General features: G+C 68.5%; 101 protein-coding genes, 2 tRNA genes and 3 pseudogenes (2 of these 106 cut by a window edge). 58 read left to right on the top strand and 48 right to left on the bottom strand.

The features are described from left to right. The 4 genes in view from ACWGSK_RS24445 to ACWGSK_RS24460 are tightly spaced (at most 11 nt apart) and all read left to right on the top strand, a layout consistent with a single transcriptional unit that may run on beyond the window. Positions 1-1,009, top strand: the 3' portion of a protein-coding gene (locus ACWGSK_RS24445; RefSeq protein WP_358510709.1) for a branched-chain amino acid ABC transporter permease. It extends 560 nt beyond the left edge of the window; 1,009 of the gene's 1,569 nt are visible here — the last part of the coding sequence; the start codon falls outside the window, past its left edge; it ends in the stop codon at positions 1,007-1,009. Between the two features lie 11 nt (positions 1,010-1,020). Next, positions 1,021-2,010 (top strand): branched-chain amino acid ABC transporter permease, encoded by a 990-nt coding sequence (locus ACWGSK_RS24450; protein WP_358510706.1) that lies wholly within the window; start codon positions 1,021-1,023, stop codon positions 2,008-2,010. Beyond that, a complete protein-coding gene (locus ACWGSK_RS24455; protein WP_358510703.1) occupies positions 2,000-2,878 on the top strand; it encodes an ABC transporter ATP-binding protein in 879 nt (292 codons plus the stop codon). Before ACWGSK_RS24450 ends, ACWGSK_RS24455 begins: the two co-directional genes overlap by 11 nt. Continuing rightward, complete coding sequence (locus tag ACWGSK_RS24460; RefSeq protein ID WP_358510700.1) at positions 2,871-3,728, top strand: ABC transporter ATP-binding protein; 858 nt, start codon at positions 2,871-2,873, stop codon at positions 3,726-3,728. The genes ACWGSK_RS24455 and ACWGSK_RS24460 overlap by 8 nt, the downstream gene beginning before the upstream one ends. An 81-nt stretch (positions 3,729-3,809) precedes the next feature. On the opposite strand, the gene ACWGSK_RS24465 is transcribed toward ACWGSK_RS24460, so the two are convergent. From ACWGSK_RS24465 to ACWGSK_RS24475, 3 genes are all read right to left on the bottom strand, one after another. After that, entirely contained in the window at positions 3,810-5,042 is a 1,233-nt protein-coding gene (locus ACWGSK_RS24465) for an ABC transporter substrate-binding protein (protein WP_358510697.1), read from the bottom strand. A 327-nt stretch (positions 5,043-5,369) separates the two neighbouring features. Further along, entirely contained in the window at positions 5,370-6,617 is a 1,248-nt protein-coding gene (locus ACWGSK_RS24470; RefSeq protein ID WP_358510694.1) for an ABC transporter substrate-binding protein, read from the bottom strand. Positions 6,618-7,000: 383 nt separating this feature from the next. Further along, positions 7,001-7,429, bottom strand: coding sequence for a PaaI family thioesterase (locus ACWGSK_RS24475; protein ID WP_358510691.1), 429 nt, complete (start codon positions 7,427-7,429; stop codon positions 7,001-7,003). A 74-nt stretch (positions 7,430-7,503) separates the two neighbouring features. Between ACWGSK_RS24475 and polA the strand changes: the two genes are divergently transcribed. The 5 genes from polA to coaE all read left to right on the top strand — a co-directional run bounded on the left by polA (position 7,504) and on the right by coaE (position 13,891). Next, entirely contained in the window at positions 7,504-10,266 is a 2,763-nt protein-coding gene (gene polA / locus ACWGSK_RS24480; RefSeq protein ID WP_358510688.1) for a DNA polymerase I, read from the top strand. A gap of 26 nt (positions 10,267-10,292) precedes the next feature. After that, a complete protein-coding gene (arfB, locus tag ACWGSK_RS24485) occupies positions 10,293-10,736 on the top strand; it encodes an alternative ribosome rescue aminoacyl-tRNA hydrolase ArfB (RefSeq protein WP_358510685.1) in 444 nt (147 codons plus the stop codon). 415 nt (positions 10,737-11,151) lie between these two features. Beyond that, a complete protein-coding gene (gene rpsA / locus ACWGSK_RS24490) occupies positions 11,152-12,651 on the top strand; it encodes a 30S ribosomal protein S1 (protein WP_452456859.1) in 1,500 nt (499 codons plus the stop codon). A 106-nt stretch (positions 12,652-12,757) separates the two neighbouring features. Next, positions 12,758-13,255: a GNAT family N-acetyltransferase gene (locus tag ACWGSK_RS24495; RefSeq protein ID WP_358510681.1), complete on the top strand. Its 498-nt coding sequence runs from the start codon at positions 12,758-12,760 to the stop codon at positions 13,253-13,255. Between the two features lie 33 nt (positions 13,256-13,288). Continuing rightward, positions 13,289-13,891, top strand: coding sequence for a dephospho-CoA kinase (coaE, locus tag ACWGSK_RS24500; protein WP_358510678.1), 603 nt, complete (start codon positions 13,289-13,291; stop codon positions 13,889-13,891). A 92-nt stretch (positions 13,892-13,983) separates the two neighbouring features. Here the strand turns inward: coaE and ACWGSK_RS24505 are convergent, their stop codons facing one another. Next, positions 13,984-14,340 carry a hypothetical protein gene (locus tag ACWGSK_RS24505; protein ID WP_358510675.1) on the bottom strand — a complete coding sequence of 119 codons (357 nt, stop codon included), beginning with the start codon at positions 14,338-14,340 and terminating at the stop codon, positions 13,984-13,986. Positions 14,341-14,483: 143 nt separating this feature from the next. Here ACWGSK_RS24505 and ACWGSK_RS24510 point away from each other — a divergent pair, with 143 nt between their 5' ends. After that, positions 14,484-14,921, top strand: coding sequence for a MarR family winged helix-turn-helix transcriptional regulator (locus tag ACWGSK_RS24510; protein ID WP_358510672.1), 438 nt, complete (start codon positions 14,484-14,486; stop codon positions 14,919-14,921). 3 nt (positions 14,922-14,924) lie between these two features. Here the strand turns inward: ACWGSK_RS24510 and ACWGSK_RS24515 are convergent, their stop codons facing one another. Then, positions 14,925-16,016 (bottom strand): hypothetical protein, encoded by a 1,092-nt coding sequence (locus ACWGSK_RS24515; protein ID WP_358510669.1) that lies wholly within the window; start codon positions 16,014-16,016, stop codon positions 14,925-14,927. A gap of 133 nt (positions 16,017-16,149) precedes the next feature. Here ACWGSK_RS24515 and uvrB point away from each other — a divergent pair, with 133 nt between their 5' ends. From uvrB to der, 17 genes are all read left to right on the top strand, one after another. Continuing rightward, complete coding sequence (uvrB, locus tag ACWGSK_RS24520; RefSeq protein WP_452456860.1) at positions 16,150-18,243, top strand: excinuclease ABC subunit UvrB; 2,094 nt, start codon at positions 16,150-16,152, stop codon at positions 18,241-18,243. A gap of 152 nt (positions 18,244-18,395) precedes the next feature. Continuing rightward, positions 18,396-18,836: a DUF3060 domain-containing protein gene (locus ACWGSK_RS24525; RefSeq protein ID WP_452456926.1), complete on the top strand. Its 441-nt coding sequence runs from the start codon at positions 18,396-18,398 to the stop codon at positions 18,834-18,836. A gap of 300 nt (positions 18,837-19,136) precedes the next feature. After that, positions 19,137-20,132 carry a GNAT family N-acetyltransferase gene (locus ACWGSK_RS24530; RefSeq protein ID WP_452456861.1) on the top strand — a complete coding sequence of 332 codons (996 nt, stop codon included), beginning with the start codon at positions 19,137-19,139 and terminating at the stop codon, positions 20,130-20,132. Positions 20,133-20,234: 102 nt separating this feature from the next. After that, positions 20,235-21,158: a hydroxymethylglutaryl-CoA lyase gene (locus ACWGSK_RS24535; protein ID WP_452456862.1), complete on the top strand. Its 924-nt coding sequence runs from the start codon at positions 20,235-20,237 to the stop codon at positions 21,156-21,158. Positions 21,159-21,429: 271 nt separating this feature from the next. After that, complete coding sequence (locus ACWGSK_RS24540) at positions 21,430-23,070, top strand: CTP synthase (RefSeq protein WP_358513647.1); 1,641 nt, start codon at positions 21,430-21,432, stop codon at positions 23,068-23,070. Positions 23,071-23,105: 35 nt separating this feature from the next. Continuing rightward, entirely contained in the window at positions 23,106-23,765 is a 660-nt protein-coding gene (locus tag ACWGSK_RS24545; RefSeq protein ID WP_358513649.1) for an NUDIX hydrolase, read from the top strand. 3 nt (positions 23,766-23,768) lie between these two features. Continuing rightward, positions 23,769-24,749: a site-specific tyrosine recombinase XerD gene (locus tag ACWGSK_RS24550; RefSeq protein WP_452456863.1), complete on the top strand. Its 981-nt coding sequence runs from the start codon at positions 23,769-23,771 to the stop codon at positions 24,747-24,749. A 304-nt stretch (positions 24,750-25,053) separates the two neighbouring features. Further along, positions 25,054-26,013 (top strand): ParA family protein, encoded by a 960-nt coding sequence (locus ACWGSK_RS24555; protein ID WP_067603062.1) that lies wholly within the window; start codon positions 25,054-25,056, stop codon positions 26,011-26,013. Further along, positions 26,010-26,444 (top strand): hypothetical protein, encoded by a 435-nt coding sequence (locus ACWGSK_RS24560; protein ID WP_358513653.1) that lies wholly within the window; start codon positions 26,010-26,012, stop codon positions 26,442-26,444. The genes ACWGSK_RS24555 and ACWGSK_RS24560 overlap by 4 nt, the downstream gene beginning before the upstream one ends. Before the next feature lie 115 nt (positions 26,445-26,559). Next, entirely contained in the window at positions 26,560-27,366 is an 807-nt protein-coding gene (locus ACWGSK_RS24565) for a segregation and condensation protein A (protein ID WP_358513655.1), read from the top strand. Positions 27,367-27,368: 2 nt separating this feature from the next. Next, the gene (gene scpB, locus ACWGSK_RS24570) at positions 27,369-27,953 is read left to right on the top strand and encodes an SMC-Scp complex subunit ScpB (protein WP_452456864.1); all 585 of its coding nucleotides are present in this window, start codon (positions 27,369-27,371) and stop codon (positions 27,951-27,953) included. A gap of 17 nt (positions 27,954-27,970) precedes the next feature. After that, complete coding sequence (locus tag ACWGSK_RS24575) at positions 27,971-29,053, top strand: hypothetical protein (protein WP_452456865.1); 1,083 nt, start codon at positions 27,971-27,973, stop codon at positions 29,051-29,053. Then, positions 28,978-29,706 (top strand): pseudouridine synthase, encoded by a 729-nt coding sequence (locus ACWGSK_RS24580; RefSeq protein ID WP_452456866.1) that lies wholly within the window; start codon positions 28,978-28,980, stop codon positions 29,704-29,706. Before ACWGSK_RS24575 ends, ACWGSK_RS24580 begins: the two co-directional genes overlap by 76 nt. Before the next feature lie 100 nt (positions 29,707-29,806). Further along, positions 29,807-30,169 (top strand): chorismate mutase, encoded by a 363-nt coding sequence (gene aroH / locus ACWGSK_RS24585; RefSeq protein WP_067603118.1) that lies wholly within the window; start codon positions 29,807-29,809, stop codon positions 30,167-30,169. A 56-nt stretch (positions 30,170-30,225) separates the two neighbouring features. Continuing rightward, positions 30,226-31,335, top strand: coding sequence for a prephenate dehydrogenase (locus tag ACWGSK_RS24590; RefSeq protein ID WP_358513661.1), 1,110 nt, complete (start codon positions 30,226-30,228; stop codon positions 31,333-31,335). An 86-nt stretch (positions 31,336-31,421) separates the two neighbouring features. Next, the gene (gene cmk, locus ACWGSK_RS24595; RefSeq protein ID WP_358513663.1) at positions 31,422-32,111 is read left to right on the top strand and encodes a (d)CMP kinase; all 690 of its coding nucleotides are present in this window, start codon (positions 31,422-31,424) and stop codon (positions 32,109-32,111) included. Positions 32,112-32,220: 109 nt separating this feature from the next. Continuing rightward, positions 32,221-33,654, top strand: a complete 1,434-nt coding sequence (gene der / locus ACWGSK_RS24600; RefSeq protein WP_358513665.1) for a ribosome biogenesis GTPase Der — start codon at positions 32,221-32,223, stop codon at positions 33,652-33,654. A gap of 70 nt (positions 33,655-33,724) precedes the next feature. On the opposite strand, the gene ACWGSK_RS24605 is transcribed toward der, so the two are convergent. Beyond that, entirely contained in the window at positions 33,725-35,155 is a 1,431-nt protein-coding gene (locus tag ACWGSK_RS24605; protein WP_358513667.1) for an MFS transporter, read from the bottom strand. Between the two features lie 99 nt (positions 35,156-35,254). Between ACWGSK_RS24605 and ACWGSK_RS24610 the strand changes: the two genes are divergently transcribed. Continuing rightward, positions 35,255-35,743 carry a DUF523 domain-containing protein gene (locus ACWGSK_RS24610; RefSeq protein WP_358513669.1) on the top strand — a complete coding sequence of 163 codons (489 nt, stop codon included), beginning with the start codon at positions 35,255-35,257 and terminating at the stop codon, positions 35,741-35,743. 4 nt (positions 35,744-35,747) lie between these two features. On the opposite strand, the gene ACWGSK_RS24615 is transcribed toward ACWGSK_RS24610, so the two are convergent. Further along, positions 35,748-36,296, bottom strand: a complete 549-nt coding sequence (locus ACWGSK_RS24615; RefSeq protein WP_452456867.1) for a dihydrofolate reductase family protein — start codon at positions 36,294-36,296, stop codon at positions 35,748-35,750. Then, entirely contained in the window at positions 36,293-37,219 is a 927-nt protein-coding gene (locus tag ACWGSK_RS24620) for a helix-turn-helix domain-containing protein (protein WP_358513673.1), read from the bottom strand. Before ACWGSK_RS24620 ends, ACWGSK_RS24615 begins: the two co-directional genes overlap by 4 nt. A 144-nt stretch (positions 37,220-37,363) precedes the next feature. Between ACWGSK_RS24620 and ACWGSK_RS24625 the strand changes: the two genes are divergently transcribed. Next, positions 37,364-37,437 (top strand) — tRNA-Pro (locus ACWGSK_RS24625). A 100-nt stretch (positions 37,438-37,537) separates the two neighbouring features. Here the strand turns inward: ACWGSK_RS24625 and ACWGSK_RS24630 are convergent. From ACWGSK_RS24630 to ACWGSK_RS24640, 3 genes and pseudogenes are all read right to left on the bottom strand, one after another. Continuing rightward, positions 37,538-37,861, bottom strand: a complete 324-nt coding sequence (locus tag ACWGSK_RS24630; protein WP_452456927.1) for a tyrosine-type recombinase/integrase — start codon at positions 37,859-37,861, stop codon at positions 37,538-37,540. After that, complete coding sequence (locus tag ACWGSK_RS24635) at positions 37,858-38,469, bottom strand: peptidoglycan recognition protein family protein (protein ID WP_452456868.1); 612 nt, start codon at positions 38,467-38,469, stop codon at positions 37,858-37,860. Before ACWGSK_RS24635 ends, ACWGSK_RS24630 begins: the two co-directional genes overlap by 4 nt. A gap of 962 nt (positions 38,470-39,431) precedes the next feature. After that, positions 39,432-40,231: pseudogene (locus ACWGSK_RS24640) on the bottom strand (IS5 family transposase). Between the two features lie 325 nt (positions 40,232-40,556). On the opposite strand from ACWGSK_RS24640, the gene ACWGSK_RS24645 reads away from it, so the two are divergent. Continuing rightward, on the top strand, positions 40,557-41,876 hold the full coding sequence (locus tag ACWGSK_RS24645; protein WP_452456869.1) for a hypothetical protein: 1,320 nt from the start codon (positions 40,557-40,559) through the stop codon (positions 41,874-41,876). Positions 41,877-42,488: 612 nt separating this feature from the next. Here the strand turns inward: ACWGSK_RS24645 and ACWGSK_RS24650 are convergent. From ACWGSK_RS24650 to ACWGSK_RS24675, 6 genes are read right to left on the bottom strand one after another with little or no spacing between them, the layout of a single operon-like run. Next, a complete protein-coding gene (locus ACWGSK_RS24650) occupies positions 42,489-43,532 on the bottom strand; it encodes an LLM class flavin-dependent oxidoreductase (RefSeq protein ID WP_452456870.1) in 1,044 nt (347 codons plus the stop codon). Continuing rightward, on the bottom strand, positions 43,529-43,759 hold the full coding sequence (locus ACWGSK_RS24655) for a tautomerase family protein (protein ID WP_358513677.1): 231 nt from the start codon (positions 43,757-43,759) through the stop codon (positions 43,529-43,531). Before ACWGSK_RS24655 ends, ACWGSK_RS24650 begins: the two co-directional genes overlap by 4 nt. A gap of 1 nt (position 43,760) precedes the next feature. Further along, positions 43,761-45,248, bottom strand: a complete 1,488-nt coding sequence (locus ACWGSK_RS24660) for an aldehyde dehydrogenase (RefSeq protein ID WP_452456871.1) — start codon at positions 45,246-45,248, stop codon at positions 43,761-43,763. Beyond that, positions 45,241-45,972, bottom strand: a complete 732-nt coding sequence (locus ACWGSK_RS24665; protein WP_452456872.1) for an alpha/beta fold hydrolase — start codon at positions 45,970-45,972, stop codon at positions 45,241-45,243. Before ACWGSK_RS24665 ends, ACWGSK_RS24660 begins: the two co-directional genes overlap by 8 nt. A gap of 6 nt (positions 45,973-45,978) precedes the next feature. Continuing rightward, positions 45,979-46,530 carry an amino acid synthesis family protein gene (locus ACWGSK_RS24670; RefSeq protein WP_358513683.1) on the bottom strand — a complete coding sequence of 184 codons (552 nt, stop codon included), beginning with the start codon at positions 46,528-46,530 and terminating at the stop codon, positions 45,979-45,981. Then, complete coding sequence (locus ACWGSK_RS24675; RefSeq protein WP_358513685.1) at positions 46,527-47,150, bottom strand: amino acid synthesis family protein; 624 nt, start codon at positions 47,148-47,150, stop codon at positions 46,527-46,529. Before ACWGSK_RS24675 ends, ACWGSK_RS24670 begins: the two co-directional genes overlap by 4 nt. A gap of 299 nt (positions 47,151-47,449) precedes the next feature. Between ACWGSK_RS24675 and ACWGSK_RS24680 the strand changes: the two genes are divergently transcribed. Genes ACWGSK_RS24680 through ACWGSK_RS24700 form a run of 5 tightly spaced genes read left to right on the top strand, consistent with a single transcriptional unit; the run spans position 47,450 to position 51,898 of the window. Beyond that, positions 47,450-49,033, top strand: a complete 1,584-nt coding sequence (locus ACWGSK_RS24680) for a BCCT family transporter (RefSeq protein WP_358513687.1) — start codon at positions 47,450-47,452, stop codon at positions 49,031-49,033. Further along, positions 49,020-49,445 (top strand): ester cyclase, encoded by a 426-nt coding sequence (locus tag ACWGSK_RS24685; protein WP_358513689.1) that lies wholly within the window; start codon positions 49,020-49,022, stop codon positions 49,443-49,445. Before ACWGSK_RS24680 ends, ACWGSK_RS24685 begins: the two co-directional genes overlap by 14 nt. Positions 49,446-49,472: 27 nt before the next feature. After that, positions 49,473-49,976, top strand: coding sequence for a flavin reductase family protein (locus ACWGSK_RS24690; RefSeq protein WP_358513690.1), 504 nt, complete (start codon positions 49,473-49,475; stop codon positions 49,974-49,976). 39 nt (positions 49,977-50,015) lie between these two features. After that, the gene (locus ACWGSK_RS24695) at positions 50,016-50,747 is read left to right on the top strand and encodes a GntR family transcriptional regulator (RefSeq protein ID WP_358513692.1); all 732 of its coding nucleotides are present in this window, start codon (positions 50,016-50,018) and stop codon (positions 50,745-50,747) included. A 59-nt stretch (positions 50,748-50,806) separates the two neighbouring features. Then, positions 50,807-51,898: an NAD(P)-binding domain-containing protein gene (locus ACWGSK_RS24700; protein ID WP_358513694.1), complete on the top strand. Its 1,092-nt coding sequence runs from the start codon at positions 50,807-50,809 to the stop codon at positions 51,896-51,898. Here the strand turns inward: ACWGSK_RS24700 and ACWGSK_RS24705 are convergent. Next, positions 51,876-53,258: an NAD-dependent succinate-semialdehyde dehydrogenase gene (locus ACWGSK_RS24705; RefSeq protein WP_452456873.1), complete on the bottom strand. Its 1,383-nt coding sequence runs from the start codon at positions 53,256-53,258 to the stop codon at positions 51,876-51,878. The genes ACWGSK_RS24700 and ACWGSK_RS24705 overlap by 23 nt on opposite strands. Before the next feature lie 146 nt (positions 53,259-53,404). Here ACWGSK_RS24705 and ACWGSK_RS24710 point away from each other — a divergent pair, with 146 nt between their 5' ends. Beyond that, positions 53,405-53,812: a RidA family protein gene (locus tag ACWGSK_RS24710; RefSeq protein ID WP_358513698.1), complete on the top strand. Its 408-nt coding sequence runs from the start codon at positions 53,405-53,407 to the stop codon at positions 53,810-53,812. A gap of 98 nt (positions 53,813-53,910) precedes the next feature. Further along, positions 53,911-54,939 carry a glutathione S-transferase family protein gene (locus ACWGSK_RS24715; RefSeq protein ID WP_358513700.1) on the top strand — a complete coding sequence of 343 codons (1,029 nt, stop codon included), beginning with the start codon at positions 53,911-53,913 and terminating at the stop codon, positions 54,937-54,939. 233 nt (positions 54,940-55,172) lie between these two features. Here ACWGSK_RS24715 and ACWGSK_RS24720 read toward each other — a convergent pair. Further along, positions 55,173-55,442: pseudogene (locus ACWGSK_RS24720) on the bottom strand (TIGR03767 family metallophosphoesterase); the annotation flags it as partial. 93 nt (positions 55,443-55,535) lie between these two features. On the opposite strand from ACWGSK_RS24720, the pseudogene tnpA reads away from it, so the two are divergent. Together tnpA and ACWGSK_RS24730 are read left to right on the top strand one after the other, a co-directional pair. Next, a pseudogene (gene tnpA / locus ACWGSK_RS24725) lies at positions 55,536-55,895 on the top strand (IS200/IS605 family transposase). Positions 55,896-55,911: 16 nt separating this feature from the next. Next, entirely contained in the window at positions 55,912-57,168 is a 1,257-nt protein-coding gene (locus tag ACWGSK_RS24730; protein WP_452456874.1) for an RNA-guided endonuclease InsQ/TnpB family protein, read from the top strand. Between the two features lie 131 nt (positions 57,169-57,299). Here the strand turns inward: ACWGSK_RS24730 and ACWGSK_RS24735 are convergent, their stop codons facing one another. Continuing rightward, complete coding sequence (locus ACWGSK_RS24735; RefSeq protein WP_452456875.1) at positions 57,300-57,497, bottom strand: hypothetical protein; 198 nt, start codon at positions 57,495-57,497, stop codon at positions 57,300-57,302. Positions 57,498-57,993: 496 nt separating this feature from the next. Between ACWGSK_RS24735 and ACWGSK_RS24740 the strand changes: the two genes are divergently transcribed. Both ACWGSK_RS24740 and ACWGSK_RS24745 read left to right on the top strand, forming a co-directional pair. Beyond that, a complete protein-coding gene (locus ACWGSK_RS24740; RefSeq protein ID WP_358514261.1) occupies positions 57,994-59,631 on the top strand; it encodes an outer membrane protein assembly factor BamB family protein in 1,638 nt (545 codons plus the stop codon). Between the two features lie 97 nt (positions 59,632-59,728). Beyond that, positions 59,729-59,802, top strand: a tRNA-Pro gene (locus ACWGSK_RS24745). Positions 59,803-59,888: 86 nt separating this feature from the next. Here ACWGSK_RS24745 and ACWGSK_RS24750 read toward each other — a convergent pair. The 3 genes from ACWGSK_RS24750 to ACWGSK_RS24760 form a co-directional block, all read right to left on the bottom strand. Further along, positions 59,889-60,098 (bottom strand): ferredoxin, encoded by a 210-nt coding sequence (locus tag ACWGSK_RS24750; RefSeq protein ID WP_358514259.1) that lies wholly within the window; start codon positions 60,096-60,098, stop codon positions 59,889-59,891. Positions 60,099-60,134: 36 nt separating this feature from the next. Continuing rightward, positions 60,135-61,340 (bottom strand): cytochrome P450, encoded by a 1,206-nt coding sequence (locus ACWGSK_RS24755; protein WP_452456876.1) that lies wholly within the window; start codon positions 61,338-61,340, stop codon positions 60,135-60,137. 160 nt (positions 61,341-61,500) lie between these two features. Next, a complete protein-coding gene (locus tag ACWGSK_RS24760; protein ID WP_358514257.1) occupies positions 61,501-62,454 on the bottom strand; it encodes a ketopantoate reductase family protein in 954 nt (317 codons plus the stop codon). A 101-nt stretch (positions 62,455-62,555) separates the two neighbouring features. Here ACWGSK_RS24760 and ACWGSK_RS24765 point away from each other — a divergent pair, with 101 nt between their 5' ends. Next, positions 62,556-63,125 carry a TetR/AcrR family transcriptional regulator gene (locus ACWGSK_RS24765; RefSeq protein ID WP_358514256.1) on the top strand — a complete coding sequence of 190 codons (570 nt, stop codon included), beginning with the start codon at positions 62,556-62,558 and terminating at the stop codon, positions 63,123-63,125. Between the two features lie 386 nt (positions 63,126-63,511). Here the strand turns inward: ACWGSK_RS24765 and ACWGSK_RS24770 are convergent, their stop codons facing one another. The 4 genes from ACWGSK_RS24770 to ACWGSK_RS24785 all read right to left on the bottom strand — a co-directional run bounded on the left by ACWGSK_RS24770 (position 63,512) and on the right by ACWGSK_RS24785 (position 68,937). Next, positions 63,512-63,988 carry a (2Fe-2S)-binding protein gene (locus ACWGSK_RS24770; RefSeq protein ID WP_452456877.1) on the bottom strand — a complete coding sequence of 159 codons (477 nt, stop codon included), beginning with the start codon at positions 63,986-63,988 and terminating at the stop codon, positions 63,512-63,514. Positions 63,989-64,005: 17 nt separating this feature from the next. Beyond that, positions 64,006-66,315, bottom strand: coding sequence for a molybdopterin cofactor-binding domain-containing protein (locus ACWGSK_RS24775; protein ID WP_452456878.1), 2,310 nt, complete (start codon positions 66,313-66,315; stop codon positions 64,006-64,008). Between the two features lie 85 nt (positions 66,316-66,400). Continuing rightward, positions 66,401-67,633: an oxygenase MpaB family protein gene (locus ACWGSK_RS24780; RefSeq protein ID WP_358514253.1), complete on the bottom strand. Its 1,233-nt coding sequence runs from the start codon at positions 67,631-67,633 to the stop codon at positions 66,401-66,403. A gap of 83 nt (positions 67,634-67,716) precedes the next feature. Continuing rightward, positions 67,717-68,937 carry an oxygenase MpaB family protein gene (locus ACWGSK_RS24785; RefSeq protein ID WP_358514252.1) on the bottom strand — a complete coding sequence of 407 codons (1,221 nt, stop codon included), beginning with the start codon at positions 68,935-68,937 and terminating at the stop codon, positions 67,717-67,719. A gap of 267 nt (positions 68,938-69,204) precedes the next feature. Here ACWGSK_RS24785 and ACWGSK_RS24790 point away from each other — a divergent pair, with 267 nt between their 5' ends. Next, positions 69,205-69,903, top strand: a complete 699-nt coding sequence (locus ACWGSK_RS24790; protein WP_358514251.1) for a TetR/AcrR family transcriptional regulator — start codon at positions 69,205-69,207, stop codon at positions 69,901-69,903. Here ACWGSK_RS24790 and ACWGSK_RS24795 read toward each other — a convergent pair. Further along, on the bottom strand, positions 69,894-72,056 hold the full coding sequence (locus ACWGSK_RS24795; protein ID WP_452456879.1) for a 3-hydroxyacyl-CoA dehydrogenase NAD-binding domain-containing protein: 2,163 nt from the start codon (positions 72,054-72,056) through the stop codon (positions 69,894-69,896). The genes ACWGSK_RS24790 and ACWGSK_RS24795 overlap by 10 nt on opposite strands. A gap of 42 nt (positions 72,057-72,098) precedes the next feature. Further along, positions 72,099-73,310 (bottom strand): acetyl-CoA C-acetyltransferase, encoded by a 1,212-nt coding sequence (locus ACWGSK_RS24800; RefSeq protein ID WP_358514247.1) that lies wholly within the window; start codon positions 73,308-73,310, stop codon positions 72,099-72,101. 245 nt (positions 73,311-73,555) lie between these two features. Between ACWGSK_RS24800 and ACWGSK_RS24805 the strand changes: the two genes are divergently transcribed. Continuing rightward, positions 73,556-75,385 (top strand): AMP-dependent synthetase/ligase, encoded by a 1,830-nt coding sequence (locus ACWGSK_RS24805; RefSeq protein ID WP_452456880.1) that lies wholly within the window; start codon positions 73,556-73,558, stop codon positions 75,383-75,385. Positions 75,386-75,517: 132 nt separating this feature from the next. Here the strand turns inward: ACWGSK_RS24805 and ACWGSK_RS24810 are convergent, their stop codons facing one another. Beyond that, positions 75,518-76,504, bottom strand: coding sequence for an NAD(P)H-dependent flavin oxidoreductase (locus tag ACWGSK_RS24810; RefSeq protein WP_358514243.1), 987 nt, complete (start codon positions 76,502-76,504; stop codon positions 75,518-75,520). Positions 76,505-76,513: 9 nt separating this feature from the next. Beyond that, entirely contained in the window at positions 76,514-77,656 is a 1,143-nt protein-coding gene (locus ACWGSK_RS24815; RefSeq protein WP_452456881.1) for an acyl-CoA dehydrogenase family protein, read from the bottom strand. A 229-nt stretch (positions 77,657-77,885) separates the two neighbouring features. Here ACWGSK_RS24815 and ACWGSK_RS24820 point away from each other — a divergent pair, with 229 nt between their 5' ends. Continuing rightward, positions 77,886-78,509, top strand: a complete 624-nt coding sequence (locus ACWGSK_RS24820) for a TetR/AcrR family transcriptional regulator (RefSeq protein WP_358514239.1) — start codon at positions 77,886-77,888, stop codon at positions 78,507-78,509. A gap of 59 nt (positions 78,510-78,568) precedes the next feature. Here ACWGSK_RS24820 and ACWGSK_RS24825 read toward each other — a convergent pair whose 3' ends face one another. After that, on the bottom strand, positions 78,569-79,624 hold the full coding sequence (locus tag ACWGSK_RS24825; protein ID WP_358514237.1) for an ADP-ribosylglycohydrolase family protein: 1,056 nt from the start codon (positions 79,622-79,624) through the stop codon (positions 78,569-78,571). After that, positions 79,614-80,612 (bottom strand): ADP-ribosylglycohydrolase family protein, encoded by a 999-nt coding sequence (locus ACWGSK_RS24830; RefSeq protein WP_358514235.1) that lies wholly within the window; start codon positions 80,610-80,612, stop codon positions 79,614-79,616. The genes ACWGSK_RS24825 and ACWGSK_RS24830 overlap by 11 nt, the downstream gene beginning before the upstream one ends. A 163-nt stretch (positions 80,613-80,775) precedes the next feature. Here ACWGSK_RS24830 and ACWGSK_RS24835 point away from each other — a divergent pair, with 163 nt between their 5' ends. The 9 genes from ACWGSK_RS24835 (at position 80,776) to ACWGSK_RS24875 (ending at position 92,280) form a co-directional block, all read left to right on the top strand. Further along, positions 80,776-81,783: a LacI family DNA-binding transcriptional regulator gene (locus ACWGSK_RS24835; protein WP_358514233.1), complete on the top strand. Its 1,008-nt coding sequence runs from the start codon at positions 80,776-80,778 to the stop codon at positions 81,781-81,783. A gap of 19 nt (positions 81,784-81,802) precedes the next feature. Continuing rightward, positions 81,803-83,158, top strand: a complete 1,356-nt coding sequence (locus ACWGSK_RS24840; protein WP_452456882.1) for an ABC transporter substrate-binding protein — start codon at positions 81,803-81,805, stop codon at positions 83,156-83,158. A 25-nt stretch (positions 83,159-83,183) separates the two neighbouring features. Then, positions 83,184-84,122: a carbohydrate ABC transporter permease gene (locus ACWGSK_RS24845; protein ID WP_358514229.1), complete on the top strand. Its 939-nt coding sequence runs from the start codon at positions 83,184-83,186 to the stop codon at positions 84,120-84,122. After that, positions 84,122-84,991 carry a carbohydrate ABC transporter permease gene (locus tag ACWGSK_RS24850; protein WP_452456883.1) on the top strand — a complete coding sequence of 290 codons (870 nt, stop codon included), beginning with the start codon at positions 84,122-84,124 and terminating at the stop codon, positions 84,989-84,991. The genes ACWGSK_RS24845 and ACWGSK_RS24850 overlap by 1 nt, the downstream gene beginning before the upstream one ends. Before the next feature lie 183 nt (positions 84,992-85,174). After that, positions 85,175-86,431: a sensor histidine kinase gene (locus tag ACWGSK_RS24855; protein WP_452456884.1), complete on the top strand. Its 1,257-nt coding sequence runs from the start codon at positions 85,175-85,177 to the stop codon at positions 86,429-86,431. Between the two features lie 167 nt (positions 86,432-86,598). Continuing rightward, positions 86,599-86,964, top strand: a complete 366-nt coding sequence (locus tag ACWGSK_RS24860) for a cupin domain-containing protein (RefSeq protein WP_452456885.1) — start codon at positions 86,599-86,601, stop codon at positions 86,962-86,964. A 142-nt stretch (positions 86,965-87,106) separates the two neighbouring features. After that, positions 87,107-88,573: a nitronate monooxygenase gene (locus tag ACWGSK_RS24865; protein ID WP_452456886.1), complete on the top strand. Its 1,467-nt coding sequence runs from the start codon at positions 87,107-87,109 to the stop codon at positions 88,571-88,573. 685 nt (positions 88,574-89,258) lie between these two features. Beyond that, positions 89,259-90,623, top strand: coding sequence for a DUF222 domain-containing protein (locus ACWGSK_RS24870; protein WP_452456887.1), 1,365 nt, complete (start codon positions 89,259-89,261; stop codon positions 90,621-90,623). A gap of 856 nt (positions 90,624-91,479) precedes the next feature. Then, the gene (locus ACWGSK_RS24875) at positions 91,480-92,280 is read left to right on the top strand and encodes an SAM-dependent methyltransferase (RefSeq protein ID WP_452456888.1); all 801 of its coding nucleotides are present in this window, start codon (positions 91,480-91,482) and stop codon (positions 92,278-92,280) included. 64 nt (positions 92,281-92,344) lie between these two features. On the opposite strand, the gene ACWGSK_RS24880 is transcribed toward ACWGSK_RS24875, so the two are convergent. From ACWGSK_RS24880 to ACWGSK_RS24905, 6 genes are all read right to left on the bottom strand, one after another. After that, positions 92,345-93,175: an SDR family oxidoreductase gene (locus tag ACWGSK_RS24880; protein ID WP_358515029.1), complete on the bottom strand. Its 831-nt coding sequence runs from the start codon at positions 93,173-93,175 to the stop codon at positions 92,345-92,347. Between the two features lies 1 nt (position 93,176). Continuing rightward, positions 93,177-94,367 carry an NAD(P)/FAD-dependent oxidoreductase gene (locus tag ACWGSK_RS24885; protein WP_358515026.1) on the bottom strand — a complete coding sequence of 397 codons (1,191 nt, stop codon included), beginning with the start codon at positions 94,365-94,367 and terminating at the stop codon, positions 93,177-93,179. Further along, complete coding sequence (locus ACWGSK_RS24890) at positions 94,364-94,603, bottom strand: ferredoxin (protein ID WP_452456889.1); 240 nt, start codon at positions 94,601-94,603, stop codon at positions 94,364-94,366. Before ACWGSK_RS24890 ends, ACWGSK_RS24885 begins: the two co-directional genes overlap by 4 nt. After that, entirely contained in the window at positions 94,600-95,841 is a 1,242-nt protein-coding gene (locus ACWGSK_RS24895; protein ID WP_452456890.1) for a cytochrome P450, read from the bottom strand. The genes ACWGSK_RS24890 and ACWGSK_RS24895 overlap by 4 nt, the downstream gene beginning before the upstream one ends. A 122-nt stretch (positions 95,842-95,963) precedes the next feature. After that, a complete protein-coding gene (locus ACWGSK_RS24900; protein WP_358515017.1) occupies positions 95,964-96,644 on the bottom strand; it encodes a response regulator transcription factor in 681 nt (226 codons plus the stop codon). 107 nt (positions 96,645-96,751) lie between these two features. Continuing rightward, the gene (locus tag ACWGSK_RS24905; protein WP_358515014.1) at positions 96,752-97,228 is read right to left on the bottom strand and encodes a MarR family winged helix-turn-helix transcriptional regulator; all 477 of its coding nucleotides are present in this window, start codon (positions 97,226-97,228) and stop codon (positions 96,752-96,754) included. 189 nt (positions 97,229-97,417) lie between these two features. Here ACWGSK_RS24905 and ACWGSK_RS24910 point away from each other — a divergent pair, with 189 nt between their 5' ends. Then, complete coding sequence (locus tag ACWGSK_RS24910) at positions 97,418-99,250, top strand: flavin-containing monooxygenase (RefSeq protein ID WP_358515011.1); 1,833 nt, start codon at positions 97,418-97,420, stop codon at positions 99,248-99,250. Then, on the top strand, positions 99,247-100,266 hold the full coding sequence (locus ACWGSK_RS24915; RefSeq protein ID WP_358515009.1) for an SMP-30/gluconolactonase/LRE family protein: 1,020 nt from the start codon (positions 99,247-99,249) through the stop codon (positions 100,264-100,266). Before ACWGSK_RS24910 ends, ACWGSK_RS24915 begins: the two co-directional genes overlap by 4 nt. Before the next feature lie 63 nt (positions 100,267-100,329). Here ACWGSK_RS24915 and ACWGSK_RS24920 read toward each other — a convergent pair whose 3' ends face one another. The 7 genes from ACWGSK_RS24920 to ACWGSK_RS24950 form a co-directional block, all read right to left on the bottom strand. Further along, a complete protein-coding gene (locus ACWGSK_RS24920) occupies positions 100,330-101,277 on the bottom strand; it encodes an FkbM family methyltransferase (protein ID WP_452456891.1) in 948 nt (315 codons plus the stop codon). A 39-nt stretch (positions 101,278-101,316) separates the two neighbouring features. Continuing rightward, positions 101,317-101,871 carry a TOPRIM nucleotidyl transferase/hydrolase domain-containing protein gene (locus ACWGSK_RS24925; protein WP_452456892.1) on the bottom strand — a complete coding sequence of 185 codons (555 nt, stop codon included), beginning with the start codon at positions 101,869-101,871 and terminating at the stop codon, positions 101,317-101,319. Between the two features lie 101 nt (positions 101,872-101,972). Then, a complete protein-coding gene (locus ACWGSK_RS24930) occupies positions 101,973-103,055 on the bottom strand; it encodes a hypothetical protein (RefSeq protein WP_452456893.1) in 1,083 nt (360 codons plus the stop codon). After that, a complete protein-coding gene (locus tag ACWGSK_RS24935; protein WP_452456894.1) occupies positions 103,052-104,056 on the bottom strand; it encodes a TIR domain-containing protein in 1,005 nt (334 codons plus the stop codon). Before ACWGSK_RS24935 ends, ACWGSK_RS24930 begins: the two co-directional genes overlap by 4 nt. Before the next feature lie 14 nt (positions 104,057-104,070). Further along, positions 104,071-107,952, bottom strand: a complete 3,882-nt coding sequence (gene fxsT / locus ACWGSK_RS24940) for an FxSxx-COOH system tetratricopeptide repeat protein (protein WP_452456895.1) — start codon at positions 107,950-107,952, stop codon at positions 104,071-104,073. Positions 107,953-108,237: 285 nt separating this feature from the next. Beyond that, positions 108,238-109,395, bottom strand: coding sequence for a PrsW family intramembrane metalloprotease (locus tag ACWGSK_RS24945; RefSeq protein WP_452456896.1), 1,158 nt, complete (start codon positions 109,393-109,395; stop codon positions 108,238-108,240). Further along, on the bottom strand, positions 109,392-109,997 hold the full coding sequence (locus ACWGSK_RS24950; protein ID WP_452456897.1) for a hypothetical protein: 606 nt from the start codon (positions 109,995-109,997) through the stop codon (positions 109,392-109,394). Before ACWGSK_RS24950 ends, ACWGSK_RS24945 begins: the two co-directional genes overlap by 4 nt. A 275-nt stretch (positions 109,998-110,272) precedes the next feature. On the opposite strand from ACWGSK_RS24950, the gene ACWGSK_RS24955 reads away from it, so the two are divergent. Next, on the top strand, positions 110,273-111,064 hold the full coding sequence (locus ACWGSK_RS24955) for a class I SAM-dependent methyltransferase (protein WP_452456928.1): 792 nt from the start codon (positions 110,273-110,275) through the stop codon (positions 111,062-111,064). Positions 111,065-111,299: 235 nt separating this feature from the next. After that, positions 111,300-113,093 (top strand): stealth family protein, encoded by a 1,794-nt coding sequence (locus ACWGSK_RS24960; protein ID WP_358516279.1) that lies wholly within the window; start codon positions 111,300-111,302, stop codon positions 113,091-113,093. Positions 113,094-113,149: 56 nt separating this feature from the next. Here ACWGSK_RS24960 and ACWGSK_RS24965 read toward each other — a convergent pair whose 3' ends face one another. After that, on the bottom strand, positions 113,150-114,091 hold the full coding sequence (locus tag ACWGSK_RS24965) for an MBL fold metallo-hydrolase (RefSeq protein ID WP_452456898.1): 942 nt from the start codon (positions 114,089-114,091) through the stop codon (positions 113,150-113,152). 417 nt (positions 114,092-114,508) lie between these two features. Continuing rightward, on the bottom strand, positions 114,509-115,343 hold the 3' portion of the coding sequence (locus ACWGSK_RS24970) for an alpha/beta fold hydrolase (protein WP_452456899.1). The gene runs 14 nt beyond the window's last position; the window shows 835 of its 849 coding nt (coding positions 15-849); its start codon lies beyond the right edge, outside the window; its stop codon occupies positions 114,509-114,511.

Consider the following 115,343-nt stretch of genomic DNA (forward strand, 5'->3'; position numbering starts at 1 on the left):
CATCGCGGTTTCCGCGATCGGTCTGTCGTTGATCTTCGGGACGACGCAGATCATCAACTTCTCGCACGGTGACATGGTCACCTTCGGTGCGATGATGGCGCTCCTCTTCAGCACCGGCGCGGCCGGGATGGGCAACTCCCTGCTGGCGATCTTCGCCGGTCTGGGCGTGGCGATCCTGTTGGGCGCGTTCATGGAGAACAGGCTCGGCCGGACCCTGTTGATCGTTCTCCAGTGGACGGCGATCTTCGGTGGTATCGCCCTGGCGACCCTGTTGGGTGTGCTCGGTGACGCCTTCGAGTGGCAGGTGCCGCTATGGGCGGCGGCCGCGATCGCGGTGGTCATGGGCGCGGTGCTGGGCGGCACGATGGAGCGCTACCTGTGGCGTCCGTTGCGCAAGCGCAACGTGGCCCTGATCCAGATGTTCATCGTGTCGATCGGTGTGGCGCTGGTGCTGCGGCACGTGCTCCTGGTGCTGTTCGGCGCGAACCGGACGCGGTACGCGGGCTTCCAGGTGCAGGAGTTGGTGCACCTGGGTCCGGTGTCGATGCCGCCTCGCGACCTGGTGATCATCGCCGTGGCCATCGTGATCCTGGTGTTGGTGGCGTGCCTGCTGCAGTTCACCCGTATCGGCAAGGCGATGCGCGCGGTCTCGGACAACCGGGACCTGGCGGAGTCGTCGGGTATCGACGTGGACCGCGTGACGATGTACGTGTGGCTGCTCGGTGGTGGTCTGGCCTCGCTGGGCGGTGTGCTCTTCGGCCTGAACCAGGTCGTGGACTACGAGATGGGCTTCCGTCTGCTGCTGCTGATGTTCGCCGCGGTGATCCTCGGTGGTCTGGGCACGGCCTACGGCGCGATGGTCGGCGGTCTGGCCGTCGGTCTGGTGGCGATGTTGTCCACCCTGTGGTTCCCCGCACAGCTCATGAACGCGTGGGCTCTGGCCCTGATGATCCTCATGCTGCTGATCAGGCCCCAGGGTCTGCTCGGTTCGCGTGAGCGGGTCGGCTAGGAGAGGTAACGATGGATATTCTCATGATCCTCGCCGAGGCCGCTCGATCCGCGGTCGGCCCGGTCGCGGCGATCTACGCGTTGGCCGCCGTGGGGTTGAACCTGCACTTCGGTTACACGGGTCTGCTGAACTTCGGTCAGGTCGGCTTCATGCTGGTGGGCGCCTATGGCGTGGGAATCAGCGTGGCGGTGTTCGACCTGCCGGTGCTGGTCGGTTTCCTCGTCGGCCTGGGTTGTGCGCTGGTGTTGGCGTTGCTGCTCGGTATCCCGACTCTGCGGTTGCGGGCCGACTATCTGGCGATCACGACGATCGCGGCGGCGGAGGTGCTGCGCCTGGTGTATCGGGCGGGGTTCGCCGAGCCGGTGACCAATGGTGTCTACGGCCTGCAGAACCTGTCCTCGGGCTTTCGTGAGGTGAACCCGTTCGACGCGGGTGGGCGTTACGGGGTCGGGGCGATGACGTTCACCGGTAACCAGATGTGGTTGATGACGGTGACGTGGGGCCTGGTCGCGGTGTTCGCCGTGTTCACGTGGATGTTGATCCACAGCCCCTGGGGCCGGGTGATCAAGGGCGTTCGCGAGGACGAGGACGCGGTGCGCAGCCTCGGCAAGAACGTGTTCGCCTACAAGATGCAGGCGTTGGTGCTGGGCGGCCTGATCGGTGCGTTGGCGGGCGCGATGCTCGCGGTGCACCAGGGGGCGATCCAGCCGGACCAGTTCAAGCCGCAGGTGACCTTCTTCCTGTGGGTGATCCTGCTGTTGGGCGGTGCGGGCCGTGTGTTCGGTCCGATCATCGGTTCGATGGCGTTCTGGTTCCTGATGAACTTCACGGACGGGTTCTTGAAGGGCTTGGGCCGTGAGGGGTTGTTGCCCTTCCTGGAGGGGCCCGACTACGGCGCGATCCAGTTGGCCTTCGTGGGGCTGTTGCTGGTGCTGTTGATCGTCTTCCGGCCGCAGGGGCTCATCGGTGACCGCAAGGAGATGCTGATCAATGTCAAGTGATGAGGTGGACACCTCCGCGGCGGTCGAGGTCGACCGGATGGCGGACGCGGTGGCCGAGCCCGGGTCGCCGAAGTCGGACCCGATCCTGGTGGCCGACAGCGTGAAGCGTTCCTTCGGTGGTCTGACCGCGGTGGACGTGAACCACTTGGAGGTGCAGCGGGGGACGATCACTGCGCTGATCGGTCCGAACGGTGCGGGCAAGTCGACGTTCTTCAACCTGTTGACCGGGTTCGACCGGGTGGACAAGGGCCGGTGGACGTTCGAGGGTAAGCCGATCAACGGTCGTCGTGGCCACCAGGTGGCGCGGGCCGGCATGGTGCGGACGTTCCAGTTGACCAAGGCCCTGACCCGCATGACGGTGCTCGACAACATGTTGTTGGGTGCTCAGGGCCAGTTGGGCGAGCGGATGGTCGGCGCGTTCCTGCGGCCGATGTGGCGTTCGCAGGAGAAGGCCAACACCGAGCGCGCCATGGAGTTGTTGGAGCGGTTCAAGCTCGTCGACAAGCGTCAGGACATGGCGGGTTCGTTGTCGGGTGGTCAGCGCAAGCTGTTGGAGATGGCGCGCGCGTTGATGACCGATCCGAGCATGATCATGTTGGACGAGCCGATGGCGGGTGTGAACCCCGCTCTGGTGCAGTCGCTGTTGCAGCACATCACGTCGTTGCGGGACGAGGGCAAGACGGTCCTGTTCGTCGAGCACGACATGGACGTGATCATGGGCATCAGCGACTGGATCGTGGTGTTGGCGCAGGGCGGGGTGATCGCGGAGGGTCGTCCTTCGGACATCCGGTCCGACCAGCAGGTGATCGACGCCTACCTGGGAGCCCAGGAGGTCGAGGGCGAGTCCGGGGAGAGTGGCGATGAGTGAGGAGAACGGCGGGTCGCGCCCTGAGCCGGAGGAGGTTCCGGTGGAGGCCGAGGAGGCCGCCGCGGTCCAGGAACACCGTGAGGAGGTCTTGGAGCACGCCGGTGTGGCCTTGGAGGTGGGTGGTCCGGAGGACTATCTGCTGTTGGCCCAGGACATGGTGGCCGGTTACGTGCCGGGGGTGAACATCCTGAACGGGTGCACCCTGACCCTCTCCGAGGGTGAGGTCGTGGCGATCATCGGTCCGAACGGCGCGGGCAAGTCGACGTTGATCAAGACGATCTTCGGGCTGATCCCGGTACGCGAGGGTTCCTTGACGTTGCGGGGTTCGAGTATCGCGGGTCTGCCGGCGCACGGTCTGGTGGAGCGTGGTGTGGGGTACGTGCCGCAGACGCGGAACGTGTTCCCTTCCCTGACGATCGAGGAGAACCTCCAGATGGGGGCGTTCCTGCGGCCGAAGTCGTTCGCGGAGCGGTTCTCGGTGGTCTCGGACCTGTTCCCGTTGTTGGGGAAGCGGCGCCGGGCCAAGGCGGGTTCGCTGTCGGGCGGTGAGCGTCAGATGGTGGCGATGGGTCGGGCCTTGATGATGGACCCGTCGGTGCTGTTGTTGGACGAGCCGACCGCGGGGTTGTCGCCGATCTACCAGGAGGAGGTCTTCCAGCGGGTCAAGGAGGTCAACTCCACGGGTGTCTCGGTGATCATGGTGGAGCAGAACGCGCGACGTTGTCTGCAGATCTGTGACCGCGGGTACGTGTTGGACCAGGGCCGGAACGCGTACACGGGTACGGGTCGGGACCTGTTGAACGATCCGAACGTGATCGAGTTGTATTTGGGGACGCTCGCCAAGGCGTGAGCGGTGGGTCTTGGGACCCGGGCGAAGAGGGGGTGGGGCCGCGCGGCCCCACCCCCTCCGTCGTGTTCGTGGTGTGCGGGGTCAGCCCTGGAGCGAGTACTCGGTGTAGCCGAGGATCTCGTAGCCGTCGTCTCCGAAGTGGAAGAGTTCGAAGGTGGCGGAGGTGGGGTCGCCGTTGTCGTCGAAGTCGATGTCGCCGCTGGTGCCCTGGTAGTCGATGCTCTCGCCCTGGTCGAGGAGGTCGCGGCATTCCTCGAAGGAGTTGCACTCGGTGCCTTGGGGACGGCTGATCTCGGGCAGGTGTTCGACGTAGACGGTCGGGTCGGGTGACTCGGCGGATTCGGCGGCCAGGGCGATGGCGGTGACGCAGTCGAAGATCTGGGGCGCGAATTGGAAGGCTTCGAGTTCGGGGTCGAACTCGCGCAGTCCTTCGTTGAACTCGGGGTTGTCGGCGCTGGGGGCGACCCCGGTGGTGCCGAGGACGGCCTCGGGCCGATTGTCCGCGACGGTTTCGGCCAGGCCGGGGTCGTTGAGGCCGTCGGTGAGGTAGAAGGTGCTGCGGACCTCGCTTTCGATGAGGGCGGCCATGAGCTGTGTGCCCTCTTCGAAGGAGATGAGGGCGATGGCGTCGGCGTCGGCTCGGAAGACCCCGTCGATGACGGCGCCGAAGTTGGTGCTGTCGGGGTCGTAGGTCTCGCTGACGAGGACGTCGACGCCGAGGGAGTTCAGTTCGTCCTCGACGGCCGTGAGATAGCCGGTGCCGTAGTCGTCGGCGCGGGCGACGATGGCGGCGGAGGTGTGGCCGTCCTCGACGATCTGTTGGGCGAGGACGGGGCCCGCCATGAGGTCGCTGGGGGCGGTGCGGAAGAAGTAGCCGTCGTCGTTGATCTCGGAGAGTTCGGGGGCGGTGTTGGAGCCCGAGCACTGGACGATCTGGGAGCCGGTGATGGTGTCGTAGGTGGCCTGGGTCATGGCGGAGGCGGCGGCGCCGATGACGGCGTTGACGTTGTCGTTGACGAGGGTGTTGGCGGCTTCGTTGGCCTGGGCGTTGTCGCCGGCCTCGTCGGCCTGGACGGGTGGTGGTACCTGTTCGCCGAGGATGCCGCCGGCGTCGTTGATCTGGGATATGGCGTATTCGACGGCGGAGAGCTGGGGCGGGCCGAGGAAGGCCAGGGATCCGGTCTGTGGGTAGAGCAGGCCGTAGGTGAAGGCGCTGTCGTCGGCTTCGGAGGCGTCGGAGCAGGCGCTGAGGGTGAGTACGGCGGCGAGCGCGGTGGCGGTGAGCGCCAGGGCCGGGCGCGTGTCGGTGGTCATCGGGTCGGTCCGTTCGGGGGTCGGGGGGCGGTGTGGGCTCGGCGCGCGTGTGGGTGGGCGCCGGCCCGGCGTGCGTGGGGTCGGCCGTCGTGGGCGGCGGGTGCGAGGACCATCGCGGTGGTCGTGGCGGTCGGGCCGAGTGCTTTGGTTCGTGCCACGGACTCGGTCATTTTGTACGGATATGACGAGGCACGGCGCGCGGGTGGCGGCCGTGCCGGTCGGAGGAATGGCGCCGGGGGTGCGGGGCGCGGGCCCCGCACCCCCGGCGCGGTGTTGCGTGTGCGTCGATGAGTCCGCTACTTCGGGACGTGGCGTCCGGTGTGGGGACTACTCGTCGGTGGAGTACTCCTCGTAGCCCCGGACCTCATGGGTGTCGCCGTCGAAGCCGAAGACCTCGAAGGTGGCGGAGGTGGGGTCACCGTTGTCGTCGAAGTCGATGTTGCCGCTGGTGCCCTGGTAGTCGATGTCCTCGTCCTCGTTGAGCAGGTCGCGGCATTCCTCGAAGGAGTTGCACTCGGTGCCTTCGGGGCGGCTGATCTCGGGCAGGTGTTCGACGTAGACGCTCGGGTCGACGGAGCCGGCGGACTCGGCGGCCAGGGCGATGGCGGTGACGCAGTCGAAGACCTGCGGGGCGAACTGGAACACGTCCAGTTCCGTGTCGAACTCACGGATCCCGTCGTTGAACTCGGGGTTGTCGGCTCCGGGCGCGATGCCGGTGATGCCGTCGACGATGGACGGGTCGTCCTCGTTGACGGTGGTGCCCAGCTCGGGGCTGTTGAGGCCGTCGGTGATGTAGAGCTGGTCGCCCTCGACGCCGCTTTCGAGGAGTTCGGCGATGACCTGGGCGCCCTCTTCGAAGGAGATGAGGGCGACGGCGTCGGGTTCCTCGTTGGCGACGGAGTTGACGACACTGTCGAAGTTGGTGGCGTCGGGGTCGTAGGTCTCGGTGAGCGCGACCTCCGCGCCGAGGGCCTCGAGTTCGTTCTGGACGGCTTCGAGGTAGCCGTTGCCGTAGTCGTCGGCGCGGGCGACGATGGCGACACTGGTCTGGTTGTTGTTGACGATCTCGCGGGCCATGACGGGGCCGGACATCAGGTCGCTGGGCGCGGTACGGAAGAAGTAGCCGCCGTCGTTGATGTCGCTGAGGTCGGGCGCGGTGTTGGAGCCCGAGCACTGGACGATCTCGGCGCCGGTGACGGTGTCGTAGATCGCCTGGGTCATGCCGGACGCGGCGGCGCCGATGACGGCGTTGACGTCGCTGTTGACGAGGCTGTTGGCGGCCTCGTTGGCCTGGGCGCCGTCGGCGGCCTCGTCACCTTCGACGACCTCGGGGACCTCGGTGCCGAGGATGCCGCCGGCGGCGTTGATCTCGGAGACCGCGTACTGGGTCGCGGTGATCTGCGGTGGGCCGAGGAAGGCGAGGGCACCGGTCTGGGGGTAGATGATGCCGTAGGTGAATTCCTCGCCCGCGGAGTCTCCGCCGCTTCCGCCGTCGTCACCGTTGCCACACGCGGTCAGCCCCAGCACTAGGGCCGCGGTCGCGGCAGTGAGTCCTAGGACCTTCTTGCTTGCCATGATCGTGGTCACTCCGTTCAACCGGCGGTGCACGTACTGCGTGGCGCAGCCGTGCCGATGATGCATATGCGTCCTGAAGTCCGCGATGTGTGGCATGACTTAATCAGGAGCGTTAGTGGAGCTTAATCATGGAAGTTCCGTTACGTGAAGCCGGCGGGGACGGTTGCGTCCGACTCGCTTTCATGCCGTTATGAACCTGTGGTCAAGGTGAGGGCCATTGGGTCTGGTTCCTGGACGAATGTGACTGATAAAGGTCGGTCGGCTGCAATCTGTCATGACGGCGGGGCATGGCACGGGCCGACCGTCAACGTGTGACGGCCGGCCCGTGTAGTGCGCCTATGTTCGCCCGTGAAGGTGGGCTTGTCGTTCGGGTCCGGTCCCGCTCAGTTCTGGGGCGCCTCACGGAGCATGCAGGTCAGACGGGAGGTGCACACCTTGCGACCGGCGTCGTCGGTGATGGTGATGTCCCAGGTGGTGAGGGTGCGTCCCAGGTGGACCGGGGTCGCGACACCGGTGACGTGGCCCTCGGTGGCGGAGCGGTGGTGGGTCGCGTTGATCTCGATGCCCACGGCGATGCGTCCGAATCGGCGCGCGTGGATGGTGGAGCCGATGGAGCCGAGGGATTCGGCCAGGACGCAGGAGGCTCCGCCGTGCAGCAGTCCGAAGGGTTGGCGGTTGCCCTCGACGGGCATGCGACCCACGACGCGTTCGGGTGAAGCCTCGGTGACCTCGATGCCCATGGTGTCGCCCAGGCCGCCGGTGAGTGTTCCGGAGTCCAACATTTCCTTGAGTTCCCGGGCCTGCGTGCTCATGGTGGTGCCTTCCGATCCGCTGTTCCCGTGGTGATGGCCACGGAGTGTCCCCAGCGCATCCTAAGATTTCCCTTGTGGTGACCAAGCGAGAGACCCCCGAACAGACAGCCCCGGCCGATGGCGGGCGCCCCCGACTGCTTCTTCTGGACGGCCACTCGATGGCCTTCCGCGCGTTCTTCGCGTTGCCGGTGGAGAACTTCGGTACCAGTACCGGGCAGTCGACCAACGCCGTGTACGGGTTCGCCTCCATGTTGGTGAAGTTGTTGCGTGATGAGGAGCCCACGCATGTGGCGGTGGCGTGGGACCTGTCCGGCCCCACGTTCCGGGACGAGGAGTACGACGGTTACAAGGGCGGCCGTTCGGAGACCCCGCCGGAATTCCCGTCCCAGGTGCCGTTGACCCAGGACCTGATGCGGTTGATCGGCGTGACCAACCTGTCCGCGCCCGGTTTCGAGGCCGACGACGTGATCGCCACGCTCGCCCACCAGGGTGGCGAGGCGGGTATGGAGGTGCTGATCGCCTCCGGTGACCGGGACGCCTTCCAGCTGGTCACCGAGAACTGCACGGTGCTGTACCCGGGCAAGAGCCTGTCGGATCTGCGGCGGATGGATCCGGCGGCGGTGGAGGACAAGTACGGGGTCTCGCCCGAGCGTTATCGGGACTTGGCCGCGTTGGTGGGGGAGAAGGCCGACAACCTGCCCGGTGTGCCCGGGGTGGGGCCCAAGACCGCCGCGAAGTGGATCGCCAGGTTCGGGTCCCTGGAGGCCCTGGTGGAGCGCGCCGACGAGGTCACCGGTAAGGCCGGGCAGAACTTCCGCGACCATCTGGCCGACGTGCTGCGCAACCAGCGTCTCAACAAGCTGGTCACCGACGTGCCACTGGACGCCGAGGTGGGTGCGCTGGGTCTGGGCGAGACGGACCGGGCCGGGGTGGACGCGCTCTTCGACAACCTGGAGTTCGCCTCCAGCCTGCGTGAGCGCCTGTACACGGTGGTGCGCACCGCGGACCAGGGTGAGGGCGAGGGCGTCGACGGCTCCGGTGAGGGTTTCGAGGTGGACGTGACCGTCGCCGGCACCGGCGATGTGGCGGCCTGGCTCACCGAACACGCCTCCATCGACGGTGTGACCACCGAGGCTCCGGCCGGACTGGCCCTGGAAGGTGCCTGGGGGCGGGGGACCGGTCGGGTGGACGCGCTGGCGGTGACCGTCGCCGGCGGTGCCTCCCTTTACCTGGACCCCACTCTGCTGGACGTCGCCGACACCGATGCGCTCGCGGCCTTCCTCGCCGACGCCGATCGTCCCAAGGTGGTGCACGAGTACAAGGGCGCCCTGCTGGCCCTGGGCGCGCACGGGTGGTCCCTGGGCGGCGTGGTGAGCGACACCGCGCTGGCCGCCTACCTGGCCCAGCCCGGGCAGCGCCGGTTCGATCTGGTCGACCTGACCCGCAAGTACCTGGGTCGGGAACTGGAGGAGGACACCGACGGCGATCAGTTGGCCCTGGACCTGGGCTCGGAGGGCGAAGGGGGCGGGCGCGGCCGTGTGCTGTCGGTGCGCGCCGCGGCCACCCGGGACCTGGCGGTCGTGCTCGCCGCGGAGTTGGGCAAGCGTGGTGGGTCGCACCTGCTGCGCGAGGTGGAGCTGCCGCTGGTGGACGTGTTGGCGCGGATGGAGCGGGCCGGGATCGCCGCGGACCGCCCCTATCTGGAGGAGTTGCAGGCGGAGTTCGCCTCGGCGGGACGCGCCGCGGTGGAGCGGGCGCACGAGATCGTGGGCCGTGAGTTCAACCTGGGTTCGCCCAAGCAGTTGCAGCAGGTGCTGTTCGAGGACCTGGAGCTGCCGAAGACGAAGAAGATCAAGACCGGGTACACCACCGACGCCGACGCGCTGGCGTGGCTGGCGGGGCAGACCGTCAACGAGCTGCCGGGGGTGCTGTTGCACCACCGGGACCAGACCAAGCTGCGCACCACGGTCGAGGGTCTGATCAAGACCGTCGCCGACGACGACCGCATCCACACCACGTTCAACCAGATGGTGGCGGCGACCGGGCGGCTCAGCTCCACCGAACCCAACCTGCAGAACATTCCGGTGCGCACGGACGTGGGTCGGCGGATTCGGCGGGCGTTCGTGGTCGGTGCGGGCTACGACGAGCTGTTGACCGCCGACTACAGCCAGATCGAGCTGCGGATCATGGCGCACCTGTCCGGCGAGCAGGCGCTGATCGACGCGTTCAACAGCGGTTACGACTTCCACGCGCAGATGGCGGCGCGGGTGTTCGACATCGCGGTGGAAGAAGTCGACGGCGAGGCGCGTTCCAAGATCAAGGCGATGAGCTACGGGTTGGCCTACGGGTTGAGCGCCTATGGGCTGTCGCAGCAGTTGGGGATCGCTCCGGACGAGGCCAAGCGGCTGATGGAGGACTACTTCGCCAGCTTCGGCGGGGTGCGCGACTACCTGAACGCGGTGGTGGAGCAGGCCCGCAAGGTCGGCTACACCGAGACGATCCTGGGCCGACGCCGCTACCTGCCGGACCTGACCAGCGACAACCGGCAGCGCCGGGAGATGGCCGAGCGGATGGCGTTGAACGCGCCGATCCAGGGTTCGGCGGCCGACATCATCAAGGTCGCGATGTTGCAGGTGGACGCGGCGCTCACCGAGGGCGGACACGACTCCCGTGTCCTGCTGCAGGTGCACGACGAACTCGTGGTGGAGATCGCCCCGGGTGAGCGCGAGGCGGTGGAAAACCTCGTGACGCACGAGATGGGCTCGGCCTATGATCTGCGTGTTCCGCTGGGCGTTTCGGTCGGCAGCGGACAGAACTGGCACGACGCCGCGCACTAGCGCGGAAGATCGAGAGGGTGGGAACGGTGGCGGGGCAGGACGAGACCACGAAAGGTCTGGCCGTGGGGCCCGTGACCGTTCCCGCGGACGCTTTGACGTGGCGGTTCTCCCGGTCCTCGGGGCCGGGAGGGCAGCACGTCAACACCTCCGACACCCGGGTGTCGTTGTCGCTGGACGTGGCGTCCTGTCGGGCACTGGGAGAGACTCGCCGGGCCCGGGCGTTGGAACGTCTGCGGGGGCGCCTGGTGGAGGGTGTGCTGACGGTGTCGGCGCAGACCCACCGGTCGCAGGTGCGCAACCGGCTGGAGGCCCGGGAGAAGCTGGCGTCGGTCCTGGCGGAGGCGATCGAGCCCCCGCCGCCGGAACGGCGCGAACGCAAGCCCTCCAAGAACGCCAAGCGGCGTCGGTTGGACGCCAAACGGCGCCGGAGCGAGGTCAAACGGGCACGTTCGCGGCCTTCGATGGAGTGATCTTCGGCTCCTTCGGGGACGGTTCGGGCCCGTGGGAAGGCCATGAGGTTACGGGTGGGTAAGCACCGTCGGACATGCGACGTCGTCCAGTTGATCTTGACCGTCCCGCTCGGGTAGGTTGCGGCCAATATGCCCTTCGTCGGGTTGGCGGTCCTGGGTTCCGATTGACCAGGACGCCCTTGTCTCATATTCTGGCCAGAGCGTTGTGGGTTTCGTGCGTGCCGTCTGTCGTCCCCGTAGGGGGCGAAGGGTTGCACCGCATCGGTCACCACTCTGGACTCAGGTAGTCGGCGGTCACGGACGGCTCGTTCCGTACATGTGCCCCTGCTCCTCACATCTGGACGACGGATCGAACAGCCCGAGCCCGCGGCGTGCCCATTTCCTGAACCTGTCCGTATCCGGAGTCCACCCACAAATGACGAGCAGCACCGAGGCCACCTCGACACCCCAGGTAGCGGTCAACGACATCGGGTCCGAGGAAGCCTTCCTCGCGGCGATCGACGAGACCATCAAGTACTTCAACGACGGTGACATTGTCGAGGGCACCATCGTGAAGGTCGATCGAGATGAGGTCTTGCTCGACATCGGCTACAAGACCGAGGGTGTCATCCCCTCTCGGGAACTGTCGATCAAGCATGACGTCGACCCCGGTGAAGTGGTTGCCGTCGGCGACCAGGTCGAAGCCCTCGTTCTCCAGAAGGAGGACAAGGAAGGCCGTCTGATCCTGTCCAAGAAGCGCGCTCAGTACGAGCGGGCCTGGGGCACGATCGAGAAGATCAAGGAAGAGGACGGCGTCGTCACCGGCACCGTCATCGAGGTCGTCAAGGGTGGTCTCATCCTCGACATCGGCCTCCGCGGCTTCCTGCCGGCCTCCCTGGTCGAGATGCGCCGCGTCCGCGACCTCCAGCCCTACGTGGGCCGCGAGCTCGAAGCCAAGATCATCGAGCTGGACAAGAACCGCAACAACGTGGTCCTGTCCCGCCGTGCCTGGCTCGAGCAGACCCAGTCCGAGGTTCGCCAGACGTTCCTCAACACCCTCCAGAAGGGTCAGATCCGCAAGGGCGTCGTCTCCTCGATCGTCAACTTCGGTGCCTTCGTGGACCTGGGTGGCGTCGACGGTCTGGTGCACGTCTCGGAGCTGTCCTGGAAGCACATCGACCACCCGAGCGAGGTCGTCGAGGTCGGCCAGGAGGTCACCGTCGAGGTTCTCGACGTGGACATGGAGCGTGAGCGTGTCTCCCTGTCGCTCAAGGCGACCCAGGAAGACCCGTGGCAGCAGTTCGCCCGGACCCACCAGATCGGCCAGGTCGTTCCCGGCAAGGTCACCAAGCTGGTTCCGTTCGGTGCGTTCGTGCGCGTCGAAGAGGGCATCGAGGGCCTGGTCCACATCTCCGAGCTGGCCGAGCGCCACGTCGAGGTGCCCGAGCAGGTCGTCCAGGTCGGCACCGAGATCTTCGTGAAGATCATCGACATCGACCTTGAGCGTCGTCGCATCAGCCTCTCGCTGAAGCAGGCCAACGAGGCCGTCTCGCCCGACCAGGTGGACTTCGACCCCACCCTGTACGGCATGGCCGCGGACTACGACGAGCAGGGCAACTACAAGTACCCCGAGGGCTTCGACCCCGAGTCCGGCGAGTGGCTCGAGGGCTTCGAGGCTCAGCGGGACGAGTGGGAGCGCAGCTACGCCGAGGCGCAGGCTCGCTTCGAGGCTCACCGCAAGCAGGTCGAGGAGGCGCGCGCGGCCGAGGCCGACGCCGCCAACGCTCCTGCTCCGGAGGAAGAGGAAGAGTACACCGGCGGCGGCGGTGCCCAGAGCACCGGTTCCACCGGCACCTCCGACTCCGGCAGTGGCGCCCTGGCCTCCGACGAGGCCCTGGCCGCTCTGCGCGAGAAGCTCGCGGGCGGCGAGGCTTAAGCCTCTGGTCGTTCGAGGGGCCGTTCCCACTTCGGTGGGGGCGGCCCCTCGCCGTGTGTCAGGCTCTAGGTTGAAGCCCGTGAAGGGGAGCGCACCAGGAGGCGACGTGTTCGAGATCCACCCGGCCACCGTGGCGGACGCGGGGGAGCTGTTCACCCTCCAGCGTGCCGCCTACGTCGATGAGGCGCAGACCTACGGGGACCCGTTCATCCTGCCGCTCACCGAGGGGTTGTCCCGGATCGAGGGACTGTTGGCCTCGGGGGACGCGCTGGTGCTCAAGGCGGTGGTGGGTCATCGGCTGGTGGGCGCGGTGCGCGCGGCGACCACCGACACGACCGGGGTGGTGGGTCGCCTGGTCGTGGCCCCCGACGTGCGCGGGCGCGGGATCGCCCGGGCGTTGATGGAGCGGCTGGAGGAGGACCTGCGGCGCCGTCGCCCGGAGCTTGCGGCGTTGACCCTGTTCTCGGGGGCGCAGAACACCACCGAACAGCGCCTCTACCGTCGGCTGGGCTACGCCGAGACACACCGGGAGCGCGTCGCCGACCACCTGGTGATGGTGCACATGCGCAAGGAACTGGGGCGGGTGACGGCGGGGTCGGTGTGACGATCGCGCACTCCGACCTCTAGGGTTTGGCGCATGCTGAAAGTGGGACTCACCGGCGGGATCGGTTCGGGCAAGAGCGCGGTCTCGGCCGCGTTGGCCTCCTATGGGGCGGTGGTCATCGACGCCGACGCCATCGCCCGCGAGGTGGTGGAGCCGGGGACCCCCGGGCTGGCCGAGGTCGTCGCCGAGTTCGGGGAAGGGGTGCTCACCCCCGAGGGTCGGCTGGACCGGCCCAGGCTGGGTGAGCTGGTGTTCGCCGACGAGACCCGGTTGGCTCGGCTCAACGCCATCGTCCACCCCAGGGTGGGCGAGCGTAGCGGCCGGCTGATGGAGGAGGCGTTGGAATCCGGCGCCAAGGTCGTGGTCTACGACGTCCCGTTGCTGGTGGAGAACGGTCTGGAGTCCCTCTACGACGTGGTGGTCGTGGTCGACGCCCCCGACGAGGTACGGGTGGAACGCGTCTCCCGTGACCGCGGCATGCCGCGTGAACAGGTATGGGCCCGCATAGCCGCCCAGGCCGATCGCGAGACGCGCCTGGCCGCCGCCGACTTCGTGGTGGACAACTCCGGTACCCGTGAGGAGCTGGCCGAACGCGCCGCCGAACTGTGGAGTGAGCTCCTGGACCGCGCCGGCTAGGCGGTGTTCCCCGGGCCCGAACCGACGACCTCCCGTGGTTCACCGAACAGGACACCGGTGCCCGGTGCCTTCGGGTAGGGGCTCGTGCCCGATCACTGCCAGAGCGCGGCGACCAGCACGTTCACGGTCGCCAGCCCTCCCGCGGTGTGGAACATGGGTTTGACCCTGCCTTCGCGACTCTGAGCGCGTGCGGCCAGGAGGGCCGTGACGAGCACGGTGACCCCGATACCGAGCTTCACGGCGATCTTGGCGTGGTTCACGTCGGCGCCCGTCGCGTAGCCGACGCCGACCAACGCCATGCCGGTGGCGACCTGGACGACCGCCCCTCCGAGCATGAGACCGGTGGCGAAGCCCGTGCTCCGACGCATCTGCACGAAGAACGTGCCGACGATCGTTGCCATGCCGAACAGGTGAGCGGTCAGGAGAAACGACTGGATGACTTCGAGCATGGACACGAGTTCCGTTCGGATGAGAGGGGCGGGTCGGGAACGGTGGCTCGCGTGTTCGCCACCACCAACCTTCAGGCAAGCTGAAGGATAGCAGCGCGGCTCATCGGAGACGGTCGGGGTTCACCTTGGAGGAGAATGGGGCCATGGTGGACGAAGAAGTGTGGCCGGGCGCCCCTGTGACGAGCACGTCGGTGCTGTTGCTCACGCTGGCCCGGACGATCGAGTCGGAGCTGAGCGATGCCCTCTCGGAAATCGAACTGACGGTGGGTCGGCTCGGGCTGCTCGGGCACATCGCGAGTGTTCCGGGTGCCTCGTTCAGTGACCTGGCCCGGATGTCGAACATCACGGTCCAGAGCACGCACACCGCGGTGAAGGCGCTCAAGGCCGCCGGCCTGGTACGGGACGACACGGCCCGCGCCGGTGCCGCCTCCAGGATCACGCTCACCGGCGAGGGGCGGCGGATCCTGGGCGAGGCGATGCGAGTGGTCGGTACCGTCGACGAACGGCTTTTCGGTGCCGAGGCCGATCCGATCCAACGGCGGATCGGCGAGACCGTACAGGCGGCCTTCCGGGCCGCGTGACCTCTAGGGTTCGGGTTCCTCGTCCAAGGTTTCGGAGAGTGAGGTGCCCGCCGCCACGGCCTCGCGGACCAGGTCCTCTCGCACGCTGAGGGCGGCGCGCACGCTCAACAGACTGGAGTCGAGTTCCTCGGTGGGGGTGGGGTCCTGGCCGGAGGTGAGGGCCAGGTCGGCGTAGTCGGCGGCCCGGTCGGCGATCTCCTGGCACTGTTGCCACTCGTGGTGGGCGAGGACGGCGGCGTGGACGCGTTCGCCGTAGGCGGCGAGTTCGTCGACCCGGCGGGAGAGCGCCCGGTGGGCGCGGGAGACGGCTTCGGACTGCGGGGCCAGGGCACGGGTGACCTGGTCGGAAACGGCGTCCTTGCGGCGTTGGACCAGTTCCCGGCGTAAGGAGCGCAGCCGCAGCAGTTCCTGGGACAGGCGCCATTCCTCCTGGCGTAACAGGGGCAGGGTCTGAGAGGCGTCGAAGGAGTGGCCGAGGACGCGTCGCCCCTCCTCGACCCGGTCGGTGGTCTGTTGCAGGCGTGCGAAGAGGTGCGCCTCGGGTTCCTCGCGGCGGGTGGCGAGGGAGGAGGGACGGCCGAAGTCCTCGGGCAGTACGTATCGGCCGTGGTGTTCGGTGGCCAGGCGTGCGGGCATACCCGGGCGCATGATGGCGGCGCTTCCGGCCGCGCCGGTGACGAGGTAGAGCGCGGCCAGGGCCGGGTCGCCCGGTAGAGCGGTGCCCAGGGCCTCGGAGGCGATCCAGTGCGCGCCCAGGACCCCGGCGAGCGAGGTGGGCAACGCCCAGAACGCGTGCATGATCAGGTCGGGCCAGTCATCGGCGACGCCGCCTCGGCGGGCGACCAGCCCGAGAAGGAGAACGGTCCCTCCCAGACACAACAGGACCGTCAGCGGAACGACGAGGGAGTCGACGAGGAGGGCGAGGGCGGCGGCGGAGGTACTTCCCAGGAGCAGGCCCAGGGCGCTCTCGCGCCAGGTGGGGCGGCGTGGTCGGGCCTTGGTGGCGGGGACGAGCCGGTCGGTGTGGGCGCGCAGCCGTTCGATGGTCCTGGCGGGAAGTGCCGGGTCGAAGGTGGGTCTGGAGGGGTGGGACACAGCGCGTACCTCACTTTTCGGGCACTTTTCGCTTCTTTCGATGGTAACGCCGAGGAGTCGTTCGGCCAGGGATGTCAGAGGCGGTCTGTAGCGTTGGGATGAGGGGACGGTTCGACGGGAGATTTGAGGGCTAGTGAGACCGGTCAGCGACATCAAACGCAGTGAGGCCCCGTTCGAGGTCGTCTCGGAGATGACCCCCGCGGGCGACCAGCCGCGCGCGATCGAGGAGATCAGTGAACGGGTGCGGGACGGGCGCGAGCACACGGTGCTGTTGGGCGCGACCGGTACCGGTAAGACGGCCACGGTGGCGTGGACGGTGGAGCGGCTGCAGCGGCCCACGCTGGTGATGCAGCCGAACAAGACCCTGGCCGCGCAGTTCGCCAACGAGTTGCGGCAGATGATGCCCAATAACGCGATCGAGTACTTCGTCTCGTACTACGACTACTACCAACCCGAGGCCTACGTCCCCCAGAGCGACACCTACATCGAGAAGGACTCGTCGATCAACGACGAGGTGGAGCGTCTGCGGCATTCGGCGACCAACTCGCTGCTCACCCGGCGCGACACCATCGTGGTGGCGTCGGTGTCGTGCATCTACGGTCTGGGCACGCCACAGGAGTACGTGGACCGGATGGCCCGGTTGGCCGTGGGCATGGAGGTCGACCGGGACGACCTGTTGCGCCGGTTGGTGGAGATGCAGTACTCGCGCAACGACACCGCCTTCACCCGTGGCACGTTCCGGGTGCGCGGGGACACCATCGAGATCATCCCGGTCTACGAGGAGCTGGCGATCCGCATCGAGATGTTCGGTGACGAGGTCGAACGGCTGATGACGCTGCACCCGCTCACCGGGGAGGTGCTGGGGGAGAGCGAGGAGATGTTCATCTTCCCCGCGTCGCACTACGTGGCCGGTGAGGAGCGCACCGAGCGCGCCATCGCCACGATCGAGGCGGAGCTGGGGGAACGGCTCACCGAACTGGAGGGGCAGGGCAAGCTGCTGGAGGCGCAGCGGCTGCGGATGCGCACCACCCACGACCTGGAGATGATGCGTCAGCTGGGCACCTGCTCGGGGATCGAGAACTACTCGCGGCACTTCGACGACCGTGCTCCGGGCAGCGCCCCCAACACGTTGCTGGACTACTTCCCCGAGGACTTCCTGCTGGTCCTGGACGAGTCGCACGTGACGGTTCCGCAGATCGGCGCGATGTACGAGGGGGACGCGGCGCGCAAGCGCACCCTGGTGGACCACGGGTTCCGGTTGCCCTCGGCGATGGACAACCGGCCGTTGAAGTGGGAGGAGTTCACCGAGCGGATCGACCAGTCGGTGTACCTGTCGGCGACGCCGGGCAAGTACGAGCTCCGCCAGGGCGGCGGCGAGGTGGTAGAGCAGGTGATCCGCCCGACCGGTCTGGTGGACCCCGAGGTGTTGGTCAAGGAGACCGAGGGTCAGATCGACGACCTGGTGCACGAGATCCGGGAGAGGGCCGAGCGCTCCGAGCGGGTGTTGGTGACCACCTTGACCAAGAAGATGGCCGAGGACCTCACCGACTACTTCGCGGAGATGGGTATTCGGGTCCGGTACCTGCACAGCGAGGTGGATACGCTGCGGCGCGTGGAGCTGCTGCGCGAGCTGCGGGTGGGTGAGTTCGACGTGCTGGTCGGCATCAACCTGCTGCGTGAGGGCCTGGACCTGCCCGAGGTGTCGCTGGTGGCGATCCTGGACGCGGACAAGGAGGGTTTCCTGCGTTCGGAGACCTCGCTGATCCAGACCATCGGTCGTGCGGCCCGTAACGTGGCCGGTCAGGTGCACATGTACGCCGACCACGTGACCGACTCCATGCGCGCCGCCATCGAGGAGACCAATCGGCGCCGGGACAAGCAGTTGGCCTACAACGCCGAGCACGGCATCGACCCGACCCCGTTGCGCAAGCAGATCGCCGACATCCTCGACACCCTCAACCGCGAGGACGTGGACACCGAGGAGCTCATGGCGACCGGCTATCGGCAGGGGGGCAAGTCCGTGAAGGCCCCGGTGCCGGCGTTGGGTGAGAAGGCGGACGTGGCCAACATGCCGCGGGCCGAGCTGGCCGGTCTCATCGAGCAGCTCGGTGAGCAGATGCACCAGGCCGCCACGGATCTTCACTTCGAGTTGGCGGCGAGGTTGCGCGACGAGATCGGTGAGTTGAAGCGTGAGCTTCGTGGCATGGACGCCGCCGGGGTGAAGTGACAACCTCGGGTGCCCCGATGATCCCGATCGGAATGTATCGAATCGGAAACGATCACAGAACGCTTAGGTCGCGTAGTTACCTTCGCGTGACATAGTCTTGGGTTTTATCCAAGAGGTATGTCGTGATTGCCGTTTTCTGGTGGGAGAGTTCCATGCTCGGTCGGGTGCTCAAAGGTATGGGGGGCGCGGTCCTGCTCGGCTCCTTGCTGGCCGGGTGCGACATGGGCAGGGCGGCCCCCGAGGAGAGCGCCCCCTCACCCGAGGCCGGGCAGGGGCAGGAGACCACGAGCGAGCCCGAGGGCAACGTCATCGACGACGAGGTGATCCTCGTGGTCGACGACGGGACCGACGTGCGCGAGGACTGCGAGGAACGGGAGGTCGTGGTCTCCGCGGACCGCGCCACCGTCGTCCTCGCCGGCGACTGCGGGGTGGTGCGCGCCACCGGCCGGGGGTCGGTCGTCGATGTCGGCAGCGCCGAGAAGATCGTCCTGGTGGGCGTGGACAACGAGATCACCTTCGCCGAGGGTGATCCCGAGGTGATCAACCAGGGGCGCAACACCACCGTCAACGCGGCGGGCGACGACGAGGGCTGACCTTCGGCGGGATCGCCCGTCACGCGGGCGACTTCGTGTCTATCGATACACCGACCCGCCACCCGAGAGTGATCCGAGATCCGTTACCGTAGAGCCCGTCCTTCCGCGCGGTACGGGAGATGATGCCGGACCACCGCCCGATTCTCCGATTCCGTGTGCCGGTACCGCGATGAGGCGGTACGGTCGTTCTGGTCCCTCAGACACCGTTATGTCCGCGCCGTGGTGTGAGGGCGACCGCGGCTCGGTCCGCGCCAGAACCGAGGGTGTTCACTTGGGAAGAACCCGCTATGGGAGGGGTGGATGAGCGGTTATGTCGCACGGGTGCGACATGATGAGTCGCCCGGGGGCGACGTCGGACTCGACCCGTTGGTGCGTTCGGCCGCCCAACGCTGGGCGGAGGCCGACCCCCTGCTACCCGAACCCGTGGGTTTCGCCCCCGATTCCTACCCGCTCCTGACCGTCAGCGACGAGGACGGCCTCCCCGTCGCCGCGGGCAGCATGCACTACACCTGGTACCAACCCGGCGAGGTCGGCCGGATCTGGGGCGTGCCCGACCAGCACTGGCTCACCCCCATCGTCGGTGGCCCCGAACCGGCCCGTGCCCTGGACTCACTGCTCACCAGCTGGCGCGACCAACTGGAGGACCTGCCCTCCGGCACCGGTTCGGAGTCGGCGGCCCTGGTCAGCTGGCCCGCCCGTGACGTCACCGGGATCATCCCGCTGCAACGCCACGGCCTACAGCCCTACACCGTGCTCGCGGCGCGCCAACGCCGACGCGGGGTGCCGCCATCGCTGCCCCCACGCGACGTGGCCATCCGGCTCGCCGACATCAGTGACCTGACCCAGGTGGTCGGCCTGCTGATGGAGGAGCACCGCTACGAACAGCACTTCGGCGGGGTCTTCCTGCAGCCCGACACCGCCGAGCAGACCCGCAAGGTGGCCGCCCGGGCGCTGAACCGATCCCGTTCGTGGATCTGGTTGGCCGAACGCCGCGGCCGTGCCGTGGGCCTGTTGTGGGTCTCCCCGCCCGAACGCTCCCGATGGGCCAAGTCCCTGGTGCGGGCCCGCCCGATCGCCCACATCGGCTACGGGGTGGTGACCGCCGCCGAGCGCGGTCACGGGATCGGCACCGCCCTGGTCAGCCAGGCCCACCAGGCGCTGGACAGCCACGGAGTGGGTGTGTCGGTGCTCAACTACGCCGCGATGAACCCGCTGTCGGGGCCGTTCTGGCACCGCATGGGCTACCGGCCGGTGTGGACCACGTGGGAGGTCCGTCCCGCCCTCGCCCTGCGCTGACCAGAGGCGAGGGTCGCACTCCGACCCCCGGTGATGGGGGTCACCCTCGCCCTCCCCTAACCTGGGGGCGCGAGACGCGACGGAGCGTGAGAGGTGGACCTGATGACCACGAACGACCGTGGGGCCGAGGGCGGCGAGCACGTGGAGATCGTCGAGGTGGGACCGCGTGACGGCCTGCAGAACGAGTCCACCGTGCTGTCGGTCGAGGATCGGATCGAACTGATCGACCGGGCGGTCGCCGCCGGGGTGCGGCGGATCGAGGCCGTCAGCTTCGTCAACCCCAAGCGGGTACCGCAGATGGCCGGGGCCGAGGAGATCATGGCCGGGGTCCGGCGGGATCCGGGGGTCTCCTTCATCGGACTGGCGCTCAACCGCCGCGGCCTGGACCGGGCCCTGGCCGCCGGGGTGTCGGAGGTCAACGTCGCGGTGCCGGCCACCGACGGGTTCAGCGTCCGCAACCAGGGGAGCACGGTCGAGGAGATGCTCGACGCCTTGGTCGACATGGACAAGGCCCTCCAGGGCACCGGTGTGCCGTTGAGCGTCACCGTCTCCACCGCCTTCGGCTGTCCCTTCGACGGCGAGGTCGCCCCCGAACGGGTCGCCCGGGTGGTGCGCCGGATCGCCGAGACGAGCGCGGTGGAGATCGCATTGGCCGACACCATCGGCGTGGGTGTGCCCTCCCAGGTCCGTGAACTGCTGCGGCTGACCGCCGAGGCCGCGCCCGGGCGGACCCTGCGCTGTCACTTCCACAACACCCGTAACACCGGCTACGCCAACGCGTTGGCCGCCGTGGAGGAGGGCGTGCGGGTACTCGACTCCAGCCTCGGCGGGTTCGGCGGGTGCCCCTTCGCCCCCGCCGCCACCGGGAACATCGGCACCGAGGACCTGCTCTACCTGCTGCACCGCAGCGGCCTGCGCACCGGTGTGAGTTTGTCGGAGGCCGCGGCCCTGGGCGACTGGATGGGGGAGCGGCTCGCCAAGTCCCCGCCCGCCTACCTGGGTCGCGCCGGGAACTTCCCCGCCTGAGCGGTGTTGCCTTCGCCACCACACCAACGGTGATGACACGCGAAAACGCCGACGTGGTGGTCATTGTGAGTGGGCTTTCGGGTGGTGTCGGGGAACAGAACGAGGGTGGGAACAGTTGGCCCGGTGTGGGCGAACGGGGGGCCTGTTATCCTGGTGCCCCGTGGAGTCCGACGTGCTGAAACGGCATGGCCGCCGCTCGGACCCGGACCGCCGCACGGTCGCTCGGCTCTTGCGAGCCCGCCGTAGCCACTCACACCACGGGAGCAACACTTTGGCATCCGCCGCGAGTACCAAGCACCTTTTCGTTACTGGCGGCGTCGCCTCCAGTCTTGGCAAGGGCCTCACCGCCTCCAGCCTGGGTCGACTCCTGAAGTCGCGAGGTCTGCGGGTCACCATGCAGAAGCTGGACCCCTACCTCAACGTCGACCCCGGCACGATGAACCCCTTCCAGCACGGCGAGGTCTTCGTCACCGACGACGGTGCCGAGACCGACCTGGACGTGGGCCACTACGAGCGTTTCCTGGACGTGGAGCTGTCCGCGTCCGCCAACGTCACCACCGGTCAGATCTACTCCAGCGTCATCGCCAAGGAGCGACAGGGCGCCTACCTCGGTGACACCGTGCAGGTCATCCCGCACATCACCAACGAGATCAAGTCGCGCATCTACGCGATGGACCACCCCGACGTCGACATCGTCATCACCGAGATCGGCGGCACGGTCGGCGACATCGAGTCGCAGCCCTTCCTGGAGTCGGTCCGCCAGATCCGCCACGAGATCGGCCGGGAGAACTGCTTCTTCCTGCACGTGTCCCTCATCCCGTTCCTCGGCCCCGCCGGCGAGATGAAGACCAAGCCGACCCAGCACTCGGTCGCGGCCCTGCGCAGCATCGGAATCCAGCCCGACGCCATCGTGTGCCGCTCGGACCGGCCCATCACCCAGAGCCTCAAGTCCAAGATCAGCCTCATGTGCGACGTGGACGAGGCCGGCGTGGTCTCCACCCCCGACGCGCCCTCCATCTACGACATCCCCAAGGTGCTGCACCGCGAGGGCCTGGACGCCTACGTCGTCCGCCGCCTGGGCATGCCCTTCCGGGACGTGGACTGGACCGAGTGGGACGAGCTGCTGCGTCGCGTGCACCAGCCCGACCACGAGGTCACCATCGCCATGGTCGGCAAGTACATCGACCTGCCCGACGCCTACCTGTCGGTCAGCGAGGCGCTGCGCGCCGGTGGTTTCGCCACGGACACCCGGGTGAACCTTCGCTGGGTCGCCAGCGACAACTGCGCCAGCCCCTCGGGTGCGGCCGCCGAGCTCGACGGCGCCGACGGCATCCTCATCCCCGGTGGGTTCGGCGTTCGCGGCATCGAGGGCAAGCTCGGCGCCATCCGCTACGCCCGTGAGAACGGGATCCCGCTGCTGGGCATCTGCCTGGGTCTGCAGGGCATGGTCATCGAGTACGCCCGCAACGTGCTCGGCCTGGAGGGCGCCAACAGCCTGGAGTTCGACGACAAGGCCGTCGACCCGGTCATCGCCACCATGGCGGACCAGGAGGACGTGGTCGCCGGCGACCGCGACATGGGCGGCACGATGCGGCTCGGCCTGTACCCGGCCGACCTGGGTGAGGGCACCCTGGTCCGTGACCTGTACGACGGTCGGGCGCAGGTCTCCGAGCGTCACCGCCACCGGTTCGAGGTCAACAACGCCTACCGCGAGAAGCTGGAGGAGGCGGGCCTGGTGTTCTCCGGACTCTCCCCTGATGGCAAGCTGGTGGAGTACGTGGAGCTGCCCCGGGACGTCCACCCGTTCTTCATCGCGACGCAGGCGCACCCGGAGCTGCGGTCCCGCCCGACCAACGCCAACCCGCTCTTCAGCGGGCTGATCTCCGCCGCGCTGGAGCACAAGGAGTCCTAGGCGACGGTCGGCGGGGCCCGAGTGAGAGGGGCCGAATGACCGACCGGGTCGCAGAAGAGACGACGGGGGCGTACGCGAGGGTCGCGGACGCCCCCGAGTCGTGGCCGGTGGAACGCTCCGAGGAGCGGTTCCGCGGGGCCAAGTGCGCGATGCGCACGGACTGGGTGGAGATGCCCGGCGCCAACGGCGAGGGACGTACCGTGGCGGCCCGTGACTACATGGACCACCCGGGCGCGGCGGCGATCCTGGCCCTGGACGAGCGTGGTCGGGTGCTGTTGCAGCGCCAGTACCGGCACGCCGTCGGACACACCCTGTGGGAGCTGCCCGCCGGTGTGCTGGACGTCGAGGGGGAGGGCCCGTTGGCCACCGCCCGCCGGGAGTTGGTGGAGGAGGCGGGGCTGCGCGCCGCCACCTGGCACAAGCTGCCCGACTTCTTCCCCAGCACCGGGTTCTCCAACGAACGCATCCACCTCTTCCTCGCCCGGGACCTGTCCGAGGTGCCCGAGGAGGAGATCGACTTCGTACGCGAACACGAGGAGACCGATCTGGCCGCCGAATGGTTGCCGCTGGAGGAGGCGGTGCGCGCCGTGCTCCGCGGCCGACTGCACAACGGCGCGACGGTCATCGGGATCCTGGCGGCGCACGCCGCGGCGGCCGACGGATTCGCGTCGCTGCCCGTGGCCGGCGACCACTGAGCCGTGGAGGGGGAACCGGAGCGTGGGCCGCTGGAACGGGCCCGCGCCGCCTTCCTGGACCATCTGAGCGCCGAGCGGGCGCTGTCCGTCAACACCCTGTCCGCGTACCGGCGTGACCTGGGCCGGTACGTGGAGTACCTGAACGCCCTCGGTGTGACGGAACCGGGCGGGGTGACCACGGGACGGGTGGGCTCCTTCCTCACGGCACTGCGCGAGGGCGACGAGGATCACGCCCCCCTGGGGCCGGCCTCGGTCGGTCGCACGTTGGCCGCGGTGCGCGGGCTGCACCGGTTCGCGGTGCGCGAGGGGTGGGCGATCACCGACCCGGCCGCGGAGGTGGCACCGCCCGCCTCGCCCATGCGTCTGCCCAAGGCGATCCCCTTGGACGCGGTCGAGCGGTTGTTGGCCGCGGCCGGCCCCGAGGACGCCCCCGCCTCCGACGCGCGAGCCGACCTGTTGGCCCTGCGCGATCGGGCCCTGTTGGAGTTGCTCTACGGCACCGGCGCGCGGATCTCGGAGGCGGTGGGGCTCGACGTGGACGACGTGGCCGAGGCGGTGAGGGAGAGCTCACAGGTCGGTCTGGTGCGGTTCCGCGGCAAGGGCGGACGCGAACGTCTGGTGCCGCTCGGCTCGCACGCCCGCCGCGCCCTGGGCGGGTACCTGACCAGGGCACGGCCGACACTGGCCGCTTCCGGCCGCGGTGGGCCGGCGCTGTTCGTCAACGCGCGCGGGGGCCGGTTGACCCGGCAGGGCGGGTGGGCGTTGTTGTCGGCGGTGGCCGAGAGGGCCGGGGTCGAGGGGATCTCCCCGCATACCCTGCGCCATTCCTTCGCCACGCACCTGCTCGACGGGGGTGCCGACATCCGGGTGGTGCAGGAGTTGCTGGGGCACAGTTCGGTCACCACCACCCAGGTGTACACGCTCGTGACCGTGGAACGGTTGCGGGAGGTGTACGCCACCAGTCACCCCAGGGCACGAAGGTGATCACCGGCGGCGATGGGGGGTCCTGGCAGGTGGGGCCGGAAGGCTTGTCGTTCGGGGCCGGAACAGGGTGTCTGGTGTGTACCCTTCTCCTACGAGAAGGAAGGATACGTGCGGCCAGGCCCCCTCGGTACGCACGGCGACGAATACTCATCTGATCATGTTGAAGTGCGCCGTGTCGCCGTTCTAGAGTCGCCGCACGAAGGTACGTTGCTGTCGACATATTGAGTTTCCGACGGCGGCCAGTCGTGGGAGACGTCAAGAGTCCCATCGGGCCGTGGCCGGTCCGTAGGGGAGGTCAAGGGTTGTGAACTGGTCGGAGTACGACGAGGCGGCGAACACCGCACCCGTCGGCGGGGGGGACCTCGCCGACCCGGTGAACAACCCGTGGGGGACGACACGCAACACGGGGGCGGATCTGCACACCAAGAGACCGGTGCGCACATATCCAGAGCCAGAGCCGTTGGACGAACACGGCCCGGCACGGATTGTAGCACTGTGTAATCAGAAGGGTGGGGTCGGTAAGACCACCACCACCATCAACCTCGGTGCCGCCATCGCCGAGTACGGCAGGCGGGTGCTGCTGGTCGACTTCGACCCGCAGGGCGCCCTGTCGGTGGGGTTGGGCCGCCTGGACCCGCGTGAGCTGGACCTGACCGTCTACAACCTGCTCATGCAGCGGGATGTGTCGGTAGAGGACGTCCTGCTCAAGACGGACATCGACGGCCTGGACCTCATTCCGAGCAACATCGACCTCTCGGCCGCCGAGGTGCAGCTGGTCGGCGAGGTGGCCCGCGAGCAGATGTTGGGGCGCGCGCTGCGTCCGGTCATCAACGACTACGACGTCATCCTGATCGACTGTCAGCCGTCGCTGGGCCTGCTCACCGTCAACGCGCTGACCGCCGCCGACGGTGTCATCGTGCCGTTGGAGTGCGAGTTCTTCGCGCTGCGCGGTGTGGCGCTGCTGATGGACACCATCCAGAAGGTCCAGGAACGACTCAACGAGGAACTGGTCATCGACGGTTTCCTCGGGACCATGTACGACCCGCGCACCCTGCACGCACGCGAGGTGCTGTCCACGATCGTGGACGGGTTCGGCGACAAGGTCTACGGCACGGTGATCAACCGCACCGTGCGCTTCCCGGACGCCACCGTGGCGGGCGAACCCATCACCAGGTTCGACTCGTCCTCGGCCGGGGCCAACGCCTACCGGGCTCTGGCCAAGGAGGTGCTGGCGAGGTGGCCTCTCAGCGGTCACGGCGCGTGACGCTACCCGGGGCGGACGAGTTGTTCTTCCGCCCCTCCGGTCCCGAACCGGAAGAGCCGGAGACCGACCACCGACACCAGGTACCGGAACAGACACGACAGGACTCGGCCGAGGGCTCGTCGAAGCGGACCACGCACAAGGCCAACGGATCCGATGACGCCGGCAGGTCCAAGAGGACCGGGCGCGGCTCCAAGAGCGCCCGCCGGGCGCCCAAACCCAGCGGGCGCCAGCGTCACGACGAGAAGATCACCGTCTACGTCTCCGGAGCCGAACTGCTGGCCCTGGAACAGACCAGGCTGTCACTGCGGGCCGAACACGGACTGTCGGCCGACCGCGGCCGCCTCGTCCGTGAGGCGGTGGCGGTGCTGCTCGCCGACTTCGAGGAGCACGGATCGAGCAGCATGTTGGTCCGTCGGCTGAGCGAGGACTGACACGAGGGGCCCGGGGCGATCGCTGGGGGAGCGGTCGACCCGGGCCCGTTCTCGTCACCGGAGGGTCCCGGGTGGTGCCACCCTTGTTCCATGTGCGAAAGGACGTGGACCCGCCATGGTGACTGAGGACGTCGACGAGGTCGACGAGAACACCTTCCAGGTCCACCTGGACAACTTCGAGGGGCCCTTCGACCTGCTCCTCGGGCTTATCTCGAAACACAAGCTCGACATCACCGAGGTGGCGCTGTCCCAGGTCACCGACGAGTTCATCGCGCACATCCGTGCCCACGGGGACGAATGGGACCTGGACCAGGCCAGCAACTTCCTGCTGGTCGCGGCCACCCTGCTGGACCTGAAGGCGGCCCGGCTGCTGCCGCGCGGCGACGTGGAGGACGAGGCCGACCTGGCGCTGCTGGAGGCCCGCGACCTGCTGTTCGCCCGGCTGCTGCAGTACCGCGCCTACAAGGAGGTCGCCTCCTACATGCGCGAGCGGCTGGCCTCCCAGGGACGCCGTTACGCCCGCGCGGTGCCGTTGGAGGAACGGTTCGCCGGCATGCGACCGGACGTGCTGTTCAAACTCGGTCCCGAGGAGTTCGCCGCCCTTGCCGGGTTGGTCTTCACCCCCAAGGAACCGCCGAGCGTCCCCGTCACCCACATCCACCAGACCAAGACCTCGGTCAAGGAACAGGGCGAGTTGATGGTCGCGGAACTGCGCGAGCACGGACGACTCACGTTCGCGGAGCTGACGGTCGCCTGCACCGGTACGTTCGAGATCGTCGCGCGTTTCCTGGCGTTGCTGGAGCTGTACCGGGCCTCCAACGTGGGCTTCGACCAGCCCGAACCCTTGGGCGAGCTTCTTGTCACCTGGACCGGTGGCGAAGGCGAGGTCGAGGTGGCCGGCGACTATGACGAGGGGGAGTGACCATGACCATGGAACACGCGGTCGATCGGGCGGAAGCGCCGCCCACGCTGCGCCGTGACCTGGAAGCCGTCCTGATGGTCATCGACCAGCCCGTGTCCGAGTTCGACCTGGCGCGAGCCCTGGACGTCCCCCTCGACGTGGTCACCCGCACCCTGGAGGACCTGTCCCGGGAATACACCGAGCAGGGCCGTGGTTTCGACCTACGGGCGGTGGCCGAGGGGTGGCGTGTGTACACGCGACCCGAGTGCGCCGACATCGTCGAGCACTTCCTCAGGGAAGGGCAGGAAGTGCGGCTGACCCAGGCCGCACTAGAGACGATGGCGGTGGTCGCCTACCGCCAACCGGTCTCCCGTGGCAGGGTCTCCGCTGTACGCGGGGTCAACTGCGACGGAGTCATGCGTACCCTCGTACTGAGGGGGCTGATCGAAGAGGCCGGTCACGACCCCGAGTCCGGTGCGATGCTGTATCGGACCACTTCCTATTTCCTGGAACGGTTGGGCCTGCGCGGCCTCGACGAGCTGCCTGATCTGGCGCCGTTCCTCCCCGACGACATCGAAGGTCTTGACGACACCGGTGAGCACAACTGACAACGAACGTCCCCGCGGTGAGCGGCGCGACGGATACGCCCCGCGCGGTGAGCGCGGCGACAATGACGACCGCGGTGGCCGAGGCCACCGCCCCCAGCGACAAGACGACCGCCGAGGTGGCGGACGTTTCCAGCGCGATGACCGGCGTGATGATCGTCGTGGTGGCGGGCGCTTCGAGCGCGATGACCGTCCGCGGCGTGACGACCGTGACCGTGACCGCGGTGGTTTCCGCGGTCGCGACGACCGACGTGACGATCGACGGGATGACCGTCGCGACAATCGACGTGACGACCGTGGTGGTCGTTCCTTCGAGCGTCGTGACGACCGCCAGGGTGGCGGGCGTTTCCAGCGGGACGACCGTGACCGTGGCGGGTCCCGTGGCCGTGACGATCGTCGGGATGATCGTGGTGGTCGTTCCTTCGAGCGTCGCGATGATCGACGTGGTGGCGGTGGCCGTTACGACCGTGACGACCGTCGTCCCCAGGGGCGCGACGACCGTCCGCGCCGTGAGGACCGTGACCGTGATCGCGGTGGGTTCCGTGGCCGTGACGAGGGACGCGACGACCGTCGCGACAATCGACGTGACGATCGTCGGGATGACCGTGGTGGTCGTTCCTTCGAGCGTCGGGACGACCGACGTGGTGGCGGTGGCCGTTACGACCGTGACGACCGTCGTCCCCAGGGACGTGACGACCGTCCGCGCCGTGAGGACCGTGATCGCGGTGGTTTCCGCGGTCGCGACGACCGACGTGACGATCGACGGGATGACCGTCGCGACAATCGACGTGACGACCGTGGTGGTCGTTCCTTCGAGCGTCGGGACGACCGACGCGGTGGCGGCGGCCGTGACAACCGACGCGACGAGCGTCCGCGCCGCGACAACCGCGGCCCGGCCCCGGTCGCCGGTGGCAAGAGCGAGAACGAGCTGTCCAAGGCGGCACGCGAGCGCCTCAACGCGCTGCGCGCCGACTACGACCCGCGCGACGACGACCATCACGGCGACGACCGTGACGGCTACACCGACGTGCCCGGTGGCATCCGCCTGCAGAAGGCACTCGCCGCGGCCGGTGTCGCCAGCCGTCGCGCCAGCGAGGAGATGATCGCCGCCGGTCGCGTCAGCGTCGACGGGGAGATCGTCCGCAGGTTCGGCGCGCGCGTGGACCCGGAGGTCTCCGAGATCCGCGTCGACGGCATGCGTGTGGTCACCGCTCCGGACAAGCTCTACTTCGCGCTGAACAAGCCCCGCGGCGTGGTCAGCACCATGTGGGACCCGCAGGGGCGCCCGACCCTGGCCGACTACGCCGGTCAGACCTCCGAGCGCATCTTCCACGTCGGTCGCCTGGACACCGAGACCGAGGGTCTGATCCTGCTGACCAACGACGGTGAGCTCGCCAACCGGCTCACGCACCCGCGCTACAAGGTCATCAAGACCTATGTGGCCAAGGTGTCCGGCCCGGTGCCGCACCGGGTGGTGCGCGAGTTGGAGAAGGGCGTGGAGTTGGAGGACGGGCCCGTGAAGGTCCACTCCTTCCGCGTGGTCGACAACGACGACCAGCAGGCCATGGTGGAGATCCGGCTGCACGAGGGACGCAAGCACATCGTGCGTCGTCTCATGGAGGCCGTGGGCCACCCGGTCGCGGACCTGGCCCGCACCCAGGTCGGTCCGATCGACCTGAACAACCTCAAGCTGGGCACGATGCGCTCGCTCAGCCAGCGTGAGGTCGGCGAACTGTACAAGCAGGCGGCGCTGTAACCGAGCGCTGTCGATACAGTTGACGGCGGCCACCCCGAACCGGGGTGGCCGCCGTCGCGTTTTTCGGGCGGCGCGGAAACGAGGACGAGGCGGGAAGAACGTGGCGGTACGGGCCATCCGTGGAGCGGTACAGGTCGACGCGGACGAACGTGAGCAGGTGCTGGAGGCCACGGCCGAGTTGGTCTCGGAGGTGATGCGGCGCAACGGGCTCACCACCGACGACGTGATCAGCGTGGTGTTCACCGCCACCCCCGATCTGACCAGTGAGTTCCCGGCGTTGGCGGCGCGCAAGGTCGGGTTCTCCGACGTTCCGCTCATGTGCGCCACGGAGATCTCCGTGCCGCACGCCCTGCCCCGGGTGGTGCGGCTCATGGCGCACGTGGAGACCGACCGTCCCCGCTCGGAGGTCCAGCACGTGTACCTGCGCGGCGCCCAGGCGTTGCGTCTGGACATCGCCCAGTAGGTACGAGGCCCTACCCTGGGGGTTCGGGGAAGAAGTCGAGGTCGGGGGACAGGCGAGTGAGCAGCGGCACGGCCGGGGATCGGCGAATCGACCTGCGTCGGGTGACGGTGATCGGCACCGGTCTGATCGGCACGTCGATCGCGTTGGCCCTGCGCGGGCGTGGTGTCGACGTCACGTTGTCCGACCCCGACGCGGCGTCGCTCCGGTTGGCCCGTGACCTGGGCGCAGGACGACCCCTGGACGAGGCGACCGAGACCGCCCCGGCGGATCTGGCGGTGATCGCCGCACCTCCGGCCGTCATTCCGTCGGTGCTGCGCGAGGCCCAGAACCGCGGCCTGGCCCAGGTGTACACCGACGTGGCCAGCGTGAAGGCGAGCGTGCTGCGCGAGGCCGAACGCGCGGGCTGTGACATGGCCACGTTCGTGCCCGGGCATCCCATGGGAGGTCGGGAGAAGCAGGGCCCAGGCGCGGCCCGCGCCGACCTGTTCCTGGGCCGATCCTGGGCGCTGTGCCCCACCGGGAAGGCCGACCCGGGGTCGGTGGCGGCCGTGACCGAACTGGCCCGGCTCTGCGGCGCGGACCCGCTGGTGCTGGACGGTGACGCGCACGACCGGGCGGTGGCACTGGTCTCGCACGTTCCGCACGTGGCCTCCTCCTCGGTGGCCGCGCGGTTGCTGGACGGGGACGCGACCGCGTTGGCGCTCGCCGGTCAGGGGGTGCGAGACGTCACCCGTATCGCCGGCGGCGACCCGCGCATGTGGGAGGAGATCCTCACCCACAACGCCGCCCCGGTGGCGCGGGTGCTGAGCGAGGTGGCCGCGGACCTGGCCGCCGCCGCGGAGGCGTTGGCGGACCATACGGCGGAACCGGTCCGGGACCTGCTGGAGCGCGGCCGTGCCGGGCACGGCCGCATCCCCGGCAAGCACGGTTCGGTCCGTCGTCCGGAGTACACCGTGATCCCCGTGGTGATCCCCGACGAACCCGGCTCGTTGGGCCGCCTGTTCGCGGCCGCCGCCACCGCCGGGGTCAACATCGAGGACGTGCGCATCGAGCACAGTCCGGGACTACCGCTGGGCGTGGCCGAGTTGTACGTGCTGCCGGAAGCGGTGGACGTCCTCGCCGAGGCGCTTTCGGCCGACGGATGGTCGGTCCACCCGGGGGTGTGAGACCGCTCCGTTCCATGGTCCGAGGGCGGGTCGCGCGAAGGTAGTCTTGGGCGTCGGCGAAGAGTGGACCGAGGGAGTCAGCAGTAGTGAGCGCGCAGCACACCGGAATCGTCATCGCCATCGACGGTCCCTCCGGGTCGGGCAAGTCGAGCACGGCCAGGGGCGTGGCCCGGGTGCGTGAGCTGCGCTACCTCGACACCGGGGCCATGTACCGGGCCCTGACCTGGTGGATGTTGCACCACGGGGTGGACGTGAACGACGCCGCCGCGGTGGCCGCCAACGTCGAGCGTCCCATGATCTCCATGGGCACCGACCCGGACGCGCCCACCGTTACGGTCGACGGCCGTGACGTGGCCACCGACATCCGTGGCAAGGACGTCACCACCAACGTCAGCGCGGTCTCGGCGGTGCCCGAGGCGCGTGCGCTGCTGGTGCGCACCCAGCGCGAGATCATCGAGGCCGCCAGGGCGGAGTCCGCCGGCATCGTGGTCGAGGGCCGGGACATCACCACGGTGGTGGCCCCCGACGCTCCGGTGAAGCTGTTCATCACCGCCAGCGCCGAGGCCCGCGCGCAGCGGCGCAGCAAGGAGGTCCGGACCGGCGACGTCGCCGCCACCCAGGCCGACCTGGCCCGCCGCGACAAGCTCGACTCCAGTCGCGCCCACTCGCCGCTGACCCAGACCGCCGACGCCACCGAGCTCGACACCACCGGCCTGACGCTGGAGGAGGTCGTGGCCCTGGTGGTCGAACTGGCCGACGAGGCCAAGGTCGGATAGCACCACCGGCGAACGCCGGCATCACCACGGGGGTCTCCCCGTGGAATCTCAGCATCCTCGCGGCACGCATCCTGGGCGCGCGAGGACCTCGAACCGGGAGTAGTGGGTAATGAGCGAGTTCGACGTGTCCGATGTGGGATACGAGACCGAGGAAACCGAGTCGGCCCTGCCCGTGGTGGCGGTGGTCGGTCGCCCCAACGTCGGTAAGTCCAGCCTGGTGAACCGGATCATCGGCCGCCGTGAGGCCGTGGTCGAGGACGTTCCAGGTGTGACCCGTGACCGGGTCGCCTACGACGCCGAGTGGCAGAACCACCGGTTCACCCTGGTGGACACCGGTGGTTGGGAGACCAGCGTCAGCGGGCTGGCCGCGATGGTCGCCCGTCAGGCCGAGTACGCGGCGCAGACCGCCGACGTGATCCTGTTCGTGGTGGACGCCACGGTCGGCATCACCGACGCCGACGAGGCCGTCACCCGCGTGCTGCGGGCCACCAAGAGTCCCGTGGTCCTGGCCGCGAACAAGGTCGACGGTGGTCAGCAGGAGTCCGACGCCCTCAACCTGTGGAACCTGGGGGTGGGGGAGCCCTTCCCGATCAGTGCACTGCACGGTCGCGGAACCGGTGACATGCTCGACGCCGTGGTGGAGGCCTTCCCCGAGGCCCCCCGGGGCGAGGACGAGGGCGATGGCGAGGGCGGTCCGTCCCGGGTGGCCCTGGTGGGTCGGCCCAACGTCGGCAAGTCCAGCCTGCTCAACCGGCTGGCCGGTGAGGACCGCGTGGTCGTGGACTCCGTGGCGGGTACCACCCGTGACGCGGTCGACGAGCTCATCGAGTTGGGCGGCCAGACCTGGAAGTTCATCGACACCGCCGGTATCCGTCGCAAGTTCCGCGCGCTGCAGGGCGCGGACTACTACGCGACGATGCGCACCGGTAGCGCCCTGGAGCGGGCCGAGGTGGCGGTGGTGCTGATCGACGTCAGCGAGCCGCTGGCCGAGCAGGACATCCGCGTGGTCGAGCAGGTCGTCGAGGCCGGCCGTGGTCTGGTCCTGGCCTTCAACAAGTGGGACATCCTGGACGAGGAGCGCCGGACCTACCTGGAGAAGGAGATCGACCGGCAGTTGGCGCGGGTGTCGTGGGCGCCCCGGGTGAACATCTCCGCCGCCACCGGCCGCCACATGGAGCGGTTGGTTCCCGCGATCGAGACCAGCCTGACGGGCTGGAACCAGCGCATCTCCACCGGTCAGCTCAACAACTGGCTCAAGGACCTGGTGGCGGCCACCCCGCCGCCGGCGCGCGGTGGCAGGCAGCCCAAGATCCTGTTCGGGACCCAGGCCGGATCGCGTCCGCCGCACTTCATCCTGTTCACGACCGGGTTCCTGGAGGACAACTACCGCCGGTTCATCGAGCGGCGTCTGCGCGAGGACTTCGGTTTCCAGGGCACCCCGGTGCACATCAGCATGCGCATCCGGGAGAAGAAGGGCGGGGCCCCGGGCCGCGCCTCCAAGGGCAGCGTGCGCCCCGACCGCAAGTCCGGCGGTCGCCGCTAGGGTTTCGCGTATGAGTGCGGAGGGCTCCCCGATCACGGGGAGCCCTCTTCGTGTGTCAGGGACGGGACGCCTAGGGCAGGCGGCGTACGTTGCCGGGGCGGGGCCTCGGCGCGGGTTCCACGTTCTGGCGCGGACGCGGCACCGGGATGGCCGGCGCGCCCGGCAACGGTCGCCCGGCGCTCTCCCGCATCCGCCACACCACCAGGACGCCCACCACCCCGGCGGCCATGAGCAACCACGCCGGGGCGTAGAGGTTGCCGGTGGCCTGGATCAGCGACTCCGAGAGCAGCGGGGTGGTGCCACCGAACAACGCCACCGAGACGTTGAAGCTGACGGCCAACGCGCCATAGCGGACCTTGGTGGGGAAGAACGCCGGCAGGGTGCCGGGCGCCGCACCGGAGAAGTGCACCAGGGTGATCGCCAGGACCACCACGCCCAGGGCGACCGCCCACAGCTCACCGCGCTGCATCAGCCAGAAGGCCGGCAAGGACAGCACGATCGAGAGCAGGCTGCCGGTGAACAACACCGGTCTGCGGCCCACCCGATCGCTGAGACGCCCGACCAGGGCGACCGTGGCGAGGATGAACACCATGCCGCCCAGGGTGATCGCCAGCGCCGCGGAGGCCCCGTAGTCGAGTTCGGTCTCCAGGTAGGTGGGCAGGTAGGCCGTCACCATGTAGTTGTTGACGTTGAAGACCAGGATCAGGCCCATGCACAGCAGCATGGCGCGCCACTGGTCGACGAAGGTCTCCCGGAGTTGGCCCTTGCGACGTTCACCGGTGGAGTCCTTGGCGAAGCCCTCCGAGGAGCCCTCGAAGATCGGGGTGTCCTCCAGTTTGAGACGCAGGTAGAGGCCGATGCCACCCAGCGGAAGCGCCAACAGGAATGGGATACGCCACCCCCACTCCACCATGGTTTCGCTGCCCAGGGCCATCGTCATCAGCGTGACGATGGAGGCGCCGGCCACGTAGCCGCTGATCGTGCCGAACTCCAGCCAGGAGGCCAGGAACCCGCGACGCTTGTCGGGCGAGTATTCGGCGATGAAGGTGGTCGCGCCACCGTACTCGCCGCCGGTGGAGAAGCCCTGTGACATGCGCGCGACCAGAAGCAGGATCGGGGCGGCGACGCCGATCGTCTCCGCCGAGGGGATGAGCCCGATCGCGAACGTGCTCACCGCCATGAGCAGCATGGTGAAGGCGAGTACCTGCTTACGGCCGATCCTGTCACCGAGTGGACCGAAGAACAGACCACCGAGGGGGCGGACGAGGAACGCCGCGGCGAAGGTGGTGAATGTCGCGATCAGTTGGACGCCACCCGACTGGGACGGGTAGAACACCAGCCCGATCGTGGTGGCCAGGTAGCTGTAGACACCGAAGTCGTACCATTCGGTCGCGTTGCCGATGGCCGCGGCGGTGACGGCCTTGCGGGTGGTGCGGTGGTCGGTCTCCAATACCCGGGTGTCCTTGGGGCCCGCACCGCTCTCGGGTGGTGTCTCGCTCACGTCTTCCCCTCCCAGTGATCACGTGAAGGATCCAGGTAAGCACTGTGGGTGACGAAAGCGTGGGATGTGGTCGTGTCGGCGTCCGGGTAGCGTGGCCGTATGCGCAAAGTGCTGGTGAGCGCCTGTCTGATGGGGCGCAAGGTCCGCTTCGACGGGCGGGCCAAACCGGTGGACGACGCCACCGTCGAAGGCTGGCGCGCCGAGGGGCGTCTGGTCGTGCACTGCCCCGAGATCGCCGGTGGTCTGCCCGTGCCCCGGCCACCGGCCGAGATCGAGCCGGGTGCCGACGCCGCCGACGTTCTCGCGGGTCGCGCCCGCATCCTCACCCCCGACGGCGTGGACGTGACCGATCACTTCGTCTCCGGCGCCCGCGCGGCGCTGGCCACCGCGCGGGCGCAGGGTGTGGTCGTGGCCCTGCTCAAGCAGTCCAGCCCCTCCTGCGGTTCCCACCGGGTGTTCGATGGCACCTTCTCCGGGCGCAAGGTCCCGGGGGAGGGGGTCACCGCGCACCTGCTGCGCGAACACGGGATTCCCGTCCTGGACGAGGATCAGGTGGCCCGGGCCGCGGAACTGCTGGCAGAGTCGTAGACGGTCAGTCCTTGACGACCTCGTAGTTCAGACAGGCGAACGCGCCCGCGAGCCGGACCGACAGCGGCCGCAGCCGCACCCGGCCGTCCAGCAGGGGAGCGCCGCCGCCCAGGCTGATCGGGGCGATCGACACCCGAACCTCGTCGAGGAGGCCCAGCCGGGCCAGTTCGGCGGCGACGCGTCCACCGCCGACCACCCAGATGTCCTTGCCGTCGGCGGTCTCGACCATGTCCTTGTGCAGGGCGCGCAGTTCGTCGTCGGTGTCGGCGCTCAGGAACCGCAGGTCGCCCTCGACCCGGGGCAGGTCGCGGTGGGTCAGCACCCAGGTGGGTGTCTTGTAGGGCCAGGGCTTGTCCCCCTGCTCCTGGAGGATCCACTCGTAGGTGGTCGCCCCGGTGAGGATCGCGCCCGCGCCGTTGATGAACTCGGCGGTGGAGTCGATCGCCTCACCCTCTTGAGCACCCTCCACCGCGAACAGCCACTCCAGGGAGTTGTCCTGGTCGGCGATGAACCCGTCCAGGCTGGTGGCGGTCTCGTAGACGGTCCTGGTCATGTCGTTCCTCCGTAGTGGTCCTGTAGCCATTCGATGGGGTCGCCGTGGCCCACCTCCATGCCCGCCTCGCGCAGCATGTGCCGTACGAGTTGCCTGCGGTGCGCGGCGAAGGTGAGCATGTGCACCACCACGCTGCCCATGACGAAGCTCTCCGGTGGGTCGCACAGTGCGTCGATCAGCCGGTCGCCCCAGGCGCCCCGGCGTCCGATGTCACCGACGGTGGCGATCCACCGCGCCCCCGCCTCGCGGTGCCGTTCCCGCATCGAAGCCGGATCGTCCTCCCCGTGCTCGGGGAAGTCGCCCCCTTCGATGGAGGCCAGCCACACCTCCTTGGACCACACCAGACGGTCCAGGCTGTGCGCGATCGACTCCTCGGGACCGTCCCAGCTCAGGACGGTCCGCCCGGGGGAGCGCACCTTCCGGTACTCCTCCTCGGACAGTTCGGCGGCCAGGTCGATGAGCAGGGCCGTGTCGTCGACGTCGTGGTGCACCTGGAAGGCGGTGAGGTCCATGTCGGGTCGTCCCTTCGGGTTCTCCTCCACCCACAGATGGAACGGCGGATGGAAGTGGACCCCGTTGGGCGCGGCCAGCCACCGGCCGCTGCCGGCCGTGGTGGCGCTGGGCGGGTGGCCGAACGCGCGTGCGAACGCGCGGGTGAACCCCTCGACGGACTCGTATCCGGCGGCGAAGGCGGCGTCGGTGACACCGCTGCCCTGCCCGATCTGCCAGGCGGCCCGTTCCAACAGCACCCGACGGCGCAGCGCCACGGGTGGTTCGCCGGTGTCCCGGGCGAAGGTGCGGCTGAAGTGGAAGGGTGAGGCGTGCGCCTGCCCGGCCATGTCGCTCAGGCGGGTGTTGTCCTCGGCCAGGACGGCGTCGAGCAGTTCACGCAGCCGGTCGCGTCCGGTGGTGGGGTCGGTCATGGGACCAGTATCTTCGTTCGACCCCTGGAGCCGCTTGACCGATCTTGCGCAGGCGGGGTGGAGGGAACCATGGCGCGAACGGCTCGGGGGATGCGATAGAGTCGTCTCCGTTGGCCACACCGGAGACGGTGTCGGTCCGACGGACGGGACGTAGCGCAGTTTGGTAGCGCACTTGACTGGGGGTCAAGGGGTCGTGGGTTCAAATCCCGCCGTCCCGACAGAGAAGTAGCAGGTCATAGAGGGGTCCACCATATGGTGGGCCTCTTTCTGCGTCTCAGGTGGGGTAAAAGTGGGGTGGAACCGGGGTCGGGTGAGGCATCAGCCCATGTCGTTGAGGATTTCGTCCATCGCCCGATCCGCCGACCGACGTACCGGCCGCAGCTGTTCGCGGTAGACGCGTTCGGTGGTGTCGGTGGCGTTGTGACCGACCAGCAGTGAGATCTCCTCGATGCTCACCTCGTGGTCCGACAGCAGCGACACGAACGTGTGGCACAGCTCGCGTGCGGTCCACTCCTTGTCGTTGAGTCCTGCCTTTCTCATGATCGTGCGCAACTCCCGTAGGACGTTGTGCCGGTCCAGCGGGGTGCCGATGCGTGTGCGGAACACCAGGTCGTGGTCCTGCCACGGCTCCGCCGCCGTCAGGCGCTCGCGGGCCTGTGCCGCTCACCGAATTTGCCGGGCCCTCCTTGGGGCCGAAGAAGGAGCCCTTCGGGAGGGGGAAGAGCGGGACTGCGGTGGGGGAGCGCTGGGGGCGGTGCCTCCAGCCGCCTTGTAGGCGGCCTCGGTGGCCGGACCCCACAGACCGTCCGCGCTGACGCCGACCTTGGACGAAGCCACTTCACACCGGCCTCGGTGAGCGGCCCCCACAGGCTGGCCATGTCCAGCTTCGGGTTGTGGCCCAGGCTGTTGACGGCGGCCTGCTGGGAACGAATGGAACGCACGGAGGTCATCCCGCCACCCCCACCGGCACTGGGGTTGCCATTGCCCTTCGCGCCGAAGGTGCCATCGGCCACGAGCCGGTAGAGCACCTCTCCGGGGCAGGAGATGGCCACGAAATCGCGGTGACCACGAATCGTCCCACCGACACCACGCGCCATGAGGTAAGCACGGAGGTCGAGCACGGCCTGGATGTGCCCCTTGGTGGGCTGCTCGTTGCCGCCGAGCATCAGCGTCACCGAGTACCACTGCTGGTTTCCGGCGTTGGTCCCCTGCGCGGCCTGGGCCCGGGGGAGCCCGCGGTCAGTGAACACTTCGCCGTGCCAACACGCTCCCCAGCTGTAGCCCAAGTCCGCCCAGCCGTTGGAGTTCATGTGGTCGCGGCGCACCCGCTTCCAGTAGGCGATGCAGTCCGCGTGGGTGCCCAGACGGGTAGCGGGCCCGTTGTAGTGGATGACCAGACCTCGGGTGGGAGAGGCTCACGAGGCGCCGGAAGCGCCCCAGCTGAAGTAGGAACGCGACCGAAGGATCAAATTGTACCTTTCGTGAAGATTGGAATTTGTGCGCGCTGGGGCGCGGCGTGATATAAAGAGCGTGATTTCCGACGATTAAACGAATGAAAAATTATGGATTGGCACCAAATTCCTGCTCTGGTGTTAGCGGTTTGCGCGCTCGTCGTGTCGCTAAAGACCTATGTTGAAAACAGGCGTTCCCGTCGTGCGAGTCGCCTCGTAGGGCCAGCTGCAGGCGAGTTGAGAGCTTTCCTGTATGACCAGAGAGATTTTTTCAAAGGTGTGGCGGATGGGCTCAGTATCGAAGAGTGGCGAGTACTGTGGCGCGAAGATCTAGTTCTGCGCGATCGCTGTCGCGACTTGGCTGCGAGGATCGAAGACCCTGAGCTAGTAAAATTTCTGCGCGAGATCAACTACCGGATATCGGAATCCCAGATAACCTGGCAGGGGCAGGAAGAGACAGATCTCGCGAGAAGGTTCCAGCGCCCCTACTGGGACACTTTGATGAGGCAGCAAGGCGAGATGTCTGTCGGGAGAAGTTTGGTTGATAGGGCGCTTATGCGACTCAATCAACTTGAGGCTCAAGCGCTGCATTGGGATCGTTCAGGCCACACTCCTGCTTTCAACCTTGAAACTAACGTCTGGCGTGGATAGCTCCAAGGGGTAGCTATTTTCCATGTCGCCGATAATGGTTTCGATTCGGCGAACAGCGTCTTTCAGGCGGGTCTCGTCGTTGTGCTCAACCTCCGTGCTTAGAACTCATCTCAAAAGTCGTCGCTGTGTTTGGTCAGGTGCTTGTAGCAGATGAGGATGCAGGCGATGCCGAGCATGGCCAGGAAATTGGAGGCCTTGCGTTCCCAGCGCACGTTCAGTCTGCGGTAGGAGCCCAGCCAGGCGATGGAACGCTCAACCTTGTACCGGTGCCTTCCCAGCCGTTGTGAGGACTCGACACCGGGGCGGGCGATGCGCACGCCGATCTGGCGTCCACGCAGCCAGCGGCGCCGGTCGCGGGAGTGGTAGGCCTTGTCCCCGTGGAGTTTGGTCGGACGCCGCCTGCGGGGGCCTCGGCGTGAGCGTACGGCGGGGACGCCCCGTACCAAGGGTTTGAGGGCTTGGCCGTCGTTGACGTTGGCCGTGAAGATCGCGCAGGTCAGCGGAAGTCCTTGGTTGTCGCACAGCAGGTGGAGCTTGGAGCCGGGTTTACCCCTATCGGTGGGGTTGTTTGGCCCCGTGTTCTCCCCCTCTCTTGGCGCGGATCGACTGAGAGTCAATGGTGGCGCGGGACCAGTCCAGCAGGGCCCTTCTGCCCAGCTCGTCCAGGACAGTTCGGTGGATCGTGGGCCATACGCCCGTTTCGGTCCAGGTCTTTCAACCAGCGGTGGGCGGTAGCGCGGGTGACGCCGAACAGGCCATCGGTCTTCTCCCAGGAACAGCCCGAGGCCTGGACGAACAGCACGGTGGTCATGACGACTCTCTGGTCGGCGCGGGGGCGGCCGGTCTTCGGGGCTGGCGGCAGCAGGGGTTGGGCAATCTCCCAGAGCTCGTCAGGCAACACATCGCTCACAGCACGTGATCATGCCAGCCTCAGAGCCACCTCGCAGGGCTTTTGAGGTGAGCTCTAACGGGCCGATTGGGGGAATTCGTGCTGTACAGATGCAACGACGCGATCGACCACTCTCTGCGTCGCTCCACAAAGATTTCCCGATGAACCTTTGAGAAGCATGAGGCTGATGGTATTGCAGGGGTGGAAGTATTCTCAAGTTGACCATGCTCCAATATGGTCTATTGTTTGCATGGGTTATGTTCCTCGCCTGCTCTTGTGGATTCCTGCTGTCGACCACATAATTTCTCTCTGAAGCTGGTGGACCGGTAGCGTCTCAGGAGATTATTTGTCTGATCTGGAAGCGACCCTGCGAATCCTTGTTGGTTCGTCATCCGTGGCAGTGAGTTCAGGGGACCGCCTAGCTGGAAAAGTCGGAGCGGCGATCACCCGGGACGACGAGCGCTACAAGGAGAAACAGCAGGAGCCGCCACGCAGGAAACCACGACTCGCCCCTCTTCCCCAGTTGAAGAGGACATCCGTCGATGTGGCTCCTCTGAGCATCCTCCATGCTCTGGGAAGGGCGATCTCTCTGGACAGGCAGGGATCGGCCCGGGGGTTTGCCGAGCACTGGGGCTGCCTGAAGTACGCGCTGGCGCTGGATGGGAGTCGGAAGCAGGACCACATGGCCCTGTCAGTAGAAGGGCGGTCCACCCAGCGCCAGCACAAGACAGTCCAGGCCCACGAACTCGGTGTCGGTTTCGGGGTCGCGGCTGTCGAGCACATTCTCCGAGAGCGCTATCGAGACCACCGTGTCTCCATCGTCCCCGTGGAAGTCGCTCTGCGTGCCGGATGGCCGCTGACGGGACTGCGGTACCGTCCCCGCTTCTTCGCTGAGGTTTGGCGGCCGGGAGAACGGTCCCAGGTCCTCCCCGTCGTCTGCAAGGGGCACCATGGTCGTCAGGGTTCTTCATATCCGCAACTGGCCTCTGCTTCGGCTCACATGGAGGCGGTGCACATCGGCCCGTGGAACGAGACCCCAGGCCTGGTTCTGAGTACGGAACTGAGCATGAAGGGGCCGATTGTCGTCCACGCGCTTGGCGCGGAGGGCGACGGGGGAGTCCTTCCGGCAGGGGAGGAGAAGTTGAACTCGTTGTTGCGTGACCGCTCCATGCCCCCTCAGATCACCAAACCTGCCGAAGGAGGTGCCCCAGAGGAAGGCCTGTCCGGCTTTCACGTCCTCCCCCAGCACACCGGGTGGTTCCGGGCGGTCCTCGCCCGTACGGACGCCGCTGGACTGGTGGCTTTCACCGGGGATAGCAGTGCCACCGCGCCCTACCTCACCAAGCGTCAAGGACGTGAGTACTACACACGGCAGCCGCATGCCGCTATCAGCAGCGTCCGGGATCAGGAACACACACTGCTCGGTATTCCCTGCGTCGGAACCGAGCACGTTTTCCGCCTCAACGGTGAACGCGTCGAGGCCTTCTCCGGACTCGCCGAAGACCTGTTCAACATGCTGTCTCAGGGGCACGTGGACAAGTACCGTCGCGAAGTCGATGCCCAGTACGTGCGTCATCCCTATGCGCGGTGGGACCGGTCCTGGGAGGGTGCGGTCTCTGTACGGCCAGACGGGTCCGTGCTGGCGATCCGCCGACTCAAACCCTAGGGACGCCGTTGGAGAGGCAAAAAAACCTGTTGAGGGGCTCTGGTAGAGCAGCGAGGGCCCGCCTGCGACCGGGTCGGCAGGGGGCCAACCCACGGGGACACCTGAGCGCTTTCTGCGCGGGTGTTCCGGGGTGACAGGTGTGTCAGGGACGCCCGGTCGACCTTGACTGTCCCACCCGAAGTATGACGTGGCTCTCCATCAAGACCCCTGCTCGCCACGTGAAAGACGAGAACGTCCTTGGTGGGGCGGAGGTGGGGTTGAAAGAGGGGCGCCCGTGAGCGCCCCGCAGTGACCGTTCCCGTTGTCTGGTGCTCGGGACTCGCGTCCTGGCCAGGTTTTTCGTGTTGTCGAGCGACCTTTCCCGACTCCCAGCGGCCTGGGGCAACTTGATTGGGGGTCAAGGGGTCGTGGGTTCAAATCCCGCCGTTCCGACAGAGAATTAGCAGGTCATAGAGGGGCCCACCATTTGGTGGGCCTCTTTCTGTTTTCTGTGTCTGGGGGCGGGACGTGGGTCTTGTTCGTGCGGCTTCGCCGGGATCGGGCGGAGACGCCGGGTGGCCCCAGAACGCCGCTGGAGGCCACCCGTGCCCGATCGTCGGGGTCATGACGCGACTACCGGAAGTAGGGCACGACCTCCTTGACGAAGCGTTCGAGGGAGGCGCGCTTCTCCTCGTGCGGGAGGCTGTTATCGATCCAGAAGCTGTACTCGTCGATGCCCAGCTCCTCGTACCGGCGCAGCCGTTCGACGACCTCGTCCGGTGTGCCGATCACGGCGGTCCGGCGTAGCGACTCGGGCTCGAACTCCGGGCGCTCCGCGAACTTCGAGACCGGGCTCGGTTCCAGGAAGCCGCCCTTGGGAGCCTCCTTGTTCCCGAACCAGGCGTCGAAGGTGCGGTAGTAGCGCTGGATCGCCTCGGCCGCGGGGCGCCAACCGTCGGGGTCCTCGGGGCCGTGCACGTGGGTGTGCCGCAGCACCATGAGCTCGGGCCGTGGCACCTCGGGGTGGTTGTGGACGGCGGTTCGGAACTTGTCCACCAGGTTCTCCACCTCCTCGATGCCCTTCATGAGCGGAGTGACCATCACGTTGCACCCGTTGGCGACGGCGAAGTCGTGGGAGTCGGGGTCGCGTGCGGCGACCCACATGGGTGGAGTCGGCTGCTGCACCGGCTTGGGCACACTGGTGGAGGTGGGGAACCGCCAGATGTCCCCGTCGTGGGCGTAGTCGCCCTGCCAGAGGGCACGGACCGCCGGGACCAGTTCCCGCAGGTGTTGTCCGCCGTCCGCCGCGGCCAGGCCGTCCGCGAGCCGGTCGAACTCGAACTGGTGGGCGCCCCGTGCCAGCCCGATCTCGGCCCTTCCGCCACTGATCACGTCGAGCAGCGCGGCCTCGCCCGCGGCCCGGACCGGGTGCCAGAAGGGCGCGATGATGGTGCCCGCGCCGAGCCGGATCGTCGAGGTGCGTGCCGCCAGGTAGGCGAGCTGGGGGATCGGGCTGGGGGAGCCCACGAACTCCATGGAGTGGTGTTCGCCGATCCACACGGTCCCGAATCCGCCCGCCTCGGCCATCTGTGCGAGTTCGGTGAGGTTCTCGAACTGCTGGGAGGGGCTCACGCTCTCGTCCCAGCGTTCCATGTGCAAGAAGAGGGAAAATCTCACTGTTGCTCCTGGTCTTCGGGGGCGGGGTAGGGCCCGCCGGAATCCATTTCCTCGATCGTCCTGTCGCCGGTGGACCAGTGAGTGCGCGGCACCTCGTGGACGACGACCCGTATGTACTCCGGTCTGGTGTTCGTGGTGCGCAGGACGGCGGTGTGCACGTCGTGCATCAGGTCCCGGATCTGGCTCGGAGAGCGGCCTTCCGCCAGGGTGATGTCGACCTGTGGCATCTCAGCTCCTCAGGACGAAGGGGTCGGCGACGGGGTCCTCGCCGGTGTTGATCCAAACGCTCTTGAGCCGCGTGTACTCCTTCATGGTCTCGGTGCCGTGTTCGACCCCTACGCCACTGCTCTTGAAGCCCTGGCGCGGTGACATCGGAGACATCGCCCGGTAGGTGTTGACCCACACGGTCCCCGCCTCCAGCCGGTCGGCCATGCGGTGGGCCCGCGCCAGGTTCGAGGTCCACACACCGGCCGCGAGTCCGTACTCGGTGTCGTTCGCCAGGCGCAGGACCTCCTCCTCGGTGTCGAACGGCATGACGGCGAGGACCGGGCCGAAGATCTCCTCCCTGACCACGCGCATGTCGTTGTCCACGTCGACCAGGATCGTGGGCTCGTAGAAGTAGCCGCCGAGGCCGCCGCCCGAGGGGCGGCCACCGGTGAGGACGCGGGCGCCCTCGGCGCGACCCAGATCGACGTATCCCGCGACCTTGTTCCTCTGTTCCTCGAACGCCAGGGGTCCGATCTCGGTGTCCTCGTCCAGTGGGTCGCCCATCCGGATACGGCCGGCCCGCTCGGATACCCGGTCGAGGAGCTCGTCGTAGACCGACCGGTGGGCGAACACCCGGCTGCCGGCGATACAGGTCTGCCCCGCGGCCGCGAAGATCCCGGCGACGACCCCCATGGCCGCGTTCGCGATGTTCGCGTCGTCGAACACGATGTTGGGTGACTTGCCGCCGAGTTCGAGCGTCGATCCCACGAACCGGCCGGCCGTGGCCGAGGCGATGCGCGACCCGGTGGCGGTGCTGCCGGTGAAGGAGATCTTGGCGAGGTCCTGGTGGTCGACCAGGGCCTGGCCGGCCTCGGCACCCGAGCCGGTGACCACGTTCACCGTGCCCGGCGGGAAGCCGGCCTCCACCACCAGTTCCGCGAGCCTGACGACGGACGCCGAGGTGTACTCGGAGGGCTTGACCACGACGGTGTTCCCGGCGCACAGGGCCGGCGCCAGTTTGCTGCTGGTCAGGGTCAGAGGGGAGTTCCAGGGCGTGATCGCTCCGACCACGCCCAGCGGCTCCCTGGCGGTGTAGTTGAGCACCCGGCGGTCCGACGTGGGGATGACCTCGCCGTGGACCTTGTCCGCCAGTCCCGCGTAGTAGTGGAAGTACTCGGGCAGGGCGGTCAGTTGGCCGCGCATCTCGCGCAAGAGCTTGCCGTTGTCCAGGGTCTCCATGCGAGCGAGCTCTTCGGCGTTCTCCGCGATCAGGTCGCCCAGACGGCGCAGGAGACGCCCGCGCCCGGTCTGGCTGAGGTCGCGCCAGCGGGGGTCTTCGAAGGCACGACGAGCGGAGGCCACCGCGTGTTCGACATCGGCGGTACCGCCTCGGGCCGCCTGGTACAGCGGTTCGAGGGTGGCCGGGTTCGTGCTCTCGAAGTACTCACCGGTGGCCGGTTCGACCCGCTCACCGCCGATGAGGTGGTTCAGTTTCCTGAGGTCAGACATGGGCGTGGTCTCCGATGAAGGCGGTGAGGCACTCGACCAGTGCCTCGGGCCGTTGGACGGGGAGCATGTGCCGTGTCCTCGGCACGATGACGGCACGGCAGTCCGGGATCTCGGCCGCCAACCGGTGGGTCATCTCCGGGGTGGACCCGGGGTCGTCCTCGCCGGTGATCGCCAGGGAGGGCACGGATATCCGGCGCAGATCCGGGCCCAGCTCCGCGTCGGCGGTCGCGAACACGCGATAACCGTTGCGGAAGGACTCCGGGTCGTTGGCGAGCAGGGTCGCCTCGGTACGGTGCACCCACTCGGTCTCGACGTCGGTGCCCGAGTACCACCGGCGCAGCGAGGCCGCGACCGATTCCCCGAAGTCGGCGCGCGCCGCGTCGAGGCGCGCGAGCACGCCGTCACGCTCTTTCGGAGTGCGACGACACACCGAGCTGACCGAGGTCGAGGTTGCGACCAGTTCCGGCCGGTGCACCGCCAGGTACTGGCCGATGAGGGCACCGAGGGAGAAACCGACCACGTGGGATCCGGCGGGAATCGCCGAGGCCACGTCATCGGCCAGGTCCGCGAGGGTGATGCCCGCGGGAGCGGGCGGGCCGCTTCCGTGCCCGAGTAGATCGGGTGTCACGACGGTGAAGCGGTCGGCCGTCAGTTCGGTGACGGGCTCCCACATGGTGTGGTCGAGCCCGACACCGTGCAGCAGCACGAGGGTCGGTTTGCTCATGGCCGCCTACCGTTCGGTGGAAAGGTCGGCCAGACGCTGCTGTGGGCGCCCTCCAGAGGCCGCGGCGAGGGCGATGACGATCTCGTGCGGGTGGGGGGCGTCGGCGATCCGCACCTCGACGGTCTGGTGGTGGGAGCGGATCGTCGCGTCGGTGATGTGCTTCAGCGGGATGTCGAACACCGTGCCGACCGCGCCTCGCTTTTCGACGGCGGGCAGCAACGTCGTGGCGTTGGCCGCCTTGCGGAAGTGGTCACCGAACTTCAGCGTGTGGATGAGGGCCGAGCCGTGCTCGACCTCGCCGTCCAGTCCGACGATGGCGGCCTTGCCGTAGGCCTGGGCCGGAGCCTCCAGCGCCTGGAGGACCTCCGGCGCGAGGAGCGCCCCCAGGTCCGAGGCGGTGGCGTCGATGCCCGGACCGAGGTCCTGGACGAACCCCTGGCCGGCCCAGGGGTTGTCGATGACGGCGGCCACGACCGCGATGCGGGCGGCGGGGTCGACCGCACGACCGCCCTCGGCGCGGACCTCTTCGACGTAGGTGACGATCTTACGGATGTTCATGACCGGGCTTCCTCCAGGTTCTCCATGGTCACGGCGCGATCGGTGGAGCGATCGCCGATGCGAGGGTGTGGCCGGGGGCCGGTCGACGCGGCGGCGATGACGACGATCTCGTCGGACCGTGGAGCGTCGGCGATACGTGCGTTGATGGTCTGGTAGTGACTTCGCGTCGCGGCGTGGGTCTTGTGCCACAGCGGAACGACCAGGTCCTCACCGGCTTCGGCGCGGGCGTCGGCGAAGCAGATGATGGACTCGCCGTGCAGGAGCTCACGCACGAGGTTGCCGAAGAACGGCGTGTGGATGAGCGCCCCCGCGTGCTCGATCTCGCCGGAGGCGCCGACGATCGCGGCCTTGCCGAAGGCCTCGATCCGGTCCGCCCCGCCCAGGGCGGCGGTGAGCCGATCCGTGAGGAGTTCGGCCAGTACAGGCGCGACGCGTCCCTGCTCTTGCGAGAGGTCGGTGTCCGGTGCCGTGCCGATCCATGGGTTGCGGACCACCGCGGCGACACTGGCGCGGTGTGCGGGACGAACCGGTCTCGCCCCCGCCTCGGTGACGACGACATCGCGATAGGTCACCAGTTTGCGGAGAGCGATCCGCTCGGGGTGGGTGGCGATCTCTTGCATGGCACAGACACTAGAACTCACATGTATGCAAGGTCAAGAGCGGATCCGGATCGATCGGCGAGATCCCCTGGAGGTCGGGTGTCGGGGCTCCAAAACCATTGACCATCTGGAGTTATGAAGCTCCTTCCGGTGGTCGTCGATGCAAATATCGACCAGGTTCTTGACATTCGCCCTGTGACGTGGATTACGATCCCTGGCATGCCAGAGCAATGTCGGCGATCAACAACACGAGGAGTTTCATGTCCGATCCACGTCAAGTGGGTTCAGATACGGACCGCACGACAGAGTCGGAAGACCTCGTGGCCCTGAACACCGACGACTCCGGCCGGGCCAAGGCGCCGTCGGACCGCCGCGACGGCGTCAGGCGGCTGGGCTCGGTCTTTTGGACCTCGATCGCCATCGCCACGGTCTTCGTGGCCTGGGCGGTGCTGTTCACCGAGAACCTCAACAGGGTCACGGAGACCTCCCTGAACTGGGTCACCGCGACGTTCGGGTGGAGCTACCTGGTCGTCACCCTCGGGATCCTGGTCTTCCTGGTCTTCCTGGCGTTCAGCCCGGTGGGTCGCACCAGGCTGGGCAAGGACACCGACCGACCGGAGTTCTCCAACCTGACCTGGTTCGCGATGCTCCTCGGTGCCGTGATGGGCATCGGTCTCGTCTCGTACGGCGTCGCGGAGCCCATCTCGCATCTGGCGACGCCACCACATGGCCTGGCCGAACCGAACACCCCCGAGGCAGCGGTGCGCGCCCTGCAGTATTCCTACTTCGACTGGGGGCTGCACGCCTGGGCGGTCTTCGCCGTCTTCGGTCTCGCGATCGCCTATTCGACGTACCGCAAGGGGCGTCGTCCCCTGGTGAGCCAGCTCTTCACGCCGTTCCTGGGCGACAGGGTCCACGGACCGATCGGTAAGGCGATCGACGTGCTCTCCGTCTTCGCGACGCTCTTCGGCACGGCGACGTCACTGGGTCTGGGGGCGCTCCAGATCAACAACGGGATGGGACGCCTGTTCGGGATCCCCGTCGACTCGGTCTCCCAGGTCCTCGTCATCGCGGCCGTCACCGCCATCTTCACCATGTCGGCCGTCACCGGGATCAACAAGGGCATCAAGCTGCTGAGCTTCGTCAGCGGTTCCATGGCGATCGCGCTGTTCCTGTTCGTGCTGGCGGTGGGCCCCACCGTCTTCCTCGCCAATCTCTACATCGAGTCGATCGGGACGTGGGCGGGCGACTTCCTGCGAATGAGCCTGCAGGGCGCCGCGTTCGGCGATCTGGAGTGGATGCAGGGATGGACCTACTTCATGCTGGCCTGGTGGGTCTCCTGGGGTGCGTTCGTCGGCATCTTCCTCGCCCGCATCTCCCGTGGCCGCACGATCCGCGGCTTCATCGCGGGCGTCCTCACCGTCCCGAGCCTGGCCTTCTTCACCTGGTTCGCGGTGTTCGGTGGTACGGCCATCCACATCGACCTGTTCCAGGGCGGAGACATCGCGGAGCAGACCGCGGCCGACTTCGGCAACGCGTTCTTCGCCACGCTCGAACACCTGCCGCTGTCCACCCTCACCTCGGCGATCGCCGTCCTGCTCGCGGTGATCTTCTTCGTGACGAGCGCCGACTCCAACACTTATGTGTTGGGAACGCTGACCTCGGGTGGAGCACTCGACCCGAGTCGTCCCGTCCTCGTCCTGTGGGGCGTGCTCACCGGAGTCACCTCGATCGCGCTCATGATCGCGGGGGGTCTGGACGCCCTCCAGAACACCGTCATCGTCACCTCGTTGCCCTTCCTCGTGATCATCGCCGGTCTCACGCTGGCCCTGGGGAAGGACATCGCGGCGGACCACCGTGTCGAATCGACCGACGACAAGGAGAAGAAGCATGTCGCACCCTGAGTCCCGCCGAACGCTCATCGAACGGGTCTGGTCCAAGGCCTGGAACCAAGGCGACGTCGACGCGCTCGACGGTCTCCACGGCGGTGACTACCTCCGCCGCAGCGGCGAGTCGCAGCCCTTGGACCTGGACGCGTTCAAGGCGTCGATCATCACCACCCGGTCCGCGTTCCCCGATCTGACCACCACCCTCGACGAGGTCGTCATCGAGGGCGACCGGGCCGCGATCCGCTGGCACAGCACCGGCACCCACCAGGGCGCCCTCATGGGGGTCCCCGCCACGAACCGTCGGGTTCGGGTCAGCGGTGCCACCTTCGCCCGATTCGAGGGCGACCGGATCACCGAAGAGGTCGTGACCTGGGATCCTCGGGCGCTGCTCTCCGCGCTCGGGATCATCAGCGTCGGACAGGACTGACCCGCCACCATGTCAAGGAGCACCTTCATGCACACGATTCCCGCCGAGCCCGACTCCCACCTGATGAAGCAGGTCAACCGACAGTTCGTCACCGGCGTCACGGTCGTGACGGCGATGGACGGCGACGTCCCGAAGGGGCTGGCGGTCAACGCCTTCTCCAGCATCTCGTTGGATCCGGCCGTGGTCATGGTGTGCGTCCAGCACACATCCTCCACGCACGACTGCCTGTTCAGGACCGAGCACCTGGCCATCAACATCCTGTCGACCGACCAGCCGGACGTCGTCGCCCGCTTCGCGGGTAAGTCGGATGACAAGTTCAAGGGCCTGGACTGGACCCCGGGGCCCTTCGGGAGCCCGTTGATCGCCCGCAGCAGCGCACGGATGGAGGTGGAGATCCGGGAGAGGCTCCGAGCCAGTACCCACACCGTCTTCGTCTGCCGCGTGGTCCACGCGGACGTCACCGACAACGCCCCCATGGTCTACGGTGCGGGTCGCTTCTTCGACGGTGGAGCGCTCTCCCCTCTGGGATAATCGGCCATGGGATCCCGACACGGAGAAGGAGGTGCCCACGTGGCGCGAGGCATGCGCGGATCGACTCCCACATCCATCCAGGCCACGGTCATCGAGGAGATGCGGGGGCGCATCATCAGCGGTGTGTTCGAGCCCGGCACCCCCCTCTCGGAGCTCGCCCTGGCCGAGGAGTACGGGGTCAGCCGTACTCCGGTCAGGGAAGCGCTCAAGCAGTTGCAAACCGAGGGCCTGGTCGAGATCAGGCCCCGGGTCGGCACCTTCGTCACCGCTCCCTCCCGACGGGAGATCATGGAGCTCTTCGAGATGAAGGAACTGCTGGAGGGCGCCGCCGCCCGACTCCTGGCACAGAGAGGGCGGGTACCGGAGATAGACCGGCTGGAGCGCAACCTCCGAGAGTCCGACGAGGCGGTCGCACAGGACGACCAGGGACGGTACGCGGAACTGGTGCACGAGTTCCACGACCTGCTCGTCCAAGGCGCCGACAACCACAAGTTGGAGGCTCACTACCGGACACTGATGAACCAGCTCGCCTACACGCGCCTGGTGAAGACGTCCCTGAGTCAGCCCGGGAGGCCGCTCCAGTCCGACCGCGAACACCGCCACGTGCTGGAACTCGTGGTCGCCAAGGACGGGGACGGCGCCGAACGCGTGATGCGCGAGCACGTTCGACAAAGCCGTCGCGCCCTCCTGGCCGGCCTCCCGGCGGGGTCGTCGGAGAAGGGCCGCTCCCCGGGCCCGGGTGTCGCGCCCCCTTGTGATGGTGCCGCGTAGGGAAGAGGTCCATCCGGTGGCGTTGTTGCGACAGGGGAGGAGAGACGACGGGAGCAACGATGACGGACAAGGCGGAGTTGCCGGAGACGACCGACGCGGTCGTCATCGGTGCCGGGCAGGCCGGGCTCTCGGTGGCCTGGCACCTGCGTCGACTCGGGCTGAGGCCCGGGGTCGACTTCGTGGTTTTGGACCGGGGGCCGCAGACCGGTGGAGCCTGGCAGTTCCGCTGGGAGGCGCTGCGTCTGGACGACGCCCACAAGATCGACGACCTGCCCGGCATGCGGGAACTGGAGCTCAGTTTCGACACCGCCGACCCCGAACGCCCCGCCCGGGACGTGGTCCGTGACTACTACCGCCGCTATGAGGACTCCTTCGATCTGCGGGTGGTGCGCCCGGTCCAGGTGCGAGGGGTGCACGACCACGACGAGGGGTTCCGGGTCGTGACCGACCGAGGGGAGGTCCTCTCGCGGACCGTGGTCAACGCCGGCGGCACCTGGGGTCGACCGTTCCGGCCCTACTTCGCGGGTGCGGCGGACTTCCGGGGCATCCAGCTCTCCACCCCCGACTACCGGGCCGCCGAGAACTTCGCGGGGATGCGGGTCCTGGTGGTGGGCGGTGGTACCTCCGCGGTGGGGTTCCTGCGCGAACTGGAGGGCGTGGCCGCGAGCACCACATGGGCCACGCGCAGACCCGTCACCTTCGTCGACGACCCGGAGGGGCCGATCAACGCGGTGCGCGCGGCGGACGAGGCCGCGAGGGCCGGTCGTCGCCTGCCCAGCATCGTCGGTGGCACCGGGCTGCCCGCGACCCCCGCCAACCTGGCGGGCCGGGACCGTGGGCTGTTGGTGGACCGGCCCATGTTCACCGCGATCGAACCCGAGGGGGTGCGCTGGCCGGACGGCACGTTCGAGCCGGTGGACGCCATCATCTGGGCCACCGGGTTCCGGGCCGAACTCACCCACCTGGCCCCATTGCGCCTTCGCGAACCAGGCGGAGGGATGTGGGTGGAGGATGGCCGCGCGGTCCGTCGACCGGGTCTGTTCATGGCCGGGTACGGGCCGCAGGCCAGCACCATCGGCGCGAACCGGGCCGGGCGGGCCGTCGCGCGTCAGGTGGTGGCCGCGCTCCCTAGCCGGTCGGCATCACGTTGATCAGTTTCTTGTTGACGAACTCCTGGATGCCGGCGGAGGAGAGTTCCTGGCCGTAACCGGACCTCTTGGTACCACCGAACGGAAGCTCCGGCCGGGTCCAGGCCGGGTGGTTCACGAACACCATCCCGGTCTCGATCCGCCTGGCGACGTCCACACCGTGGGCGATGTCCTCGGTGAACACCGACCCTCCCAACCCGAAGCTGGAGTCGTTGGCGACCCGCACCGCCTCCTCCTCGTCCATGGCCCGGAAGAAGAGGGCGACGGGACCGAAGAACTCCTTGTCGTAGACCGGGTTGTCCCTGGTGACTCCGGTGAGGATCCTGGGCTGGACGAACGCGCCCTCCTCCGGAACGGGATCGCCGGGCGTCATCATCAGGGCGCCGTGGTCGACGGCCTCGTCGACCAGGGCGTCGAGGTCGTCGGCGGCGCTCTGCGAGGACAACGGCGGCAGGGTCGTGTCGGGGTCGAACGGGTCGCCCGCCCTGAGCTCGGCGAGTCCTTCGCCGAACCGCCGCAGGAACTCGTCCGCCACCTCCTCGACCACGATGATCCGCTTGGCGGCGACGCAGCTCTGACCGGCGTTGTTGAGCCGGCCCCAGAGCGCCCGCTCCACGCTCAGGTCGAGGTCGGCGTCGGCGAGCACGATCAGGGCGTCACTGCCGCCGAGCTCCAGGGTGCTCTTCTTCAACTCCTCGCCCGCGTGCGCGGCCACACTGGCACCCGCGCCCTCGCTTCCGGTGAGCGCGACCCCGCGGATCCGGGGATCCTGGATCGCGCGGCTCACCTGGTCCTTGCTCGCGTAGACGTTGGTGTAGGCGCCCTCCGGCGCGCCGGCCTCGCGGAACAGCCGCTCGAAGGCCGCGGCGGACTGCGGCACGATCGACGCGTGCTTGACCATCACCACGTTCCCGGCCATGAGGTTGGGGCCGGCGAATCGGGCCAGTTGGTAGTAGGGGAAGTTCCATGGCTGGACGCCGAACAGCACCCCGATCGGGTCGCTGACCACGATGGCCTCTCCCGCCTCGGGGTGGTCGGTGGACACCGGCTCGGGGGCCAGGAACTCCTCGGCGTTGTCCGCGTAGTAGTCCAGGATCGAGGCGGCCAGGTCGACCTCGCCCAGGCTCTCGCCGTACAGCTTGCCCATCTCCAGGGTGAGGAGACGGGCGAACTCGTCGGGTCGTTCGCGCAGGATGCTCGCGGCGCGGGCGACGACCTCCTTGCGCTCGTCGAAGGACTTGGCGCGCCAGGATTCGAAGGTCCGCTGGGCGGTGTGGACGGCCCGGTCCAGTTCCTCGTCCTCGATCCCCGGGAACGTCGCCAGGGTCTCGTTCGTGTAGGGGTTCGTGGTCGCGTAAGCCATGAGGTTCCCTCCATCCGTCTCATGGACCCCCTGCTCGGTCGACGCCGGTAACGAAACGTTCCCCACGTAAAAAACCGTTGGGGCGTTCGCCGGTGCGACGCTAACGTGCCCGGTGACCGAACGCTTCCGCACCGAAGGGGACCCCGATGAACAGCGTCGTGACCCTCATCCGTTCCGCCACCCTGTCCGACGTCGCGGAGTACGCCTACGCCGCCACGGTCCCGTCCGGGACACGACTGGTCTTCACCGCCGGCGCGTGCCCGCTGAACGCCGACGGCACCACCGCCGCCGTGGGCGACTACGCAGGGCAGGCCGCGGTGTGCGTGGCCAACCTGAAGACCGCCCTCGCGGACGCCGGCGCCGCACTGACCGACGTGGTCAGTACCCGGGTGCTGGTCGCCTCCACGTCCCAGGAGGATCTGGTGACGGCCTGGGAGGTGGTACGGGACGCCTTCGGCGAGCACGACGTCCCCAGCACCCTGCTGGGCGTCACGGTCCTGGGCTACGACGACCAGCTCGTGGAGATCGAGTCCGTGGCCGCCCTACGAGAGTAAGAGCACTGGAATCCCGCCTGTGGACAACCGGGTTCCCGACGTGGGTTCGGCCTAGGATCGGGGAGACAGAGGTTCCCAGAACACGGAGGGTGTGCGCCATGCGGGCCAATCGGCTGCCGACCGAGGAGATCAAGCGCGAGACCGCGGCCTTCGCCGACCGGATCACCTCCGACGGACGCTTCGGTCGCACCGCCGAACCGGGACGCTATCGGCTGGTGATCAACCGGGCCTGCCCCTGGGCGCACCGCGTCGTGATGACCCGCCGCCTCATGGGGCTGGAACAGGTGGTCTCCCTGGCCGTCACCGACCCCGTGCAGGAGATCATCGAGGGCGACCCGCACTGGGTGTTCACCGAACGCACCGGCAACCCCGACGACAAGGACCCCGTGCTCGGCATCCACGCCCTGCGCGAGGCCTACCTGGCCCGGGACCCCGACTACGACGGCGGTGTGAGCGTACCCGGACTCGTGGACGTCGCCTCCGGCCACCTGGTCTCCAACGACTACGACCAGATCAGCGTGGACATGGCCACCGAGTGGGACGGTCTGGCCCGCGCCGGCGCGCCGCGACTGTACCCCGAGGAGCTGCGCGAGGAGATCGACGCCGTCAGCGCCGAGGTCTATCGCGACCTCAACAACGGTGTCTACCGTTCCGGGTTCGCCCCCGACCAGGAGCGCTACGAGCGGGCCGTTCGCGGAGTCTTCGACCGCCTGGACGCCCTGGAGGAGCGCCTGACAGAACGCCGTTACCTGGTCGGCGAGCACATCACCCTGGCCGACCTGCGCCTGTGGGCCACCCTGGTGCGCTTCGACGCCGCCTACCACGGCCACTTCAAGTGCAACCGGCGCAAGCTCATCGAGTACCCGGCGCTGTGGGCCTACGCCCGCGACCTGTTCCAGACCCCGGGCTTCGGCGACACCACCAACCTGGAGCACATCCGGGTCCACTACTACGCGGTGCACACCGCCATCAACCCCACCGGGATCGTGGCCGTCGGCCCGGACCCACGGGGTTGGCTCACCCCACACCACCGGGAGGAGCTGGGCGGTCGCCCGTTCGGGGACGGAACGCCGCCGGGACCCGTGGTGGAGGGTGAGCACGTCCCACCCCTGGAGGAGCAGGGCTGAGGGGCCCTGCGAGCGGGGATTCGGGAGGAAAGATGGAGGTCGGGGCCGAGAGGTAGGGGCAGGCTTGTGGGCGGGGCGCCCAAATCCCCGACCTCAAGCGCCCCGCCAACACCACCCACCCCCGGGCGGCACGAAACCGGCGAAACCAACGGCTCCCCCGAATCGATGGGATCACGCCCAAGAGCCACAGCTTCGGCCCGGATGTCCCGAGCCGGTGCTCGTGCCCCCTTCCGTCAGCGGGCGGGGTGGTGGGCCGCTACCAGGAGTTCGACGTTGCGGTCGGCCGGGGAACCCAGCTTGGCGGGCTCGGCGTAGAGGTCGTTGACGGACAGTTCCCGGTAGAGGGAGGCCAGCCCGACGGGGGAGAAGTCTCCGTGGTCGACCTGGTAGGGACTGTCGGCCTCCACGAGGGTGGTGAACAGCGACATGGTCCCGTCGGCGTTGTCGACGAGTTCGACGCAGCGGGCCAGCTGCGGGTGGTCGATGTGGGAGGCGGTGTTGATCGGAATTTTTCGGGTGGCGCAGATCCCGGGCTTCAGCCCTGGGGAGAGCCGTCTTTCCGCGAACGGGATCATTGAACAGCCCTTTGCCATACGATGAGTTACGCGTCCGTCACCTTGCGCTCGAACCGTGACATCACTTCCAGTGTGCCTTTCACGTGCTCTGGTGCCCCGAGTACCGGCGCCGCGTCCTCGGCGGTCGCATCGAGGAACGGCTGAAGGAGATCGCGCGCGAGGGCATGGCCGACAAAGGTGAAGATGGAGGTCATGCCCGACCACGTGCGTCTACTCGTGGAGGTCGGCCCCCGGCTCGGAGTGCACCGGCTCGTCAAGACCATCAAGGGTCGCTCCTCCCGTCTGCCGATGCTGTGCACCAACGGCTACTTCGTGGCCACCGTCGGAGGCGCCCCGCTGGAAGCGATCGAGCGGTACGTGCACAACCAGAAGAGCCGCTGAGAGGGGGTGTTCCACGATGTTGTCGGGTCGTCGTTACCGGCTTGCTCTGACCGATGCGCAGGAGGCGATGTGCACCGAGTTCGGTGACATCTGCCGGGCGGTGTGGAACACCGCCCTGGACCAGCGCCGCCAGTACGTCGACCGCTACACCCGGGGCCGACAAGGGCCGTTCTGTGGGTACCACCTTCAGGCCGGGCAGTTGGCCGAGGCCAAGACGGAAGAGGCCTGGCTGAAGGCGGCCCCCTCGCATGTGCTCCAGCAGACGTTGCAGGACCTGGACCGAGCCTGTCAGGAGAAGGGCACCTTCAACGTGCGGTGGCGGGCCAAGTACCGGTGGCGGCCTTCGTTCCGCTTCCCCGCCGGGAACCTCATCGTGGTGGAGAAGCTGAACCGCAAGTGGTCGCGGGCCAAGTTGCCCAAGCTCGGCTGGGTGCGGCTGCGCTCCTCCCGCCCCCTCGGCGGCACGATCCGCTCGGCGACCGTATCCCGCAAGGGCGGGCACTGGTTCATATCGTTCCTCGTCGAAGACGGGCTGTTCACCCCCGAGCACCATCCGGGCACCCCGGTGGGGGTGGACCGGGGTGTGGCTGTGGCGGCCACGTTGTCCACCGGCGCGTTCTACGACCGCCCGTTCGCCACTGTGGGGGAGAAGACCCGGTACCTACGCCTTCAGCGCAAACTGTCCCGGCGTAGGAAGAGGTCGACCAACCGGGCCAAGATGGTGAAGGCCATGGGGCGCATCACCACCCGTGCGGTGGACCGGCGCACCGACTTCTGCGGCCGGCTCACCCGCACACTGACCATCCGGCACAACGTGGTGGTGTTGGAGGGGTTGCGCACCACCGACATGACCGCCTCCGCCAAGGGAACCGTCGAGGTACCCGGCAAGCAGGTGCGTCAAAAGTCCGGACTGAACCGGGCCATCCTGGACAAGGGGTGGCACCGGCTCGAACTCGCGCTGCGCAACGCCGCCCGCAAGACCGGCACGCGGATCGTGCTGGTCGACCCCGCTTACACATCGCAGACGTGTCATCGGTGCAAGGTGGTGGACGCCCACTCGCGCAAGAGCCAAGCCGAGTTCGCGTGCACCTCTTGTGGCCACACCGATCACGCCGATGTGAACGCGGCCAAGAACATCCTCAGCGCCGCAGGGCATGCGGTGTCAGCCTGCGGAGACCTTGGGGTTACCCGGTCCGTGAAGCAGGAACCAGCGCCCCCGCGAGGGCAGGCGCACCGACCGGCGTTATCGCTGGTGGGAATCCCCCGGCTTTAGCCGTGGGGAGGAAGTCAAGTGCAGGTCGGTGAACTGGACGAAGGCGGCCAGCGGGGTGCGCCGGTCGTCGCGGTCGCTCTGGGCGGCCACGAGGTCCTCGCGGACCTCGATGGGCCAACCGGGCCCGGAGGTCAGCAGCTTGTAGCCGTCACCGACGGCGGTACCGATCTCGGCGAGGGTGGCCCCTCCGGGGCCACGACCCGGTCCAGGGTCTGGCGCATGAGGCTTTCGTGGGCGGAGGCCGAGGTGGGGTAGGCGCCCAGAGCGAGGGCGCCGCCGACCCCGGCGGAGGTGGTCAGGAGGAATCCACGCCTGTTGAGGGAGGGCATGCGTGCGGGTCCTTTCGGGGGTACGGGGGCGCACTCATTGAAGAACACCCGGTGCGCTGGGGCAATGGGTGGTGGGCGCCCCCGATCGCCCCGGAGAGGAGAGGGCCGGGGCCGGATGGGTAGGATCACCGGTTCGGCTCGTACCGAACCCCGTTCGGTGACGGTCGGTGATGGGACGATGTCCACCCGCGCGTCGCCCTCCTGCCCGGTCCCGTTCGCCGGACCCCGCCGAGCCCGTCATGAACATGAAAGCGTTTCACGTCTGGCCGGAACCGGCCGGCGCCGGTGGGAGGCCAGACCAGGGAGGCTGCTAGCTTTTCGTGGCGGAATGTGGCCCTCGTCGTAGGGAGTGGGGTTCCGGGCCCACCGAAACACGTGGCCGAAGGACTCTCCCCGAGTGGTCCCTTCCTCGACCCGGCCCTGGCCCCCTCCTGCCTCGCCGCCGACGGCCACGCCCACTCATCGGCGCACGACCCTCGATGAACGGAACGGAACAGTGACTCAAGAGAAGAACCCCGGGGTGTTGCGCAACGCCCTGACCTGGTGCGGGGCTGGGTCGGTGGCCGGCGCCCTGCTGTGGCTCGTCATCGTGGCCGTGGTCTACGGCGGGGAGGCCTTCGGCGGAGGTTCCTGGTGGATGCTCTCAGTGCTGGTCGGGGTCCTCGCCCTCTTCCTCGTCGTGGACCGGCGGGAGGATTCCGAGAAGCGCTACCCGTTCCGGATGGTCCCCCTGGCCGTGGTCGGGCTACTGGTGGCCTGGCCGACCTTCCCCCGGGACTCCTTCGAAGCCACCACACGCGACGCGGGGACCTTCTCGCCCTCTCCCCCCGAGGTGCACCTGTGGGTGGCCGCCTGCGCGGTCGGCCTGGGCTGCTCGCTCCTGCTCCTCGGACTGAGTCGGCCCGAACCCCGGCCCTGGCTCCACGCCCTGCCCGCCGCCGGAGCGGGCTCGCTGGCCGTGGCCCTTACCGGGACACTGGTCGGTACCGTTCTTCTGCCCTGGGTCCCCCGACAGGTGGCCGGCGACCTCCCCGACCCCTCCCAGGTCCCGGCGAACGTCGCCCGGGTGGGCTGGGAGTGGCGGCCGCCCATGGGCGCCGAGGTCACCGAGGTGCTCCCGGGCGGCCACGGGCCCCTCGTCCTGCTCCGCGACGGCGCCGTGGCCCTGGACGGGACCGATGGTGAGGAACTGTGGTCCTACCGGCGCCCCTACGATCCGGTCCGCGACGTGTGGGTCGACGAGGGCCATGTGCACGTACGGCACCAGGTCGGCACCGACGACGGCGGTGAGGGCCTCCTCCAGACGGTGGCGCTCGACGCGGAGACCGGAGAAATCGCCGAAGAGGACTCCGACGCCGTCGTCCCCCCTGGTGGTGGGGTGCGAGAGCACGGCCGCGAACTGGTGGCCGAGTCCCTGGACCTGCCCCAGGAGTGCGTGGTCTCGCAGCACATGGTTCATGATCGGCTGCTGGTCGGTGTTTTCGGCTGCCCTGAAGACCCGGGCACCGACACGGTCGTGGCCGTCGACCCGAGATCGAGGACCGAAGTCTGGCGCACCGAGTGGGACGCGTCCGCCGAAGGTAATGGCCCCAGACCCACCAAGACCCCCACCACGTGGGCGGGGAGCCCGATCGTGGTGGACGATGGGCCGCAGGGACGCACCGTCGTCCTGGACCCGGCGACCGGGAACGAACTCGTCACCCTCCCGGATGGGACCGAAGCCGACGACTTCCAGGGCGTGGTCCACGCGGATCCACGGGGAAGCGTCGTCGCCTTCGACACCGACCGATTGGAGTACACCTTCCACCGTGCCGACGCTTCGGGCGAGATCACCGACACCGCCGTGCTGACGGAGACCCACCTGAGCGTCCACATCGGTTCCGACAAGATCGTCGTCCTCGACGACGCACTGGTGATCACCAGGACCCACGGCCTGCACGCCGACGACATCGAAGTCGTCGTCCAAGCGGTCCCGTTCGGAGAGACGACCACCTGGGGCGAGGGGAACGTGCTCCAGGACGATCGTCAGATCGGCACGGTATCGAGCGAACCGATCCTCATGCCGACACCCGGCGCGGTGGTCCTCCTGAGCGAGGACGAACGATCACAGGTCCTCGAAGGATTGGTTCCCTGAACCGGACCGGCCGCCCAGCGGGGATCCCGGTCCGAACACCTCTCCCGATACGGTATGGTTTTCCCTGTTGGCAACGCCGCAGGCGCTGGTCAACGGACGGGACGTAGCGCAGTTTGGTAGCGCACTTGACTGGGGGTCAAGGGGTCGTGGGTTCAAATCCCGCCGTCCCGACGCAGTAGGAGAGGGGTCCACCGCGAGGTGGGCCCCTCTCTGTTTCTCCGACGGGGTGTCGGCCCACGTCGTATCGGACCGTAAGGTCAGCCTCGGTTGGGCGACGCTTCCAGTGAGAGGGCCTGGCCAGGACACAGGTGCACCGCTTCGCGGGCCTTCTCGATCAGCTCACTCCTCGGTGTCTCGTCCAGCACGATGACCGTGGCGTCGTCCTCGCTCTGGTCGAACAGCTCGGGCTCAGTGAGCACGCACTGTCCGGCGCCGACGCACCTGTCGGTGTCCGCGATGATCTTCATGGTCCTCATCTCCTGAGGTGGTGGGTGGGGCGGCCTCTACCAGGTGACCGGGAGCTGGTAGAGGCCGAAGATGTTCGCGTCGTCCTTGAACGGCAGTTCGTCGACGTCTCTCGCCAACCGCAGCGTGGGGACACGGCGGAACAGTGTGTCGAACACGATTTGGAGTTCCATTCGGGCCAGGTTCTGTCCCAGGCACTGGTGGGGTCCGAACCCGAACGCGACGTGTTGGCGCGCGTGCCGTTCGATGTCGAGCTCGTCCGGGTTCTCGAACGCCCTCGGGTCACGGTTGGCCGCATAGGAGAGTGCCAGCACGCCTTCCCCGGCTTTGATGAGCTGCCCGCCGATCTCGATGTCCTCGATGCACAGCCGGGCTGTCGCCGCGTCGATGATCGTGAAGTACCGAAGCATCTCGTCGACCGCGTTGAGCGTTTTGCCTGGATCGGTCCTGATCTTCGCGAGCTGCTCCGGGTTGCGCAGGAACGCCACGGTCGACAACGAGATCATGTTCGCCGTCGTGTCGTGGCCGGCCACGAGTAGCAGGAGGCCCATGCCGGTCAATGCCGACCGCCGGTAGGTGCCGTCCGCGCGCAGCTTGACGATCTGGCGCCCGAGTAGATCGTCCGGCGGGTTCAGTTCCTTCTCCGCGACGAGGTCGGCCATGTAGCCCTGGATGGCCCCCATGGCCGCACCCCGTTCCTCGGGCGGCGTCGACTGCTTGATCACCTTCACCGTGAGGCCCTGGAAGAACTCATGGTCGGCGTAGGGCACCCCCAGCATCTCGCAGATCACCAGGGACGGGACCGGCAGCGATAGCGATTTCACCAGGTCACCGGGGTGCGGGCCGGCCAGCAGCGCGTCGATCTGCCCGTCGACGATCTGCTGGATCCGCGGCCGCAGCGCTTCCAACCGGCGCACCGTGAACTCGCCGAGCACGGCCTTGCGCGCCGGCCCGTGCTCGGGCGCGTCCATTTCGAGCAGCATGCGCTCCGCGTCCGGCCGCCGGGACACCGCCTCGCCCTCGACCAGTGCTGGGAAATCCGGATGCTGCCGATGGGCGCTGAACCGTCGGTCGTTCAACACGTTTCGCACGTCTTCGTGGCGGCTGACCACCCAGGCCCACCCCCCGTCGGGCAGGCGAACCCGTGAGACCGGTTCTTCTTCGCGGATCTCCTGGTACGCCGGCGGCGGCGCGAACGGGCACGTACGGGCCATGGGGAACTCGTGCTTCTCGGTGGTGGTCATGACTTCTTCCTTCCACGACGTCACGGACAGGCGATAGGGATTGGACTGCCAAAGCCATGTGTGAACGGCAGCCGACCGACTGGTGCGATCGGATTCGGCTCTGGGATGTGGCGGGCCGAGGAGCCGCAACGGACCACCGGGACCGACAACATCGGCGGATTCAGACTCGACCCGTCCCCTCATGGGCGAAGTGCGGTTCCGCCGCTGCCAGCCGTGGTACTGGGACGTCCAGCCGCCGTGCCTCGGCCAGGACGTCCCTGCAGACCGCACGCGGCTCCTCGGCGTCGGGGTCGGAGTGCGCCGCGAGACTCACGCGCGCGAGCGCGAAATGAGCGGTCAGCCAGGCGAGCGCGGGGGCCGTCAGCCAGGTGGGTGCCCGGAACAGCAGCACACCGCCCCAGTGTTGGCGCAGGTCAACGCCACGCGCCTGGAGGAGCGGCAGCAGCTCCCGGCCGGCCAGTAACCCTTCGCGCAGGTCGTCCGTTGCCCCGACCAACTTGGACAGGGAACCCAGCCGCAAGCCCTGCGAGAAGAGGCCGGCATCCGACACGAAATGGACCCACAGCCAGCCGCGGAAGTCGGACCGCTCCTTGATCCGGAGCCCGGCCTGGCGAAACGCCTGGCGAACGGCCCGCTCTCGGTCGGTCGGGGGCGGGCCGAGGGTGCCGAAGACCACCGACGGCAGCAGCGCCCCACGGAGCACGCCGTCCGCGCTGAAACCGCCACCGGCCTGGGGGAAGCCCCAGGCGATCCGGTCGGCGGGGAGGTCGCCGATCGCGGCCGCCGGCTCGGTCCAGATGTTGCCGAGGATCAGCACCGTGGCCCGGCCCACACGCGGGGCCAGGAAGGCCGTCGCCTCCGCGATGTGGTGGTGCGGCACGCTGAGCACGATCAGGTCGAAGTCGTGGTCCGGCTCCAGCGCCTCGCGGTAGCGCACCGGCCACTTCTCGACGACGCGCTGCCCCCACATCCGGCGCCGCGTATCGATCAGGTCGAGGTCCACAGCGTCTCCGTACGTCGCCGCGCGGCCCGGCCGGACGTAGAACTCGACGTCATGCCCGGCTTGTTCGAGGGCCCAGCCGTAGATGGTGGCGATCACGCCTCGGCCGAACATCAGGATCTTCATGGCACACCTCGTGGGGTATCATTTATGTGGAGACAATCTCCACTTTGAAGATATGGAGACGATCTCCAGTTGTCAACGGGAGGCAATGCATGACCGCAGGCAAGCCGCTGCGCGCCGACGCCCAGCGCAACCGCGACGCCCTGCTCGCCACGGCTCGGGAGGTCTTCGACGCGGGCGACTTCTTCGACTTGCGCTTCGACGACTTCGCCCGTCTGGCCGGGGTGGGCACCGGCACGCTGTACCGCCATTTCCCCACCAGGGAGGCGCTGGCCGAGGCGGTCTACCACAAGGAGGTCGCCACACTGTGCGCCCGTGCTCGCGAACTACAGGGCGAGCTGCCGGCGGCGGAAGCGCTGGCGACCTTCCTGCGTGCCATGGTCGACCACATAGGTGCCCACGAGGGCCTGGCCCGGACGCTGGCCACGCTCATGGCCAGCCGCTCGGGTGCGCTCGCCGAAGGCGGTAAGGCGTTGGAACAGGCGGTCGCGGACCTGGTGACCGCAGCCGTCGCGGACGGCGGCATCCGTGACGACCTGGGCCCCGGCGCCATCATGATGGCACTGCACGGCATCGGCGCGGCCCACGATCGCCCCGACTGGCGGGCCGAGGCCGACGATGTCATCACCCTCGTGCTGGACGGGCTGCGCCGCCCGCTATGACAAGGCGCGACGCGAGGTCTGACGAACCGCTGGACTCGGGGCCGTCACGCTGATGCGCGGTGGTCGGGCGCCCTTGGGGAACGTTCGTGTCTTCCCGCGCCCGCCGGCGATTCCGGAGCGGTTCACGTCGGTAAGGAGGCGGGCGGTGCCCACCTGGGAGCGATCGCGCTGGGGAGGGTGGACCCGCCCGCCGGGTGCTACTACGCGGCTGTTCGACGCGATGCGCTCACTTGGCCGGAGCCCTCGGAACCCGCTCGCGACGACAGGGTGAGGGACGCCCTGTGGCGGGACAACGCCTCACTGGTCGACCTCCAGCCGTGACAGTCGGGCGATGTGCCGCCGTGGCCGGACTTGAACGGGTTCGCCGAGGGGGCCGCATGGCCCTTTCACATGCGTTCGGCGCCGTTCCGGATGGCCTCCCGGATACGCGGGTAGGTGCCGCAGCGGCAGATGTTGCGGATGCCGTCCAGGTCCTCGTCGGTGATCTGACGGCCCTCGTCGGAGGCCCGCCGGACCAGGGCGACGGCCGTCATGATCTGGCCCGGTTGGCAGTAGCCGCACTGGGACACGTCCTGCTCCAGCCAGGCCTCCTGCATCGGGTGTAGGTCTTGACCGACGGTGTCGGGCAGACCCTCGATGGTCGTGATCTCGTCGGACTCCTCCAGGGCCGAGACAGGGACGGCGCACGGGGTGATCGCCCTGCCGTTGAAGTGGCTGGTGCAGGCCCGGCAGACGCTGATGCCGCACCCGTACTTGGGGCCGGTGACACCGAGGACGTCGCGCAGTACCCACAGGAGTCGTACGTCGTCGGCGACGTCAACGGTGACCTGTTCACCGTTGAGGCGGAAGGTGTGCTCGGGCATGGGGGGTTCTCCTCGGTTCAGACCGCGTCGTCCAGGCCGTCGGTGGGGGATTCGGGGATCGGGGGCACGGTCGGGATGGGGTCGAAGGACAGTTCCCCGTGGTTGATGGGGAAGGTGGTGGGCATCGTGCCGGTGGCCCGACCGTACGCGCAGGCCACGGCCGCGTTGGCCGGGGCGACGGCCAGTTCGCCCGCGCCGCCGGGCTCCCCGTTCGCCGGCATCACGATGACCTCCATCTCCGGAGGCGTGTTCCACTGGCGGGTGTAGAAGTAGTTGTCCCAGCTCGCTTCGAGGAAGTGGCCGTCCTCCAGGTGCAGGCTGGAGGACAGGGCGAGCGCGATGCCGTCCATGATCCCGCCCTGCATCTGTGCCTCCAGGCCGCGCGGGTTGACCGCCAGACCCACGTCCACGGCGCAGACCGCCTTGGTCACGCGCGGGCCCGCCACACCGTTGCGGATGGGGCGCTCGATGGTCTCGGGTCGGCAGTCGATCTCGACCAGTACCGCGCACACGGACTTGTACTCGTGCATGAACGCGATGCCCTGCGCGGTGTTCTCGGGCATCTCCCGGCCCCACTCGCCGACCTCGGCGACCTTGTCCAGGACCGCGCGGGAACGTTCGTCGTCCAGGAAGTCGCGCCGCAACTCGTAGGGGTCGTGGTCCCACTCCCGGGCGAGCCGGTCGACCATCAGTTCACGGGCGGTCAGGACGTTCGGGGAATAGACGTTGCGCATGCTCCCGGTGTTGAAGCTCCGGTTGGTCTCGTTGAGCAGGCGGGTGCTGAGCCCGAAGTCGTAGGACGTCGCTTGGGAGAGCTGGAAGAACACCTGGGAGAACGTGCCGTCCAGCCCCGGGACCTGCGCCGCCATGGCGGTCACCACGTCGCCGAACCCGTGGCTCAGGTCGGTGGCGACGCTGGTGTGCCGCTGGTCGTAGCGCAGCACGTGGTTGCGAGTGTGGGAGATGCGCACGCGCGAGATGGCCATCGGCTGGGTGCGCCCTTGGCGGGTGTCGTCGGCCCGGTGCCACATGAGCTTGACCGGCTTGCCGAACGCCTTCGAGGCCTCCGCCGCCTCCAGCGCGGCGTCGAAGAACAGCTTGCGCCCGAACGAACCACCGCTCTCGGTGACGTGCACGGTCACCGCGCTCTGTCGCAGGCCGAGCAGCTTGGCGATCTCGCCCTGGGCGACGATCGGCGACTTCAGCCCCGCCCAGATCTCCGCTCTGTCGGAACGCACGTCGGCGATCGCGCAGTTCGGCTCCAGGGCGCTGTTGTTGCGGAAGTGGAAGGTGAACTTCTCCTCCATCCGGGAGATGCCCGGCAGCGGCAACGGCATGCGCGGCTCGGCCCCCTCCAGTTCCCGGAGCACGTCCGCGTCGGACAACCCGTCGGCGCTGCCCGAGGCCCAGGAGACCTCCAGGGTCCGAACGGCGTCCATGCACTGGCCGAAGGTCTCGGCCCGTACCGCCACACCCGTGGAGATGCTCGCGACGTCGGTGACGCCCGGCATCTCCAGTACGGCGTCGGCGTTGGAGACCGAGGCGGGCGTGCCGTTGATGGTCGGTGCCCGGCACACCATGGTCGGTAGGGCGTTCTCCACGGCGAGGTCCATGGCGAACTTCTTGCGCCCGGTGACGGCGTCGAGCGCGTCGACGCGGTTCTGGGGTGTGCCGACGACGTTGAACGCCCCGGCCGACTTGAGTTCGACGTCCACCTCCTCGTCGGTCTCGCTCGCGGCCTTGGCCGCCAGGGTCCCGATGTCGGCGCTGTGTCCGGCCTCGTCGGAGATCACGCCGTCTCGCAGGGTCAGTGCGTCCACGTCGGAGCCGAACTCGTCGGCGGCGGCCTCCATGAGCCGCAGTCGTGCGGCGGCGGCCGCGATCCGGATGGGGGTGTAGGTCGAGATCGTGGTGTTCGAGGCGCCGGTGAGCTGGTTGAAGAGCAGTTCCGGTCGGGCGTCGGCCAGGGTGACCCGTACCCGGTCCAGCGGTAGGTCCATCTCCTCGGCGATCAGCATCGCCGTCGACGTGGTGATGCCCTGACCGACCTCCGCGCGTGGCAGGGCGAACGAGACCGTGCCGTCGTCGTGGACCTCGACCGTGATCAGCAGCGAGGTCGGCTTGGCCGCCAGCGTCATCACGTCGTTGAGGTCGACGATGTCCGTCAGGTCGGCGGCCTGTGCCTCCTCGGCCCCGGCCGCCTCCGGTAGGACGAGCTCCGCGGCGGTGACCAACGTGGCGCCCGCCAGCACGTATCCGAGAAAGCGGCGTCTACCGACGACGTGCGCGCCGGGACGGGGCGCGAGGGGTTGTCCGGATTGACTCATCGAATCGATCTCGCCATTCCTTCGTTGCTTCGCCGCGACACGGGTCCACGGCGCGGAGGTACCGTGCCGCGGACCCGGCGAGGGGTCAGTAGTCGGGGTTGTTGGTGGTGGGGATCTCGATGCTGATCGGCTGGAGCTCGGAGAGGAAGAGCAACATCGCTCGGCGCAGGAACTCGTCGAAGGTCCAGTAGAGGGTGCTGGTGCCGGGGAAGCGGTCGAGCACGCCCTCGCGAACGGCGACGAACGGGTCCCAGAACGTGTCCAGCGCCCGGTCCCAGATCGGTTCCTTGGGGATCTCCAACCACTCGGCGATCTCGTCACCGAGCATGAATCGGGTGAAGGCGCCCAGGATCGGTCGGCTGACGATGCCGGCGTCGACGTTCTTGGCCAGGTCGAGGAGGATGTCGGCCAGATCGATGCCCTCGCGGGTCGGGGCCAGGATCGGGTCGAGCACCTGTTCGGCCTGCGAGTTCGCGGCGTCCCATGAAGCGGGGATGTACTCGTCGTCGACCCCGAGCATGGCGGCGCTGACCTGCCAGGAGTGCAGGAAGGCATCGGACTCGTCGTCCGGGATGGGGATCTCCCAGTCCGTCAGCATGCGCATCACGGTGGTCGGCAGGCTGTGCCAGGTGACCATGATGTCCGCCTGGCTGATGGGGATCTCCTCGTCGGCGACCTCCTTCCAGAAGGAGGACTGCGGGAGCAGGTGTCGCACCGCGGCGTGGACCAGTCGGGTCTTGACCGCGGTCACGATCATCTCGCCGTCGGGCCGGTAGGCGTTGGTGGCGCCGATGTCGTAGCCGAGCTTGGCGGTCTTGGAGATTCGGGCCTTCATGTCCGAACCCCCCTTGGAGTAGTAGACCGCCAGGGCCTCGCGCGGGATGACGGTGGACATCATGCCGCTGGCCAGCCCGTACAGGGTGCCGAGGTAAAGGCCGCGCTTCTCGTTGAACTCGACCGCCAGTTCCAGCTTGTCGGTGTCGGCCCAGGAGGGCATCTGCCGGGCCTCTTCCATGAAGTTCTTCAACTCCGCGGGGAGCCCGGAGGGCAGGTCCTGGTCGTTGCGGGTCCACTGCCGCAGCAGTTCGTTGACCTCGGGGACCACTCCGTCATCGAGGAGGCCGGCGACGATCGGGTCGCCCTTGGGGTCCCAGACGTTCAGGGGGTCGATGCCGGTGCCGGAACCGGCGATGGACTGGTCCGCCGACCAGGTCCAGTTGGTCATGGCGCGTGCGTAGGCGGGGGACATCATGCCCATGGCCCCGAACGCTCCGAGGGTTCCGCCGGCCAGAATCGTTCGTCTGTTGAGGTCCTTCATGTCCGTGACTCCTTCACCGGGCCGGTCGGTACACCGTTGCCCGAAGAGCGGGGGGTGAGTGGGGGGTTCTGCCCGTTTCGAGATCAGTAGTCGGGGTTGTTGTGCGTGGGGATCTCGATCTTGGTCTCCTCACCGTCGGTGAGGGAGAGCAGCGTGTACTGGCGGATGAACTCTTCGATGGTCCAGGCGATCTGGGGCACGAGCGGGCGCGGAATGAGGCCCTCGCGGAACCTGACGAAGGTCGGCCAAGCTCTGACGACCAGGTCGTCCCACGGGCGTTCGCGCGGGATCTCGATGGAGTCGGCGACCTCGTCACCGATGAGGAAGCGGGCCAGGGAGTTGACCAGGGGGCGGGAGGCGCTGCCGATGCGGTCGGACAGTTGGGCCAGGAGGGTGTCGGCGAGGTAGGTGCCCTCCTCGGTGGGTCCCATGTTCCGCGCCATGATCTCGTCCGACTGCGCGTAGGCGGCCTCCCAGGTGGCGGGGATGTACTCCTCGGAGATCCCGAGCAGGGCCGCGGTCACCTGCCACACGTGCAGGTAGGCCTCGGCCTGGTCGTCGGTGATCGTCACCTCCCACTCCTGCATGTTGCGCATGGCGAAGGTCGGCAGCGTGTGCCAGGTGACGAGCATGTCCTCCTGGTTGATCGGGAGGTCCTCGTCCGCGGAGTCCCGCCAGTGCGGGGACTGGGGGAGCAGGTGCCGCACCCCCGCGTGCACCAGCCGGGTCTTGACGCACTCGACCACGCAGGTCCCCTCGGGGCGGTAGGCGTCCAGTGAACCGACCGCGAAACCGAAGAGGCTCGTCTTGGCCACCCGGTCCTTCATGTCCGCGCCACCGGCGGAGTAGTAGACCGAGCGCGCCTCGGCGGGGATGGCACAGGCGAGCATGCCACCACCGGGACCGTTGTTCAGGTTGAGGTAGAGCCCGTGGGTGCGGTTGAACTCGGCGGCGACCTCCAGCTTCTCCTGGTCGGCCCAGGAGGGCATCCGACGGGCCTCTTCCATGAAGTCCCGCAGGTCGGAGGGCAGACCCTCGGGCAGTGCCTGTTCGTTGGTGTTCCAGTTCCACAGGGCGTCGTTGACCTCGGGGATGGCTCCCCGCTCGAACAGTGACTTCAGGAGGGGATCGGCCACCGGGTCCCAGACCTGGTGCGGGTCGAGTCCGGCGCCTGAACCGGCCACCGAGTCGGTGGGAGACCAGTTCCAGCCGGCCATCGCGCGTGCCTGGGCCGGGGCCGCGGCCACCAAGGCACCGAAGGCACCGGCGGCGATGAGGGCTCGGCGCCTGTTGATGTGCGCCATGGTTGGGATCCTCTCTCGAAACACAGGACCAGGATGATACTGTGATACGTAGTTTGATTCTGCGTATCATCAGCGAAACACAACTTAACGTGAAGCGCCAGACCCTTAACATGATCCGTTCATCGAACCGCTAAGCGGACCGGTTCTCGGCAGTGGCTTTCATCAGCCCGAACAGTGTCCGGGCCAGGGTGGAAAAGTTCGTCCTGGATCCGGGCTCGATGAACACGAGAGGAAGGTGAATCCATGGAGCCTGTATTATCTGTGACCATGGCGCCCTCAGAACCGGAATCCCTCCTGGAACGCGCGTACGCGGACGCGGTCGGTCGGGTCGATGACCAGGACGAGATCACCACACGTGTGCTCGACGCGGCCTACGAGCAGTTCTGTCGAATGGGCATCAGACGTTCCACGATGGAGGACGTGGGCACCCTGGCCGGGGTCTCCAGGATCACGGTCTATCGCCGTTTCGCCACGAAGGACGCGTTGATCGAGAACGTGGTGCGGCGTGAGTTCCGTCGTTACTTCGACCGGTTCCTCATCGACATAAAGCAGGCGAACACGGTATGCGAACGGGTGGTGTACGGCTTCGCGAGTTCGTTGCGGACCATTCGCGCGCATCCGTTGATAGGGGTTCTGCTCAACGACGAACCGGACGTGGTCGCGCCCTCCATGATCAACGACGGTGGACGCACGCTGGCGACGGTGTGCACGTTCGTCGCCGGACAACTGCGCCTCGAACAACAGGCGGGCAACATCGAACCCGACGTGGAGGTCGAACGCGTCGCGGAACTGATGGTCCGTGTCTCCGCGTCCTTCCTCATCATCCCCAGCCACATGGTCGACCTGGACGACGACGCGGAACTGCGGGCGATAGCCGAACAGTTCCTGGTGCCCATGCTGCGGCCTCCGGAGCGGACCGGGGGACCGGGTCCCCGGCCCGCTCCACCGACGAGCACTCACTCGTAGCGCTCTCCCAGCTCGGCCTTGGCCACCAGGGACGCCGGTGGTTCGAACCGTTCGCCGTAGGCGGCGGCGAGCTCCTTGGCCCGGGTGACGAACCCCGAAAGGCCCCCCGGGTAGCCGTTCACGTACTGCAGGGTGCCCCCGGTCCAGGCCGGGAATCCGATGCCCAGGATGGAACCGACGTTGGCGTCGGGCACCGACCGCAGTACCCCTTCGTCCAGGCAGCGGATCGTGTCGAGGGACTCGGCGAAGAGCATCCGCTCCTTCATGTCCTCGAACGGAATGGTCCGCCCTTCGACGGTGAAGTGCTCCAGTAGACCCGGCCAGAGTCCGACGCGTCGATCGTCCTCGTAGTCGTAGAAACCGGCCCCCGTCGAGCGTCCACCCCGGGAGAACTCGTCGATCATCCGGTCGATGACCACTTCCGAACCGTGCGCGTTCCACTCGCCGCCCTCGGCCAGGACCGCGGCCTTGGTCTCCTCGCGGATCCCGCGGGGCAGGGTCAGGGTCAGCTCGTCCATGAGTCGCAGCGGCGGCGCGGGGTAGCCGGCCTGGTGGCCCGCCTGTTCGATGGAGGCCGGGTGCAGCCCCTCACCGAGCATCGCGACGGCCTCGTCGACGAACCTGCCGATCACCCGGCTGGTGTAGAAGCCCCGACCGTCGTTGACCACGATGGGGGTCTTGCCGATGAGCCGGGCGACGTCGACCGCCTTGGCGAGGGTGGCGTCGGAGGTGTGTTCCCCGACGATGATCTCCAACAGCGGCATCTTGTCCACCGGGGAGAAGAAGTGCAGGCCGACGAAGTCCTCCGGGCGCTCGACCCCCTTGGCCAGATCGGTGATCGGCAGGGTGGAGGTGTTGGAGCCCAACAGAGCGTTCGGGGCGACGGACTCGACCTCGGCGAAGACCTTCTGTTTCAGGTCGGGGTCCTCGAAGACCGCCTCGATCACCAGGTCGCAGTCGCTCAGCTCCGTCGCGTCGGTGGTCGGCGAGATCCGGGCGAGCAACTCGTCGGCCCTCACCCGGGTCATCCGCCCCTTGGCGACGGCCTTGGCGACCAGCTTCTCGGAGTACCGCTTGCCCCGCTCGGCCGCCGCCCACTCGACGTCCTTCAGCACCACCCGCAGGCCGGCCCGCGCGCACGAGTAGGCGATACCGGCGCCCATCATGCCCGCGCCCAGCACGGCCACCGTCTCCGGGACGAACCTCTCGTACCCCTCGGGGCGGTTGCCGCCGCTCTCGATGTGCTGCGTGTCGTAGAAGAAGGCCTGCATCATGTTCGCGGAGACCTGACCGGTCATCAGCTCCACGAGGTAGCTCGTCTCGACCTTCTGGCCCGAGTCGAAGTCCAACCGCGCGCTCTCGACCGCGGCGGCGAGGATGTTGCGGGGCGCCGGCATGTTCGCGCCCTTGAGTCGTTTGCGCAGGTTGGCGGGGAAGGCCGGAAGCATCGGCCGGAGCCCGGGGTGGTCGGGGGAGCCCCCGGGCATGCGGTGGTTCGGCAGGTCCCACGGCTGGGCGGCGTCGGGGTTGGCCAGCACCCACTCCCGGGCCTTGGCCAGCAGCTCCTGCGGGGTGTCGGCCAGTTCGTGCACAAGGCCCTTGGCCAGCGCCTTGGCCGGGCGGTACCACTGTCCCTGGAGCAGGACGTCCGTCAGCGCCCTCTCCAGACCCAGGAGTCGGACCGTCCGGCTGACGCCCCCGATGCCGGGCAGTAGCCCGAGGGTCACCTCCGGCAGGCCGATGCGTGTGCTCGCGACGTCCAGCGCGATCCGGTGGTGGCAGGCGAGTGCGACCTCCAGTCCGCCGCCCAGGGCCGTGCCGTTGATGGCCGCGGCCACCGGTCGGCCCAGCGTCTCCAACCGACGCAACTGGTTCTTCATCGTGGAGCACAGCTCGGTGAGGGCCGCGGCGTCCTCCGGCCGGGCCCTGCTCATGAAGCCGACGTCACCGCCGGCGAAGAAGCTCTTCTTGGCGGAGGCGAGCACGACACCGGTGATGCCTTCCCGCTCGGCCTCCAGACGCTCCAGGGTGGCCTCTATCGAGTCCACGTAGGTCTGGTTCATGACGTTGATCGGCTGGTCCGGGTCGTCCATCGTCAGTACGACGACGCCGTCGGCCCCCTGGTCCCAGGCGAACATGTTCGTGTCGGGCATCGGTGCGCTGTTTCCTTTCGACATCGTGTTCGGGGGAGGGGGTCAAACGCGTTCGATGACCGAGGCGATCCCCATGCCACCGCCCACGCACAGGCTCACCACGGCGCGTCGGGCGTCGCGACGCTCCAGTTCGTCCACGACGGTGCCGACGAGCATCGCCCCGGTCGCGCCGAGCGGGTGACCCATGGCGATCGCGCCGCCGTTGACGTTGACCTTCTCCCAGGGAAGATCGAGGTCCTTGACGTACTTCAGGACGACCGAGGCGAAGGCCTCGTTGATCTCGAACAGGTCGATGTCGTCCACCGTCGACCCGGCCAGGGCGAGGGCCTTGCGAGTGGCCGGCGCCGGGCCGGTGAGCATGATCGTCGGGTCGGCGCCGCTGACCACGCCGCTCACGATCCGGGCGCGGGGGCGGAGCCCGAGGTCCTCGCCCACCTGTTCGGAGCCGATCAGGGTCAGCGCCGCGCCGTCCACGATCCCCGAGGAGTTACCCGGGGTGTGCACGTGGTCGATGCTTTCGACCCAGTGGTACTTCTGCAGTGCCACGTCGTCGAAGCCGCCCATGTCGCCGATGCCCGCGAAGGCGGGCGTCAACGCGCCGAGGGTCTCCAACGTCGTGTCGGCGCGCATGTGCTCGTCCTGGCCCAGCAGCGGGACCCCGTTGCGGTCCCGGACCGGGATCACCGACTTGGCGAAGTGGCCGCCGGTCCAGGCCTGGGCGGCCCGTTCCTGCGAACGCACCGCGTAGGCGTCGACGTCGTCCCGGGAGAAGCCCTCGATGGTGGCGATCAGGTCGGCGCCGATGCCCTGGGGGACGAAGTACGTGTCGTAGTTGGTCTCGGGATCGTCGCTCATGGGACCGCCGTCGCTGCCCATGGGCACCCGCGACATGGATTCCACGCCGCCGGCGATCACCAGCTGTTCCCAGCCGGAACGGACCTTCTGCGCGGCCGTGTTCACCGCTTCGAGGCCGGAGGCGCAGAACCGGTTGAGCTGGACCCCGGCGACGTGGTCGGGCAGACCGGCCTTCAAGGCGGCGGTCTTGGCGATGTCCATTCCTTGGTCGCCCACGGGCGAGACCACGCCGAGGACGACGTCGTCGATCCGCTCGGGGTCCAGTTCGGGGTGGCGTGCTCGTAGTTCGTCGAGCAGTCCGGTGACCAGGGACAGGGGTTTGACCTGGTGGAGGGAGCCCTTCTTGCCCCGGCCCCGGGGCGTCCGGATCGCGTCGTAGATGTATGCCTCGGTCGTCACGTGAGTGGCGTCCTTTCCTCCGAGGGCGGACCTCGGCCCGTGTGTTCGGCTCCACCCATGATCGTCCTTGTTGTCCCGATGTCAATAGGTGCTAAGGCTGAGATTGCACCGTTTTTACGCGCCAAAGGTAGATATGGGCGATCCGACGGATGGATCTCAAAGAACTATTGACATGTGGGCAATAACGATACAGCGTGGTGTCGGTCACAACATGTCCTGGCGGCTCACGACGAAGGGAACGATCCGTGACGACCGCGAACGAGGTGCGGCAAGCCGTTGAGGGACAGACGATCCCCCGATTGCTGCGCCGTAACGCCCAGAGCTTTCCCGACCGTCCCGCCCTCACCGGCGGCCTCGACCCCGACTCCCCGGTGTGGACCTGGTCGCGTCTGCGCGACGAGGTCGCGACCCTCGCGAGGGGGCTCACCAAGCTCGGTCTGCTCCCCGCGGACCGCGTGCTGATCTCGATGTCCAAACGGCCCGAGCACTGGGTCACCGACCTGGCCGCGATCCACCTCGGCGCCCTCGCCTGTAGTACCTACGACACCCTCAGCACCGAGCAGATCCGCTACATCGCGCACCACAGCGCCGCCACCATGGTGGTCCTGGAGGGGGCCGAACAGATGCGGCGCTGGGAGCCGATCCTCGACGAGCTTCCGCACCTGCGCTCGATCATCGTCCTCGACAAGGACCTGATCCGCCCCGACGACGCGCGCTTCGTCGGCTACGACGCCCTGCGCGGCGACGACCTGCTCAGCGCGGACAGCCCCGAGTTCGAGGAGATGACCGACGCGGTCGACACCGACGACCCGTTGGCACTCGTCTACACCTCGGGCACCACCGGCGACCCCAAGGGCGTCGTCCTGTCCCACCGCAACGCCGTCCACGAGTCCCTGATGCAGGACCACCTCGTCAAGGTGCCCGACCACCCCCGCTCGGTGGCCTACCTGCCGTTGGCGCACATCGCCGAACGCGTGCTCGGTATCTACATGCCGATCTGCAACGCCGGGCACGTCACCATCTGCGCGGACCAGGCCGACTTCCTACGGGCGTTGCGGACGGTCCGCCCGAACGGCTTCTTCGGCGTGCCCCGCGTGTGGGAGAAGCTGGCCATGGGTCTCAAGGCCAAGCTCGCCCAACTCCCGCCGGAGGCCGCCGCGGCGGTGCGACAGGCCGGCGAGGGCGCGGTTCAGGTCTTCCGGCTCCGGTCCGAGGGCCGGGAGGTGCCCGCGGAGCTCGCCGAGCGGGTTCGAGGGCTCGACGACCAGGTGTTGAAACCGATCCGGGCCGCCATCGGCCTCGACGAGTGTCACCGGGCCTTCAGTGGCGCCGCGCCCATCCCCACACCGGTCCTGGAGTTCCTCGCGAGCCTCGGTCTTTCCGTGTACGAGGTGTGGGGCCTGAGCGAGACCACCGGGGCCGCGACCGTGAGCACACCCGAGGCCTTCGAACTGGGCGCGGTCGGCAGGCCGGGCCCGGGGGTGGAGGTGACCGTCGCCGAGGACGGCGAACTCCTCGTGCGCGGGCCCGTGGTCTTCCCCGGATACCTGGACGGTGACGGGAACATCGTGTCCGACACCGACGAGGACGGATGGTTGGCCACCGGTGACATCGGTGTGGTCAACGAGAGGGGCATCGTCGCCGTCACCGACCGTAAGAAGGAGATCATCATCACCTCGGGGGGCAAGAACATCGCCCCCACCAAGATCGAGTCCTCCCTGCGCTCGCACCCCCTCATCGCGCAGGCGGTGGCGATCGGGGACACCCGTCCCTACGTCACCGCGCTCATCGTCCTCGACGAGGAGGGTGCGCCGGCCTGGGCCGGCGCCCAGGGGATCGAGTTCGCGGACCTGGACGAACTGGCGGGCCACCCCGAGGTGGCCAAGGCGCTCGACGAGACGGTCGCACAGGCCAACTCGGTGCTCGCCCAGGTCGAACAGGTCAAGAAGTACAAGGTCCTGGGTGGACCGTGGACCGCCGAGTCCGGTGAGCTGACCCCCAAGCTGAGCCTGAAGCGCAGGGTCGTCTCGGAGCGCTACGCCGACGTGATCGACGAGCTCTATCGGACCACCTGAACGGGTGCGGCCGACCGTCCCCCTTCCGCGCCAGGGGGGCTCCTCCCGTCGGTCGCACCTCCCTGAAAAAGAGGGGGCCGGGTGACCGATCGAACGGTCACCCGGCCCCTCCATGTTGACGGGACACGGGCCTCACACGGGGGAGTCGGACCGGTGCAGGGAGGGAAGACGCCGGGAGATCAGCTCCTCGGCCTCGGCCACGATGCGGTCGACGACCTCTCCGACGGTCGGGATGTCCTCGATCAGGCCCTGGGCCAGACCCACGCTCCAGATCCCGGCCTCGACGTCACCGTCCTCGAACACCTTGCGCCCGCGGGCCCCGGAGACCAGGTCCCGGACGTCGGGGAAGGTGCCCCCATCGGCCAGGATCTCGACGACCTTCCGGCTGACCGAGTTGCTCGCCACCCGCGCCGTGTTGCGCAGGGAACGGAAGATCAGTTCGGTCTGCACCTCGCTGCCGGCGACGATCTGTTCCTTGACCCTCTGGTGCACCGGGGACTCGGCCGTGCACAGGAACCGGCTGCCCATGTTGACGCCGTCGGCGCCCAGGGCCAGGGCCGCGGTCAGCCCGGCACCGTCCACGAAACCGCCGGAGGCGATCATGGGGATCGACAACCTCCTCGCCGCGGCGGGGATGAGGACGAGCCCGGGGATGTCGTCCTCACCCGGGTGACCGGCGCACTCGAACCCGTCGACGCTCACCGCGTCGACGCCGATCCGCTCGGCCTTGATCGCGTGCCGCACGCTGGTGCACTTGTGCAGCACCTTGACCCCGGCCTCGCGGAATCGCGGCATGTGTTCGGCCGGGTTGAAACCGGCCGTCTCCACGATCTTGACGCCGCTCTCGATGATCGCCTGACGGTACTCGTCGTAGGGGGGAGGGTTGATGGAGGGGAGGATGGTGAGGTTGACGCCGAACGGCCTGTCGGTCATCTCCCGACAGCGCCGGATCTCCTGGGTCAGTGCCTCCGGGGTCGGTTGGGTCAGCGCGGTCAGGAACCCGAGCGCGCCGGATTCGGCCACGGCCGCGACGAGCCCGGCCCGTCCCACCCACTGCATGCCGCCCTGGGCGATCGGGTGCTCGATCCCGAAGGTCTCGGTGAATCGGGTCGTCAGCATCGGTGCGCCTCACAGCCCGTAGGTCTTGCCGATGATGTCCCGCTGGATCTCGCTCGTGCCCCCGTACACGGTGGAGACCACGGTCGAGCGCAGCAGCGACTCCATTCCGTACTCGGTGGCGTATCCGTAGCCGCCCAGCATCTGCATGCCCTCCAGGGTCACGTGCTTGGCCAGTTCGGTGCACTTGAGCTTGGCCATGGAGGCCTCGCGCGCGAAGACGCGGTCGGGTTCGGCGTCGATGGCGGCGGCGACGTCGTCCAGCAGGAGCCGGGCGCATTCGAGTTCGGTGGCCATGTCCGCGATGCGGTGTTTGAGCGCCTGGAAGGATCCGATCGGTCGACCGAACTGCTCGCGCCGACTCACGTAGTCCAGGGTGTCGTCGAAGGCCCGACGCGCGGTGCCGAGCATGAGGGCGGCCAGGATCATGCGCTCCAGGTTCAGTCCGGACATGAGCTGGGCCCAGGCCTGGCCCCGCGCGCCGACCACGGCCGAGTCCGGCACGAAGCAGTCGGTGAAGTAGAGGTCGTTGACCTCACGGCCGCCCATGGTGTCGATGCCGCTGATCTTCAGACCCTCGGTGTCGGTCGGCACCATGAACTGGGTCAGGCCCTGGTGCTTGGAGCCCTCGCCGGAGGTGCGGGCGACGAGCAGGATGTGGTCGGAGATGTGCGCGTTGGAGCACCAGGTCTTTTGACCGTTGACCACGTACCCGCCTTCGGTGCGCTCGGCCTTGCAGACCAGGGCGCCGACGTCGGAGCCGGCGCCGGGCTCCGACATGGAGATGGCCTCGACCCGGCCCCGCACGACGCCTTCGAGGACCTTGCGCTTCTGTTCCTCGGTGCCGAACTTCTCGTAGGTCGCGGCGGCGATGATGGTGGTGCCGAAACCGCTGATCGGGGCCCGGCCGTAGGCGGTCTCCTCAAGGAAGAGGCACAGGTCCGTCATACCGAGACCCGAGCCTCCGTACTCCTCGGGCAGGGAGATGCCCAACCAGCCCAGGTCGGCCATCTTGTCGTAGACGGCCTGGCTGTGCGGTTCCCGTCCGTGGTCGGTGAGCGCGTCGCGCTGGTCCTTGGTGCCGAATTCGTTCTGGCAGAACCGGTTGATCGACTCGACCAGGTCCTTTTGCTCGTCGGTCAGGACTCGTGGCATGCCGGGCCTTCCTTCTGCGTTGGATCCGAGAACTCCGATCATTGTCCTCAAGTTATTGTCGGTGTGTCAATAGTGCTGGAAGGTCATCCATGGAAGGCTGATCGGGTAAGATTCCAGCGTTCGTTACGGTTCAGATCAGTGAACTCCGGGTAGGGCCGGCCGGTGCGTCGGAGGCACTTTTGCGGCCGGTATTAGCGCCCCGTCAACCCGGGGGAAGGGGTGGAAGGCCATGGGACCTCCCATGCAACGGCGGCGACTCGAACCGGATCAGAGGCGTTCGGAGATCCTCACCGTGGCCCGCAGACTGTTCGGTGAGCGGACGTACTCGGCCGTCTCGGTCTCCGAGATCGCCCAGGAGGCGGGGGCCGCGCGGGGACTGGTCAACCACTACTTCGGTGGCAAACGACAGCTGTACCTCGAAGTCGTGCGGCAGATGCTGTTGGTGCCGCACTCGGTGGCGGAGAACCTGCCCCGGACCACGATCGAGGAACGGATCTCGATCTGCGTGGACCGCTGGTTGGACTTTGTCGAACGCAACGCGGAGATGTGGCTGTCGGCCATCGGCTCCGAGGCCATCGGGCAGGACCGCGACACCGAGGAGATCATGCTCGAAGCCGATGAGGTGGCCACCGACCACCTTCTCCAGGCCGCCATGATGACCGACGTGGTCGAGGGGCGGGAGAAGCTACGCGCGATGGTCCGCGCCTACGGGAGCATGCTCAAGGCCGCTTCCAGGGAGTGGTTGGTGCGGGACGCGCTCAGCCGTGCGGACCTGCACGTCATGCTGACCAAGACGATTCTCCACCTGTTGCGGAGCGTCTTTCCCGCCGTGCGCGAGGACGCGTCCGTTTGATGGGCCGACCGACGGCCACGGCGGATCGACCGCGTGGCCGCCGGAATCGCGGGACCGGGTCAGCGCGTGGGCGCGCCCAGGTGTTCCGTACTCGTACGAGGCGTCACCAGCCGGTCCGCCAGCTCGGTCAGGCGTTGTCCGGCCACCCGTGGCAGGAGGACCCCTTCGACCAGGTCGACGTGGTCTCGCCAGGTGTCGGGGACCGCGTCGTCGCCACCGGTCGCTCCGCACAGGGCTCCCACCATCGCGGGCAGGCTGTCGGACTGGCGTGGGAACAGGGCCGCGGTCTGTAGACCGGACGTGAGGTCACCTTCGACCAGGCGTGTGATGGCGAAGGCGAGCGGAAGGGTCTCGGGTGCCACGCCACCGTGGCTGTAACCGGGACGTCCGAAGGCGTCGATCAGGCTCGGGACCGTCGCGAACACGCCTTCCGCTCGGTCGGGAACGATGGCCGCGGCGCGTTCGATGCCGCGGCGCAGCCAGCTGTCGTCCGGAACGGTGCGCTCGGCCTCCGACAGGGCCGTGACGAGGTGCTCTCCGGCGGCCAGGGCGGCGATGGCGTGCGCCATCGCACCCGCCGCCCACACGCCGTCACGGTCGTGCGTGATGCGTGCGTACTCCGTTGCCGTCTCGGAGGCCTTCCGGGTGTCACCGGAGTGGAACAGACCGACGGACACCGCCGCCGGTACCGCCCCGTCGTCCCAGTAGACCGGGTTGTCGGTTCCCGTCACCGGCGGGACCCGGCCTTCGAGGGCGTGGAGGACCGCACCCCGCTCGGCGATCCCGCACCAGACGTCCTCGGTGTCCACGTAGTGCGTGCGCCACTCCTGGAACAGCGACCGCAGGTCGTGCGCACCGGCTTCCAACAGGACGAGCGCGGCGGTGGCGGCGGTCTCGGTGTCGTCGGTCCCGCACAGCGGGTTGAGCTCGGTGTGCCCCGGAACGAAGGGCAGGAGGGGGCGGGAGATCTGTTGACGGTCCAGGTCGACGTTCTTCTCCCACAGCACACCGCGACCCCAACCGGCGCGGGCGTGACGGTGGTACTCCGCGGGCAGGCCCAGGGCATCGCCCATCGCCAGGCCGAGCAGGGCGCCGCGAGCGTTCTCAGGTCGCATTCTCGTACTCCTCGTTCCCCTGGGAAACCTCGTACAGGGCGTCGGCCAGGTCCACCAGGTCGGTGCCGGCGGTCGCGGTCACACAGACTCCGGAGACCTGCCTGACCTTGGTCCGCCACTCTCGGGGGATGGCGGTCTCACCGTGCATTGCTCCGGCCATGGCCCCCGCCATGGCCGCGATCGTGTCCGAGTCCCGGCCGATGTTGACGGCGCTCACCACGCTGGGGACGAAGGCGCCCCGGGCCGCGGCGAAGAGCCCGAAGGCCAGGGCCACCGCCTCGGGGGCGCTGTCGGGCCAGGGGTAGTGGAAGAGCGGGATCCGACGGTAGAGTTCCCGCTCCGCTTCGGCCATGCTGGAAGCATGGGACGCCACGTCCAGGGCCTGCCGAAGGAGCCTGGCGGTCCAAGTGTCCTCGGCCACCGCGGCGAGGCCGGCGGCGATGACCTCGGTGTGGTCGTCGGTCACCAGAGCGCGCGCCACGGCCGCGGCGATGGCCTGTGCCCCGTAGATCCCGTCCGCGGCATGACTGACCTGGGCGTCCTCGCGGGCGAGTCGGGCCGCCTCCGCCGGATCACCGGCGCACAGGACACCGATGGGCGCCACCCTCATGGCCGCGCCATCGCTCCACGATTCGTGGTTGTCGTTGCCGCTCACAGGCGGGGCGACCCCGGCGCGGAGATTGGCGATGGCGCCCATCTCGCTGAAGCCGGCCCCGTGGAACCCCCCGTTCTGCGTCAGCACGGCCCGTGTCCATACGGCCGCGACGTCGTTCGAGGTCAACCGGCGACCGTGGGCGAGCAGCCCTTGGGCGCACAACACCGCGTACTCGGTGTCATCGGTTCCCGAGGCCTGGGTGTGGAGAAATCCCTCGACACGTCCGTGTGCGGCGTGGATGGCCTCCGGGGTCATGCCCTCGGTGGGCGCCCCCATGGCGTCGCCGACGGCCAACCCCAACAGTGCCCCTCGGCACCGGTCACGCGTGACCATCGGAGTCCTCTCACATCGTTTTGCATAAGCCGAACCAGGATGGCACGAGCTCAGAGCAGGAGCAAAAGGGAACATCGGTGGTTTGTTTGACAGTTCGGAGTGATTTCGACACCATGAGGCTCGGAAATTTGCAAGACGTTTTGCATGCGTCGAAGTGGGGACGATGAGCAAGGAACACCGCGTCGGCATCGCCGATGTCGCAGCCGCCGCCGCGGTGAGCGTCACGACCGTCTCCCACGTTCTGAGCGGTCGCAGGCCGGTGAGTGAACGCACCAAGGCCAAAGTGCTAAGGGTCATCGAGGAACTGGGGTACCGCCCCGACCCCTCGGCCCGGGGACTGCGCACCGGTCGTAGTCACGCGGTCGCCCTGGTCGTCTCCGACGTCACCAACCCGTTCTATCCGCTGATGGCGGCGGGGCTGCAGGAGGTTCTACAGCCCGAGGGGTTCCTGATCTCGGTCTGTGTGGCCCAGGGGACCACCCAGGACCTGGACTCGGTGATCGGTCACCTGCTGAACCGCAGGGTCGACGGTGTCGTCCTGGCGTCGTTGAACGCGCAGGACCGCCACTTCAACGACATCACCGCCGCAGGGACCGCGCTGGTGCGACTCAGCGGCGAACTGGACCCGCGCTTCGGTGACATCGTGCGCGCCGACGACACCGGTGGTATGGCCGATGTGGTCGCACACCTGCTGGAGCGCGGCTACCGCAGGATCGGGTTGGTCAACGGCGAACTCGACAGTGCGCCCGGGCGACTGCGCCTGGCCGGCTACCACCGGGCCCTTCGCGAGTTCGGCCTGGACGTGGACGAGGACCTCATCGTCACGGGGTCCTTCACACGCACCGGGGGGGCGAGCGGTTCGCACGCGTTGTTGAACCTGGAGCCGAGGCCCGAGGCCCTGGTCTGCGGAAACGACCTGATGGCCGTCGGTGCCATGGACGCGATCCGCGAGAGGGGACTGACCGTCCCCGGCGACGTCGCCGTCACCGGCTACGACGACATCGAGGCCGCCTCACTGGTGACGCCGCGACTCACCACCGTGCACAACCCCGCCTTTGAGATAGGTCGGGCTTGTGCGCGTCTCCTCCTCGACCGCCTATCCGGCACCCCCAGTGAAGGCGTGCGCGAGGTCGTGCTCCCCCAAAAACTCATCGTCCGTGAATCGACCTGACGACCCCAAAAGGACCCCCGTGACCTACCAACTTCCCCGCCGTGACATGTTCAAGCTGGCGGGAGGAGCGTTCGCCGGCGCCTGGCTCCTGTCGGGCTGCGGAAACTCTGGGGGCGGTTCCTCTTCCGGTGTCGAGTACTGGGGTGCCTTCCCCACGCCCGAGACCGAGGAGTACTTCCGCTCCCAGTTCATCGATACCTTCAACGAGTCCAGCGGGCACTCGGTGAGCATGTCGACCAAGCAGCTCACCGACCTGGCCTCGCTCACCGACACCGCCGTCTCCTCCGGAAACGCCCCGGACATCATCTACTCGCCCGGCCCCTCCACCTCGGTCAACTACGCTCAGGGCCTCAAGACCCTCGAACTGGACGACTACGCGACCGAGTACGGGTGGGAGGACCGCCTGCTGCCCTGGGCCACACAGCTGAGCCGGGTGGACGACCGCCTCCACTCCGTCCCCACCAGCTACGGCTCCATGGTCCTGTACTACAACCGGGCCGTCTTCGAGGACAACGGCTGGACGCCTCCCACGACCAAGGCCGAGTTCGAGGACCTCTGCGAGGACGCCGACTCCAAGGGCATGATCCCGGTCGGCGCGGGCAACAGCGGCTACCCCGCTCAGAGCGAGTGGTACCTGACCTGCCTGCTCAACGCCGGACTGGGACCGCGCTTCCTGTACGACGTGCTCACCGGTCACCGCGACTGGTCCGACCCGGTCGTGGTCGACCTCTTCAAGTCGATGAAGTCGCAGCTGGACAAGGGGTGGTGGGGCGGCGGTGCCGACCGTTACTTCACCAACACCGACCCCGACATGTGCACCGGGCTGGCCACCGGTGACGTGGCGATGTACATGAGCGGTACCTGGAGCTTCAGCTCCATGGGGAGTTTCTTCACCGACTCGGGCAACGACCCCGAGGACTGGGACTGGGCGCCGCTGCCCTCCCTGGCCGACGACGTCGACCCGGGTGTGTTCCCCCTCGCTATCGGAACCGCGCTGTCGATCGACTCCGCCAGTTCCGACCCCGACGCCGCGGCTGCGTTCCTGGACCACATCATGGGCGACACCACCCGTTCCCTGGAGTACCTGGCCGTGCAGGGGGAGAACCCGCCCCCGGTCGCCTACGAGGCCTCCGACTTCCCCGAGGACACCGACCCCAGGGTCCAGCGCCTGTACGAGGAGATCCCCGCGTCGACCAACATCGGCTACGCGAGCTGGACCTTCCTCCCGCCCGAGACCAACACCGCGCTGTACACCGAGTTCGACAAGGTCATCACCGGTGACATGTCGCCCGAGGAGTACACGGAGATCCTGGACTCGACCTTCCACCAGGAACTCGGTTCGGGCGCCTCCCCCGCCCCGTTCACGCCCCAGTAGACAGGGAACGGAAACCACCCACCGGATGTCCACCACCACTCTCGTGGCCGGCGGGGGAACAGCCACATCGCGTCCCTCGCCGGCCCGCACCAACAGGCGTCGCCGCCTGACCGGGTTCCTGTTCCTGGCGCCTTTGTTGATCGTCAACGTCCTGGTGATCGCCGGACCGGCGCTGACCTCGGTGGCGTACTCGTTCACCGACTGGGACGGGATCAACACCCCGTCCTTCGTCGGGTGGGAGAACTACGCCGCGTTGGCCGGGGACGAAGCCTTCGTCAACGCGCTCGGCCACAACCTGTTGTGGACGTTGTTCTTCCTCACGGTGCCCATGAGCATGGGCCTGTTGGGCGCCTACCTGCTCAGCCGTATCCGCCGGGGGCGGCTCCTCTTCCAGACCCTGTTCTTCATTCCGTACGTGGTGGCCACGGTCGTCTCGGCGGCCGTGTGGCGGCAGATCCTCAGCCCGACGGCCGGGATCATCCCCGTCCTGGATTCCTTCGGGGTGCCGGGGATGGACGGCCTCAACCCGCTCGGTGACCCGGAACTGGCGCTGGGCGCCATCGCCCTCATCAACAACTGGCAGTGGTGGGGCTTCCTGGTCATGCTCTTCCTGGCGGCCATGCAGTCGGTCAACCCGGCCCTGTACGAGGCGGCCCGGCTGGACGGGGCGGGACGCTGGCGCGAGTTCTGGCACGTCACCCTGCCGGGCATCAGGCCGACCCTGGTCTTTCTGCTGCTGATGACCATCATCTGGTCGTTCCTGGTCTTCGACTACGTCTACATCCTCACCCAGGGCGGCCCCGCCGGTTCCACGGACATGCTGAGCACCCTGCTCTACCGAACGGCGTTCGGTGAGGGGCGCGCCGGTCACGCCTCCGCCGTAGGCGTCGTCATGGCCCTGATCAGTGCCACCACCATCGCCGGTTATCTCGTGCTCCGGCGCCGACTGCGCTGGGAGGTGTGATGACGTCCGTATCGGAACGGCGCGCGCCGCGAAGGCGACGTGCGACCTCCTCCCGGGGTGGTGGGCCGCTCGTCTACCTGGTTCTCGTACTACTGGCCCTGTACGCCATCGGCCCGATCCTGGTCCTGCTCTTCAGCTCGCTGAAGAACCCGGCCGAGATCAGCACCAACCCGATGGGGCCGCCCGCCGAGGCGATGTGGGACAACTTCCTCACCGCCTGGCAGAACGCGAACATGGCGGCGGGCCTGTCCAACAGCCTGGTCATCGTGCTCGCCACGGCGACCGGGGTGTGCCTGATCTCCGGAATGGCCGCCTACGCCATGGTCCGGTTGGACATCCCGGCCCCCGGCGCGCTCACGATGTACCTCCTGGTGGTGACGGCGCTGCCCATCCAGCTCTTCCTCGTTCCGCTGGTGAACTGGTGGACGCGGTTGGGCCTGTACGACACGCAGATCGGGCTCATCCTGATCTACTGGGCGATCTACAGCCCGTTCAGCACCCTGCTGCTCAGGTCGTACCTCATCGCCATCCCGCCCGACTACGAGGCGGCAGCCCGCATGGACGGGGCGGGGGAGGCGACGGTGTTCTTCCGCATCGTGCTGCCCCTCATCTGGCCCGGTGTGATCACCGCCGGCCTGGTCGCCGCGCTCCAGGCCTACAACGAGTTCCTCCTCGCGGTCACCTTCATCCAGGACAACGAGGCCCTCCCGGTGTCGATCTCGTTGTACTCCTTCCAGCAGGGCTTCACCGTCAACTACGCCCTGGTGAGCGCGGCCGGGATCATCATGATCCTGCCCGTACTGGTGTTGTTCCTGGTCCTGCAACGTCGTTTCGTGGAGGGCTACGCCTCCACCGGCATGGCGAACTGACCATCAGGGGCGGCCCTCGGGCCGTCCGATCCGCGGATCGAGAGGCGGCCACCGTCCTGGGCCGTCGTCTCGGCCGACTGGGGGGGGATCCGGGGCCCGGATGGCGCACCATCCGGGCCCCGAACCCGTACACGATCGAGCACGGGACGGGGACCTCTTATACTCGGGCCGATGATGGGGCGGATGAGCGAGCGGACGGACCGGGTCAAGGCGCTGGCGCGGCGGAACGGGATGTGGTGGTGGAACCGTCGGTTGCGCATCGCCGACTGGTGTTTCGCCCTGTTCACGCTGCCCTTCAGCGGGGTGGCGATGCTGGTCGGGATCACCGGGGAACTGGGTCTGCTCTCCACACCGCTCACAGACTTCCTCTCCTCGTTCGCGGGAGAGCGCTGGTGGTTGCTGGGCCTGGGTGCGCTGTGCTTCGTGGTGCCCGGGGTCCTGGCCTCGCTGACGATGTTGTGGCGGCGCAGTGCCCCGAGGTGGCTGTTGCCGGCCGGGCTGCTGATGTTGGCGCTGTACGGCAACCCGATCCCGCTGATGGTGGGTCTGTACTCCTACCCGGCCCACTTCGACGACCGCAGGGTTCTCGCCCTCTGGTTCACGCTGGGCTGTGTGGCCCACGGGGTCGTCTTCCACACCACGGTGGCCCAATACGTGATGACCGGGGTCTTCGTCTTCGCCATGCCCACGGTCGCCGGTTTGTGGATCGGTACGCGGCGTGAGTTGGTGGAGCGGTTGCGTGAGCGTGCGGAGCGGTTGGAGCGTGAGCAGCACATGATGGCCGAGCAGGCGATCACGGCGGAGCGGACGCGGATCGCGCGGGAGATGCATGATGTGGTGGCGCATCGGGTGAGTTTGATGGTGTTGCACGCGGGTGGGTTGGAGGTGTCGTCCGTTGATGAGCGGACCGAGCGGGCGGCGGGGTTGATCCGTACCACGGGGCGTGAGGCGTTGACGGAGTTGCGTGGCATCTTGGGTGTGTTGCGTGAGGAGGAGGGGCAGGCGGCTCCCACGGCTCCGCAGCCGGTGTTGGCGGATGTGGCGGGGTTGGTGGCGCAGTGGCGTGGTGCGGGGATGGACGTGGAGTGCGAGCACGCCGGGGGGCGTGGTGAGTCGCCTTTGGCGGTGCAGCGTACGGCGTTTCGGGTGGTGCAGGAGGCGTTGACCAACGCGGCCAAGCACGCCACGGGTGCTCGGGTGCGGGTGTGGTTGCACCACGGGGTGGACCGGTTGGAGGTGGAGGTGGCCAACGGTCCGGTGCCGGGTGTGGTGGACCCGGCGCCGCGTAGCGGGTTCGGGTTGACGGGTCTGCGGGAGCGGGTGGCTTTGGCGGGTGGGGAGATCAGTGCGGGTCCCTGCCCCGACGGCGGATGGCGCCTGCGGGCCCTGCTGTCCACCGAGGAGGGTACGGAGGTCGAGGCCGAACCCGCCCCGGCATAGGACTTCCGTGGCCTCGACGGCACCTCCGGATAGGGCCCCCGGGCCGACGGCCGAGGGATCGGTACGGGGTGGCGGCCCTATTTTTGCCAACCTGGGTTGTATAAACTCCTGTCGCTACCGAGAGTGACGGCGGGGCGCCAAGGGACGGTGCCCGAGGAAAGGGCACGATGAGCGAGCACGCGAGTCCGAACGGCACGATCGACCTGAAAGCCCTGGCCGACGACCTACTGGGGAAGGCACGAGGGGCGCACGCCCACCGGGCCGCGACCACGGTGTACGGCGACCGGGACTCCCTGTTGCGCCAGACCGCGTTGGCCCTGCTCAAGGACACCGAACTGGCCGAGCACGAAAGCCCGCCGGAGGCGACGCTACAGGTGCTCACCGGCAGGATCCGGCTGAACGGACAGGGACGCGAATGGGAGCTCACCGGCGGGGAGATCGTGCCGATCCCGCCCGAACGCCACTCCGTGACCGCGCTGGAGGACAGCGTCTTCCTGCTGAGCGTGCGCCGTGAACCCGCGGGGGAGCGGTGAGCACGACCCCCGACACGTCCACCTGACCCCGCCACGAGGGGACCTTCCGATCCGGTGACCGGGACGGAGGACCCCTCGCTCCCGGGGCCGGTGTGCTCGAAGCTGGTCGGACCGCCTGCCCTCACCCACAGGAGTGTCCGCCATGCCCACCGGTTCCACCACCGGCGTACTACCCGCCGTCATCCAGGGCGGCATGGGGGTCGGGGTGTCCGGATGGCGGCTCGCCCGCGCCGTCGCGCGCACCGGCCAACTCGGCGTGGTCTCGGGGGTCGCCCTCGACGCCCAGCTCGCCCGCCGACTCCAACTCGGCGACCCGGCGGGGGACATGCGCCGAGCGCTGTCCCACTTCCCCGACCAGGGCACCGTCTCCCGGATCGTGGACCGGTACTTCGTGCCCGGCGGGATACCGGACGGCCGCCCGTTCCGCCCGGTGCCCCGACTCGGCCTGCGCCCGAACCGGGCCCGTGACGAACTCACGGTCGCGGGCAACTTCGTCGAGGTGTGGCTGGCCAAGGAGGGCCACGACGGGCCCGTCGGCGTCAACTACATGGAGAAGATCCAACTCGCGACCCAACCCGCCGCCTACGGGGCGATGCTGGCGGGGGTCGACCACGTCCTGGTGGGCGCGGGGATCCCCGGCGAGATCCCGGGGCTGCTCGACGCCCTGAGCACGCACTCGGCCACCGAACTCACGGTCGCAGTGGAGGGATCGCAGGAGCGGCACACCGTCGCCTTCGACCCGACCGGCCTCGCCGGACCCGCGCCCCGAAGCCTGGCCCGACCGCGTTTCCTGGCGATCGTCGCCTCCACGGTGCTCGCCCAGTACCTGCACCGTTCCCCGGCCACCCGCCCGGACGGGTTCGTGCTGGAGACCCATCGGGCCGGCGGTCACAGCGCCCCGCCACGGCGCCGGAACGGGCTCAGCGAGGGGGGAGAGCCGGTGTACGGACCGCGCGACGCGATCGACGTCGCCAAGGTCGCCGTGCTCGGACTTCCCTTCTGGCTCGCCGGCGGCCAGGCCACACCGAGGGGACTGGCGGCGGCACGCGGCGAGGGCGCGGCGGGCGTGCAGGTCGGAACCGTCTTCGCGCTGGCCCGGGAATCGGGGCTGACCCCCGGTCTGCGGCAGGGGCTCCTGACCCGAGGGAAGGCCGGAACCCTTCAGGTGCGCAACGACCCCCTGGCCTCGCCCACCGGCTTCCCGTTCAAAGTGGCCCGGGTGCCGGACACCCTCTCTGACGAGGGGGAGTTCGCCCTGCGCCCCCGCCTGTGCGACCTCGGTTTCCTACGCACCCCGTTCCGCAAGGACAACGGCACGATCGGCTACCGCTGCCCCGCCGAACCCGTCGACGCCTACGTCCGCAAGGGCGGGGCGAAGGAGGACACCGACGGGCGCCGCTGTCTGTGCAACGCCCTGACCGCCAACGTGGGCTTGCAACAGCATCGCCCCGGTGGCTACGTCGAACCGCCGCTGCTCACCTTGGGCCAGGATCTGGACTTCCTCCCCGACCTGCTGCGCCACGCCGGTCCGGATTTCTCCGCCGCCGACGTCGTCGACTACCTGCTGCCGAAGCAGGAGGCCCATGCCCCAACGCCCCTGGATGAGTGATTCCAAGGGGTGGGCGTGGTGGTGGCGGCCGGTGGTGGTTGGTGGAGTGCCTCGGGTCTCTGGCTCTTGGGGTTGTTCGGGTGGTTGGTGGGGCGCCTCGGGTAGAGGCTCTTCCGGTGGTCTGGCGGGGTGGGGGTGGGTTCTCCCTCCTTCCCCGCCGCGTGATTGTTGCCGCCCGCACCGCACGCGTCAAGGCGATGGTGTGTGCTGTGGCGCTGTGGTGGGTGGCCTTGACCCGTGCGGTGCGGGCGGCGGTTTGGCGGCTATCGGGGAAGGGGGGAGAGTGGTTGGGGTCCCAACGGCCCCGGGCTTCGCCCGGTCCGGCCGTAGCCGGCCGGATCCCTTCCCGCCCGTCTGGCTTTCTCGTGGGCCGCGTCGCCATTACGTGACGGGTCCGGTCACGAAGGGCCCGCTACAGGTCGAGTGGGTGGTGGGGCGTCCCTGCGGTAGCCACCTCCGGTGAAGCTCTCTCCCCGATGACGCTTCTTGCTCGTAGCGCCATTATGGGCACCCAATAATGGTGCTACGGGAAAGATCAAAACCTGGAGCACCTTCGATTCCGTGTTGTGGATAATCCGAAATGACCACCCTGTCTATGGTAGGCGCGTTCGCCGTCCTGGAAATAGGTTGAATAAACTGGCGGGTAGGCCTGCCATTCCCTGGGGTGTTCGCATATAATCAGAGTATGAGCTTTCCTCCCAGCACACCGCGCCCGACCGGGAACACCCCGGTCGATCAGGCGATGGCGGGTGCGCGGGAGATCGCGGTGGAATTCTCCGAACGGGATATCCCGTTCGGGTGCGAAGCCGAGGCGCTCGCACAGTTCGGCCGCCTCAACCAGGAAACAGACCGGATCCGCTACGGGATGCTGCCCGCCCTGGCCCGCATGGAAGCCACCGGCGCCCTGCTGGAAGAGGGCGGCCAGCGCAGCATCCAAGCCTGGATCACCCACCAGTGGGGAACCTCTCCGGCCGAGGCCAAGAGCCTTGCCACCCTCGCCCGGGCGTTGTACAAGCAGCAGCTGCCCTTGGTGGAAGAGGCCTTCCAGGACAGTGTTCTGTCGCTGGGTGAAGCGTGCACCATCGCGACCTCCACCGAAAAAGCCACCGCAGAGTGGGCGAAGGTCCTGGAATCAGCGGATGAGGTATTCCGTGCGGAGCGTCCTTCGGTGGAGGGGTTTCGGGCCCGGTTGGAATACGGGCTGATCGCTTACAAACACGAACGCCCGCAGGCCTCGGTGCGCCAGTTGCGGGACGCGGCGAAATGGTTCGTCGCCCGCCTGGACCCGGAAAAGGCCGACCGGGACTTTGACGAAACCTTCGAAAAACGCGGCGCCCAATTCTCCCCGACTTTCGAGTCCGGGTTCCTGTTGCGGATGTGGGGGCCGGGGGCCGACAACGAGCTCATCCAGGCCGCTTTGAAGGCTTACACCGAGCCGTACGGGCCCGATAACGCTGCTGTGCCGAAGCATCAGCGCACCTATGACGCGATGATGCGGATCTTCGAGACCGCTCTGGGCCACCGGGAGTGCGCCAAAGCCCCCCAGGCCCTAGCCACGTTGAACATCACCGTCCCCCTCAAGCGGTTCCTCGGAGACGACACCGCTGAACCGGCCGTCACGGAGGATGGTGTGGTCATCCCCGATCAGATGGTGTCCCGCCTGACCCCCAACAGCTGGCTGCGCCGGTTCGTGACCGACGCCCAGGGCCGCACCCTGCTGGACGTGGGGCGCAAGCAGCGGTGCGCTCCGGACCCGGTCCGCCAGGCGGCAGGGTTCAAGAAGTCCTACTGCGAGTGGCACCAGGGCTGTGACGTGCCGCGTAGCTGGTCGCAGTTCGACCACATCGTGCCCTTCTCCCAGGGTGGGGCCACGAGCTCGGACAACATGCAGATCTTGTGCGCGACCCACAATCGGCTCAAGCACCGGTTGCAGGCCAAGGTGAACCGGAAGATCTGGGAACACCACCACGCCCAGAACCACCAAGAAGCAGGCAAGGACAGCGGATCCGGGGATGGGGAAGGAGAGCCGGCCCCAGCCACCGCCCTCTAACCACCACCCACTTCCACCACGCGTTTCCGCCAGGTGGAACACCACCCCGACGAGAACACCCCCAAGTGGGTGTCAGACCCCAAGGGCCCGTGCCCTGTGGGGATATCGGCATGCCCCCACCACGAACCCCCCGCCCAGAGCCATAACCCGGGACCACGGTGGCTCCCATGGGGGGGTGTCGGCAGCACACCTGCCGACACCGGACCTACTGCGGCCACCCGCCCTACCGGTGCCACCCCCAGCACAGGTACTGGCGCTGGCACTGGCACTGGCGCCGGGGGGCTACCCCCACTGCGGACACGGCACCGGGTAGCAGCACCTGGGTTACTCCCACCAGCACTGCCCGCCACTGCTACCGGCCCGCCGGTACCGGGGACTGCTGTGGGCCTCGGCGTGGTCTTGCTACCAGTGCCGGCTACCGCTGGGACGCGTCCCGCCCCGTGCCTCACCTGTAGCGGGCCCTTCGTGACCGGACCGGTCACGTAGTGGCGACGCGGCCCACGAGAAAGCCAGACGGGCGGGAAGGGATCCGGCCGGCTACGGCCGGAGTGGGCCGCAGGCCCACAGGGCCCGTTGGGACCTCAACCACTTTCCCCCCTTCCCCGATAGCCGCCAAACCGCCGCCCGCACCGCACGGGTCAAGGCCACCCACCACAGCTCCACAGAACACAACATCGCCTTGACGCGTGCGGTGCGGGCGGCAACAATCACGCGGCGGGGAAGGAGGGAGAACCCACCCCCACCCCGCCAGGCCACCGGAAGAGCCTCTACCCGAGGCGCCCCACCGGCCACCAGACACCCCTTGGAATCACTCATCTAGGATGAGCCGGACCAGACCCCCCGAAGAACGGTCCCCATGGCTTCCACACCCCCCATCGACACCTCACAGTCCCATTCCGCCCGGATCTGGAACTACTGGCTGGGCGGCAAGGACAACTACCCCGTCGACCGGGAAGCGGGCGACGGGATCGTCGCCGTCCTGCCCGAGATCGTCGACATCGCCGTCGCCACCAGGGCGGTCCTGGTCCGCATGGTCACCCACCTGGTGGAGGAGGCGGGCATCGACCAGTTCCTGGACATCGGGACCGGCCTGCCGACCGCGAACAACACCCACGAGGTCGCCCAGGCGGCGAACCCGGCCGCCCGGGTGGTCTACGTCGACAACGACCCGCTCGTGCTCGTGCTCGCGCACGCCCGCGCGCTGCTCGCCGGCACCCCGGAAGGGGCGACCGACTACGTCCACGCCGACCTGCGCGACCCGGCCGCGATCCTGGAGCAGGCGGCCCGGACCCTGGACCTGCAACGCCCGGTCGCGATCACGCTGTTCGGCGTACTGCCGTTCGTCGGCGAGGACACCGAGGCGAAGCGGATCATCGACCACCTCATGGAAGCGTTGCCCCCGGGCAGCCACCTGGCGATCGTGCACAGCACCAGCGCCGTGACCGGTGAGGGCATGGAGGAAGCGGTGCGCCGCTGGAACGAGGCGGGCTCGGCCGTCTACCACCTGCGCACCCCGGAGCGGATCACCGCCCTGTTCGACGGCCTGGAACTCGTCGAGCCCGGCGTGGTCTCGTGCCCCCTGTGGCGCCCCGAACCCCCCGAAGTCGGACGGGCCCGAGAGATGGACGAGTTCTGCGGCCTCGCCCGCAAGCGGTAGGACCGAGAGAGCGCCCCGGCGCGCGGCGAGGCGTGTCGGGGCGCTCACGAGGGCGGTACCGGCCCTATCCGGTGGGGCGATGGTGGCGGATCCAGGCCGCCTGGCCGCCGTCCACCAGCAGGTCCGTCCCGGTGATGTACCGGGAGTCGGTCCCGGAGAGGAACGCGATGGCCTCGGCGATCTCACCAGGGGTGCCGCTGCGGCCGATGCCGCAGGCCCGCAACATCTCCACCATGTGGTCCCCCGTGGCGGACTCGGCCTCGGCCGCCGCCATGGGGGTGGCGATCACCCCCGGGCTGATGGTGTTCAGTCTCGCGCCCCGACGGTTCCACGCAAGGGCCGCCGCTTGGACACGAACCTGGTTGGCCCGTTTGGCGACGATGTAGGCGCTGACGCCGTCGTCGATGGACCTCACCGGGTCCAGGGACAGGAGCTCATCCGTGGGAACGGTGGCCAGGGCGTGCTCGTCCTCGGCGCTCAGCGAGGCATGGTGACCCGCCATGCTGGCCACGCAGACCAGGGACGTTCCGCGCGAGGCCACGGACTCGAACACGTCGATGACGTGCGCGGTACCGACCAGGTCCACACGCAGGATCGCCTCCACCGTCGCGGTGGCGGCGGAGACACCGGCGGTGTGCACGATCGAGACGATCCCGCCCTCCCGCCGCGCCACGCGCGCCAGTTCCTCCACCGAGGACCGGTCGGAGACGTCCGTGAGGACGCCCAAGACGTCGTAACCCGTCTCCCGCAGGGAGGCCACGACCCGCTCCAGCCGGTCCTGTGAACGGTCGGCGAGCACCAACCGGCGCCCGTTTCCCAGACGACGCGCGATCGCCTCGCCCATGCCACCGGTTCCGGTGACGACGACCACCTCGGGTTCGTCGGACATCTCCATCTCAGGCCACCTTCCTCGTCGGTTCGGACGGGGCCGGGGGACCCTCGTCCCAGGCCGCGCCTCGTGCGATGGCTTGGCGCCACGACCGCAGGGTCCTGGGCGAAACCCCCGCGGCGATCACCCCGGACAGCCGGTCACCGGTGCGATAGGCGACGATGAACCGGCGCTCGTCGAGGTCGCCCTCGACCAGGGCGACCTCGTCGTGACCGCGTAGGTATCCGTACGCTTGGAGTTTCACGTCGTACTGGTCGGACCAGAAGTAGGGCACCGGGGCGAACGGTCGCCCCTGGGAGCCGCGGAGCAGGTTCCGGGCGGCGGCCATGCCCTGTTCGGCCGCGTGCGTGCGGTGTTCCACGCGCATGGAAACGCCGAAGAGCGGGTTGTGCCAGCGGGCGACGTCGCCCGCCGCGTACACACCCGGTGCGGCCGAGCAGTACTCGTCGCACACCAGGCCGTCGTCCAGGCGCAGCCCGCTGTCCTCCAACCAGTCCGTGTTGGGCACCGAACCCACGCTGAACAGCACCTCGTCGGCCTCGATCACCTCGCCGCCCATCAGCCGCACCCCCTCGTCGGTCACCTCCGCCACGCCGGTTCCGGTGCGCAGCTCCACGCCGTGCTCCAGGTGCAGCGTCGAGAGCATCCGTCCCACGTCCTCGCCCACGGCATGGGCCAGGGGGACGGGCGCAGGTTCGACCAGGGTGACCCGGCAGCCGATACCCCGTGCCGAGGCGGCGGCCTCGGCACCGAGGAACCCCGCGCCGATCACCAGGAGGTGGCGTCCCGGTTCCAGCCGGGACCGCAGGTTCAGGGCGTCGTCGAGGGTGCGCAGGAGGTGGCCGCGCGCGGTGGGCAGCGCGCGCGGCCGGACCCCGGTGGCGACGATCAGCCCGTCGTAGGGGAGTGCCTCCCCGGAGGCGATCCTCACGGTGCGGGCGTGGGTGTCCAACCCGATCGCCTTGGTGCCGAGCCGCAGTTCCACGTTCAGGGCCGACAGGTCCTCGTCGGAACGGAGTGGGAGCCGATCCTCCCGCCACGTGCGCGACAGGATCTGCTTCGACAGGGGTGGCCTGTCGTAGGGCGCGTGGGGTTCGTCCCCGATGAGGGTGACGTCTCCTTCGAAGCCCTCCCGGCGCAGGGTCTCGGCGGCGGCCAGCCCCGCAGCGGAGGCCCCGACCACGACGACGCGGTTCATTCCCGCACCAGTCGCAGTGCCGCCGCCGGGCAGATCGCCACGGCCTCGCTCACCTGGTCGTACAGTTCCTCGGGCGGGTGGGGGTCGAGCACGACCGCGACCCCGTCCTCATCGCGTTGGTCGAAGACGTCGGGTGCTTCCACGACGCACTGCCCCGACGCCACGCACTTGGGTTCGTCCAGTTCCACTCGCATGGTGCTCTCGCTTTCTCGTTGTTCGGTGTGCTCGTGTGTCACCAGGTGACGGGCAGGGAGCGCAGGCCGTAGGCCACGCCCTCGAAGGCGAAGTCGACCTCCTCGAACGGCACCGCCAGGTTCAGGGTGGGGACACGCCGGAACAGGGTGCCGAACACGGCCTGGAGTTCGACCCGGGCCAGTGTCTGGCCCAGACACTGATGGGCCCCGTAACCGAAGGCATGGTGCTTGCGGGCCGGCCGGGAGAGGTCGAGGGTGTCGGGCTCCGGGAACGCCTCGGCGTCCCAGTCGGCGGTGGCCAGGTCGAAGATGACGCCGTCCCCGGCCGGAATGACCTGCCCGCCGACCTCGATGTCCTCCAGCGCGACCCGACGGATCCCCGTGTGCACGATCGTCAGGTACCGCAGCAGCTCCTCGACCGCGCCGGCCACGACCTTGGGGTCCTCGGTGGTGCGCAGCACCTCCAACTGTTCCGGGTTTCGCAGCAGCAGGAGCGTGCCCAGCGAGATCATGTTGGCGCTGGTCTCGTGTCCGGCGATGAGGATGGCCGATCCCATGATCACGGCCTCCTCGCGGGTCATCCGGCCCTCGTTGACGTGCCCGGCCATCTCCGAGAGCACGTCGTCCGCCGGGTCCGTCCTCTTTTCGTCCAACAGCTCGCCCAGGTATCCGGACAGCGCCGCGTTGGAGGCCCGCACCTCCTCGGGGGTGGAGGTGTGGCTGACCCCGACGGTGCTGTGGCGGTGGAAGAACTCGTGGTCGGCGTAGGGCACGCCCAGGAGCGCGGTGATGACCAGGGTCGGGACCGGAAGGCTGATCGCGGTGACCAGGTCGGCGGGCCTGGGGCCGGCCAACAGGTCGTCGATCAGTCCGTCGAGCAGCCGCTGGATGGTCGGGCGCAGCGCCTCGACACGCTTGACCGTGAAGGGCAGGTTGACCAGACGGCGCAGCCGGGTGTGCTCCGGGGCGTCGGTGTTGGTGATCAGCTCCGGCAGGTGCGGTGCGATCTCGGCCCGACCCCGGGTCATGTGGGGGTAGTTCGGCAGCTTCTCGTCGATGCTCAGCCTGGGATCGGTGAGCAGGGCTCGCTGGTCGGCGTGCCGGGTCATCAACCACGGGGTGCTCCCGTCCCAGATCCGAACCCTGGCCACCGGTTCCCGCTCGGTCAGCGCACGCAGCTGCGGAGCGGGGCTGAACGGACAACCCTCCTGCCTGGCCGCGGGGTACTCGGTCACCGATCGCGCGGATGCGTCGCCCCGCGGGGTGGCGGTGTCGGTCATACGTCTCCTCTGGTCGCTTTTCGATGAGGCAACCAAGGAGGCCTGACGTCGGGCGGACACGAACCTGACGGGAGGCTGACGTGAGGTGGATCACTGCCGGGCGCGAGCGCGCGGGGTGGGGCTCAGCGGTCCCGGCCTTCGAGCGCGTAGCCGAAGCCCCGGTGGGTGCGGATCAGGTTCGGCCCGTCCCCGTCCACCTTGCGGCGTAGCCGCGAGACGAGCCGTTCGATCGCGTTGTCCCCACGGAGTTCGCCCCAGAGGTGGTCGGCGATGTGCTCCTTGGACAGCACCCTGCCGGAGTTGACCATCAGGTAGCGCAGTAGTCGGTACTCGGCGGGGGTGAGGTCCAGTTCGCGCTCTCCTCGGTGGGCCCGACACGAGGTGTCGTCCAGGATCAGGTCGCCGTAACGGAGCAGGGGTTCGGAGCGGCCCGCGCTCCGCCCGCGGATCAGCAGCCACACCCGCGCGAGGAGTTCGGGGACCCGGACGGGATCGGCGATGTAGTCCTCCCCGCTCAGTCCGACCTCGGGCAGCACGGTGTCGAGGAACCTCTCGCTCACCATGAACAACACCGGTGGTCCACCGACGCCACGGCGTCGCCGCGGGATCTCCGGCAGGTCCGGAAGCGTCGTGTCCACGAGGACGAGGTCCAGGCCGCCACGCCCCATGCGATCGATGGCGGCGTCGCCGGTGTCGATGACGTCCACCCCGTATCCGGCCAGTTCGAGTGTCGGGCACAGGACGTCCACGACCTCAGGGTCGCGAGCGACCACAAGGATGTGCTCACCGTTGCCACGGCGCATGTACCGCCCCCGTGTGAGGAGATTCGGGAAGGAAGGATCACGCAAGACCATAGCGAGCGCCGAGTCCTCGTACGATCACTTACGGTCGCGGGAGCGCGGTCGGATGGTCATTCCGTGTCGTCCATCAGCGCGATCTGTTCGCTGACCGCACGGAACCCCTGTTCCAGGGCGCGCAGGTCCTCGACCCGGAGCCGGACGAGGATGTCGGAGCGGAAGGGGCGGGTCACCAGCAGGCGACGCACGACCGAGGTCCCCAGGGGGGTGGCGTGCACGCGGCGGACCCGGTGGTCGTCGGGGTCCAGGGTGCGCGCGGCCACGCCCTGGGAGACGAGCCGGTCGAGCATGGTGGACATCGACGCCATCGATACACCGAAGGAGGCGGCCAGGTCCCTTCCTGTCGCGCCCTTCCCCGAGGTGACCAGGAGCATCAGCACCCGAAGCTGCGGGATGGTCAGGCTCATCTTGATCAGGTACTGCAGGAGGTTGGCCAGTACGGCCTCCTCCATCTGCCCGTTCAGGCGCTCGATCTCGTGCAGGAGGTGCTCCCGCTCGTGTTCGTCCTGTTCAACACCCTCATGCGGCATGTCGCAATGATAGGGCGCCCGATGCGCGTGACGCTCGATACCAATAATGCTTAGCATCATGCTAACCTTCGTCGCGCACAGATTCTCCACACGTAGTGACGGTGAGTGACAAATCCCTGCGGCACATCCGCCATCGGCGACGTGTTCGCGCACCCACGGTGACACGTCGACCATCGAATGAGGACGGCCATGAGCGCACCCTCCGAAGCGACGCAGAGCCAGGAAACCCCTGACCAGGACGTCGATCTGGAATCCCTCCGCGAACGGTACGCACTGGAGCGGGAACGCCGGATCCGCCCCGACGGCACCGGCCAGTACCGGCCCACCACGGGCGAGTTCGGCTACTACGCCACCGACCCCTACACTCCCCGCGTCGAACGCGAACCCGTGAACGACACGGTGGAGGTGCTCGTGATCGGCGGCGGCTTCGGCGGGCTCACCACCGGGGCCCGGCTCCGGCAGGTCGGCGTCGAGTCGATCCGGATGATGGACGAGGCCGGTGACTTCGGCGGCACCTGGTACTGGAACCGTTACCCCGGTATCCACTGCGACATCGAGTCCTACTCCTACATGCCCTTGTTGGAGGAGGTCGGCTACGTCCCGAAGTGGCGTTACGCCCCCGGCGAGGAGATCCGCCGGCACGCCGTGGCCATCGCCGAGACCTTCGGCCTGTACCGGGACGCGCTGTTCCACACCCGCGCGACCTCGATGGACTGGAACGAGGACGAGGGCGTGTGGGAGGTGGCCACCGACCGGGGCGACCACATGCGCGCCCGCTACGTCATCACCTCCTCGGGCACCCTCAGCCGTCCCAAACTCCCCGGGATCCCGGGCATCGAGAACTTCCGGGGCCACACCTTCCACACCAGCCGCTGGGACTACGGCTATACCGCGGGAGACCCGGACGGTGGCCTCGTCGGCCTCGCCGACAAGAAGGTCGCGGTGGTGGGCACCGGGGCGACCGGGGTGCAGGTCATCCCGCACCTGGGCCGCGACGCGGAGCACCTGTACGTCTTCCAGCGCACCCCCTCCTCGGTGGACGTGCGCGACAACCGACCCACCGACGAGGAGTGGTCGGCCTCCCTGCGACCGGGCTGGCAGCGCGAGCGCATGGAGAACTTCCTGGCGGTCGTCTCCGGTGAACCGGTCGAGACCGACCTGACCAAGGACGGCTGGACCGCGACGGCCCGGCTCCAGCGCAAGATGATCTCCGGTGCGCTGGACACCGGCGTCTGCGCGCAAGAGCGCGAGCGCCTGGACGAGATCGCCGACGCCCGCACCATGAACCGGATTCGCGCCCGTGTGGACGAGGTCGTCCAGGACCCGGCCACGGCCGAGAGGCTCAAGCCCTGGTACCGGTACATGTGCAAGCGGCCCTGCTTCAGCGACCACTATCTCCAGACGTTCAACCGCCCCGACGTCACCCTCGTGGACACCGCCGACCACGGCGGCATCACCCGCATGACCGAGGACGCGATCGTGGTCGGCGAGACCGCCTACCCGGTCGACTGCGTCGTCTTCGCCACCGGGTTCGAGGTGGGTGTTTCGGGGGTGCTGTCCGGTGCCCTGCCGGTGCGCGGACGGAACGGCCAGGACCTCCTCGCCACGTGGAGTCGTGGCCCCAAGACCCTGCACGGCTTCTACAGTCCGGGGTTCCCGAACCTCTTCCACCTGGGGTCGTTGCAGAACGCCAACTCGGTCAACTTCGCGCACATCCTCCTGGAGCAGGCCGAGCACATCGCGGCCGTCATCGAAGGGGCGCGCAAGGTCGGGGCGGAGACGGTCGAACCCTCCTTGGAGGCGGCCGAGGAATGGGGGCGCGTGGTGAGGGAGAGCGCCCACGACAACTCCGATTTCCAGGCCGAGTGCACACCCGGTTACTACAACCGCGAGGGTGCCGGCACGGGCAGGAGCAACTCCTTCGGCCCGGGGCCGGTGGCCTTCCACCGGATCCTGCGCGAGTGGCGGAACACCCGCATGGACGAGGTCCTGGTCCCGGCGTCGCAGGTGAGCGACCGATGAGGGCGATCACGACCCGCGCGTTCGCCGCGCTCCTCCTGGTGGGAACGGTGGCAGGGTGCTCGGACCCGGAACCGGAGGCGACCGGACAGGAGACCGCGGGGGAGGGCGAACTCACGGCCGAACTCCTGACGCAGGTGACCTCGGTGCACGAGGAGACCGGCATGACACTCCTGGAAGGGCCCGTCTTCGCCCCCGACGGGGGCCTGCTCGTCGTCGACGTGCCCACGCCCGCGGGGGAACCCAAGGTGCTGCGGGTGGACACCGACACCGAGGAGGTGTCCACGGTCTTCACCGACGACACCGGCGCGTACACCTCCGCCCAGTTCGGCCCGCTCGACGACCGCCTGTACCTGACCGACTTCGCCGGGGGCGGGATCGTCTCCATGACCGCGGAGGGGGAGGACCTCGAGGTCTTCTTCTCCGGTGACGTCGACGGCGAACCGATGAACCCGGACGACCTCACCTTCGATGAGGCCGGGAACATGTACGTCAGTGACTCCGCCGGCTTCGACGCCCCCGCCTGGGAGGAACGGGGCAGGGTGGTCCGGATCGACGGGGAGACGGCCGAGGCGACCGTGCTGTCCGAGGACCTGCCCGCGCCCAACGGGATCGCCTTCACCCCGGACCACTCGGGCCTGTGGGTGGGGTTGTACGGGGCCAACCGGGTCGACCACTATGAGCTGAACGAGGACGGCACGCAGGTGCTGACCTCGCACGCGGCCATCCACTTCGACGGTGGTACCAGCCGGATCGATTCCATCGCGGTCGACGCCGACGGCAACCTCTACCAGGCCGTCCACGGCCAACCCCGGATCTTCGTGTACTCCTCGACCGGTGAGCATCTGGCCACGGTGAACGTGCCCGAGGAAGCGGCCTCCGGTCTGGACACGGCCACCAACGTGGCCATCGAACCCGGGACGACCGACGCCTACATGACGGTGAGCGGCGCGGACGGTGGGTTCGTCTACACCTTCGACGCGCTCGGCGAGGGTATCCGTCAGTCCAACGGCGGCTGATCCCCGCCCCTCGATCCGGTAACGCTCTTACGCCATTCCTGCGTTACCGGGTCGGACCGGGCGTCAGTCCTGGGAGAGGGACTCGGCGCGGACCATGACGCAGTCGAACTCCAGCACGCGGCCGGTGCTCTCCTCACGGGTGACCGGGTACATGCCGGTCACCTCGAAACCGTCCGCCTCGTACACGGCGATGGCCTCGGCCATGCGGGGCATGCCCTCGTAGATCTGCATCAGGGCCACCTCGGACTGTAGACCCACGAATTCCCCGATCCGCTTGCCCGCGCCCGCGTAGGCCTCCAGGTCGAAGCCCTGGGTGTCCATCTTCAGGTAGGGACGCGGGTTGTCGATCCCGGCGAGTGCCTCGTCCATGAGGCCGTCCAGGCGGCGCAGGTCGATCTTCTGGGTGTGCGTCTTCTGAAAGCGCTTGTACCGGGTGTTGCCGAACTCGCTGGCGCCCAACAACGAACTCATCGACCCCGGCACGACGTTGATCTCGGCGGTGCCGTCCTCACGGCCCAAAGCCATCTCGTGAACCTGCCAGTCGGGGTCCTCGGCGGCCACGGCGCGCAGCTTCGCCACCATGTCGGGGACCGGTTCGAAGGAGACGATCCGACCCCGGTAGCCGTGTGCGCGCAGGCTACGGCCGTACTGACCGATGTTGGCGCCCACGTCGAAGACGCAGTCGACCCGGTAGTGCCGCAGGACGGAGACCACGTGTCGGGTGCCCAGGTGGTTCTGTGCCCTCTTGTGCAGCGCGAGTTCGTCGGCGTCGCCCATGGACTCACGGGCGAGTAGTTCCGCGCCCGGTCCCAGGGGGGTTCGGGTCCAACCCTGGGGCGGAACGATGGGGCGGTGGCCGCTCTCACCTCGGGTGACCAGCCAGGAGCGTGACCCGGCCGGGGTGACCCGGTAGTCGCCGCGGCGTTCGAGCACGGCGGCCCCCGGACCGAGGTCGTGCACGTTGACCCGGCGGCTCAACAGGTCGAGTAGTCGGCGGCGTAGCGTCGGCATGGTTTTCCCAGTGGTCACTGTGAGTGGTGGTCTCGGACATTACGCGTGGTCGAGGGTTCTGTCGAGCGGTTCGGGGATATTCGTTGCCGACAGTGTCTCCACCAGGGCCCGGGCGTAGCGGATCTTGCGGCCGGCGGTGGTTCCCAGGAAGCGATGCAGCTGTTGTTCGGGCGCGCGATCGCGTTGGGCGGGCTGGTTGCGGAAGGTGCGCAAGGTGCGCAGGTCGCCCTGGGCCGTCACGACCCGTTCCACCCCGGCGATCCCGTGCGCCCGGATCAGTTCGTCCTCCAGGTCGGCCACGCACACGTGGAAACCGTGCGCCGTCGGATCGCCGCCCAGACCGGCCTTCTCCAAAGCGCTTCGGAAGTGGCTCTCCTCGCCGACGTCGTAGAGCCCGGCCAGGCGCAGACCCGGCCCGGGTGGCCCCAACCGCTGTATGAACCGGCCGATGTTGGTGGCCCCGCCCATGGACAGGATGGTGGTGCCCCGCGCGGCCAGGTCCAGGCCGCGTCGCTCGGCGAGGGCGGCCAGGGCCGCCCGGTCGCTGTCGCCCTCGACCAGGATCGCGGTCCGCGCTCGGTGGAGTGGTCCCATACCCGTCACCCTACGAAGGGTACGGCCGGCGTACTCGCTCAGGCCCGTTCGGTCGCCTCCGTGGGAAGGGCAGGGACAGGCCGACCTCGACCCCGCGCGGGTCAGGGCGGTGGGGACACGGTCTCCTTCGGATCGGTGCGACGCAGGCGATCGAAGACCAGATCGAAGGTGAAACCCGCGGCGAACCCCATCGGCACCACGAAGAACAGCAGCCGCCGCGCGTCCAGGTCCGCCAACAGCTCCGGCGCGGTCAGCAACTGCGCCGCCACGTAGGTCAGGACGGTCACCACCCCCGCGCCCAATCCGCGCGCGCAGGCCCGCAGCACCGTGGGAGAGGCCCCGAACGAGTCGCGGATCAACCCGCCGGAGACCGCCGCGCACATCGGTGCGCCGAGCAGCAGCGCCAGGGTGGCGGTCCCGGCCGGTCCGGGCCCGGGCACGAACACGATCGAGGCGAGCGCGGCCACCAGCAGCAGGATCGACGCGAGGAGCCCGCCCGACTCCGCCCACCGGTCCAGCCGTCGTGAACGCCGCCGGCGTCGCCGGCCCGCGGCCCACCGCCCCACCTGCGCGCGCAGCACTCCCACGACACGCTCCGCCGACCCGGTGGACCACGGCTCGCCGAGCACGTTCACGTCCGCTTCCAGGACGTGCTCCCCCGAACGGGGCAGGTCGGCCCACACCTGCCGGGCCCCGCCACCGAAGGCGGCCAAGGCGACGACCGGGATGTCCCGCGCCAACGCCAGGATCCCCGCCACCCTGGTCGTCCGTCCGCCGCCGACCAGGATCACCCCGTCCGTCTCCAACAGGGTCCGGTAGAAGGGGACCTCCCACTCCTCACCGATGTCGCGCACCGTCGTGATCCGTACCGACGCCCCCTCGGGCAGCTCCGGCGCGTACTCCTGGTGCCGTGCCTGGTGGGCCAGTACCCGGCCCCGAGGGGTGCCCGCCGCCGCGTATCCGCGCACCACGAGGGTCTCCGCGTAGTGGTCGCGGTCGGAGAACACCACCAGGTCGAAGGAGGCCAGGGCCAGCGCGCGCCCCAGCTCGTGGCAGGCCGCGCGTGCTCGGTCCAGGTCGCGCAGCGGCGGGTCGTACTCGCGCCGGGAGTCCAGGCTGCCGACCACGGCGATCCGGGGACGCCGGTCCGAGGAGGCGGCGGAATCGGGGGAGGGCGTGCTCAAGGTTCGAGGCTCCTTTCCGCTTCGGGGTCCGGACCGGGAACGGGGTCGGGGTCCAGGCTCGCCAAGGCGTCGGCCGCGTGGTCGATCCCGGTGGTCTCGCGCACGGCCTGGGAGAGCCAGGCGATGGTGTCCTCGGAACGGTGTTGGTGCGAGAGGTGCTCCACGAGCCGGCTCACCCGATCGAACCTCGGTTCGGTGACCGGCCAATGGAGGGGGTTCTGGGCCCGGCCGCCGCGCAGCTCGCCGAGCCTGCTCAGGAAGGCCCGCCACAGGTGTTCCTCGTCCAGGCCGGGTACATGGGACAACACGTGCGCCACCCGGCGCCTCAACGGATCCCCCGGCTCGATTTCCTCAAGGACACACTCCTTCGTGCGGAGGCCGGGGTCGCCCCCCTTCTTCGCCCGCGCCCGCGCGTCCCACGCCGGGCGTACCGAGGCGGCCTCGTCCAACGGAAGGGGCGGCAGGGGAGTGGCCGCGGCCCGGGCCACCAACCCACCGACCCGAAAACACAGTGCCCGGTAGTCGTCCGGGGAGGTGTACATCAGGTCCAGCACACCTCGGTCGGCGTGCCCGACCGGCTCCACCCAGTCCAGTCGCTGTCGTCCCCGGACCGCGATCGGCAACGGGCCGATCAGCGGGGTCCACACCAACGGAAGCAGCGGCTGGGCCGCCTCCCCGTTCACCGAGCCGTTCGACCGGAAGCGGCGCAGACGTTCCTCGAACACACCCCACTCCCGCGCGCACCACTCACTGTCGAGTTGGGTCTCGCTCAACAGCACCACCATCGTGGCGGCGGTCGCGCAGTGCTTCAGCAGCTCCTCGCGCCATCTGCCGCCCTGTTCCAGGGAGGGGCCGCTGAGCCCCGTGGCGTGGTCGTCGGTGTGCAGCCGCACCGCCCGCTCCAGGTCGGCGTGGAAACGCAGCACCTCCGCCCGGTCCGCCTTACGGCCGCCGTAGCTGGTGAAGAAGGTGCCGGGACGTTCGGGGGCGCCCTTGCCCATGGCCTCGTGAGTACTCAGATCTCCGGTACCTCCAAATCGATGTGGGCACGTGCGCTGAACGGGTCACCGGTGTGCCGGGCGGAGCTGTTGAGGTAGTTGGCGAAGGCGATCTCGGAGTGCGGGTGCTGTGGGCCGAAGCGCTCGCGCAGGGTCTCCTGGGTTCGCACGTCCAGTGCGACCGCCTCGGTGATCTCACCGGTGGCCACCAGGGTGTTGGCCCGGTTGACGGCCGCGCCCAGGGTGAGGGGGTGCCGTGGCCCCACCTGGTCGTCCTGCGCCAGCCCTTCGTGGGCCAGCCGCGCCTGTTCGGCGGCGTGCTCGGCCTCGCCGGCCCGGCAGGCGTAGGCGGCCAGGTTGGATCGGGCCACGAGGGTGAACGGGTGCCGTTCGCCGAAGGTCCGTTCGTACCCGTCCACGCAGGACTCCGCCCGCCGCCAGGCCGGTTCGAAACGGTCGTCGGCGGCCAGGCAGGCGGCCAGCTCCAGGCCCATCGCCAGACTCCGCGGGTGGTCCTCGCCGTACTCGTTCAGGTGTAGTTCCCTGGTCCGAAGGATCCGGCGCAACGCCTGATCGGATTCGCCGACCAGGCGCTCGGTGACCGCCAACTCCTTGCGGGCGTGCAGGGTGTGCGAGGACAACTCCCCGACGGTACGACGCAGCAGGTAGGCGGCCTGATGGATCTGGCGCTGGGCGATCACGTACTCGCCCATCCGGCGCCGGTAGGTCGCGGCGGCCGAGGACAGGATCCACGTGTGCGGATGTCCTTGGGGCAGCAGTTCCCGCGCGCCCCGGAACGCGTGGGCGGCGTTCTCCAGGGCGGGGCCGTACTCACCGGCCGCGGCCAGCGACAACGCCAGGTTGTGTTCGGCCAGCAGGGTGTGCTGGTGGTCGGGCCCGCGATCGTCGAGGTAGGCGTCGTAGGTCTTGCGGTCGTGGAGCAGGGCCTCCTGGAAGCGGCCGAGGGCGCGCAGGTCCGAACCCATCCCGCGCCGGGTCAACAGGGTGAACGGATGTGCCTCGCCCAGCACCTCCAACTGCAGGGCGAGGGTCCTGCTGTTGAGCCGATCCGCCGCGCGGTGATCGCCACGCGACCGGTGGACGTTGGCCAACTGGGTGGCCAGCCGGAGCCGGAGCTGGTCGCTTTCGCCGAAGGAGTCGGTCCAGGTCTCCAACAACGGCGCGCCCAGGCGCAACGCGGCCCCGAACTCGCTGCGCCTGTAGTGGTAGCGCACCTGGTTGACCAACCACCGGCGCACGTCGTCGTGGGCGCTGTGGTCGGCGCCGGAGGGGACGATGTGCCAGCGCAGGTGTTCGTACCGGTGATCGTGCCGGGTGTCGTCGGCCTCCTCGTCGTGCGGAGCGTAGGCCGCCAACAGCAGACGGGCCGCCTCCCGGAACCGGTCGCGTTCGCCCTCGGGGACGCGGTCGCGGACCACCTCCTGCACGGCCGGGTGCACCGAGAACGTCTTCAGGTGCCGGTCGTGGTGGAGCAGCAGCACCCGGGTGAGCTGGTAGTGGATGTGGTTGAAGTTGATCAGTCCGCTGCGGTATCGGGGGTCGGCCTCGCCGTACTCGGCGGCGGCGTGCGGCGAACGCAGCAGGTCCTCGGGGATGCCGTCCGGGGACAGGTGCGAGACCAGTCGGATCAGGCACAGACTCGCCGGGTGGTAGCCCTCGATCTCGTCCAGGGCCAGCGAACCGCTCAACCGTTCCTCGAACGAGCCCTCGCCCCGGGTGACGGACGGTTCGCGCTCGTCGAGCAACCGCACGTACTCGGTCACCGCCCGGACCCCGTCGTCGCGCCGTTGGGCGGAGTTCAGCCACTCCAGGGCGCGGTGCAGCAGGGCGGGCAGGTGACCCAGGCGTCGGGAGAGGCCGAGCGCGGTGGAGGTGTCCACCTCCGGGTACCGGTCGTCGAAGAGCTCCACGACCTCCTTCTCGGTGAAGGGTCCCACTTGCAGGCAGCGCCGGTGCCCGTAGGTCTCCCAGTCCCGGTGGTAGGAGGTGACGATGACGTGCCCGTGGTCGTGCGGGATGAGCGCGTCCAGGTCGCCGGGCGGCCCGGCGTTGTCGTAGACCAGCAGCCAACGGTGCACCGGTCGGCCCCGGCGCAGTGCGTCCAGCACGTGCTCCGGGCCCTCGATCCGCCGGTCGGGGTCGCCCGGGTCGTCGGGGGCGCGCCGGTTCAGTTCGGGCGCCAGGTCGGTCAGGGAGGCCTCGACCTTCTCCGACCGGTCGGCGGAGATCCACCGGATGAGGTCGTAGTCGCTGCGGAAGCGTCGGACGAACTCGCGCACGATCTCCGACTTGCCACTGCCCTGCATGCCCACCAGCACCACCGGTGGTTTGTCCTCCATCCCCTGGCCGAGCAGGTCGCGGATCCGCTCCAGGTGCCCCTCGCGGCCGCTGAAGTTCGGGTTGCCACTGGGCGCGTTGTTGATCCGCTCGGGGTTGGGCTCGCCGGGGTAGCGCGGTCCGTGTTCGGGCCCCAGTGAACGGCGGCTGTCGAAGGCCGGATCGAACCGGGCCAGGAGTGCGCGGCGGGAGTCCCGTTCCTCGCGGATGCGCAGGTTGAGCCACTCCGCCTCGGGGAAGTCGTCGGGCGGGGCGCCCTCCCCGATGGTCACCCCGAGCACCCGGTGCGCGCCGTTGGCGCCGTGGTCCTGTTCTCGTTCCAGGAGCCGTGCCAGGACGTCCATGGCGGGGGATCCGCGCAGGTGGGCGGAGACCAGAACCGTGACGACGCTGTTGGCCGGCGCGTGCGGTGGCGCGTCCGGGTCGCTCCTGGGCCGGACCACCCGGATGCCGACCCACTCCAGTTGGGCGCCGACCCAGTCGACCCACACCCGGTCACGGGGGTCGGCCACCAGGACCACCGACGTGACCGTCCCGTGCCGGATCTGCTCGAAGACCAGCTGGACCTGTTCGGTCTGCTCCTGGGTCAGGTGGCGTCCTCGGGGGACGTCGCCGTCGGTGAGCAGGGAGGTCAGGCGCTCGTAGGAGTGGAACAGGGAGTTGGGCGTCCTGGTCCGTTCCAGGAAGGCAGCCAGGGTGCGACGTTCGGCGATGGCCGCCTTGTAGGGGATCTCGGCCCGCCCCCAGTACCGCCACGGGTCGTCCTCGGGTACCTCGACGTAGGGGGCGAACCGGGCGTAGGTGGAGTCCAGGTGGGCGGCCAACTCGGGCAGGTCCTGGTCGACCCTGGTCAGCACCGGGTGGACGGGAACGTGGGGTGCCTCGGCCCGTAGGTCGGCGGTGATCCCCACGGCCTTGGTGACGGCGTTCTGGTTCAGGGGAAGGCACAGCACGACCTGGTCGGCCAGGAGTGTGGCGCACTGGCGTCCGAAGAGGCCGTTGCCGGGGGCGGTGTCCACCAGCACGTAGTCGAAACCGCTGTGCAGCAGGCGGGTGCGCAGCGCGCGCAGGAAGTGTCGGGCCGACGGGCTGGTCGCGAAGCGCGCGTTGTGGATGTTCTGTAGCAGGATCCGTTGTTCGGGGTCGCGTCCGCCGGGACCCAGGTAACCGATCTCCCCCTCGGGGACCCCGGGGATCACCGTCCATCGGCTCAGGCGGTCGATGCGGTGGTGCAGCTCGGTGCCCTGGCGGCACACCTGGGCCGGGTCGGCGCCCGGAACCTGGGTCTGGGCCATGATCTCGGTGACCATGTCGACGATCCCGTGTTGGGGCTCGCCGCGCAGGGTGAACAGCGGCGCGAAGTACTCCCGCAGCTCCGGATCGCGCAGGTGAAAGTCCACGAGCAGGACGCTGCGTCCGGTACTGGCGATGTTCCAGGCGATATTGGCCAGGGACGTGGTGCAGCTGCTTCCGGACAGGGGGGAGTGGAACACGAGGATCCGACCACTGGAGTTCGTCTCCCCGTTTTCTTTACTGGTCAACGCGGCTCCGGGATTTCCCATATCCGTTTCTCGTCGGGCGGGCCAAGGGTGTTCGGTCACTTTCTCCTGGGTATTTCGGGCGGGGTAGGGGTGTTCCCATTTTCGCGACCGGAGAATCCAGTGTGTATCGGAACGAGATCTCGAAGAAGGGGAGGAAGAAAAGGATGGGAATCATGTGGCGTGTGGGATGTTTGTTGTCCCTATTTGTCCGGAGAAGAAAGGGAGAAGAAAAAAGTGGGCCCCCGGCGTCGTGCCAAGGGCCCACCCGTGTCCACTCACTCCCGGTCACTCCCGGAACGGGACGCGGTGCTCCGAGGCCCGATCCTCGGCGAAATCCACCAGCCGTTCCTGCCGGCGCGCCACCGCCGGCCGCTCCGGGTGCGCCACGTGGCGCAGTTCCCTGCCGCGCCCGCGTCGGTCGGCCAGGGCCATCGCGGCGGAACGGCGCATCCCCAGCTCCTCGCCCTCCTCGGCCAGGGCCCGACGGACCCGGGATCGGTAGGTGTGCCGCACGACGAAGTAGACGGTCACCGCCATCAGGAACACCAACAGGGACTTGAGCACGGTTCCGGTGACTCCTCCCAGGATCGGGGAGTCGAAGAGCCAGTGCACGCCCATCGCGGCCAAGAGCAGTAGGGCCGCCCGCGACCCGTGTCGTCGACCGGGTCGCCACGACGCCGCGACCATCAGGCCGACCGCGGTGCCCGCCACCGCCGACATGGCCCAGTGCGAACCCAGACCGGTGATCCCCACCCGCAGCAGGAGGGTCTGGAGCACCGCGGCGGGTCCGTCGATGCCGCCCGTCATGGGGATCACGTTCATCGTGTAGGTGAAGTCCTCCACCAGTTGGAAGCCCAGACCCACCAAGGCGCCGATCACGAAACCGTCCACGGGCCCGCGCAACACACGCGGCGCCATGACGGCGATGAGGACGACCCCGGCGACCTTGATCAGTTCCTCGTTGACGGGAGCGCTCAACGCCGCGCCCCAGGCCTCACCGAACGACAGTCCGCCGAGGGTGTTCCAGATCGTCATCAGGTTGCTGTTGGCGATCAGCGCGAGTCCCACGGCGGCGGTCATGCCCCAGAGCAGGGCCAAGAGCGAGAAGGTCATCGACGGTGGTCGTACCGGGCGGATACGGCGCAGCAACCAGAAACCGATGACGCCGACCACGGTGAGTACCAGCGCCGACAGCACCGCCTCACCGAAGAACACCAGTACGGCCCCGAGGAGGCCGTTGACCATGATCGCGAACCCGGCCAGGCACAACAGTCCGAACACGACCGCGGTGACCAGGCGTGGGAGACTCCGGCGCCGAGACGAATCCTCATGTGGGGCGGGCAGCCGTTCGACGCCCTCTCGACCTTGACCCGAATCGCGGGGAGGGGGCACGTGCGCGTCCTTCCTTGACGGGATACCGGGTTCGGGACGTGCGTGGCTCATGCCCCTCCTCCCGTTCGGTCGAACCTGATGGACTGGAGGAGCTTCTCCGCGTCGGCCAGATCGCCTCCGCTGCCCTCGCCGACGGCCACGGACTCCACGGCGAAACCTCCGTTCGGGGAGGGGAAGAGGGTCGCGGTGCCGACGTCCTCGTTGCTGTGCAGGGTCCCGGTCAGGCCCTCGGCACCAGACTCGGCGGTCACCGGACGGGGATCGGTGAGGCTCGCGGAGGGGTCGCCCACCCGAACGACCTCGCGCATGCCCTCCCACAGCGCGGTCTCCGACGACCTCTCGGGCGGGGTGACCACGGTGACCCGTAGCCGTACCGGTCCATTGCCGAACTGGTACTGCTGCCCGGCGCTACTGGAACCCGGGTGCAGCTCCCACCCGTCGGCGAAGGTCAGTTTCGCCTGGTACCCGGAACCGGTGGCGATCACCATGCTGTGCCCGGACTTCACGGGCGTGGTGGCGGGCAGGGCGGTGTTCACCGCGGCCCACCCGCCGACCAGGATCGCGATCGCGGCGACGGCGATCCCCAGGGGGAACCATCCGCCGCGCGGTCCGCGCGGCCTCGCGTGTCGAAGCGTCGTGCTCTCCTCCACCATCGTGCCCCCTCGCTGTGCGATGTGTATTCACCAGCGAAGCATCGAGCCGGGCCCCAACAGTGGAAGAAATCGGTGCTTGGCGTACGTTTGCGACGATTTCACCGAACCTCGGGCCGGGGAAGACCCGCACGTCGAGGCCGAGATGAGTGACCCGAGTGAGAATTGGTGGCGGCGGCCCCGGGAACGCGCCGCACGCCCCCTTGGCATGTCGACGCGAACATGATGGGATGCCAACGCCCGAAAGCACCCCCGAAACCGAAGGCCAACGCGAGCCGATGTCGAAGAAGACCGACGCCCTCACCAGGGACCGTTCCTCCCTTGGTCACCGAATCCGTTACGCACTGCGCAACCCCGCCAAGGTGGGGCCGTACGTGCGTCGTTCCATGCGCGACCTGCGCCTGCGCCTGACCCACCGCGACCACGTCTCCTATTACCGCGCCGTCATGGCCTCCGACGCCGCCCGCGACCCCAAGGCCGCGGTGGGCAGTCGTAACGAGGAGCGGTGGCTGGCGCTGGGGCGGATGCAGTTCGAGTACCTGCTCGGACACGGATTGGAGCCCGGCCACCGCATGCTCGACATCGGTTGTGGGAACCTGCGCGCCGGCTGGCGGTTCATCGGCCACCTGGACCCGGGCGGTTACTACGGCATCGACATCTCCCCGGACATCCTCATGTCCGCGAAGAAGGTCCTGGCCGAGCGCGGCCTGCAGCACAAGCTCCCGCACCTGACCATCACCCAGGACCTGACCTTCGACTTCCTGCCAGACAAGCACTTCGACGTCGTCCACGCGCACAGCGTCTTCTCGCACTCGCCGCCGGAGGTCATCGACGAGGCCCTGGCCCATGTGGAACGGATCCTCGCGCCGGGCGGCTTCTTCGACTTCACCTTCGACCGCACCGAGGGCACCGAGCACCACGTGCTGCGCGAGGACTTCTACTACCGCACCGAGACCCTCGTCGCGTTGGCCGAGAAGCACGGGCTCCGCGCGCGTTTCATGGACGACTGGGAGAGGCTCCCGCACGGGCAGTCCAAGATCCGGGTGACCCGCCCCGACCTCCAGGAGTGAGCGGGCGGGAGTGAGCGGGGAGGGACACGGTCTTCGATGGCACTCGGTTCCATCATGATCACCACGGGTGAGAATCGGGTGCCCATTGTCGCGGTTCGGTCCCGAACCGGTCTTTAAACGACCTTGAGGTGTCCTGGTCGTCATCCGAAACCGGATTTCGCGAGTCAAAGGGATGAATCCCCCATATCCCCCGGTTCGACACTCTCAGTGACGAGCCACTCGCGAAAGGCCGTCCATGCTCGTGACAGCCCGCCTGAAGCGCGCTGCCGAACTCCTGATCCCCCACTCCGTCAGGGCCCGTCGAGAGGAGGAACGCCTCAGAGAACGGGCACGGGCCAAGGAGGAACGCCGTCTGGAGCGCGTCACCCGACGCCGCGCCGCCCTCCTGGACTCCGACCCGAACCTGCGCTCCTACACCGTCGAGGGCACCGAGCGCATCGGTCGCGTCGTGCGGGACTACACCGCCGCCGGAGCCGCCGACCGCAACCTGGACCTGGTCCTGCGCGCCCTGGAACACGCCGGGATCGACCACTTCGTCGTGCCCGGCCGTTCCCCACGACGCCACGTCCTGGGCGTACACCGCTCCCGGCGCAAGGACCTGCTGGAGGCCATGCGCGAACTCCACGACGACGGTCCTCTGTACGCCGTCGCGCCCGGCCCCGACGGTAAGGTCGCCAGAACCTCCGCCTACGTCGACGGCGCCCTGGACGCCGAGGTCAAGAGCGGCCTGGTGATCCGCTTCGCCGAACTCCTGCTGTCCGAACACGAGGATGAGTTCGGCGGGTTCGACCACGGCTGCGACGTCGAGTTCTGGCGCGACGCCACCAAGGTCCTGGCCGGGGAACGGGCCGAAGACGCCCTCGACCGGCTCCGCGTCAAGATCCCCGTGGGCGCGATGGACGGAGCGCTACTGGGCCCGCGCCCCAACCGGATCGCCGACGTATTGACCACCGACGCGCGAAGATCCGCCACGCTCACCGTCCGAGGGCGCGAACTGCCCACCTTGGAACCGTTCTCGCACCGACACCCCGAGGACGTCGGATTCCCGGTCGACGTCGTCTACACCTGGGTCGACGGCGCCGACCCCGTGCACGCCGCCAAGCGCGCCCGCCACAGCGGCGAGGTGGTCGACCTGGCCTCCCACGCCGCCAACTCCTCGCGCTACACCGACCACGAGGAACTGCGCTACTCGCTGCGCTCACTGCGCATGTACGCACCGTTCGTTCGCCACGTCTACCTGGTCACCGACGCGCAGGTGCCCTCCTGGCTCGACACCGACGCCCCGGGCCTCACCGTGGTCGACCACCGCGACATCTTCACCGTCCCCGACGCGCTGCCGGTGTTCAGCTCACGGGCCATCGAGACCCAACTGCACCACATCGAGGGCCTGTCGGAGCACTACCTCTACCTCAACGACGACGTCTTCTTCGCCAAGCAGGTCGGAGCCGAGTACTTCTTCCACTCCAACGGGATCGTCCGGCTGCCCTTCTCCGGACACCAGATCGGCGTGGGCGCCCCCATCCCCGAGGAGGTCGCCCCCAACTGGGCGGGCAAGAACGCCCGGGCACTGCTCATGGAGGACTTCGGCGCGACCATCGCCCAGAAGGTGCGCCACGCCCCCTTGCCACAGTCGCGTCGGATCCACCGGGAACTGGAGGAGCGTTACCGGGAGGACATCGAGCGCACGGCTCGCTCGCGCTTCCGGCACCCGAGCGACATCGCCCCGGCCACCACCCTGCACCAGTACTACGCCCTCTTCAGCGGGCAGGGGGTGCGCGGCAAGTACCGCACCCGCTACATCGACATCGGTACCGCGCAGGCGCGGGAGAACCTGGCGGAGCTGGGCCTGGACGCACCGTTCGACTTCCTGTGCCTGAACGACTTCGACACCCCGCCCGAACGCCAGGAGGAGGTGGCCGGGATGCTCCGCGACTACCTGGAGCGTCGCTTCCCGTTCCCGTCGCCGTTCGAGCGCGCCGACGTCCTCGTCGGTGAGGACGCCCCGTCGCGCACCGAGGCCGCGGCCTGATCGTTCCCGGGGCGCGGACGAGGGCCGCGCCCCGGGAATCGGGTTCGTTCCGTCCGTCACAGGGACGTGGACATCGGGCCGCCGTTCCACTCGACCGCGTCCTTCAGCGCCCGTCGCAGATCCATCGCCTCACCGGTCAGGTCGGCCTGGGCGCGGTGCAGGTTCATCACGATGCGTTCGGCGTCGGCCCAGTCGGCGAACCCGCCCAGGTCGGCGGCGCGGGCGGCCTCCAACGGGGTGCGCCCCTCACGCACCGCGTCCTCGGCGGTGGCCAGCACGAACCGGTAGTAGCGCTCGTGCGCGGCCAAGACCTCGTCCAGGTCGCCGGCCTGGAACACCGGGCCGTGCCCGGGTACGACGTGTTCGGGGGAGAAGGAGCGCACCCACTCCAATGAGCGCAGCGCCCCGTCGAACGAACCCATGAACACCAGCGGGGTCAACCCGTGGAAGACGAGGTCCCCGGTGAACAGCACCCGCTCCCGTGGTAGCCAGGCCACCACGTCGCCGGGGGTGTGCGCGGTGTATCCGGGGTGGCGCAGGTCGACCCGGCGCCCGCCCGGGTGCAGGGTGAGTTCCCGGTCCAGGGTCACCGAGGGAACCCTGCGGGTGACGTCGCCCCAGTCGGGGACGGGGTTCCACACGGGCGGGAGGCTCTCGAACAGCGGGTCGTTCTCCAGGGCCTCGCGCATGGCGGCCTGCCCGATCAACACGGTCGAGTCGGGCAGCAGGCTGTTGCCGTAGGTGTGGTCGCCGTGCTGGTGGGTGTTGAGCGCCCAGCGCACGGGAGCGTCGTCGGTGGCGGTCGCGAGGGCGTCCAGGAAGCGGCGGGTGCGTGTGGCGGTGGCGCAGGTGTCGATCACCAACGTGCCCTCGGTCCCGGTGACGGCGCCGGCGTTGTTCACCCACCACGTGCCGTCGGGCTGCACCCAGGCGTACACCCCGTCGACGACCTCGTGCAGTGCCCCACTCTCCGGTCCGGTACCCGTCGCCTCGCCCACGTGCGTCCCTTCGTTGATACCCGATCGTCGACCCGACAGCGTAACGCGCGGTCACGTTCCGTAGGCGGGCATCGCTTCAAGAACCTCGAACACACCGCCGTGGACCGCGCGAAGGATCTGGGCCGCCGACACCGGCCACGCCTGGACGGTCGACCACACCGGGGAACACCGGCGGGGGGGGGGGGCCCCCCGCCCCCCCCCCCCCCGGGCCCCCCCCGGGGGGCCCCCCCCCCCCCCCCCCCCCCACCGGGGGGGGGCCCCCCCCCGGGGGCCCGGGGGGGGGGGGGGGCCCGGCCCCCCCCCCCCCCCCCCCGGCTGCTCGCCCTGTGGCGACGCACCGACACCGACGCCCTCAAGGTGGACGGGAACACGGAGGCCCTTCCACTACCGATCCAGGCCGCCGAGACCGAGTGAGCCTCAGCGACGCCGGTCTAGGAAACTCGCGACGGCGTCGCTGAAGAAGGCCGGATCGTCCAACCAGGGGAAGTGCCCACCACCGGGCTGCGTCACCGTGCGGGCGTCGTCGAACAACCGTGCCGCATCCACGGCGACGTGCGGCCGAGGCGCACCATCCAGCTCTCCGGCCAGGAGCAGGACCGGAACACCCCAGGACGCCACGACCGCGCGGCCCGCCTCCGGGTCGAAGGCGTCCGGTGGCGAGAACAGCCCGGCCGCGTGTTCGTTCGACTGCTCGACCCCGGTGGCCGCGTGTGCCCGGGCCCGTTCGTCCCAGCGCCCGTAGAAGAACGGCATGACCGCGTCCCAGTCCTCGCCGGAGGTGGAACCGTTCGCCAGGTTCGTGTAGCCCCGCAACGCCGCCTCGAACCAGGGTTCACCGGAACGAAGGGCGGCGGCCTCCTGGAGGTGCCCGTCGGTGAACTCGATCCCCAGGGAGCGCAGCCGAGCGGTCACCAGCACCAGGGAACGCACCCGGTCGGGGTGGGCGAGCGCGTACAGCAGCCCCAGATCCCCGGCCGCGGAGTGGGCGAGCACGTCCATCCGTTCCAGGCCCAGATGGACACGGAGCGCCTCCACGTCGGCGACCTGCCGATCACAGCGGTACCCGGAATCGTCCTCGGGGGCCTGTGAGTCACCGGTTCCGCGCAGGTCGAGCAGGACGAGCCGGCGATGGGCGGATAGTCCGCCCAGGTCACCGAGGTAGGCGGAGGCGCGCATGGGGCCGCCGGGCAGGCACAACAGCGGTTCGCCGTGTCCGTCGGATCGGTAGGACAGGCGGGCGCCGTCGGGAGCT

The sequence above is a fragment of the Nocardiopsis sp. NPDC055551 genome (assembly GCF_053619415.1).

Coding starts and splice junctions, on each gene's coding strand:
- ACWGSK_RS24450 (WP_358510706.1), top strand. CDS start 1,021: ATGGATATTCTCATGATCCTCGCCGAGGCCGCTCGATCCGCGGTCGGC.
- ACWGSK_RS24455 (WP_358510703.1), top strand. CDS start 2,000: ATGTCAAGTGATGAGGTGGACACCTCCGCGGCGGTCGAGGTCGACCGG.
- ACWGSK_RS24460 (WP_358510700.1), top strand. CDS start 2,871: ATGAGTGAGGAGAACGGCGGGTCGCGCCCTGAGCCGGAGGAGGTTCCG.
- ACWGSK_RS24465 (WP_358510697.1), bottom strand. CDS start 5,042: ATGACCACCGACACGCGCCCGGCCCTGGCGCTCACCGCCACCGCGCTC.
- ACWGSK_RS24470 (WP_358510694.1), bottom strand. CDS start 6,617: ATGGCAAGCAAGAAGGTCCTAGGACTCACTGCCGCGACCGCGGCCCTA.
- ACWGSK_RS24475 (WP_358510691.1), bottom strand. CDS start 7,429: ATGAGCACGCAGGCCCGGGAACTCAAGGAAATGTTGGACTCCGGAACA.
- rpsA (WP_452456859.1), top strand. CDS start 11,152: ATGACGAGCAGCACCGAGGCCACCTCGACACCCCAGGTAGCGGTCAAC.
- coaE (WP_358510678.1), top strand. CDS start 13,289: ATGCTGAAAGTGGGACTCACCGGCGGGATCGGTTCGGGCAAGAGCGCG.
- ACWGSK_RS24505 (WP_358510675.1), bottom strand. CDS start 14,340: ATGCTCGAAGTCATCCAGTCGTTTCTCCTGACCGCTCACCTGTTCGGC.
- ACWGSK_RS24510 (WP_358510672.1), top strand. CDS start 14,484: ATGGTGGACGAAGAAGTGTGGCCGGGCGCCCCTGTGACGAGCACGTCG.
- ACWGSK_RS24525 (WP_452456926.1), top strand. CDS start 18,396: ATGCTCGGTCGGGTGCTCAAAGGTATGGGGGGCGCGGTCCTGCTCGGC.
- ACWGSK_RS24530 (WP_452456861.1), top strand. CDS start 19,137: ATGAGCGGTTATGTCGCACGGGTGCGACATGATGAGTCGCCCGGGGGC.
- ACWGSK_RS24535 (WP_452456862.1), top strand. CDS start 20,235: ATGACCACGAACGACCGTGGGGCCGAGGGCGGCGAGCACGTGGAGATC.
- ACWGSK_RS24545 (WP_358513649.1), top strand. CDS start 23,106: ATGACCGACCGGGTCGCAGAAGAGACGACGGGGGCGTACGCGAGGGTC.
- ACWGSK_RS24565 (WP_358513655.1), top strand. CDS start 26,560: ATGGTGACTGAGGACGTCGACGAGGTCGACGAGAACACCTTCCAGGTC.
- scpB (WP_452456864.1), top strand. CDS start 27,369: ATGACCATGGAACACGCGGTCGATCGGGCGGAAGCGCCGCCCACGCTG.
- der (WP_358513665.1), top strand. CDS start 32,221: ATGAGCGAGTTCGACGTGTCCGATGTGGGATACGAGACCGAGGAAACC.
- ACWGSK_RS24610 (WP_358513669.1), top strand. CDS start 35,255: ATGCGCAAAGTGCTGGTGAGCGCCTGTCTGATGGGGCGCAAGGTCCGC.
- ACWGSK_RS24615 (WP_452456867.1), bottom strand. CDS start 36,296: ATGACCAGGACCGTCTACGAGACCGCCACCAGCCTGGACGGGTTCATC.
- ACWGSK_RS24620 (WP_358513673.1), bottom strand. CDS start 37,219: ATGACCGACCCCACCACCGGACGCGACCGGCTGCGTGAACTGCTCGAC.
- ACWGSK_RS24655 (WP_358513677.1), bottom strand. CDS start 43,759: ATGCCACAGGTCGACATCACCCTGGCGGAAGGCCGCTCTCCGAGCCAG.
- ACWGSK_RS24660 (WP_452456871.1), bottom strand. CDS start 45,248: ATGTCTGACCTCAGGAAACTGAACCACCTCATCGGCGGTGAGCGGGTC.
- ACWGSK_RS24665 (WP_452456872.1), bottom strand. CDS start 45,972: ATGAGCAAACCGACCCTCGTGCTGCTGCACGGTGTCGGGCTCGACCAC.
- ACWGSK_RS24670 (WP_358513683.1), bottom strand. CDS start 46,530: ATGAACATCCGTAAGATCGTCACCTACGTCGAAGAGGTCCGCGCCGAG.
- ACWGSK_RS24675 (WP_358513685.1), bottom strand. CDS start 47,150: ATGCAAGAGATCGCCACCCACCCCGAGCGGATCGCTCTCCGCAAACTG.
- ACWGSK_RS24685 (WP_358513689.1), top strand. CDS start 49,020: ATGTCGCACCCTGAGTCCCGCCGAACGCTCATCGAACGGGTCTGGTCC.
- ACWGSK_RS24690 (WP_358513690.1), top strand. CDS start 49,473: ATGCACACGATTCCCGCCGAGCCCGACTCCCACCTGATGAAGCAGGTC.
- ACWGSK_RS24700 (WP_358513694.1), top strand. CDS start 50,807: ATGACGGACAAGGCGGAGTTGCCGGAGACGACCGACGCGGTCGTCATC.
- ACWGSK_RS24705 (WP_452456873.1), bottom strand. CDS start 53,258: ATGGCTTACGCGACCACGAACCCCTACACGAACGAGACCCTGGCGACG.
- ACWGSK_RS24710 (WP_358513698.1), top strand. CDS start 53,405: ATGAACAGCGTCGTGACCCTCATCCGTTCCGCCACCCTGTCCGACGTC.
- ACWGSK_RS24715 (WP_358513700.1), top strand. CDS start 53,911: ATGCGGGCCAATCGGCTGCCGACCGAGGAGATCAAGCGCGAGACCGCG.
- ACWGSK_RS24730 (WP_452456874.1), top strand. CDS start 55,912: ATGTTGTCGGGTCGTCGTTACCGGCTTGCTCTGACCGATGCGCAGGAG.
- ACWGSK_RS24735 (WP_452456875.1), bottom strand. CDS start 57,497: ATGCCCTCCCTCAACAGGCGTGGATTCCTCCTGACCACCTCCGCCGGG.
- ACWGSK_RS24750 (WP_358514259.1), bottom strand. CDS start 60,098: ATGAAGATCATCGCGGACACCGACAGGTGCGTCGGCGCCGGACAGTGC.
- ACWGSK_RS24755 (WP_452456876.1), bottom strand. CDS start 61,340: ATGACCACCACCGAGAAGCACGAGTTCCCCATGGCCCGTACGTGCCCG.
- ACWGSK_RS24760 (WP_358514257.1), bottom strand. CDS start 62,454: ATGTTCGGCCGAGGCGTGATCGCCACCATCTACGGCTGGGCCCTCGAA.
- ACWGSK_RS24765 (WP_358514256.1), top strand. CDS start 62,556: ATGACCGCAGGCAAGCCGCTGCGCGCCGACGCCCAGCGCAACCGCGAC.
- ACWGSK_RS24770 (WP_452456877.1), bottom strand. CDS start 63,988: ATGCCCGAGCACACCTTCCGCCTCAACGGTGAACAGGTCACCGTTGAC.
- ACWGSK_RS24775 (WP_452456878.1), bottom strand. CDS start 66,315: ATGAGTCAATCCGGACAACCCCTCGCGCCCCGTCCCGGCGCGCACGTC.
- ACWGSK_RS24780 (WP_358514253.1), bottom strand. CDS start 67,633: ATGAAGGACCTCAACAGACGAACGATTCTGGCCGGCGGAACCCTCGGA.
- ACWGSK_RS24785 (WP_358514252.1), bottom strand. CDS start 68,937: ATGGCGCACATCAACAGGCGCCGAGCCCTCATCGCCGCCGGTGCCTTC.
- ACWGSK_RS24790 (WP_358514251.1), top strand. CDS start 69,205: ATGGCGCCCTCAGAACCGGAATCCCTCCTGGAACGCGCGTACGCGGAC.
- ACWGSK_RS24795 (WP_452456879.1), bottom strand. CDS start 72,056: ATGCCCGACACGAACATGTTCGCCTGGGACCAGGGGGCCGACGGCGTC.
- ACWGSK_RS24810 (WP_358514243.1), bottom strand. CDS start 76,504: ATGCTGACGACCCGATTCACCGAGACCTTCGGGATCGAGCACCCGATC.
- ACWGSK_RS24815 (WP_452456881.1), bottom strand. CDS start 77,656: ATGCCACGAGTCCTGACCGACGAGCAAAAGGACCTGGTCGAGTCGATC.
- ACWGSK_RS24820 (WP_358514239.1), top strand. CDS start 77,886: ATGGGACCTCCCATGCAACGGCGGCGACTCGAACCGGATCAGAGGCGT.
- ACWGSK_RS24825 (WP_358514237.1), bottom strand. CDS start 79,624: ATGCGACCTGAGAACGCTCGCGGCGCCCTGCTCGGCCTGGCGATGGGC.
- ACWGSK_RS24830 (WP_358514235.1), bottom strand. CDS start 80,612: ATGGTCACGCGTGACCGGTGCCGAGGGGCACTGTTGGGGTTGGCCGTC.
- ACWGSK_RS24835 (WP_358514233.1), top strand. CDS start 80,776: ATGAGCAAGGAACACCGCGTCGGCATCGCCGATGTCGCAGCCGCCGCC.
- ACWGSK_RS24845 (WP_358514229.1), top strand. CDS start 83,184: ATGTCCACCACCACTCTCGTGGCCGGCGGGGGAACAGCCACATCGCGT.
- ACWGSK_RS24850 (WP_452456883.1), top strand. CDS start 84,122: ATGACGTCCGTATCGGAACGGCGCGCGCCGCGAAGGCGACGTGCGACC.
- ACWGSK_RS24855 (WP_452456884.1), top strand. CDS start 85,175: ATGAGCGAGCGGACGGACCGGGTCAAGGCGCTGGCGCGGCGGAACGGG.
- ACWGSK_RS24860 (WP_452456885.1), top strand. CDS start 86,599: ATGAGCGAGCACGCGAGTCCGAACGGCACGATCGACCTGAAAGCCCTG.
- ACWGSK_RS24865 (WP_452456886.1), top strand. CDS start 87,107: ATGCCCACCGGTTCCACCACCGGCGTACTACCCGCCGTCATCCAGGGC.
- ACWGSK_RS24870 (WP_452456887.1), top strand. CDS start 89,259: ATGAGCTTTCCTCCCAGCACACCGCGCCCGACCGGGAACACCCCGGTC.
- ACWGSK_RS24875 (WP_452456888.1), top strand. CDS start 91,480: ATGGCTTCCACACCCCCCATCGACACCTCACAGTCCCATTCCGCCCGG.
- ACWGSK_RS24880 (WP_358515029.1), bottom strand. CDS start 93,175: ATGGAGATGTCCGACGAACCCGAGGTGGTCGTCGTCACCGGAACCGGT.
- ACWGSK_RS24885 (WP_358515026.1), bottom strand. CDS start 94,367: ATGAACCGCGTCGTCGTGGTCGGGGCCTCCGCTGCGGGGCTGGCCGCC.
- ACWGSK_RS24895 (WP_452456890.1), bottom strand. CDS start 95,841: ATGACCGACACCGCCACCCCGCGGGGCGACGCATCCGCGCGATCGGTG.
- ACWGSK_RS24900 (WP_358515017.1), bottom strand. CDS start 96,644: ATGCGCCGTGGCAACGGTGAGCACATCCTTGTGGTCGCTCGCGACCCT.
- ACWGSK_RS24905 (WP_358515014.1), bottom strand. CDS start 97,228: ATGCCGCATGAGGGTGTTGAACAGGACGAACACGAGCGGGAGCACCTC.
- ACWGSK_RS24910 (WP_358515011.1), top strand. CDS start 97,418: ATGAGCGCACCCTCCGAAGCGACGCAGAGCCAGGAAACCCCTGACCAG.
- ACWGSK_RS24915 (WP_358515009.1), top strand. CDS start 99,247: ATGAGGGCGATCACGACCCGCGCGTTCGCCGCGCTCCTCCTGGTGGGA.
- ACWGSK_RS24920 (WP_452456891.1), bottom strand. CDS start 101,277: ATGCCGACGCTACGCCGCCGACTACTCGACCTGTTGAGCCGCCGGGTC.
- ACWGSK_RS24925 (WP_452456892.1), bottom strand. CDS start 101,871: ATGGGACCACTCCACCGAGCGCGGACCGCGATCCTGGTCGAGGGCGAC.
- ACWGSK_RS24935 (WP_452456894.1), bottom strand. CDS start 104,056: ATGGGCAAGGGCGCCCCCGAACGTCCCGGCACCTTCTTCACCAGCTAC.
- ACWGSK_RS24945 (WP_452456896.1), bottom strand. CDS start 109,395: ATGAGCCACGCACGTCCCGAACCCGGTATCCCGTCAAGGAAGGACGCG.
- ACWGSK_RS24950 (WP_452456897.1), bottom strand. CDS start 109,997: ATGGTGGAGGAGAGCACGACGCTTCGACACGCGAGGCCGCGCGGACCG.
- ACWGSK_RS24955 (WP_452456928.1), top strand. CDS start 110,273: ATGTCGAAGAAGACCGACGCCCTCACCAGGGACCGTTCCTCCCTTGGT.
- ACWGSK_RS24960 (WP_358516279.1), top strand. CDS start 111,300: ATGCTCGTGACAGCCCGCCTGAAGCGCGCTGCCGAACTCCTGATCCCC.